Below are 114107 nucleotides of genomic sequence, written 5' to 3'. Positions count from 1 at the left end.
CATGCGTGTGCTGTGGCCGGTGGCATGGCCAAACTCATGCAAGGCGGTGGCGTAATATTCATACTGGCCTTTGAAAGCCGCCTGATGGGGCATGTGGATCTGATCAGTTGAGGACCGGTAAAACGCCCGGTCATTCTGATCATGAAAGATCGGAACATTGCCTTGCTTGAGGAACTGCTCTGCCCGTTCGACCGGGCTGAAGGTTGGTTCTGGCGCGATATAGGGGGCAAGACCATCGATCTGCTCGGCATTGAAGACGACAGCATGAAACACCCTTGGCCGATCAAGGCGGACTTCACGGGTTTTGGCGACACCCTTGTCGTCAAGAACCGGCTTGCCGTTTTCATCCAGCACCTTCTCGCGCTCGGACCATTTCCAATATTCGATCATGGTGCCTTTTTCGCCCTTGCGGACCTGCGCGTCCTGAGCAGCCGCCTGGCGATAGGTCATCCAGCGCGGATCGGAGCGCCCGCGCATTTCAAGCCAGAGCGCATTGATGCCGCGATAATCCTTGCCGGAGACCGGGTTGAAAGGAGCCATGCGGACCTTTCCCGGTTCCCATGGCTTTTGCCAGGGCGCGGTGCCTGCTTCGATATGGCCAAGCAGTTCCTCGACCACCTGATCGCGATAACTTTTCTTCTCAGCCATGGTTCGAGCCCTCCGCATCAGCAGTCGGATCGATGCCGTCAAAATGACTGTCGAGTGCGTCATCAGCGGAAAGCGCGTCTTCGGAGAATGCCCCCATGGCTTCGGCAATGTCCGGATCGACCGGTACAGGGCCAATCTTGCTTTCGCTGTTGATCATCGAGGAGGCGAGGGTGAGATAGTCTTGGTCATTGAGGGCTGCGGACGCAGGCGTGGTTTTGTCGGGTGTATTGGGTGACTTCATGGTTTGGTTCCTTTGAGAGAGGCGGAAGGCATGGAAGAGAGCGCCATCTGGGGCGGCGTCATGCGCGAACGGCGTGAAAGCTCGCGATCCAGGAAATAGAGCTTTTGACGACCAAGGATGGGTGGCAGACCGGCAACAAAGATCAGGGCATCACCGGGGACGGGTTTGCGGCCCTCGGTATCAATGATCTGCAGGCGCATGCATTCATCAGGGGTGAGAAGCGGGCGGGAAGTTTCGGCAAGATTGTCCGAGACCGATCCGAGATCGCCCATCCGGCCAGAGCGCGATCTGCGTTTCTGAACGATGGTTGCCTTGCCGGTCATATCCGAAAGCAGCTTGGCGGTTTCGAGTTTGTTTGGCGTGAAGGCGACCCGTATCTTGCAGTTGGCCATGATCGACTCATCACGCCCGTAATGCTTGAAGAGTTGTTCGGTGTTCTGAACGATGATCATGGCCTTGAGGCCATAGCCCGCCATGAAGGCCAGAGATTCCTCGAAGATCTCCAGCTTGCCGATCGAGGTGAACTCATCAAGCATCAAAAGCAGGCGGTGCTTGTATCCGGCGAGCGTTTGGCCAGACCCAAACTCCATGCGTTCAGTCAGACGACGCATGAACAGGTTCAGGATGATGCGCAGTAGTGGCCGCAAGCGATCCTTGTCTGCAGGTGAAACGACAAGGAACAGTGCCATTGGCGCTTCACCATTCATCAGATCATGAAGACGGAAGTCGCTGGTGGCAGTATTCCGCGCAATGATCGGATCGGCAAAGACGGTGAGCTGTGTTTTGGCCGTGGAATGCACGCCAGAGCGTTCCTGCGGGGCCTTGATCATCATGCTGTTGGCCCCGCGCCGAACTTCCTTGTTCACATGGGCTTTGCCGTGATCAAAGGCGGCCATTTCAGCAAGGATATGCTCGAAATTGTCATCAGCTTTTTCCGCCTGGCCGTCTTCGCTTGGCTGTCCGGTGATGCCGGAAAGAAAGATGTTCACATCATCAAAGCAGGCAATCCGGTTTTCATCGCGTCTTACGCGATAGATCACATGGAGCAGCACGACCGAGAGCCAGCCCCAGCCTTCCTCGCGCCAGTAGTTTCCGGACATGCCTTTGCCGTCCGGATCAATGATCATCGCGGCAATGTTCTGACAGTCGGCAATGTCCTGTTCGGTGTCGATCCGAACTTCGGCCAGCGGATTAAACCGAGCCGAGCCCGAAGGTGCGGCAGGCTCAAACCGCAATACCCTGTGACCAATGCTGGCAAGCCTGCCAACTGTCTTGGCAAAGTTCTCACCTTTTATATCAAGGCAGAGAATGCTCTCGCGCCAACTGAGCAGGGTGGGGAGGATCAGGCTCACCCCCTTGCCGGTGCGGGTTGGAGCCCAGACCAGAACATGTTCTGGTCCGTCATGGCGCAGCTCTCGGATCCGACCAAACCATGATGGCCAACCACCGATGACAACACCGTCTTTGCGAAACAGGCGTGCTTTCTTGAGGTCCTTCAGCTTTGCCCAGCGGGCCGAGCCATGCAGTTCGTCGCCTTTGCGGTTCCCCTTGAGCGTGCTGTTATTGGCCCGTGCTGCCAGCGCCAGCACGCCGAACATGCAAAGCAATCCAGTGATGCCAATCCAAAGAGCCGGATAGAGCATTTCATTAGGTAGGCCTGCTGGATGCGTGGCGGCATCGAGCGACCATCGCCACCAGCGCAGATCAAGCGCGTCAAAGCCAACGGCCTGATGCCACTGCCAGAGAATGGTAGCGATCATGGCAAGCAGGATGACGGGAAGAGAGAGGCGGTAAAGAGCAGTCATCACACCACCTCCTTGCCGTCTTTAAGCACATAGCGATTATTGCGCGGTTCCCAGATATCGGTGATCCGCCGCCAGCCATCGGCGTTACGTTTGATCTGAACGACAACATCAACCAGCTCGGCCAGAAACTCCGGAACGCGGGGCATGGTTTCTCCGGCCCAGGCAATGTTCTGATCGAACTTGCGGTGAATGGCTTGCCATGGGCTTTCGGCATGGATGGTGCACATAAATCCGGTGACACCGGAATTAAGGGCTGCCAGTGCGGCAAAGGCGTTCTGGGTGCTGATCTCACCAAACAGGATATGATCGGGCGTGATCCGCATCAGATGATCATAGATCTCGCGCCAGCCAACCATGCCGCTGCCCGTTCCGGCCTCTCGGGCAGCAATCAAGCCATTGCCATCCCAGAACTGCTCGATATGAAGTTCCGGGGTGTCCTCGATGGCCAAGACACGTCGGGCCGGGTCAATGGTGGCGAGCAATATATTAAGCAAGGTCGTCTTGCCGGTGTTGGTCGCACCACTGATGATCATGTTGGCGTCATTTGCGACCTTATCGATCAGATAATCGCGGATGACTGGTGTCACGCCAGCCTGTTGCCAGGACGGGGTGAAGGGATGCTTGCAGCGGATCGCGAGGCTCAGATGCGATCTGACCGATGCACCAACAAGGATCTCGCAGCGATGATTGCCCGGCAGGATGCAAGAGAGCTTTGGATTGTCATCGGGATTGAAATTCAAGCCTCGCTGGTTGGCGAGGCTGATGGCAATCCGTTCGATGGCAGCCAGTGTAAGAGCAGGATCTTCGATCTCGCGCTTGCCTTCCCCGCGCCGTTCAGTCACGACGCGGTGCGGGCGGTTCATGCGGATTTCGACTGTTGAGAGATCGCCGTAATAGATGGCCAGAGGGCCGAGGATCTTCTCAAACAGGGGATTGGGGGAAAGGGCGTTCATTACCACCACCCCCAACTGCCCATGCAACCGCTCTTGATGCTGTCGGTATGCGCAGGATAGTTGTATTTGTTCGGCTCATAGAGCGTCCAGTAATCGTTGCCGGAACGCTTCTGGTGGATTGAGCTTTGCGCAGAGAGCGTGGTGCAGGTCTTGCTGCTTGGCTCGCCGATTGTTTCGCCATCTTCGCGAACTGTTGTTCGGGTGCCGACGGCTGCTGAATAGTTGCAATGGTTGGAGTTGTAGACCGTGCGATTTTCGTTATAGCCGTCAGAACCACCTACCCGGACAGTGACGGTGCCGGTCGCATTGCCGCATGGTCCGCCTGTATGGTTCTGTGGAGCTGTCCAACTCGAATGCGTCGGATCTGCCCATTGGACCGTCGCACTGCAGACATTTCCCAGATTGGCAGGTGTCGCTTCATCGACTTTCAAGCCATAAGTCGTGCCATCGGGCCGCTTGTAGGTGTTTACAAGATCACGGCCTTCAAACCGGGTGCAGTCCTCATACCAGATATCGCCATTGGCTTTAGGTCCCTGACCATCATAGACATAGGCGGTCTGTGGTTCACCCGGCAGAACTTCACTGGTCTTGATGTTGTAACGACCTTTCGGCGTGCCTTCGATATAGACCGTGGTCAGGCGATAGGAAAACAACTGGTCATCATGGTTTTGCCAGCCGGTGGTTTCGACATGATGCGGATAGGCAATCTCGCTATCCTGGCAATCAGTGACATATTGCGGGACGCCATCGAGCAGATAGTAAAACCGCTCGCGACCATAGCTCGTGCCAGCCGCAAGATCATGGTTCCAGAGTGAGGGACTGTCACAGCCGTCGATGGTGGATTGGATTGCGATATTGGCGCTGTCGGGTTTGCATTCGGTGATGAATTGCTCAACCCCGTTAACCACGATTTGTTTGCGGCTTTGGCGGGTAACAGTGCCAGCCGCCTGATTAATGATCGGAGCGCAAACTTCCTGACCAGCGGCACTCTTGTAGACGGTTTCGTGAGGGTATTCGGTGCCATTGTCCGAGCAGGCATCGGCCTGCCAGGTGGTGCCGTTCAGCTCATAGATATGACGACCGGTTTGATAAGAGCGACCAGCGGCAAAATCATGCCGGATAGAACAGCCATCGGTGACTGAGACGAGGGGAACAGACGCCAGCTCCTCAGAGGGTTCGCAGCTTCTGACCTGGACTTCATTGTTGCTTGCATTGACATAGACTAGGGACGCCTGCGGGACGGCCATCATCTCGTTATAGTCAAGATAGACCGAGCAGGCCGAGGTCTTCTCTGTGATGTCAAAGACCTTGTCTTCATCCTTCAGGCAGTCAGTGACTTCCTGACGGTTGCCGCCGCCATCGGTGTAATACAGCAGATATTGTGCGGTTGCCTGGCGCGTCTCCATATCGATGGTATCGCCACAAACTGAATAGCTGCGATCCAGCGGATAGCGATCTGCGCCATCTTCACAGGTGCCCGCGTTAACATTGCCGTCTTCGGTAGTTTCAACACGGCTTTGCTGGACAGCGACGAGCTGGGCCAGATCAACTCGGATGTTGCAGCCTTCTGTTGTGACACGCACAGTGGGCGTGTTGGTATCTTCCTCAACATCAAGGGCTGATGGTGTAGAATAACCGGCAGCATCGGCATTCTTTGACGCATTCGATCCGACATTGTTAGAGGCTCCGGTATCAGCCTCAGCGCTTTCGGTTTCCTTTTCTTCCTTGTCGTCCTCTTCCTCGACGTCATTCAAGCGCTGCAGGGCCGCAAGCAGCGTTTCCTGATTGCCCTCGATGGTGACGGGTGACGCCGGGTCGAGCTCGGGGCTGTCCATATTGAACTGCGCAACAAACTCATTTGAGTCGAGCGGCTCAGATTTGCCGTCTTTTTCAACGCCGGTCAGCACCAGTTGCGCGATCAAGTTGTCCTCAAAGGTGACATAGCGGGCATAAGCCTTGGCGGTGACACCCTCGGTCAGTTTGGGAGGCGCACCAGGAACATCGACCAAGCCAAGATCAATGGCCATCGGTTCATTCTCAGATACGGCGGTCCGGGTTTTGGCACGGGTGACAATATTCACCTTGCGCACCATTTCCTCGATACCGGGCTCGGCTTGCGAGGAGGCGGTTGCTGGCTCGGCCAATTGCGCCAGTGCGGGTGAGACAAGACAGGGCGACAGGAGCAAACACCAAAGGGTTCGTTTGTTCATGCTTTTACTCCACATTTGCAATGTACCAGTCCGTTGCCGGACGGATCTGAAGGCGGGTGCCTTGGGGGATGGTGATGATGGGTTGCAGTGAAAGGGTTTCTTCGAGCACGCTGGCGCTGATCTCGCCAAAGCGGGTCGAGAGTTCTTCGGCTGCTTTCTCAGCAGCCGCAGTTGCGACTTCGCCGTCGCTTTCTTCTGATTTTGTGGTGGCAGCCGCATAGCGGACAGCTGTCGAAATGCCAGTCAGCATGAAGGCGGTGCCATAGCGCTCCCAGAAGCGGCGCTCCACGTCGCCAGTGGCCCCTTGGCGGCCTTGAATGTCACTGATCGGGGAGGCGAGCTGTCGGATCTCGGCACGGTGTCCGGCAATCAGGATCCGTTCACAGGCAATCGACAGGCGCGAACTGCCCATATCCTTGGGCGGGTCGTAATTGCAGATCAGACGAGACCCTTTGGGGATCAGAACATTGCGCCCGTGATAGCCATAGACATCACGTGCTGACTGCACGATCACGGTGCCGGTTGCATCGCCACCAACCTGACTGTTGATCCCGGTCTCAAGGATTACGGTGATATAGCGATCTGCCGTAATGATCCGACTGTTATCGACCGGAAGCGTGGACGTCCGTCGGGGGCCTTCATAGTCGGCTTTCTCATCATCACTGACCGGCAGATCGAGTGGATCAAGTGAGGAAGGCGTTGCCATGCCAGGCAGGACAGCATGGTCCGAACCACTAGCCATCTCAGAAGATTGCCATGCTGGTGTGCCCCAGTCTGACGACAAGGAAACGCGATGTTGCCAGGCAGCCTCCAAGGCCATGCGATAGGGATTCGGCGCGGGCGGTTCAGGAACAGGTTCAGGTTGCGGCACAGGCTCGGGCGCCGGAGCAGGTTCTGGTTCCGGTTTGGCTTCCTTGATGATGATCGGTGGCATAGTTGGGGCAGGGGCCACCGGCGCTGGTGGTGGCGGGGCTGGAAGGGCCCAGACCGATGGATCATCAGCGGGCAAGGTTGGCGGTTCATTCACAACCGGTTCGGCACATACACCCCCAAAGGTCAGGCCAAGTACCAGTGCAACGTCACAAAATGCACTCATGCGCCTTCCCCGGTATATTCAACACAGAGGAAGCTCTTGCCGCTCTTGAGCGTGATTAGCGGACGGGTGCTTTCAATGATGTAGGTCTCGCCCTGAACACGGGTATTGACCAACTCATCTATGCCATCAACCACTACATAGGCGGTCGGCAGTTCGATATCCTTCCAGCGCTTGCCAAAGCGGATATAGGTGAAGTGGTCATCCCGAAAGACTGTTTCCGGGCGGAGCGTTTCATCGCCCCAGAGATCATACTCACCCCAGCCATGCAGGGCGTTCGGGTCAAATGGGGATTGCGCGACAAAGTCGCCTTCAGGCGTGCCCGGATTGGTGTCAGTCAGTCCGGCAATCGCAGTATCGATAGTTGCAGACTTGTTGCCTTGGCCAGGAACAGACATCGCCGGAAGGCTGGCTTTACCGATGTCGTCAAAGCCAGCAACCGCCGGATCGCTTTCGATCTGAACGGATCCTTCAATCCGCACAATCAGATCGGGCACATTGACCGAATTGAAACTCTCAGCCCTCAGATAAAACGGATAAACAGCACCTGATTTGCCATAGACGACAAGTGAGGTGTCATAACCGTAACCACTGGGGCGAACAGCCAAACGACGTTCACCGCGTGGTTTGACAGAAAACCCGCCATCGTCGCCAAGGTCGACTGCTTCAATCTTTTCACCGCGTGGCAATTCAAGCACGGTGACCATGAACTCGCGGGTGCGGATCTTGTAAGTACAATCATCACACAGATCGGTCGCATAAACCGCATCGCTCGGATCTGCATCATCCCATACATCCTGAACTTGGCCGCTGGTACGCGGACGGCTCATTGCGTTGAAGTAGCCCTCATTCTGATCGCGGGCCTGATCGACCACGCTCTCGGGGACGGGCATTGTTGGTGCGGATTGTTGCGGAGGGGTTTGCGAACCAGAGAATGGTTGCTGCAATTGCCCTGGCATGGGCGGGCGTGCAGCGGTCTGCGCATTGGCCTGCTTATAGCCAAGAATGAGAACGGCCAGAATGAAGCTGCCAAAAACGATATGGAAAACAAGACTAATCAGGCGTTTCATGACGCGCCTCTTTCTCTAAGCACCATGTCGAGCACGGTGACGCCAAAAGGGTTGGTGTATTTGTCGGCTTCGGAGACGTTCTGCGGGCGGGTGGCCAGCGTCAGGTAAGCGCGCAAGTTTTTGCGCGAGATCTCTTTGCCGCGACGATGGTCGATCTGGATGAAATCGACCGCGTATTTATGGTCTGAGGACAAGGTGGCGATGGGATCGATGGAGACGATCCGCACTTCGCGCTCGATGCCTTTTTCAAGGGCCTCGGTGATTAGGCCGCTATCGATCCGCTCGCGTTTGAAGCGTTCCCAGAAGCTGGCATCAGACAGTCTGGATGCTTCGCGCTGGCGTTCTTGCTGCGTGACCGGATCGATCTCGTTGGTGATCAGGACAAAACGTTTTGCCTGGGCTTCAAGGAAGACTTCAAAACCTTCGACCTTCTTGCTAACCGGTTCGACAACATAAGTGCGGTCATCCGGGCCATAGGTCCGGACCAGAGCAATCTCGGTTTCCTTGAGCGGTACGAGATGCGCAACCGTTTGCACCAGAACGATAACGCCAGCGCCAAGCACAATGTTGGTCCCGGCAGACAGGCGCAGCATCCAGGCGAGCCTGCGATGACTGGCTTGAAAGCTGAACGGATCTGCAGCAACGGAGGCTTTATGTGTTGAGGTGGCTTTGACCATCGACTTGCGTCCGTTATCGCGTTTGCCGATGCGCCCTAGCCAAGCCATGAGAAGCCCTCGCCATTGAACTCAACCGGATCGCAGACGCACGGGCTGAGTTTCATTTCGTCGGTTCCAGTTCCGTCCTTGGGGATCTCGCGGTCCTTTGAAACGGAGACACAGCCGGACAGGAAAACGGCAAGGCAAAGCATTGGGACGAAATGTTTGGGGATCAGGCGCATGGCTGCGATCCTTTCTGATTGGGGGCGGTCGGGGAGGATGAAGCGCCCAGACCAAGAAAAAGCTTGGCAAGGGCAAGGACGATGGAAAGGGCGATCCAGATATGAACGGCACTGCGCATCAGACCGGCCAACTGGTTGGCATCGACTTCGCGAAGGGCCATGACGAAGACGATCAGGCTTTCGGGTGAAAACATGCCGGTCAGAACCAGCAGCCAGAGCGCAACGAGCGGAAAAACGGCGATGAACAGAACGACATCACGCAGGAGTTGCTTGAGATGGTTCATGGCTTGCCTCCCCGATCAAAGGTCGGTGTCTTGAGGCGTTCCATGACGGCATTCTTGGCGGCAACGAGACTGTCTTTGGCAGCCCCTGCCGCTCCAACCGGATTGCGGGCGGCTCCCGCCCCCAGAAGAACTGCATCAAGTGCCGCAGAAGCACCGCCCGGCGCGTATTTTTTGGCTGCATTGACAAGTGAAAGACCGGTTGCGGTCATGCCAGCGGTAATGACGGCAGCGGCCTGATTGGTCAGCTGGGATCCGGCAATCGAGTTGGCCATGCCGGTGGCCTCAGCCATGAAGGCTGTACCCATCCAGCCAAGAACGATGGCAACCCACAGGCCGGGATTGTCGATTGATGTGATCTCGCGAACATTCTCGGTGTTCTGGATATCAAGCGATGCTGCACCATAGAGACACAGAGCAAGGGCAAGTGTTGAGCCGAACAGCACCATGAAGGCGGCAAAGACGGTTCGAACTCCTGTGATCGCCATGCCACGTCCCCAGCCGAACCCAACGGCAAGCATCAGGATTGGAGAGAGGGCCGAGAACATCATCACACGGAAGATGCTGACGACAACTTGACTGAAATAAACAATGATCAGGATGATATAGGGCATGGCGAGCAGAACGCCGTAGACCCCAGCCATCAGATTGCCGAGCGAGATGGACGACCAGATTTCAAAGGCGATGCGCAAGACAACGAGTAAGCCGCGCTCGGCTACGTAAACGAGTTGTGCCATGCCGCCCAATGAGGAGGCTTCACTCGGGATCGTGGCGGCTGTAATGCCACCTTCCATACCGGCAGACAGAACAACGCCAGCAGCACTACCCATCGTTGATAAAGCCATCTGATAGATGGAATTTACGAGAGTGGGCCCTTGCCCGCCGAGCAGCAGACCAGCTATAATGATGAACGCAAATTCATGAGCGAATCCAATTAGATCGCCCTTTCCCATGATCATCTTGCCGCCATGAACGACGATCCATAGACCAACGACGGAGAGATAGATGAACCACATTGGGTCGAGCAGCACAGTGCTCAGGTTCTGGGTGAAACTGTTTGCCAGATCGACATACTCCGTCACCACGTCGCATGTCAGGCACATCAGATCATTCGTCACTGTTTCATCCATGACGTTTTTCCTTTTGATTGGTGCAGCGCAGGCGAGTTCTCTCGGTGTAGCGCTGAACAAAGGGGACTATTTGGATTGGGAATATGCTGTGTCGCTTTGGGCTAAGTTTGATCGCCCAGCTGCGCTGGAGGAGTGGGATCTGGTGATGCCGGTCTATGAAGCAAATAAAGACCTGATCGCAGGCACTCGCGACGAGGTTTTGCAGAAGCTTGCCAATCACCCGCAGGGTGATCTGATCAAACGCGGTCATGACCTGCGTCTGGTTTACGACGTTTGGAAAGATGCCTACCGTTCGATCCTGCCACCAGGTGCGAAGGCGCAGCCATGGAACCAGCTTACTGGCTGGAACTGCACCTATGTTAAGAGGCGCAACATCTTCACCGGTGGCTGCAATGACATGCCGGACTGGCGTACCGAAGCTGATATCAAGAACCACAATGCGTTCATCGCCAGAGGCGGAAAGTAAGCCGATCATTCTGCCGCCTCCGCATCTTCGCGCTGCTGGGGCGGCAGGTATTGCAGCAACATGGTCGACTGGATTTTGACCAACTGCGCCATGAGTTGCTGTTGTTGAACCTGCTGGCGGTTTGACATCGCCATCCATTTGGCAATTGCCATCAGAAGACGCTTCATATCCGCCGCACCGTTGGTGCCAGCTTCGAGCTCTTCAATGGCCTGCTGAATTTCTTCTGCACTTTGAACGGTCAGATCGCTCTGGGCTAATCCGGTTGTAACCGCATCCTTGGCCAGTTCTTCACATCTGGCTTCAACCATGGCGCGGGCCTGTTGTTGTGCCTGCCATTTGGCTTTGTTGACGGGGTGGTCCGGATTGGACCAGACACCGCTGCCAGAACCCGAGCCATTGTCACTGCCAGCAAACTCGCTGCCTTCCGGGAAGGTCCAGGTCGAGGGATCGTTCGGATCAAACCAAAGCGACTTGCGATAGATGCTGCGACCCTCGCAGATGCTAAAGAAGTCGAGATCATCAAGGTTCATGCCTGGCATCAGACCAGACAGATCCGGCGTCAGACATTGAATGTCGCGCATGATCCGGTTGGTGAGCTTTTGCATGTTCAGCACGGGCAACGTGATTTGCCCCATGGCCCCGATGGCATCAATCGTGCCTTGGGCTTGAGCGCTTAATTTGGTCAGCCATTCGGTATGTTGCTTGAGCTGATCGATCTGCTTTTGCATCTTGCTGAGCTGTTCACCCAACTTTGCAATGGCAGACACATCGATCACCGGATAGGTGGCGTAAGCAATTGCCGGAGTTGCCAGAACAATCCCGAAAGCAAGAGCGACAGAACGAAGACGCCTGTTCATGATCGACCTCCTGCCAGAAGAAGGACAAGCAAGACGATCAGAGCGGCACTGGTTGCGAGCGGCCAATGCATCATCGCAATCAGGCCGACAGCACCAACGAGGCTGATTACAGCCATCATTAAAAGGGATTGTTTGATCATGTCCGGGTCATCGCAGTTGCTTAAAGATGGCTTGGCCATGCGTCCCCCCATTTGCGTTGAATGGTGGCCAGATCGTTATTGGCATCCGGCCCGGAACGGTAGAACCGCGTAGCGTTCCCGAGCGGTGTCAGATCGACATCGAGAATGGCGCTTTCCTCAAAGCCGCTTGCCTCATCGCGCTTGATGATCAGAACCCGCCGATCATTCTTCTTGCGTGATCGCGTGCGGCCTTGGACAAAGAGCTTTTGCTCTTCATTGAGATTGAAGGGCTTGAGGCTGTCTTCCGTGACCTTGGAGTTCGGGAAAAAGATCATGGTGGCGGTGTTTTCAATGATCGCTTCAGCGGCCCCGGTTTTGCCAAGGCCTGCCGGATCCTGAAACGCCATGCCAACCGCACCGCCAAGTTTGCGGTATTCGCGATACATCTCGGCACCGAGATCTCGGAAGCCGGGGTTGGACAGCAGCTTGGCCGCCTCATCAATGAAGATGACAAAACCACTATTACGCCCGGCAACGGATTTACTAATGGCCTCCGAAATATGACCAACCACCGGGCCACCGAGAGCCGGATCGGCCAGCGCCTCATTCATATTGATCCCAACCATGTGCGACTGGTTCAGAAGGCCGCCGAGGCTGTCATGCGGCGCGTTGAAGATGTGGCTGCGAAGACCTGTATTGCCCTTGTCGTCCGTCACCCATTGCGCGAAGGCGCGACGAAGGGCAGAGCGACGGGCAAATGCAAAGGGATAGATGGCGTTCAATGTGCGATGAGGCGGTTCAATCTGGAATGCCAGATCGACGGCATGATTGAGCGCATCAATGTCGCCATCTTCGAGATCAATACCGGCCAGCGATTTGAGGATTGCATAAACACGTTCGCGGTTCTTTGGCGTGTCGTCCCCGACATCGAGCGGGTTGAGCGACAGGCCGTCATAGGCTTGATAAAGACCGCCCATGGCTTCGACCATGAAGCGTGTGCCTTCCTTGGAATCAAAGATGTAGGACCGCACATTCTCAAACTTGGCAAGGCCACCCATCAGATGCATGATCAGGGTGGATTTACCGACCCCGGAAGGCGCAAAGACCAGAAAGTTGCCGAGCGAGAACGGCTTATTGACCACCTGAAACTGGAATGCATAGGACTGGCCGGTTGGTGTTTTAAACCAGCGAACTGGTGCCGGGCCGAACTGGCTGGCCAACATGCCGGTTGCGGAATGCGGCAAAGCCCAAAGGGCAGCGATGTTCTGATCACGCAGATCCAGCGGGGCCATGAACTGACTGCCCGGCAATCTGATCTTGCGTTTGGAAACGACAGGCAAGCGGTTAAACCAGCAAACCGGTGCGCCGCGTGTTTGCACGGCATAGCCGATCCGTTTGTTGCCAAGGATCTCTGTGATCTCGCGGATAAGGCTGTTGAGTTTTTCTTCGGTTTCGGCACGGGGAATGATCTGAAACTGGGTGGCAAAGAGGGCTGTTTTCCCTTCGGCCAAAAGGTCGAGCAGGGTTGAGACTTCCGCTGCTGCCGCTGGATTGCCAAACCACGAATTAGACTCACCAGCCATGCGGCGCTTATTGACCAGCATCGCCTGATCACTGCCCCACGGATCACAGATCTGGCAGATCTCGATATCACCCTGCAGGGCGAGGATCTCGCCGATCAGATGGCCCGACACTGTTTCCGGCCAGAGTGTAACCGTAATGACCTTGTGAAACTGGCGGGCCGGAACATGGGTTGTGATGGTGCCGGTCACCTTGTCACAATGAAGGTCAGATGCCGGAAGGTTTGCAGATAGATTATGACTGGTCGCCGGAAGATCACGGCGATAATCGCCACTGACCAATCCATTGAGAAACCCAGAAAGCAAACAAGGCTGATCGTCATCAGAGCGCACAAGAAGCTCTGGACGGTACTCTGAGAGGATGGCCGGGATTTTCTCTTCGGCATCCAGCAAGGGCTGCATGGTTTGAGCCGTTGCCATCAGATACCAGTCGATGAAGTAACTTGATTTATATTGTCGTGCTTCTGCGGTGCCGATCTCATCAAGCACGCTATTGGGCCAGTTTGCATGAGCGGTAATCTCACGCTGGCGTTTGACTGCGAACAACCGAACAGTGACTGACCGTTTGCCAAGCTCTTGCAAAAGAGACTGGCGACCGAGCAACAAGGTTTGTTGCTCGCTCTCGATACGGGCGTCATAGCTGGTCCCTTGCAGGTGCCAGATACGCGACAGTGAACCGTCTTTGCCGCGTACAGTGATGCCATCGACCGGATCAATCCCGTCGAGCTCAAGTTCGTCCTGCAGCCAGTCTTGCTCAATATCTCCAAGCAGAAGGCGACGACCTGCCGGAACGACCAGTCCGCCTGCCATGCCGGTTACAAGACCCGTGGTGATTACATCGGCCCAAATCATTTGCGTCCTCCTGTGGTCAGGAGGCGCTCACCCTTACGGTTGCCCCAAAACATCGGGGTCACCAGCAGATCGCGGTCATAGTTCGGATTGATCCGCTGATGTTTGACGAGATAGATCCATGCGCCGACAAAGCCCACGATCCCGCCTGGAATAACCAGGGCAGGAAAGTCGAATACGACGGGCAGGACAAAACCCAGAACGCCAACGAGACCGGCAACAAGTAGAAGCGAGATCGGCAAACCGATCAGTGTCATCTGGCGCTGGACCTGAATGAGAACAGCACTGGCGGCTTTCATTTGAGAACCCCCAGAAGACCCGAAGCAATGGCCGGTCCTGCGGTGACCAGGATGCCACCAATCACCATCATGATGCCGCGTTGCGGATCGAGCCTGCCGGTGAAAGCGCCCCAACCGCCATAGACGACCAAACCAAGACCCAGAGCGATGGCGAAGATCTTGCCAAATCCTTCGGCTAGAAGTTCAAGGAAAGAGACAACCGGATCCCACCAGTTGCCACCTGTGGTGTCTTGTGCAATAGCCGGTTCGGTCATGGCCAATGTGGCAAGGCCAGCGATGACAGCGATTTTGAAAAGATTACGTTTATCCATGGAGTGTTTTCCTTGTCGTCAGATCGTCAAAACGGTGAGGACGCCCAGCGTGAAGACGACGGCGACCAGATTGAGAGCGGTGAGGAGGGAGATCAGCTTGACCATCTTGCGAAAGCGGTCCTGAGCCGTATCGGCAAGGCGAGCAGCTTCCTGCATGGCAGACAGACGTTCACGCACGGCATCGGTTAGAGCTTCATTCTTGAAGTCCTCGATGGCGGCAGTGACATCGTTGGTGAAGGTTTCTGCCTGTGCCTGGATAATCCCGGACAGGGTTCGGTTATGCTGATCGATCAGGCGACGATGCTCGTCGAGCACGACCTTGTGGATGGTGTAGATCATCAGCACCGGATCACCGTCCTCGACGGTGACCTGATGAACTTTCCACAAATGGGTGCGCAGTTCTTCGATGCTGTCCATGGTCAGGGGCGGCGGCGGAGCCTCGTCAAGAACGCTGGCCATCACAGCACCGCCTGTTCCATGGAAGCCCCAATGCTGCGCCAGGTCATCATCAGGCGTTGGCGCGACATCAGGGGAAAGTCGGCATGTTTACCTGCCTCATCAAAGGTCAGGCGGGCACGCATCATTTGTTCGATGTCGTGACCAAAGGTTTCTTTGCGGACCTCGGGCAGACGCACCAGCGCGTGAATGCGAGACTTGTTCTTTTTATAAAGTCCGGAATGCTCGAAGCTTTCGACTTCGCCGGATGCGTTCTTGCGTTCGATCCGCCCGAAATATTCGTTAAGCCATACGACAACGGGAATATCGGGAACGCTCTGCAAAACCTGATGGAGACCCTGCATGGTGTCATTAAGTGCCTGCCCACCGGTAAGCACGGTATGGAGGCGAACCTCATGACCAGCATCGGCAAGCATTTGCAGCGCCTGTGCTTCGACCATGTAGCCAAGCAGCGGTAAGAAGGTGCTAGCACCATTATCGATCACGACAACACCGTTTTCCGGGCCGGTCATGATCTGTTCGATCAGCGCATCGAAATAACGCGGGTTGATCTCGTCAGGACGTTCGCCGAGGCGAATGGTTTCGACAGGGAACGCTTTGTATCCGGCAAAGGTCTGATTAACCGGATCGGTGTCGTAGCAATGAAGCGGGGTGTCGCGTTTGAGGTAATGCTGCGCAAGAAGGCTTGCGACAAACGACTTGCCGACCCCGCCCTTGCCCTGAAGGGTAAGATTAATCAACGCCATCGGCGATAACTCCATCTGAAATGATAATTTTGATGCCCAGCACAGTGGCGAGGCGGAACACGTGGGCTGCAGACAGATCCGTCTTGCCAGCCTCAAAATCCCGATAAGTGCGTTCGCACACGCCGATACATTCACCTGCACCAGCTTGGGTGAGGTGTTTGCTCTCGCGGGCTTGCCGCAGGCGGGTGTGAAGGGTGAGGTAATCTGATTGCCAGGAACTCACGGAGTTTCCTCCGTGTTGTCCGACGATCCTTCCCACAAGCGATCAAGCTCTTTTTGCTCTTCGGCTTTGAGGCTTGGGAGCAAGTTGCTTGTGGCTGGCTTCGACTTCTCAGTCAGGTAGTTCTGGATTGGCTTACTGGTACGAGCAGTGGATTGCGTAGAGGTGTTGCGCGTGGACTTCGAGGCTTCAGTACGCAGTCGTTTAACGCGGTCATAGAATGACCGGCGAGACATTGTGATACGTCCCGATGCACTCAGTTCTTCGTAGATTGTTCTGACCAGAATGCCTTGCTCAAGCTTGCCGAGAATTTCATCTCGCAAAGCAAGGATTTCGATCTTCGCCTGACCCCATTCGGCTGGCATTGTAGGACCCCCATCATGCCGTTAACGACTTGACAAGGATCGGAAATGTATGGTCTCAATTCTCTACCGAGTGCACCAAAATCTGATGTTTCTCGGGGAAAAGAATTGGGCAAACAGGTATGCCCCCGCAACCAAAACAACAAACCCCGCCATCGGCGGGGTTTTGTCGTTTAGTCTTGGGTCAGCATTCGAACCTGCGTTCTTCCTGCGTTCTGAGCCTGTGCTCATAACTTGATGGTTTCGAAGGAACCGTGCACCCGGTGGGTGCGCGTAAGTCCTGAGAAAGGCGTATAGAAAACGTGCCAGTGGCACGTTTTTAGTCTGAAGGTCTAGCACGGCCGATAGGCCGCGCGCAGACTGCGCTCGTCGGGCATCAACACATCTATCCGATGCCTGTTTGCACAAGGTTCTTTGCGAAGGCTAAAGGCCGGAGCTGAGCGAGCAATGCGAGCGCTAATCCTGCCCAAACATCACATCAATCCACCCCGGAGACATCAGCCTCATTAGCATCTGCAAGCTTGTAGAAACGCCGGATGGCCAGATGTGAGGAGCGGATATCAAGATTGACCGACCAGCGGGCCGCGGCACGGTCGCGTTGGGCGACGGCATCGATGACATTGCTGTGGATCTTGACGCCATGGGTGAACACGCGTTCGAACAGCGAGGTATCCTTGCGTGCGGAGGCGACAATCGGGCCGGTGCGCAGCCAGAGCGTTGAAATCAGGTCAAGCAGCTGGCTATAGCCGCTGGCGCGGTATAGTTCGAAATGGAAGGCCTGATTGCCGGTCAGGGCCGCGTCATAATCATCAACCTGCAATGCTTCTTTGATCTGGTCATTATGGCGACGCAGGGCGTCGACCAGTTTCGGGTTTTTGGGGCCACTGGCGGCGCGTTCGGCAGCGTAACCTTCGAGCTGCATGCGGATGCGAATATATGCTTCATGTTCGGAGGCATGATAGGGCGCAACGCGAAGTGTGCGCGGTCCGGACTGTTCGATGGCACGTTCGGCGATCAGGCGCGCGATCGCTTCGCGGACCGGCATGGCGCTGGTGCCGAGCATATTGGCCAGAGCGCGGATAGAAACCTGTTCACCAGGCAGGAACTCGCCCCGGAGCAGGCCCAGTCGCAGGCTTTGATAAACCCGTTCCTGAACGGTCGAGACATCAACCGGGGCCAGCATCGGTTTGGAATTCTTTGTCAGGTCGAAGGTATTCACGTACTCGGTGCCTCAAGAAGGTGAAGAAACGTTGGACCCGGCGGCAAAACATTTCACCAATGGTCACAAGTTACGCCAAATCAGGTGATTACAGCAGTACTGTCTATGGCATTCTACGTCCAGTGCGTTGGCATGGCAATGTGCACCGGGTGAGAAAAGGTCATCGAAATTAAAGTGTGATCACATATCTAATATCTTTACTCAGTCAAATTCTTGTGTCTATACTGCCGTTAATGCCGAACCAAGACGTTGGAATAACTGACGCAGCGCGGCAGACCAAGTACACAAACAAGTGTTATCTGGGAGGAAAACTTGAATCGTATGACAAAATTTGCGTTCGGTGCCGCGATGGCGTTGGGCGCGGGTACCCTTGGTGCCGCCACGTCGCAGGCAGAGCCCCTTAAAATCGGGATTATTGAAAGTCTTTCAGGGTCGCAAACCTCGACCGGGCGTCTTTATGCGCGCGCTGTGAAGTATGGTGTTGATCGTATCAATGCAGCTGGCGGATTTAACGGCGAACCCGTCCAGGTGACGGAATATGACAATGCCGGCGGCGCGTCCGAGGCGGCGGACAAATTCCGTCAGGCTGTTGCGGACGGCGTAAATATTATCATTCAGGGTGCATCATCGGCGATTGCCGGCCAATTGACCGAAGATGTTCGCAAACACAATTTGCGCAATCCCGGCAAGGAAATGATCTTTATGAACCTTGGCGGTGAAGCCATGGAGCTTACCGGCGACAAGTGTCAGTTCTATCATTTCCGGTTTACCACGACCGCACCGATGCGCATTACCGCCCTGGTCAATGCCATGAAAAAGTCGGATGCACTGGGCAGCAAGGCTTATGCCATCAACCAGAACTATTCCTGGGGCAAGGATGTGCAGGCCGCTGTTGAGGCCGCTGCATCCGAGGGCGGATACGAGGTTGTTGGCGAAGTCTTGCATGATGTGAACAAGATCCAGGATTTTGCACCATTTGTTGCACGCATCAAATCGGCTGAGCCGGACACCGTCTTTACCGGCAACTGGTCCAATGACCTGTTGTTGCTGATGAAGGCGACCGGTGATGCGGGTCTTGATGTGACCTTTGCGACAACCTTCCTTGATCAGCCGGGCAACATCGCCAATGCCGGTCAGACGGCACTGGGTCACTATATCGCCAACAACTATGACAATGCGGCGACCCCGACCAACGAGTTCCCGGAAGCCTACAAGGCAGGCACGGGGGCCTATCCGATCTTTGTCGAAGGTCATTCGACCTTTGCCCTGGGTCAGCTTCAGGAAGCTTTGTCCACGCTTGATTTCAAGGGCGGCGACATCAATGTCACCGACATCGCGCTGGCACTCGAAAACAGTGTTTACCAGTCACCGCTTGGGCCGATTTCGGTACGCAAGGAAGATCACCAGACCATTCGTCCGGTGGTGGTTTCCAAAGTGGTCAAGGGCGCAAAATATCCGGCCGATGGGACGGATATGGGCTTTGAGACAGTCGAGGTAATACCCGGCGAAAAGGCGATCTATCCGGTGCAGGACAGCTGCCAGATGAAGCGCCCGAACGCGTAATCCCGACGCCTTCAGGACCCGGCCTTCATCGTGTAGTGCCGGGTCTTTTCTGCCTCTTTTAGTCCGGAAGTCTCATGGAATTCGCGATTATCTCCACGTTGAACGGCGTGACCTATGGCTTGTTGCTGTTTATGGTCTCGGCCGGGTTGACGCTTATTTTCGGCATGATGGGTGTGCTGAACTTCGCCCATGCCTCGTTTTACATGCTCGGTGCTTATGTCGCTTATGCGGTGTCATCGATCTTCGGTTTCTGGACCGGCATTCTGGTCGCACCGATTGTCGTCGGGCTTGTCGGCATGGCGGTCGAGCGGTTTTTACTGCCGCGGGTACATGCCCATGGTCATGCGCACGAGCTTTTGCTGACCTTTGGTCTGGCGCTGATTATTGAAGAGCTGATCAAGCTGTTTTTCGGCGATTTTCCGGTCAATTACCAGATGCCCGAAGCATTGCGGTTTTCCGCCTTTGAGATTTTCGGCACCGGATATCCTTTCTATCGCATGTTCATTGGTGCGGTTGCAGTCATCATGTTTACCGTTCTGTGGCTTCTGCTGACGCGGACCCGTACCGGTATTGTCGTGCGCGCGGCTGAACGGTTGCCGCAAATGGCCGAGGCACTGGGCCACAACATTCCGATTGTGTTCATGTTCGTTTTTGGAACCGGGGCTGCCCTTGCCGGGCTGGCTGGTGCTGTTGCCGGTGCCTTTTATCCGACCAACCCGAATATGGGTATCGAACTTGGCGTTATTGTCTTTGTCGTTGTGGTTGTTGGTGGCCTTGGATCCCTTAAAGGGTCGCTGGTGGCGTCGCTTCTGATTGGCCTGTTTTCGTCTTTTGCTGTCGGTCTTGATTGGTCAATTGCCAGCATGTTTGACGTGGTCGGGCTTGGCGACTGGGCGCGATCGGTCGGCGGTCTTTTGACGCTTGAGCTGTCTTCGGTAAGCGCAACCATTCCCTTTGCACTGATGTTGATCGTCCTGCTGGTACGTCCGGCCGGCCTGATGGGTGAACGGAATTAAAGATGACATCCATTCAAAAAATTCTTCTGGCGCTGCTGCTGGTTCTGTTGATCGCAGTACCGCCATTTCTCGGGCTTGGTTGGCAGAATGCGCTGATTAATGTCCTGATTTCCAGTCTGTTTGCCCTTGCATTCAATCTGCTGAATGGTCAGGCGGGACTTCTGTCCTTTGGTCATGCGGCCTATTTCGGGGTTGGTGCCTTTGCTGCGTTGCATCTGATGATTGCGGTAGAAGACGGCTTGTTCTTTCCAACGCCGCTTTTGCCGCTGGCCGGGGGGCTGGCCGGGCTCGTGGTTGGGGTGGTCGCGGGGTATTTTTCGACCATGCGGTCGGGCGTGTATTTCGCGCTGGTGACCCTGGCAATTGCCGAACTGTTTCATTCACTGGCCCCGCATCTCGAAGGGACGTTTGGTGGTGAAGCAGGCGTGTCGTCGATGCGGATGCCCTGGATGGGGTTCGGGTTTGGCACGATTATCGAAGTCTATTATCTGACCCTTGGCTGGGTGGTGCTGTGTGGGCTGGCGCTTTGGGCCTATACCAGAACGCCTTTCGGGCGTTTGACGCTTGCACTGCGTGACAATGAGCAGCGCGTCAAGTTTCTGGGCTACAACGCCCATTACGCCAAGGTGATCGTCTTTGCGGTGTCGGCCATGATGACCGGTGTTGCCGGTGCGCTTCTGGCGATTTCCAACGAGACGGCAAACTATTCGCTGTTTTCGGGATCGGTATCCGCACAGGTGGTCTTGCAGACCTTTGTCGGTGGATCGACCGTGTTCTTTGGCCCGGTGATTGGCGCAACGGTCTTTACCCTGTTTTCCTTCCTGATTTCGGATCTGACCCGGTCCTGGCTGTTTTACCAGGGACTGATTTTCGTTCTGGTGATGCTGTATGCACCAACAGGTATTGGCGGGGTGATTGATCACCATATCCGCAATCGTCGCCAGCTCGATCTGGCAAAGATTGGCGGTCCGTATCTTGTGGCCTTGGGCGGCGGCATTCTGATTGCGGCAGGGACTGTCTTTTTGACCGAAAGTGCCGAAGTTCTGTTCGGTCAGGACTATGCAGTGGCCCGCGACGGGGCAGCGGGTGGTTTCCCGGCCTATGACCTGTTTGGCCTGTCCTGGAGCCCGCTTAACCCGGTGACGTGGCTTGTGCCGCTTGTGTTGCTGTGCGGGGGTGTCTTCATCCTGATCCGGGCCCGTCGCGTGATTGACCGGCTTTGGGCACGCAAGGATGAGGCGACGACTGCTGATATGACCGTCGGTGCAGGAGGCAAAGAATGAATGAGATAACATCACAGACGCCTGCGTTGCAGCTTTCGGAAGTCAGCAAGTCATTTGGGCCGATCGATGTGTTGCAGGGATTGAACCTTGATATTCGTCCGGGTGAACGACATGCAGTGATCGGACCCAACGGGGCGGGAAAGTCGACCTTGTTTAACCTGATTTCCGGGATGTTTGCGCCGTCATCGGGCGATATCCGGCTTGAAGGAAACAGCATTGGCGGTCTTTCACCGCACTTGATCAATCGCGCCGGATTGGCACGATCATTCCAGATCACCAACATTTTTCATCGCATGACCGTGTTTGAAAATCTGCGGATCGGGGTCATGGCCCGCCATCAGGTGCGCTATGGACTGTTCCGGTCGGCAGCGGGGATGCGTCGGGTCAATGACGAAACTGCCGATGTTCTGAATCGGGTCGGGCTTGAAGCACGTGCGCAAAGCATGGCCGGCGACCTGACTTATTCCGAGCAGCGCGCACTTGAAATCGGCATGACGCTTACGACCGGTGCCGATGTCATTTTGCTTGATGAACCGACTGCTGGCATGTCGCGCGAAGAAACGGCCAAGGCCGCGGAGCTGATTCGCAAGGTGACCGAAGGCAAGACGCTTTTGATGGTTGAACATGACATGAGCGTCGTCTTCAGCCTGTGTGACCGGGTTTCGGTGCTGGTATATGGCCGCATTCTTGCGACCGATACCCCCGAACGCATCAGTGCCAATCGTGAAGTCCAGGAAGCCTATCTTGGTCAGGAGGGGGCAAAATGAGCTTGCTCGAAGTCAAAGGGCTGCATGCCCACTATGGAAAAAGCCACATCCTGCACGGCATCGATATGGAAATCGGTGAATCCAGCATTGTCTCCTTGCTGGGACGCAATGGGTCGGGTCGATCAACCCTGTTAAAGGCAATGATGGGACTGGTACCGCCAAGTGCGGGAACCGTGACCCTTGACGGGCAATCGATTGCGGGCAAGCGCCCTTATGACATTTGCCGAAAGGGGATCGGATATGTTCCGGAGGAACGGCTGGTTTTCCCGAATTTGACGGTTGAGGAAAACCTGATCATGGGCGGGCAAAAGGGCGCACCCGGTGCCCATCAATGGACGATCGAGGAAATGTATGACTATTTCCCGCGTCTGCGCGAACGCCGGGGCATTCGGGCCGGATATTTATCCGGTGGCGAGCAGCAAATGCTGACCATTTGCCGGTCGTTACTGGGCAATCCGCGGCTTCTTTTGATTGATGAACCGACCGAGGGACTGGCACCACGGATTGTCGATGTCGTGATGGAAGTGATCCTTGATATCGGGCGTCGCGGCGTTGCTGTGGTCCTGGTCGAGCAGAAACTGACCATCGCATTGAAAGTTGCCCAGCAGGTCATGGTCATGGGCCATGGCGAACTGGTTTATCGCGGGACCCCCGAACAGCTTGAAGAAACACCCGAAGTGCGGCGCAACTGGCTTGAAGTTGCCTGATGTCCGGGCCGTGGGCGTAAATCATGAATAGGTCGAAAATGAATATGATTGAACGAACCCGACCGCGGTCGGGCCTTCGGGTCTTGGTGACAGCGGGGGCGTCGGGAATTGGCAAGGCCATTGCCTGTGCCTTTCGCGAAGCCGGTGCCAAGGTTCTGATTTGTGACATTGACGAAGATGCCCTTGGCAAATTTGCCAAAGACTTTACCGATGTGCTGACTCGCGTAACCGATGTTTCGGATGAAACACAGGTTGATCAGTTGCTGGCAATGGCATCCGAACAGCTCGGCGGGCTTGATGTTTTGGTTAATAATGCGGGCATTTCCGGTCCGACCGGCGCCATTGACGAGCTTTCTGTCGAAGAAATCCGTCGCACCCTTGATATCGATCTGATGAGCCAGTTTCTGGTTCTGCGGCGGGCCTTGCCATTGCTGCGCGCCAATGAGGCCGGGACGATCATCAATATCTCATCGGTTGCCGGGCGGCTTGGATATGCGCTTCGCACCCCCTATGCCGCAGCGAAATGGGGAATTGTCGGACTGACGCAAAGTCTGGCCAAGGAAGCCGGTCCCGATGGCATCAGCGTCAATGCCATATTGCCCGGTGTGGTTCGGGGCGCGCGCATTGAAAACGTGATCCGGTCCCGTGCTGAATCCCTTGGCATCAGTTACGAGGAAATGGAAGCGCAGTACCTGTCACAGGTTTCGTTGCGCCGCATGGTCGAACCGGAAGATGTCGCCGGTATGGCGCTGTTCCTGTCGTCCCCGGCGGGGGCAAATATCTCCGGGCAGGCCATCAGTGTCTGCGGCAATGTCGAAACCATCTGAGCGGATCAAAAAGGAAAAACAACATGGCTAAAACGTCACGCAAGGTCATCGTCACATGTGCCATTACCGGTGGTATTCATACGCCCAGCATGTCTGCGCATTTGCCTGTTACCCCGGACCAGATCGCCGAACAGGCCATCGAGGCTGCTGAAGCCGGGGCGGCGATTCTGCATCTTCATGCCCGTGATCCTGAAAACGGTCGTCCGACCCAGGACCCGGATATGTTTGCCCGTTTCCTGCCGCGGCTGAAACAATCCACAAATGCGGTCTTGAACCTGACAACCGGTGGCAGTCCTGCGATGCAGGTTCAGGAACGTTTGCAGCCTGCACTTAAATTCGCGCCGGAAGTTGCGTCCTTGAATATGGGGTCGATGAATTTCGGGTTGTTCCCGATGCTTGATCGGTTCCAGAAATTCGAACATGACTGGGAGCCGGCATATCTTGAAAATTCCCGAGATATCGTGTTCCGCAACACCTTCAAGGATATTGAATATATTCTCGAAGCCTGTTCTGGGAATGGCACCCGGTTCGAATTTGAATGCTATGATACCAGTCACCTTTATAACCTTGCGCATTTCCGTGACCGCGGATTGGTCAAGGGGCCGTTATTTGTTCAGACAGTATTTGGCATTCTTGGCGGTATTGGCACGCATCCCGAAGATGTTGCGCATATGAAGCGCACAGCAGATCGCCTGTTTGGTGACGATTATGTCTGGTCGGTGCTTGGCGCAGGACGCCATCAATTGCCGATCACGACAATGGCGGCTTCGATGGGGGGCAATGTCCGTGTCGGGCTTGAAGATTCCCTTTGGAATGGCCCGGGTCAGCTTGCAAAGTCCAACGCGTCACAGGTTCTGCGCATTCGCCAAGTTCTCGAAGGTCTTGGTCTTGAAATCGCAACCCCGGACGAAGCACGCGCCATGCTGTCGCTTAAAGGCGGTGATCAGGTCAATTTCTAGGGCGGATACACCAGACATGGTTTGTCATGTCTGACCGATTCCAAAGTAAAAACGGCACAGTGTATTTGACACTGTGCCGTTTTTTTTGCGGGTGATTTTTATCCCGACATCAATCGGAAACGGGTGATTTTTTGACCGCCAGTATCTTGCGCAGCCGGGCATCACGTTCCCGAATAACGGTGGAAATTGATTTGTCGGCATAGGAGTCCTCAACCGCGGCGGTTACCCGATCCTGAAGATCTTTTTGTGGTGTCGGATTGCCCAGATCAGCCCAAAGTTTTTCCTGCATCGGGGCAAACATGTCCCAAAATCCCTGCATGCCCTTGTCTCCGCCCGCCAGCCGATAGGTCATAAACGGACCCATCAATGCCCAACGTGGTCCGGGTCCTTCGGTCACGGCGCGGTCAATGTCTTCGGCCGATGCGATGCCATGATCAAGCATATGAATGGCTTCGCGGAAAATTGCGGCCTGCAGCCGATTGGCAATGTGGCCATATATTTCTTTTTCCAGCCGAACCGGCGTTTTCCCAAGGCCAGCATAAAATGCTTCTGCCTGTTCCAGCGCCCGTTGACCTGTTTTTTCCCCGCCGGCCAGTTCGACCAGCGGTACAAGATGGGGCGGGTTGAACGGGTGGCCAAGAACGACGCGTTCGGGATGCGCACAGGCCGATTGCATATCGGTCACCGAAATGGCCGATGAACTTGATGCGATGATGGTTTCTTTGGATGTCGCGGCATCGATGCGGCGCATCAATTCAATCTTTGCATCCAGTCGTTCAATCGCATTTTCCTGAATAAATCCGCTGCCTGCGCAAGCATCATCAAGGTCGGTTGAAAAACGCAAATTGCCGCGCTGTTTTTTGGCCAGAACTGTCTCGGGAAGTGTTGGCCAGAACCGGTCGATTGCGGTGTTCAAATCATGTTCTGCGCCGTCACGAATATCGGTTGCGACAACATCAAAACCATGTGCCAAAAAAAGACAGGTCCAGCTTGCGCCAATGATGCCTGTTCCGACAACAGTCACCTGGCGGATGTCCGAATTACCCAAAATTTCCTCCCGTTATTTGATGTGCTGATCATGACGGTTGGGTCCGGTGTATGTTGTTGTTTTTAATCACCTTTTGGCGGCGATTTTTCCCCGGAAATCATGATGCGCGCATGCGGCTTTATATTGTTGAAATTCTACCGTAAACCGGGTGCGATTGGAATGGTTTAGTCCGGGCTAAGTGATTGAAATTTCGATTTAGAATTGCGTTTTTGCCCGCAATCGATCCTTTGGTTTTTTCACCTGCAAAAGGCGGATGTTTTGTTGCGCAACATTTATCCTTTTTGACCGCTTCACCCGCCGGTGGCATCATTGATGTGAAGACGGGGTTTGATGCGGGAGATTGAGTGATGAAGGTCGGGATTGTCGGGGCCGGGATGGTTGGAAGTTCAGCGGGCTATGCGCTTGCGGTTATGGGGCTTGCCAGTTCGGTTGTTCTGGTTGATCAGAACCATGATCTTGCCGTCGCCCAGGCAGAAGACATTGCCCATGCTGTTCCGTTCATGTCCTCAACAATTGTGGAGGCGGCCGACTATGACGGGCTTGCCGGGGCGCGGGTCGTTATTCTTGCGGCCGGGGTCAGTCAGAAACCCGGTGAAACCAGACTTGCCTTGTTGGAGCGCAATGCCGCAGTTTTCAAGGATGTTGTGGGTAATGTCCTTGCCGTTGCGCCCGATGCGATCCTTCTGATTGCGTCCAATCCGGTCGATATCATGGCCCAGATCACGCAACGTATTTCCGGCTTGCCGGCAAGTCGGGTTATTGGTTCCGGAACCATCCTTGATACGGCCCGGTTTAGAAGTCTGCTTGGCCGGCATCTGGGAATATCGCCACAATCGGTGCATGCCTATGTTCTTGGCGAGCATGGTGATAGCGAAGTTTTGGCCTGGTCCAATGCCCGGGTGGGGTCTTTGTCCCTGGCAGAAGTAGCCGCCCAGGTGGGATCGCCGATCACCCAGCATATGCGTGCACGGATTGATGATGGTGTGCGCAATGCGGCCTATAAAATCATCAAGGGCAAAGGCGCAACCTATTACGGGATTGGTGCAGGACTGGCCCGGATTATCAAGGCCATTGCCCGTGATCAGCATGATGTCCTGACGGTTTCCTGTGTCATGGCCGAGATCGGGGATGTGCGCGATGTTGCCTTGTCGATTCCACGGGTGATCGGTGCGGACGGCGTATCGGAGGACCTGATGCCGGATCTTGCGGCAGAAGAACTCGAAGGTCTCGGCCGCAGTGCACAGCTTTTGAAGGATTGTGTCGAAAGCATTTCACTCTGATACGACAGAACCCTTTTAAAGGTCGGAAAACCGCGCTAGTTTTGAGGGGTCCCAACACGCAAAGGTTTCCAAATGTCGGATTCCGGCCCGGTTTCATTCGATATCAGTTATGACCCGATGCCCGAAGAAGAGGGCATCCGTGCTTTCATTGCCAAATGCGACAGCCTTTATCCACCTGATGCGGTTGCCGCCGGGATCGAACAGCAGCGCGTCTGGTATGATGTGTTATGTTCGTATTTCGGCCGTGCGCGTCCGGATGGCATGCACATTCAGGATGATGTTATCGGAACGGTTCCGGTGCGCCATTACCGTCCGGAAACCCTTGGTACACCGCACAGAATTCTTTACATGCATGGTGGCGGGTTCGTGGTTGGATCATGTGACAGCCATGATGCAATCTGTGCCGATATTGCAGAAAGTGCACAGGCAGAACTAACCGCAATCGATTACCGGTTGGCACCCGAATATATCTGGCCTGCACAGCATGAAGACTGTCACACCGTGATGCACAGTTTGCTGATGGCGGGGAAAAAGATCGTTCTGGTGGGTGACAGCGCGGGCGGCATGTTGGCGACCGGATTGGCATTACGTGCCAGGGATGATGGCTTTGGGGATCGTATTCTTGGTCAGGTACTAATTTATCCGGCACTTGGCGGGGATCTTAACTGGCCCAGTTACGGCCAAATGGCCAGTGCCCCGGGTTTAAGCACCGATGATGTCATTTATTACCGCGACGTTTTGAAAGCGCCGATGGATGATCCGGTGGCGCATGCCTTGTCCGTGGATGATCTTCGCGGGTTGCCGCCGACCTATATAACATCAGCCTATTTCGATCCGTTACGTGATGACGGACGTGAATATACCGCGCGCTTGGCGCGGGCAGGCATTTGGGTTCAATACCGGGAAGAACCACAAATGATCCATGGCTGGCTGCGTGCCAGATATATGAGCCCCGGGGCCAAGGACGGCTTTGCCCATGTGTGTCAGGCCATCACCCGCATGGTCAATCAGGAATGACTGCGCGCTGTTATGTTCCGTGATCCGCGTAGCCCTGCACTCTGATATTTTCCGCCATTTCGATGATGTTATTGTCGGATCATAAATAATAAATCTTAACCGCTGTAAGCGGCGTAAATCACTTATGGTTATTGTGGTGTTGATGCAAAATCATTGTGTTCTTTTAATTCGTGATTTGAATATCTAATGTCTTTGATTTTTGCCGGTTCTTCCCGTTTTTGATTTGTATTCAATGACCTGTTATCATCTCTGAACTTTGATTTCGACCGAAGGATTGGCACGTATATTTGCGTGCACACAACGGAGGAATGAATGTATCAGAAGATGCTTGTGCCGGTGGATCTGGCCCATATCGACAAAATGGAAAAGGCCATTCAAACGGCCATCGATTTGGCAACACATTACAAATCCGAACTTTGTTTCCTTGCGGTCGGGACAAATACCCCGTCTTCGGTGGCGCACAGCCCCAAAGAGTTCGAACAAAAATTGTCGGATTTCGCACAGGAAGCAGCCGGTAAATCCGGGTTGAAAGTCTCTGCGGATGCGGAAATTGCCCATGATCTGGCAACGGATCTGAGCAAGATTTTGGTGCGCAAAGCCGATGAACTTGGCGCCGATGTGATCGTTATGGCGTCGCATATTCCGGGCATTGCCGACCATATTTTTTCATCTCATGGCGGATATGTTGCATCACACGCGGATCAATCCGTGTTCCTGGTGCGTTAAACAAGCACGCCTTTGAGTAAAGACGGCTAGGGGTAGCTGTTTAATCACGAAGCTAGGGAGTTTGAAATGGGGTCAGAAGCTGATACGGGCATTGAAAGCCCGGATGGTGCAGCGAACCCGATCGAGACCGATTATGAAATCGGTCAAGACAATATCCAGACAGAGATCGGACCGTTTGGTCTTGATGTGCACAACCCGGTCTTCATGATTTCCGGGTTGTCGATTGTTGCTTTTGTGTTTCTGACACTGGCTTTTCAGGAAAGTGTCGGGCCGATGTTCAATGACCTGCGTGGCTGGTTGACGTCGACCTTTGACTGGTTCTTCCTGTCCGCGGCCAACATTTTTGTTATTTTGTGTCTGTTTCTGATTGTGTCACCGCTTGGACGGGTCCGTCTTGGCGGCGCAGATGCGACACCCGATTATTCCTATTCGGGTTGGTTTGCGATGCTGTTTGCGGCTGGTATGGGCATCGGGTTGATGTTCTATGGCGTATCAGAGCCGATTTCGCATTTCTCGTCCTCGATCGGGGGCACTGCGTTCGGCGATGACGGCATGCGCACGGACTGGGCACCTTTGGGTGCGGCGGTCGGTGATGCCGATGCGGCGTTTGATCTTGGAATGGCGGCAACCATTTTCCACTGGGGACTTCATCCGTGGGCAATTTACGCGACGGTCGCGCTGGCCTTGGCGCTGTTTTCCTTTAACAAGGGCCTGCCTTTGACAATGCGTTCGGTGTTCTATCCGATCTTTGGCGAACGTGTGTGGGGTTGGACCGGTCACGTTATTGACATTCTCGCAGTATTTGCCACCCTGTTCGGGCTTGCGACGTCCCTTGGTTTTGGCGCTGAACAGGCCAATGCCGGGCTTGATTTCCTGTTCGGGATTTCAGTGACCGACGGATCGAAGGTCTTTCTGATCATTGCCATTACCGGTGTTGCGCTGATTTCGGTTTTGGCCGGGCTTGATGCCGGGGTCAAACGTCTGTCGGAAATCAATATGGTACTGGCAGCCTTGCTGTTGCTGTTTGTGGTTCTGGTTGGTCCGACCATGGATATCATCAAGGGGTTCTTTACGTCTCTTGTTGCCTATGTCGAATATCTTCCGGCCCTGTCCAACCCGGTTGGTCGTGCTGATACCAACTTCAGCCAGGGATGGACGTCATTTTATTGGGCATGGTGGATTTCCTGGTCACCGTTTGTTGGCATGTTCATCGCGCGTGTTTCGCGCGGGCGTACAGTGCGTGAATTCATCACCTGTGTTCTGATCATTCCGTCACTTGTATGTGTCTTCTGGATGACGGCGTTCGGCGGTACTGCCGTTCACATGGTCAGCGAAGGTGTAACTGCCATTGCCGAAGCCGGTCTTCCGATCAAGCTGTTCACAATGCTTGAACAATTGCCGATGCATGCGATCACGTCATTCTTGGGCATTATTCTGGTGATTGTTTTCTTTGTGACATCATCGGATTCAGGATCGCTTGTGATCGATACGATCACTGCTGGCGGCAAGGTTGATGCACCGGTTCCCCAGCGTGTTTTCTGGTGCACCTTCGAAGGACTGGTTGCGATCGCATTGCTGTTGGGTGGCGGGCTTGGCTCGTTGCAGGCGATGGCCGTATCAACCGGCTTCCCGTTTGCGATTGTGCTGTTATTGGCCTGCTTCTCGATCATTCAGGGGCTGCGTACCGAACCGGCAGCAGTCGGTCCGAAATCCGAAGCAACCAAAACCGACGACTGATTTCCGGTTTGAAAGCGATCGAAAAAATCGCTGGAACCAACAAAAGGGCGCCAAACGGCGCCCTTTTTATTTGCGTTCATCAAGCCGTTTATTGGCTTACGGGGCCTTGGTTGTAAACGTCATGATGGTTTTGCCATCCCGGTCAATCAGAACCAGTTGGTCATTGCCAAGTTTCCAGTGCGTGACCTGAGTTGTCGCATTGTTAAAAGCTGCCTCGATCGCCATCGCGCCATTAAGGCACATCTTGCGGGTCGCGCCGAGTGGCGAAAATGTCAGTTGATTGCCATCCTGATCATAGGTGCCAAAATAACTGTTGCAGCCCGAAGACCCGTTAACCTTTCCATCCTCTGAAAAGACAGCACTGGGTTGCATTGGCGATGTCGGTGTAAATGTAAATGTCTGTCCGCCATTGGACAGCATGGTTAGGTGCCAGTCCTTGCCCGTGACATTTTTCCAGGCACCCCCGGTATTCATCTGTCCGGTCGTATTGCATGCAGACAAAATCAGCGCGCCTGTCATTGCGACGGCGGAAAACATGATCGGTTTTGTGGTGCGCATGTCACTATCCCTGTGTTGGCTGTGGCTGATGAAGATGAAACGTATCGAAAGTTTAAGGCAGGATTTTAGCACAACTTCAGATGTTTGCGCCGACAGGTCATATGATGTGCAGTGCAAGAAAACGGTAAAACACCTTTGCCTGTTGACCGGGCATCGGCTTATTGTAACAGCAATCCCGCCCATGGCGTTTTCCGCTGTTACCCAAGGTCATATCCATCATGAAAATTTCCCTGTCAGATGCTCATACGCTTGTTTGCGATACTTTGATGCGCTGCAATGTCAGCCGGAACAATGCAGCATCCGTTACGACCGCGCTGGTTGCCGCAGAAGCATCCGGACAGGGTGGTCACGGTTTCCGGCGCGTTCCGGCCTATTCCGCACAGGCCCGCGCAGGAAAAGTCGATGGCAATGCTACGCCGCAAATGGAAAAGTCGGCACCGGGTGTCCTGCGGATTGATGCGCAATACGGGTTTGCTTATCCGGCGCTGGATTTGATGATGGATCATTTGCCTGACATGGTCCGCCAGCAGGGGATTGCTGTTGCATCAATTTTTAAATCCCATCATGCCGGTGTTATGGGACTGACGGTCGAACGCCTTGCAGAACAGGGTTTGGCGGCGATGATGTTCGCCAATGCCCCGGCGGCAATGGCGGCGTGGGGCGGTCGGCGCCCGATGTTCGGGACCAACCCGATTGCTTTTGGGGTGCCGGTCGGAAGTGCAGGCGATCCTGTGATCATTGACCTTGCTCTGTCGAAAGTCGCACGCGGAAAAATCATGGCGGCAAAGCAAAAGGGTGTCGAAATTCCCGATGACTGGGCATTTGACACGGACGGGAACCCGACAACCGATCCCGTCAAGGCACTGGATGGAACCATGGTCCCTGCTGGCGGCGTCAAGGGTGCAGCATTGGCAATGATGGTCGAACTTCTCGCAGCCGGTCTCACCGGGGCACAATTCGGTCATCAGTCATCATCCCTGTTTGATGACAAGGGCAAGCCGCCTGCTTTGGGCCAAATGATCATTGCAATTGATCCGGCTTCGACGGGCGGGGCCGGTGTCATGGATCATCTTGCTGCGATTGCTAATGAAATTGCCGCCGAAGACGGTGTACGTCTTCCGGGACGGCGCGGGAAATCAGCGCGCGCCATTGCTGAGGTGGACGGCCTTGAAATCGAAGATGATGTGATGTTCGCAATCCAAGCAATCACGTAAAATAAATAACGATATATTTTTAATGAAAATCTGCACAGTCATGGCACATATGTAAATTTTTGTTTTGAGATATGCTGATTTATTTTCCTGTTTTTAGATTATCATTTTAAATATGATTTATCTGCATCGATATATTTTTGAAATTACTGAAAATACATTTGATGTATAGACAAGTTTGATTGTTGTTGGCGTAAACAGAGCACCGTAATCATCGAACTGTAACATCAGTGTCACCGTAGAGTCGCCATTCATGCGTAGCTTCGTCATCCAGCGAAACACATGCAGGCGATTTCTTGATGCTGGTTGTAGATATTTCTGGGCTGAACAAAAGCTTTACCCGTGACAAACGCGCACTGAAAAATGTGAAGTTACAGGTGCGGGAAGGCGAAATGGTTGCGCTTATCGGCGCTTCCGGTTCGGGAAAATCAACATTGATCCGCCATGTTGCCGGATTGCTGCGTGGTGATCGCGACGGCGGCAAGATCGTCGTGTTTGGCGAAACAATTCAGGAAAATGGCAAGATTTCGCGCGGCGCCCGCAAGGTGCGCGCAGAAATCGGTGTGGTTTTCCAGCAATTCAATCTGGTCAGCCGCCTGTCGGTTTTGACCAATGTGCTGATGGGGCTTTTGGGGCGCGTCCCGGCCTGGCGCGGATCACTTGGCCTGTTTACCAAATCCGAAAAAATGCGTGCCATGGCCGCATTGCATCGTGTCGGTATTGATGCGCATGCGACCAAAAAGGCCCGCAATCTTTCCGGCGGGCAGCAACAGCGCGCAGCAATTGCGCGGACCATCACCCAGGGTGCGCGTCTTATTCTTGCAGATGAGCCGATCGCGTCGCTTGATCCGGCATCCTCGCGCAAGGTGATGAATACCCTTGATCGTGTGAACCGTGAAGACAACGTGACCGTGATCGTGTCCCTTCATCAGGTTGACTACGCAAAAGACTATTGCAAACGCACCATCGCCATGCGTGATGGTGCTGTCGTATTTGACGGGCCCTCGACCCAGTTGACGCCGGAATTCCTGCGCGAATTGTATGGCGAATATTCTTCCGAGCTTTTTGCAGATGGTTCCGGGGATGAAACACGTCCCGCGATTGAGCCGGTTGCGAAAAAGGATCTGGCCATCGCGACAAGCTAGCCGGGTCACGTTTTGACTGCCTTACCTCATCGACACACGTCCAATTCATATTTGACAGGGGACTTCTTATGATCGCCAAGACAATTGCATCTGCAGCACTGGCTGCAACCTTGCTGGCATCGGGCATTGCTGCTGCTGATGTTGAGTACAAGCCGCTCGAGCAGGATCCGGAAAAACTGGTTTTCGGCTTCATCTCGACTGAGTCGAGCTCGAACCTCAAAGCCCAGTGGCAGCCGATGATCGATGACATGGAAAAAGCGCTCGGCAAAGAGATCGAGGCATTCTTTGCCCCGGACTATGCCGGCATCATCGAAGGCATGCGTTTTGGCAAGGTTCATGTTGGCTGGTTCGGCAACAAGTCGGCGATGGAAGCCGTTGACCGTGCTGGTGGTGAAGTTTTCGTTCAGACGTCCAAATCCGATGGTTCGAACGGATATTATTCCCACATCATCACCCAGGCTGATAACGACAAGCTCAATACCCTTGCCGACATGCTGAAATGTGATGGCTCGCTCAATTTCGGTATCGGTGATCCGAACTCGACCTCGGGCTTCCTGGTTCCGACCTATTACGTTTTTGCGCAGAACGGTGTTGATCCGAAGGATTGCTTCAAGACCGTTCGCAATGCGAACCACGAAACCAACCTGATGGCGACCGCCAACAAGCAGGTTGATGTTGCTGCCAACAATTCCGAGCAGCTCGCACGTACCGAAATGAACAAGCCGGAAATCACCGAAAAGGTCAAAGTGATCTGGACCTCGCCGCTGATCCCGTCTGACCCGATGGTTTACCGCAAGGACCTGTCGCGCGAACTGAAGTCCGAAATCAAGGCCTTCTTCCTTGGATATGGCCGTATGGGCGACGTTGAAGGTGCCAACAAGGTTCTGGCAGGTATCCAGGACGGTATGGGCAAATTCATGGAAAGCTCGAACGCACAGCTTTATCCGATCCGTCAGCTTGAACTTTATAAGAACAAGCTGAAAATCCAGAACACCGAAGAACTGTCAGCAGACGAAAAAGCAGCACGCGTTGCTGAAATCGACAAGAAACTGGCTGAACTCGAAATCCTCGTTTCCTACGAGTAATCGATCTTCCGACAGGGAGCGCACGGACCGTGTGCTCCCTGTTTGCATTTACCATCCGGGATTAACACGATGAATAGCAGCATTTCTTCCGCGTCATCTGTCGCAACGGAGCTTCCGCCAAGGGACCTGAAACGCTCGGCAACAAGCTTTTTGCTTTGGGCGGTCATTCTTGGTCTTCTGGCCATGTCGTGGGAAGGTGCGGATATGCGCCCGATGGCCCTGTTTGAAAACAGCGGCAATATGGTCGATTTCGCAGAAGGCTTTTTTCCGCCGGACTTCCTGATGTGGAAGACCTATGTCGAAGAAATGTGGATCACCATCCAGATCGCGATCTGGGGAACGGCGCTTTCAATCGTGTGCTCGATCCCGTTTGGCATTTTATCCTCTGAAAATATCGTGCCGGTCTGGGTTTATCAGCCGGTTCGCCGTTTGATGGATTCCTTCCGCGCCATTAACGAAATGGTCTTTGCCATGCTGTTCGTTGTGGCAGTCGGGCTTGGTCCGTTTGCCGGTGTTCTTGCACTCTGGATCCACACCACGGGTGTTCTTGCCAAACTGTTTTCCGAGGCCGTCGAGGCAATTGATCCCGAGCCGGTCGAAGGTATCCGCGCAACCGGGGCCAATGCGCTTCAGGAAGTTATTTTTGGCGTGATCCCGCAAGTCCTGCCGCTTTGGATTTCCTATTCGCTTTACCGGTTTGAGTCCAACGTACGGTCGGCCACGGTCCTTGGTATCGTCGGTGCGGGCGGGATTGGCATGGTGCTTTGGGAATATATTCGCGGGTTCTATTACGCCGAAACCGCTGCTGTCATGATCATCATCATCATTTCGGTCAGCCTGCTTGATATGGTTTCCCAGCGTCTGCGCAAGTTGGTGACGTGATCAGATGAGTTTTCAAATCACGCAGGCCAAACCGGCCATGAAGGCGCTTTCGGAATATCCTACCATTGATGGCACTGCGACGGTTGTTGATTGCGAAATGGGTGTTTGGACCGAGGTCGGCCCACGGACATCGATGCGCGAAACGAAAATGGGTGACTATTCCTATGTCGTGAATGACAGCGAGATCATCTATTCCGATATCGGAAAATTCGTGAATATCGCGGCCCATACCCGCATCAATCCCGGACAACATCCGATGGACCGGGCATCCATGCATCACTTCCAGTATCGATCAAGCGCCTATGAGCTTGGCGATGATGATCCGGCCTTCTTTGACTGGCGTCGGGAAAAACGCGTGACACTTCATCATGATGTCTGGATCGGTCATGGTGCGATTGTGCAGGGCGGGGTGACCATCGGTATTGGATCAGTTGTCGGTTCCGGTGCCGTGGTGACCAAGGATGTGCCGCCATACACCATTGTGACCGGCATTCCGGCAAGTCCCCTTCGTCCCCGGTTTGAAGCCGATATCATCGATGCCCTGTTGCGCATCCAATGGTGGGACTGGTCCCATGATATGTTGCGCGAACGGCTGGTTGATTTCCGAAGCCTTCCGGTACGTGATTTCTGCCTGAAATACGATACGGTCTGATCCGGTATTGATGTTTGATTTTGCGATGCGCCGAAGATGAAATTCTTCGGCGTTTTTCATCAAACGGGTGTTGCGCGTTGGCGCGACAATTCCCAAGATGGGGCTCGGTCCCATGGCATTCCGTCAAAGAGAAATCATGTCAGAATATCAACGCTATGCCCTTTATTATGCCCCGGCACCGCAAAGCGGCCTTGGGGCTTTTGGCAATGCCTGGCTGGGGCGCGATGCCGCAACCGGAAAGGATGTTGCGCGGCCGGTTGTCGACGGACTTGATGATGATGAAGTCGTTGCGGCCACAACATCGCCTGCCCGTTATGGTTTTCATGGGACTTTAAAGCCGCCCTTCGCCCTGAATGACGGGCAAAGCAGAACCGACCTTGAAACCGCGATCAAAGATGTTGCTACACAAATCAAACCGGTCACTTGTGGCCCCCTTAAGTTAAAGGCAATCGGTCGCTTTCTGGCGCTTGTGCCAACCGAACCCTTGGGCGATCTTAGCGCGCTTGCAGCATTGCTGGTGCGTGATCTTGATGATTTTCGCAAACCCGAAGACGAAGCAGCTATGAACAAGCGCCGCGCGGTGGGGCTTTCCGATCGCCAGGAAGCCAATTTGGTCAAATGGGGATATCCCTATGTGATGGAAGAATTCCGGTTCCATCTGACCCTGACCAACAAGCTTGAAGATGATCAGGTTGCGCGCTTTGAAAAGGCATTGGTACCCGTTGTTGCGCCGCTTTGTACTGAACCGTTTGAAGTTACCGATATCTGCCTGTTCGGGGATCCGGGGGACGGCAAGCCATTCCGGTTTTTGCAAAGATTTGCCCTTAAGGGCTAAACAAAAAATGCTGCAGCAAAAACTGCAGCATTTTTTGTAATGTTTCGTCGGAGGGACAGGGTTCAGGCCCGATTGGCGATCGCGTGATCAATCTCGATGGCGGCGATGAAGCGTGTGATACCGGTTTCAAGATCGGCATCATTATCGACATGAACGATATTGTCGCCATCGATCTGATAGGCGGACGCACGCGCAAGACGTCGTTCGATATCAAGAATGTCCTCACGCCCGCGGGTTTCCAGACGTTTGCGCAAAACATCCCTGCTGGCCCGAATGTTCAGAACCCGGACCTGACCATGACCGATCAGGGATCGGGCATCATCGATCACACTGCGTGATACATTGACGATGACGGTTTTGCCATTTGCCACATCATCCTGCACATGGCGCGGAATGCCATAGCATAGATCATGCGCTTTCCAGCTCAGCAGAAAGGCACCCTGTCGGGCCATCTGAGCGAAATCCTCCGGTCGGACCGGAATGTGGATTTCCCCAACCGACCCGGCCGGGCGGGTGATGCAACGCCGCGGAAAGCAGATATGCGCTGCATCTTCCAGCCGTTCCCGTGCCGCATCCAGAAGGGTGTCCTTGCCAACGCCACTTGGGCCGACGACAAGGACCAGAAGTCCCGGTTTTATCGCGCCATCATGGGTATGGCGTTCGGTCATGACACCCGAACACCTTCACGCCAGACCCCGCGCACAATCGGATGATGCGGGGAATGATGCACCCGGATCAGATCGCCACGCTTGCCCGTGGCAATTTCACCACGGTCTGTCAGGCCCACTTGCGTTGCCGGATTAAGCGTTACGGTGCGAATGGCGCGCGGCAAATCATAGCCGTCAAAATCATCAAACAGTTTCATCGCCCCGTGCAGCAGGCTGTGCGGGACATAATCACTTGAAATGATATCAAGATAGCCATTCCTGGCCAGATCGCCTGCCGCAACGTTGCCGCTATGGGAACCGCCACGTACAAGGTTCGGTCCCCCCATCATCACGCCAAGTCCGCCTTCATGCGATGCCTTGGCTGCTTCAAGGGTGGTCGGGAATTCGGCCACGGTCATCTTGTCCTGCACGGCCTCGGCAACATGTTCGGCAGTTGCGTCATCATGACTGGCAAGGGCAAGGTTCTTGGCATGTGCCAGATCCACCACATGACGGCGATGTTTGACGGAATAAAGTTCGGAATCGCGTTTGCGCGATGCGATGAATTTCCGCATTTCTTCGTCGCTCATGCCGTATTTGCCCTGATAGTAGGTGTAATAGGCATCAAGGCTGACGAACTGGCGCTGACCGGGTGTGTGGTCCATCACCGAAAGCATCTTGACCAAAGGCAGATCAACAAGGTTATCAAGTGCCTCGATCAGTCCGCCATAAGACGTTTCGCACCGCAGATGCAGTTTATGATCTGCGCGCAGAAGCTTGTTTTCAAGTGCATGTTCAAGGGCGGTAACCGATTCAATCAGGCGTTCGATACGTTCCGAGCCATCGGTCACATCGCCAACTGAAATGGCATCAAACACCGTGGTGATCCCCGCACTTGCCACCTGGTTGTCATGGGCGACAACGGCCGCCGTAGCGGGCCAGCGGGTTTTGGGGCGCGGCGTCAGGTGCTTTTCAAGGTTGTCGGTATGAAGTTCCACCAGCCCGGGCATCAGGTAATCGCCACCCATATCCTCGGCGCCGGCAATGTTGGATGGCCGGTCGGAAACATCAGCAATCAGTCCGTCTTTGATCTGGACGGCACCGTCAATGACTTCATTGGCCAGGACGAGTTTGGCATTGGTAAAAATCTGTTCAGTCATTGGCCCCAACTTTAAACGAAGTCACATCAAACGACCCGGTGCACACCGCATCACGGGTTTCATGGTCATGGAAAATACCGGCGATCGCCGCCCCACGTCCCTTGGCTTCTTCAATCAATGCCAGAACAGTGGCACGATTTTGGGCGTCAAGCGATGCGGTCGGTTCATCAAGCAGCATGATCGGGTAATCGGCAATAAAACCACGGGCAATATTCACCCGTTGCTGTTCGCCCCCCGAAAATGTCAGTGGCGAAAGTTGCCACAAACGTTCCGGAATGCGAAGCCGGGTCAAAAGATCGCGTGCCTTGTCCATCGCGGTTTCGCGGGCAGTACCCAGCGCAACCAGCGGTTCGGCCACGATTTCAAGGGTCGGCACACGCGGGATCACGCGCAGGAACTGGCTGACATAGCCCATGGTGCGCTTGCGCACCTCAAGGATCGAATGCGGGCTGGCGGTGGTGATATCAAGCCAGTCACCATCATGGAACACCTTGATGGATCCGTCAGAACACGTGTAATTGGCATAAAGCATGCGCATAAAGGTACTTTTCCCCGAACCCGACTCACCGGTCAGCGCGATGCATTCCCCACCCGAAAGGGCGAAATCAACACCCTGAAAAACCGGAATGGTTACGCTGCCCTGGGTATGGAGCGTAAAGCTTTTGGCGACGTTTTGAGCATGAAGCATTTCAGACATTTTCCCGCCCCGGTCAGTTCTGAAGAATGGAAGAAACAAGCAGCTGCGTATAGGGATGCTGCGGGTCATCAAGAACCTGATCGGTCAGGCCATGTTCAATCACCTTGCCCTGTTGCATCACCATCAGCCGGTGCGACAGAAGCCGGGCAACCGCCAGATCGTGGGTGACAATAATCACCGCAAGATTAAGGTCGTGAACCAGCCCGCGCAGCAGATCGAGCAATCTGGCCTGAACAGAAACATCAAGGCCACCCGTGGGTTCGTCCATGAAAACGAGGCGCGGGCTGGTTACGAGGTTGCGGGCAATCTGCAAACGTTGCTGCATGCCGCCCGAAAAGGTCGATGGCAGATCATCAAGGCGTTCGGACGCAATTTCGACCTTGCCAAGCCATGCATCCGCATTGCTTCGGATATTGCCGTAATGACGATCCCCGATCGCCATCAGGCGTTCGCCAATATTGGCCCCGGCGCTGACATTCATGCGTAACCCGTCACGCGGGTTCTGATGAACAAACGCCCAGTCGGTCCGCATCAAAAGCCTGCGCTGGGCTTCGGACATCTGATAGACATCGCACACACCATCAATGCGGGTATTGTATTGAACCGTTCCTTTGGTCGGTTCTTGCTGGGCGGAAATACTGCGAAGCAAAGTGGATTTGCCCGAACCGGATTCCCCAACAATGCCAAGAACTTCGCCGGGGCGGAGCTCAAAACTGACATCCTTGCAACCAACCCGGTCGCCATACATCATGGTCAGGTTGTCCACACGCAAAAGCGGATTGCTCATCTGGGTCATTATTCTGCTGCCTTTTCGCGTGCTGCCTTGCCAAGCGGCTGGTCATGATGTTGCGGGCCGCGATGGCCGGCTTCCTGTCGTTCGGAACAGTAATCCGTGTCCGAGCAAACAAACATCCGGTTGCCCTGATCGTCGAGAATGACCTCATCAAGGTAACTGTCGCGGGCGCCGCACATGCCGCATTCATCTTTCCAGGTCTGGACTTCGAACGGATGATCTTCGAAATCGAGGCTTTTGACCTTGGTGTAGGGCGGCAGGGCATAGATGCGTTTTTCACGTCCCGCCCCAAACAGCTGAAGGGCCGCCATATCGTTCATTTTCGGATTGTCGAATTTGGGTGTCGGTGACGGATCCATCACATAGCGATCATCGACCATCACCGGATAGGCATAAGTGGTGGCGATGTGGCCGTGACGCGCAATGTCTTCATAAAGTTTCACATGCATCAGGCCGTATTCTTCAAGTGCATGCATCTTGCGCGTTTCAGTTTCACGCGGTTCAAGGAAACGAAGCGGTTCGGGGATCGGCACCTGATAAACAAGAACCTGATCTTCGCGCAGTTCCTTTTCCGGGATGCGGTGGCGGGTCTGAATGATTGATGCCTCGGCGGTTTTTTCGGTCGTCGCAACATTTGCCGTCTTGACAAAGAACTGACGGATGGAAACCGCGTTGGTGGTGTCATCCGCACCTTGGTCGATGACCTTAAGGGTATCGTTCGGGCCAATGACGGCGGCGGTTACCTGCACGCCACCCGTGCCCCAGCCATAGGGCATCGGCATTTCGCGACCGGCAAACGGGACTTGATATCCCGGAATTGCAACGGCCTTAAGCAATGCGCGCCGGATCATGCGTTTGGTTTGTTCATCGAGATAGGCGAAATTATAGGCCGTTGCCCCATCCGCCGAATAAGTGACAGTCTGTTCCATGGATTTACTCCGCGGCTTCGGGTTGGGATCGGGCGGTCTCAGTATCAAGCTTGGCCAGTCGTTCTTCGACTTCAGCCCGCATTCGGCGAACAAGTTCAAGTTCACCCTGGAAATCGACATAGTGCGGAAGCTTGATATGTTCAACAAAGCCGGTGGACTGGACGTTATCGCTATGTTCCATCACGAATTCGCTGTCCTGTGCCGGGCCCATGATCTGTTCGCCCATTTCATCGGCACGCATGGCACGATCCACCAGTGCCATGGAAATGGCCTTGCGCTCGTTCTGACCGAAAACAAGGCCATAGCCGCGGGTAAATTGCGGCAGCTTGGTTTTCGATCCCTTGAATTTGTTGACCGTTTCGCATTCGGTCAGTTCGATATCGCCAATATCAATGGCAAAGCCGAGTTCTTCGGGTTCGATTTCAACCGATACGGTGCCATAACGGATTTCACCAACAAAGGCGTGGCTGTTGGCGTATCCGCGCTGGGTCGAATATCCAAGCGCAAGAACAAACCCCTCGTCCCCGCGGCTCAGGTTCTGTAATCGAAGGTCACGACCGGCCGGGAACTTGACCGGTTCGCGGGTCAAATCGGCAACCGGTCCAGTGTCATCAACCGGAACAGGTTCGTCCTGAATAAGGCCCTCGTCATTCAGGATATCGTCCAGAACGCGGGGCATATGGTCATCCACCGGCTGTTCGCCGCATGGCGCATCAAGCGGTTCCTCGCCATTGGCCATCAAGGTGAAATCCAGCAGACGATGGGTATAGTCAAAGGTCGGGCCCAAAATCTGCCCGCCGGGCAAGTCCTTGAAGGTTGCCGAAATGCGGCGTGATATATCCATGTCCGCAGTTTTGATCGGCTTGGAAAAGGCAAAACGCGGCAATGTCGTGCGATAGGCACGCATCAGGAAAATCGCCTCGATCAAATCACCGCGGGCCTGTTTGATGGCAAGGGCGGCCAGATCGCGGTCATAAAGTGATCCCTCGGCCATGACGCGGGTCACCGACAGCGACAATTGCTGTTCGATCTGATCGGTTTGGATTTCGGCAACCTTTTTGTCGCCACGGCGCTGTTCGGCAAGCAGCCGGTGGGCATTGTTGATGGCGCGTTCGCCACCTTTAACGGCAACATACATGGTTAAATGACCTCAATCCGGGTGGTGCGCGAAAGGGCGGAAATCTGGGTCGGGCTTGCGAAAATCACATCAACCCCGCACGGGAACATGTGATGGTTTTCCGTGCGCCAGGCATGGAAGCTTGCTGGCAGGTTTTTGATCGCAAGGTCATGGCTGTCCTTGATCCCCGGCCCTGTCAGTTTCATTGCCGGTGCATTGGTGATGTCGTCGACCATCAGGATCAGGGTTGCCGATTGATCGGGATATTCAGCATTGCCCATCGAAAGACGTGTGATGAAGGAAAGGTCATCGTCAATCCGGGCAACGGCAAAGTCGGCCTGCGCAACGTCATCACTGATGGGGCAGCCGCAATGGAATTTCAGATGATCATTTGCGGATTTTGTTGCACTCGATGGCGACAGCCAGATGGTGGTGTCCATATCTGCCATGGTAAGGAGTGTCGCGGTGGCAGATGCATTCAGGCCATCAGGTGTGGCAATCGAAACCGGCAGGTCGTAAATGCGCCCGGGCCGCGACATAGTATCAAGCAAAACCCGGAAAACGGCATTCGAATCAAAGGCGGCATGGTCAAAGCCCGGCAGCAAGTCACTTGTCTGGGATTGCAGGGTCATTCATCTTCTCCGCGGACAAGGGTAAAGAAATCAACTTTGGTTGCGGCGACCTTGCGGGCATGGTCGCGTTTGGCATCGGCCTGTGCATTGGCAAGGTCATCAATGAAATCCCCGGCCGATCCATCGCGCAACATGACGGCATCAAACAGCGCGGCATATTGAGCCTGCAAACGGTCGCGACCCTTGACATAGGCATGGCCAACGGTGCCGTCCGAAAGCGTCACAGCACAGCGCGTTACGGTCATTTCCCCAAGATTGAAACGCTGCCCCGCACCACCTGCACACCCACGCACCATCACCATGCCGATCTGCGGTTCGCGCAACAGGGACCAATTCTGATCGCCATAACGGGTGGTCCATTCGCTTTCCAGAGCCGCACGTGGCGTGCGTGCAAGAACCGACATCCAGCGTTGCCGCGCAGCGGTCGCCTGATCAACAGGCTCTGTCTGGTTCTGATGAAGGGGATTGTGATCCTGGGCGGGCCCGTCTGTCCGGGCGGTATGCGCCGTCATCTGTCTGATCCTTTTCCAGCAAGTCGACAAATTCAAAATTTGTCTAGACGTCTATACATATTCACGTTATAAGACGATTCATCGAGCTCGGCAAAGGTCTTGCGGTGAAAGTTTTATGAACGGGGAAAGTGATGGATTGGGAGCCGGGACTATCTATCTGGAAACAAATTGAAAAGCAGCTTCTGGCTGATATTGCCGAAGGCGTGTTTTCACCCGGTGATAAAATGCCGACCGAGATGGAGCTGGTGCGCCGGTTCGGCGTGAACAGGCATACCGTGCGCCGCGCAATGGCGGCACTTGTCGATAGTCATGTGGTGCGTGTCGAACAGGGACGCGGTGCCTTTGTCCAGGAGCAGATCCTGGATTATCCGCTGGGATCCAAAACCCGATTTTCCCAGATCGTATCGGGGCGCCACCGTCTTCCCGATAAACGGCTGATCTCGTCAGAGGTGCTGAAGGCAAATGTAACGGTTGCCAATTGTCTTGATGTCAAACCCGGTACCCGCGTGATCGAACTGTTTTCCGTTTCCGAGGCCGATGGCATTCCACTGGCTGTGGCGACAAGCTACATGCCAGCAGCCCGGTTTGACGGCATCGTTGACATTTTTACGCAAACCAAATCCCTGACCGAGGCCTTCAAACGATTTGGCATTGATGATTACAGCCGCAAAACAACGCGAATTTCGGCGGCCTTGCCGTCATCGCGTGTGGCAAGTCTTTTGAAACAAGCCAAAAACCGCCCGGTTATTTCAACAGAAAGCATCGATGTTGATTCTGCCGGGGTGCCGATCGAATATGGCGTTACGGCCTTTTCAAGTGATCGGGTGCAGCTGATTGTCGAATGACAAGGCTTGCCAGGTATTTGTCAAAAGTTATGCTGGGTATCAGCCAAACATCAGCCTTGTTGCGCGATAAAGTCAGTTAACTCACTATGGATGCGGTGAGGCCAAAGGCGTCGGCTGAAAGCACCTGCATATGGCTTAATATTCGCGGCCGGGACGCGCTTTATAAACCGGGAAGCTCAGCTTGAATTTGATCGCACAGGCGCGCAGCAAAAATGCACAGAAAAACGCAATGATTGCCACCGGTCCACGCGGCAATTCCAGAACGGCCGTGCCAAGGACATAGATGCTCGCCCCCAGAAGTGCGCAGCTGATATAGATTTCCGGGCGCAGGATCAGCGGGATTTCGTTACACACAACGTCGCGGACCATGCCGCCAAATGTTGCGGAAATCATTCCCAGAATGATCGCGACCAGTGGCGCAACACCAAGATTAAGACCAATCGCAGCCCCGGTTACACCAAATAACGCAAGGCCAAGCGCATCAAGCCAGATCAGCGCCACATAGCGCCGTTCCACAAGATGAGCCGTGAAATAGGTAAAGATCGCAGCCCCGATACAAGTCACCACCCAGGCCGGATCCCGGATCCAGAAAACCGGCGTCGCCCCGGTGATCACGTCACGAACGGTGCCACCACCAATGCCGGTAAAGGTCGCAATCAGAACAAAGCCGACAACATCCATCTGGCGTCGCGATGCTTCAAGCGCGCCGGTTATTGCAAAAACGGCGACGCCCGCCAATTCAAGCCAATAAATGATCTGGGTAATGGTCATGACGTGCTGTCTAGCCTGTTTGTTGCGAAAGCGGGCGGTTCGATGGTGTGCGCAGTTTGGCAGCCACCACATCTTCAAGCTGGGAACGAAGCCATCTGTGTGATGGATCGTGCTGATATCGTTGGTGCCAGCACATATAGATCGGAAGATCGATGGTGTTGACGGCAAGTGTATCGAGTGGCACGGGCACACGCGCAAAATCACGCAGGGCATGCTGCTGCAAAAGGCTCGGCAAAGTTGCGATCATCTGGCTGCCCCGCAGAAATTCGGCAATGGCGGTAAAGTTAGGCACCCGCAAAACGATGTTACGATCAATCCCCTGATTTTCAAGCATATCATCGAATTCAAGGGTGCGGTTATTGCCGTAACGAACCGTGATATGGCGGGCTGACATATAGTCATCTGCATTTGCCGGGGCTGCGCGCATTTCGGGATCGAAAAACACCATGTAATGATCGGTCAAAAGGCGTTTCTGGACGATATCGACACCTTCGGGCGGGCGCGGCGAAATCAGAAGGTCACAGCGATTTTCGCGCAACAAGGCCGGACCGGGCAAAAGGGATGGCACAACCGTCATCCGGATTTCGGCAAGCTGCCTTTCAAGGCTTTCAAACAGGCTGGGCAACAACAGATCGCGTTGAAGATCGTTTGCGGCAATGGTCAGCGACAGGCGGGCATCGGCGGGATTGAAATCTGCCCCACTGGCAAAGGCCTGCATCTGATCAAGAAGAAACCGCGCCTGTTCGGCCAGGCTTTGGGCATGGGCGGTGGCAACAATGCCGCGCCCGGATTTGGTGAAAAGCGGGTCGCGCATGATCCGGCGCAGCTTGGTCAGATTGTGACTGACCGCTGATTGCGTCACGCCAAGCCGTTCGGCGGCTGCGGTTACCGATCCTTCTTCAAGGACGGCCAGAAACAACCGCAATGCATGCCCGTCCAGTTCCAAATGATCGAAATTGCTCATGAATTAAATGATAAATCATGCATTTATTTTATGCAATCGACTGCGCAGGATGTTCGCAACACCGGCACAAACCGGAACAAACATTTTGCGGAGGAAGATCAATGGAATTCTATCAGCGTGACAGAACGCTTCAGCCCGCGGGCTATACGCCGATTTATAAAACATCAGTCGCGCGTTCGCCGCGTCAGGCGATGTTGTCGCTTCAGGGATCATTATCCGAAACAACCGGGCCGGTATTTGGCCAGCACGAACTTGGTCCGCTTGATAACGATCTGATCCGCAATTATGCCAAGGATGGCGATCCGATTGGCGAACGCATCATCGTGCATGGTCGGGTTCTTGATGAAAACAATCGCCCGGTTCCCCATACGCTGGTTGAATTCTGGCAGGCCAATGCCGGTGGGCGCTATCGCCATAAAAAGGATACCTATCTTGCCCCGATTGATCCGAACTTTGGCGGGTGCGGGCGCGCGCTGACGGATGAAAACGGCTATTACTTTTTCCGCACGATCAAGCCGGGACCCTATCCGTGGCGCAACTATGTCAATAGCTGGCGTCCGGCCCACATCCATTTTTCGGTCTTTGGATCGGGCTTTGCCCAGCGTCTGATCACCCAGATGTATTTCGAAGGCGATCCGCTGATCAAGGAATGCCCGATTGTCCATGTCATTCCCGATGAAGATGCGATCAACCGCCTGATTGCGCCGATTGATCTCAATGGCTCAATCCCGCTTGATACCATTGCCTACAAGTTTGACATCGTTTTGCGCGGTCGTCGTTCGACCTTGTTTGAAAACCGTCTGGAAGGGAACTGATCCATGGTGCAGTCACTTGAATATCTCAAAGAAACCGCATCTCAGACGGCAGGCCCCTATGTCCATATCGGCCTGATCCCTAAACAGGCGGGCTTTGATATTTTTGAAAACAATTTCACCAATATTATGGCCGATGAAAATACCCGTGGCGAACGGATCATCATCGAAGGCCGGGTGATTGACGGGACGGGTACGCCACTTCGCGATGCGTTGCTTGAAATCTGGCAGGCCAATGCAGATGGGCGCTACAATCATGAACTTGACCGCCAGAACAGGGGCGAGATTGATGCAAACTTCCGTGGTTGGGGGCGCACCGGTACTGATTTTGAGACCGCGGTGTACCGGTTTGAAACCATCAAGCCCGGTGTGGTGACAGGCCGAAATGGTCGGGATATGGCGCCGCATGTCAATTTCTGGATTGTCGCACGTGGCATCAATATCGGCCTGAATACGCGGATGTATTTTGCCGACGAACAAAACGCCAATGAAGTCGACCCGGTCCTGAACCTGATTGAGCAAACCGAACGCCGTAAAACCCTGATCGCAACGCGTGATGACAGCGGCGCTGTGCCGGTCTATCGCTTTGACATTGTTCTGCAGGGTGAAAACGAAACGGTGTTCTTTGATATTTGATCGGCGCGTTTGACGCTGATCCACGTGCATTCGAATATGACAGCCATATAAGATGGCTGTCATATTTTGTTTGGGTCCTTCTTCAAAACCGCTTGTCTGATCCTTATATCACCGTCATTAAATGCGGTATGGCAAACCAGCCGCACCGAGGGCAAACACGCAAAAACAATATGCCCCGGTCCCGGAGAGTGAGAGGGTCAGCCTTGAACAAGCTGTTTCAAGTCGGAATCCGTGTGCAAGTCGCCTTGGCAACTGCGCTTATGGTTGTCGGGTTGGCGGCATTGATGAGCTTTGTGGTCGGCAAACGGTCCGGTGCAGATTTACAAACGCAGATCGGCCTTGGCGTGTCTGATATCGCACTTCAGATGGCTGACGAGCTTGACCGCACCATGTGGACACATCGCGGCGAAGTCTCAGTTCTGAGCACATTGGGTGCCCTGCGCAATTTCGAAGATGTGCGCGAAATCAGTTCGATCATCAATCGGCTGCGCCGGGAAATTCCGGTTTTCACCTGGATCGGTGTACTTGATGACGAAGGAACGGTGGTTGCCGCGACCGGCGACATGCTTGTTGGAATGAATATCGCCCAGCGCCCCGTATTCCAGTACGGCAAGAACGGCCAGTTCATCGGTGATGTGCATGATGCCAAACTGCTTGCCGAAAAATTCCCGCTTTATAATGGTGAACCCATCCAGTTCGTCGATATCGCTGTACCACTGGTCAATGACAGCGATGAATTCACCGGTGTCCTGGCAACGCATCTGAGTTGGGAATGGGCCGATACGGTCCGCAAGTCGCTTTTTGGTGGTCAGGGTATCCATCAGAATGTCGATATCTTTGTTATTTCGCAGGAAGGCACGGTGTTGCTCGGACCCGATCAGGAACTGGTGGGGACCAGCCTGCGTCTTGATGCCTTGACCGAGGCAAAGCGCAATCATGTCGGCTGGAAAATAAGCACCTGGCCCGATGGCCGGGAATATCTGACCGGATATGCGCCTGCGGACGGGCATCTTGATTATGATGGTTTGAACTGGTCGATCCTCGTGCGTCAGCATGTCGATGATGCCCTTGCACCGGTATTTGAATTGCGCCGTGATATTCTGATCTGGGGAACGCTTCTTGCGGTCGTGTTCAGTATCATCGCCTGGTGGGCGGCCGGCTTTCTGGTCGGGCCGATCGGTCATATGGCCAACGCGATCGAAGCAATGAAGCGCGGCGAAATCAGCCAGCTCCCGGATGTGCGCGGCGCTCGCGAAATCAATATCCTGTCCAAAAACCTCCAGTCCCTGTTGGCCAAGCTGACGGAAAAAGATGCGGCATTGGGGGCGATGAAACATATCGCCCACCATGACAAGCTGACCGGGCTTGGCAACCGTTTGGCGATGGATGCCTATTTTGAACATGCCATTGCGCGCGCAGATCGCAAAAAAGGCGAACTGGCGATCCTGATGCTTGATCTGGATGATTTCAAACCGATCAATGACCGGTTTGGCCATGCGGCGGGTGATGACGTTCTGCGCGAAGTGGCAAAGCGGTTGCGGCGATGCGTGCGGGGTGGTGATCTTGTCGCGCGTCTTGGTGGTGACGAGATGGTCATTGTCTGTCATGTCGACAAAAACGGTGCCACCGAGGCCACCATGCTTGCCGAACGCATTCTGCACGAAATCCTGATGCCCTTCATCACGGGCGGGAACCGGGTCTCGATCAATATGAGCATCGGGATTTCGGTCTATCCGGAACATGGCCATGACCCGGAAAAGCTTCTGGAACGTGCCGATATTGCGCTTTATACCGCCAAGGCGCGGGGCAAGAACGGATATGTTCTGTTTTCGGATGTCGAAAAATCGTCTGACAGTTCAACTTCGCGGGCCTGACGCGCCGGTTGGGCCGCATCACGACAATTTCATCAATGATAAAACCCTGTCAGACGCGGGTTTTCTTGACTTTGCAACGCGCCATCGCAATAAGCATTTCATGACAGTTTCATCCCAAAAAGACCTTGACCATTTGCGCCGGATTGGCCGGATTTGCGCGCGTGCCCGCGATACGATGGGGGCGGCTGCGGTTCCCGGGATCACCACGGCTGAACTTGACCATATCGGACGCAAAATCCTTGAAGATGCCGGGGCGGTTTCCGCACCCGAAAGCGAATACAAATTTCCCGGTGCGACCTGTATCAGTGTCAACGAAGCGGTGGCACACGGCATTCCCGGCGATCAGGTTCTGGCCGATGGCGATCTGGTGAATATCGATGTGTCCGCGTCGCTGGACGGATATTTTTCCGACACCGGCGCCAGCTTCATTTGCGGCACGGCAAAGCCGGAAATTGCCAAGCTGTGCGAAGATGGCAAAAAGGCGATGTGGGCCGGGATCAAGGTGGTGCGCGACAAGGCCCCGATCCGTGAAATCGGTCTCAAGATTGAAAATTTTGCCCGCAAGGGCGGCTATACCCTGATCCGCAATCTGGCCAGTCACGGGATTGGCAAGTCATTGCACGAACATCCGCACACCATCCCGACCTGGGACGATCCCAAAGAACGCCGTTCCCTGAAAAAGGGACAGGTCATCACCATTGAGCCATTCCTGTCCTCTGGCGCGAAATGGGCGCTGGATGGTGAAGATGGCTGGACACTGTTTGCCGATACCGGTGATGCCACCGTGCAGTATGAGCACACCCTTGTTGTCACCGACAAGGGCTACGAGATCATGACGCTTGGCGAATAAACAGATTTTATGTTGCACTTGATGGTGCAGCATTTTTTGCAGCAAAAAAGCCGCCCGAATGATCCGGGCGGCTTTTGTTTTGATGCTTTTGGCGGGTTTTATGCGCCGTATTTCGCCTTGGCTTCGCGGCGGCGGGCATGAAGGACCGGCTCGGTATAGCCGTTCGGCTGCTCGCGGCCCTTGAAGACCAGATCGCAGGCCGCAGCAAAGGCGACGCTGTCATCAAAGTTCGGTGCCATATTGCGATAGGTCGGATCACCGGCATTCTGCTTGTCAACGACAGCAGCCATGCGCTTCATGGTTTCCATAACCTGTTCTTCGGTGCAAAGACCATGATGCAGCCAGTTTGCAATATGCTGGCTTGAAATACGAAGCGTCGCACGGTCTTCCATCAGGCCGACATCATTGATGTCAGGCACCTTGGAACAACCCACACCACTATCGATCCAGCGGACAACATATCCAAGGATCCCCTGGGCATTGTTATCAAGCTCTTCCTGAATTTCGCTTGGCATCGGTTTGATGTCGCCAAGGCGCGGAATGGCCAGAATGTCATCAAGGCTTGCGCGTTCGCGCTTACCGATTTCGTCCTGAACGGCACGGACATCGACCTGATGATAATGCATGACATGCAGGGTCGCAGCCGTCGGGGACGGAACCCAGGCACAGTTTGCACCGGCTTTCGGATGGCCGATTTTGGCAACCATCATTTCGGCCATACGATCAGGTTTTGCCCACATGCCCTTGCCGATCTGGGCGATGCCCTTCATGCCGCATTCAAGGCCGACATCAACGTTCCAGTTTTCATAGGCCGCGATCCAGTACTGGTCTTTCATCGCTTCCTTGCGGACAACCGGGCCTGCTTCCATGCTGGTATGGATTTCATCACCGGTCCGGTCAAGGAAGCCGGTATTGATGAATACAACGCGGTCTTTGGCGGCACGGATGCATTCCTTAAGGTTCACCGTCGTGCGGCGTTCCTCGTCCATGATGCCAACCTTAAGGGTGTTTTCCGGAACACCGATCGCGTTTTCAACAAATGCAAACAGATCGTTGGTCAGTGCGACTTCTTCGGGGCCGTGCATTTTCGGCTTTACGATATAGACGCTGCCATGACGGGAGTTCGAAAGCTCGTTCTTGCCTTCAACGTCATGCTTGGAAATCAGGCCGGTGATCATGGCATCCATGAACCCTTCGGGCACTTCATTGCCATTGGCATCAAGAACCGCATCGGACGTCATCAAATGGCCAACGTTACGCACCAGCATCAGGCTGCGGCCCGGAAGAACAACCTCGTTGCCGTCAAAACCCTGATAGGTCCGATCCGCATTCAGGCGACGGGTAACCGTTTTGCCGCCTTTTTCGAATTTTTCCTCAAGCGTGCCTTTCATCAGGCCAAGCCAGTTGCGATAGACAAGGGTCTTGTCTTCGGCATCAACCGCAGCGACCGAATCTTCGCAATCCTGAATGGTGGTCAGGGCCGATTCCAGAATGACGTCACAAACGCCTGCGGCATGTTCCTTGCCGATCGGGTGGCTCGGATCGATCCGGATTTCGACATGAAGACCATGGTTGCGCAGAAGGATTTCCGAAAGCGCACCGTTCTTTTCATTGTAACCAATGAACTGTGACGGCTGTGCCAGGGCACTTTCGCTGCCATCGGAAAGTGTGACAACAAGCGTCCACCAGCCCGAACCATCTTCACGGACTTCATATTTGGCTGCATCGGCATGTTTGCCGCTGGCAAGCGGAACCGCCTGATCAAGGAAATCTGCAGCATAGGCAACAACCGCTGCACCGCGTTTCGGGTTAAAGCCCTTGGTCTTTTCCTTGCCATCGGCTTCATCAATGACGTCGGTGCCATAAAGCGCGTCATAAAGGCTGCCCCAGCGTGCATTGGCAGCATTGAGCGCGTAACGCGCATTCATGACCGGCACAACAAGCTGCGGGCCGGCAACACGGGCAATTTCCGGATCGACATTGGTCGTGCCGATATAGAAATCATCCCCTTCGGGCAGCAGATACCCGATTTCGGTCAGGAATTCCTTATAGGCGGCCGGGTCGCGTGCCTGATCCTGGCGCGAAAGATGCCATTCGTCGATCTTTGCCTGAAGCGCGTCACGCTTTGCCAGAAGCTCCTTGTTTCGCGGGCCAAGTTCGGTGACCAGCTTTTCAAATGACGCCCAGAACTGATCAGAACTGATTCCCGTGCCGGGAATGATTTCGTTGGCAACCAGATCATGCAAAACCGTTGCGATCTGAAGTCCGCCTTTTTGAATACGTTGGGTCATGTGTTTCTCTCACCAGACTTGGAACCGCCGTGGGAGCAGGGAAATCATCCGATTATCGAACGTCGTCCTCTTTGCGTTCCCACGCTTTCATTTGCCACAACATATGGGTTGGAACCCGTGCTGGTCCACAGCCGGTTTTACTATTTCGGGATGTTTTCCGTATTATGGAAATAGACCGGTCACAGTGATACCGCCGGTATCGCCATCTGATCCCGGCGGGGCCTTTAAGCTATCGCGATGTTGAACCGGATGCGGGGCCCGTTTCCGATCCTGATCCCGACTGTCGTTCGGTGTCGTCATCGGGTTGGGGGTCGTCGAGTGCGACCTGACCGAAATCATCGGGATGTGCGGTGCCATCCGGGGTCATCATTTCAGCGATTTCATCAGGATCAAGGGGACTGCTGCCCGCGGTTTGGCCATCTTCCTGATCCTGGCCGGGGTCATCGGTGATCGGGGACAGTTCAAATGCCATCGGCGTTGTGCGCGGCACGGCAACAAACTGACCCTGTTCCTCGATGCTGATACGACGACCGAAACCGGCGCGATAGATCGCAAAACTTGCGACACAGATGCCGATAATCGCAAAACAGACCGGAAGCGCCCATGGGCCCATATGGCCAATGGCACTGGCACCCAGAAGCGGTCCTGTGGCGGCGGATGCACCGTAAATGATCAACAGGCCACCAGATGCAGGAACAATGTCTTCGGGTTCGAGATAGTCATTCACATAGGCCACAGCCAATCCATAGATCGGCATGATGAACACACCCGTGATGCCCCCCCAAAGCGTCAGGTTGTTGCGGATCATATCCGGCGCGGCAAGCGGGATCAGCCCACAGATCGCCAACCCGAACAGAACAACAATCATCACATATTGGCGCGGCACCATATCGGACAGTTTGCCGATCGGAAACTGCATGATCATGCCGCCCAGAATGACAAAGAACATGAAATAGGCGACATCATGGGTCGGCAAACCAAGGTCGGCGGCAAAAACCGGACCAACCCCGTAAATAGCCCCGGACAATACACCGGCACCCGATGCGGCAACAAAGCCGAGCGGCGAGATATTATAAAGGCGGCGGAACGTCATGCGTTCGCCGCTGACTGCCGTGGGGGGCGGCTGGCGTGTCAGTGCGAGCGGTACCAGAGACAGCGACAACAGAACCGAGGCCACCGTAAACAGCTCGAAACTGCTGATCGGTGATACATTCAAAAGCAGCTGACCAATTGCCAGGCCGCCAAGCGACACCGTCATATAGATGGCAATTGTACCGCCTCGCGACGTGTTGTCGGCCTGCGCGTTCAGCCAGCTTTCAATCACAAGATAAAGCCCCGATACACAAAGCCCGGTCAGCGCACGAAACAGCGACCAGGTGATCGGATCGACAAAAACGGCATGCAGCAACGTGATCGCGGATCCGGTCGATGCCAGGGCGGCAAAGGTTCGAATATGCCCGACCCGGTTAACCAGACTTGCGCCCCAGACAATCCCGGCAACGAACCCGATATAATAGGACGCCATAATGATACCGGTGAAGATCGGCGCGAATCCTTCTGCCGATGCACGCAGTGCCAAAAGCGATGATTGCAGCGATGCGCCACTGTTTAGCGCGAATGCGGCAAACAAAGTGGCTGACAGTGCAATAATCAGTGCGACCGGCGAGCGCGGCATGGCTTCCTCGTCTGAGTTCGTGTGGGGCAGGGACACCCTGCGGCAAGGATACGAAACATGTCAATCCAAACAAGCCATTGAAGCAAAAGGATTGTCATGCATTTTGGGGCTAACGCCATTCTGCACAAGAAGTTCCCGTGCAATTTCATCGCCTCCTTTAAGGGCGAAGCCCTGCCGCGAATAGTGCCGGTTTTGCGCAACTGGCATGTGAAATCCGGACTGCTTGAAGTCGATTGACGGCCAATCAATGCCACAAGCTGCTTGACCTTGGCGCCCCAGATGCTTTCTATGACCGGGAATTTGGTTCTTTTTGCCAAAAACCATCCTGAAAGCGGGCTGGATTTTGCGCGTTTTCGCCACCAGCGAAACGGTTCGTCTTCAAGTTCGGCAACCAAAGCCGACCGGCGGGCCACCATACAAGGGGAGGAAACCTTGAAAATGAAACGTACTCTTGGCGCCATTGCCGCCGGTGTCATGGCCCTGTCGATGGCGACTGCCGCACAGGCCGAAACCCGTGTCACCCTGAAATCGGCAAAAGCCGCATCGTCCTATTACCAGATGGCGGCCCAATTCGCCGAAGCCATGAAAACCGGTACCAACGGTGATGTGATCGTCACGGTCGAAGAAAGCCAGGGTTCGGTTCAGAACGTCATGGAAGCCATGGTACGTCCGGGCAACTATGTCTTCACGTCGCCGCCCGGTCTGGTCAGCCTCGCCCAGGCTGCCAAAGGCCCGTTCAAGGACCGCCCGGCTGAAAAATTTGCAGGCGTCCGCGCCCTGTTTCCGATCCCGTCCCTGACCATGCATTTCGTCATGCGCGCTGATTCCGGCGCGACCGATTTTGCCGGTCTCGAAGGCAAAACCATTTTGCTGGGCAAGGGCTCCTTCGGGGCCAAGGAAGGCGAAAAATACCTTGGTCTGTTCGGTCTTGATGGCAAGGTCAATCTTGCGGATGCCGAGCTTTCCAACGCGGTTGCCGCCCTTAAAAACGGCCAGATTGACGGCTTTGTCACTGCCGGTTCCTGGCCTGCGCCCAACGTGATCGAAGCGGCTGCGGGTACGGATGTGAATGTTCTGTCTCTGTCTGATGAACAGCTTGCCCTGACCAAACGTGACAAGACGGTTATCCCGGCTGGCACCTATAACGGTCAGGACAAGGACATCACCACCGCATCACTGTCTGTTGTCGCCTTTGCGACCACCCAGATGGATGATGATACGGCTTATCAGCTGACCAAGACCTTCTGGGAACAGAAAGCCAAAATGGGTCAAAGCTCGTCCTGGTGGAACGGTGTTGCGCCGGAAATGCTGGGCAACATCACCGGTAAAATCCATGCCGGCGCGCTGCGTTACTACGCCGAGGCAGGTTTCCCGGTTCGTGATGATCAGCGTTAAGCTCTGATCTTTTCTTGCATCACAGGCCCGGCAGTTTTGCCGGGCCGTTCTTTATCAAATGTACTGATCTGATATGTCGGCCATTTCTCGTCCCTTCTGGATTATCCTTGGTGCAGTTTCGATTGCATTTCACCTGTGGCTGATTTTTTCCGGCCTTGTTCCCAACCTTGTCAGCCGCCCGATCCACATGGCGCTTGCCTTGCCATGGGCGTTGATTTTTGTTGCGAAAACACCGGCGCAAAAAATTTCCGGCATCGCTTTGACCATTGTTGGTTTGTTCGGATGTGGCTGGATTGTTGCCAATCATTCGGCACTTGGCGATCAGTACGGATTTTTGATGGGCAACGGGCAGATCGCGATTGCGACCGCGCTTTTGCTGATTGTTCTGGAAATGGCGCGTCGCGCCATTGGCTGGCCACTGCCTCTGGTGGCGTCGATTGCACTGCTTTATGCGCTGTGGGGGGAATATATTCCCGGTGAATTCGGGCATGCGGGGCTTCCGGTCGAAAGCATGCTGGGCACCCTGACCATTGCCGAAGGCGGCCTTTGGGGCAGTCTGACCGGGGTGTCGGTCAGTATCGTTGCGATCTTTGTGATATTTGGCGCCGTTCTGAATGCTGGCGAAGCCGGACAGGGCTTCATGAATGTTGCCGGTGCGGCTGCTGGCCGTCTTAAGGGCGGGGCTGCAAAGGTATCGGTCGTTTCATCTGCACTGTTTGGTTCGATATCGGGATCGGCATCGGCCAATGTGGCATCGACCGGTGCGATTACATTGCCGGCAATGACCCGGCTTGGCTATCCCAAACGGCTGGCCGCCGCGGTCGAAGCGGTGGCCTCTTCAGGTGGTCAGATCATGCCGCCTTTGATGGGGGCGGGTGCGTTTGTGATGGTGGAACTGACCGGGCGTCCCTATGTCGAAATCATGGTTGCGGCGATCTTGCCGGCCATTCTTTATTTCCTTGCTGTCTGGGTGGGCATCAACGCCTTTGCCCAACGGTTCGATCTTCCCGGTGTGCCGGAAAAAGATCGCCCGACAATGCGGGCTGTGATTATTACATCATGCTTTTTCCTGGTGCCCTTTACCATATTGCTGTGGGGAATGTTCGGGGGGGGCTACACGCCGCAATACGCCGCTTGTCTTGCCCTGCTTGCCGGGGCGGCCTTGCTGTTTTTTGACGGCACACTGACCTTTGATCTGGTTCGGGCAAAGGATCGCTTTACCGACGTTTGTCTGAATGCCGGGCGTCAGGTGGCAATGATCGGGTCGATCATTCTTTGTGCCTCGATTGTGATCGGGGTTCTCGGGCTGACCGGGCTTGGGGTGAAAATTACGTCGCTTCTGCTGTCCGGGTCGGGCGGGATGTTATGGCCTGCCTTGTTGCTGACGGCACTGGCCTGTCTGATCCTTGGCATGGAAGTCCCGACAACGGCGGCTTATGTCATCTGCGTATCCGTGGCGGGCCCGGCTTTGATCGAACTTGGTCTTGATCCGTTGCAGGCACATCTGTTCGTGTTCTGGTTTGCCTTGCTGTCGACAATCACACCCCCGGTCTGCGGTGCGGTGTTTATTGCGGCGGGTATGGTCGAAGAAAACTGGCTCAAGGTTGCCGGAACCGCGATGGCGCTTGGTGTCGGGCTGTATATCGTGCCGCTTGCCATGATCGCCAATGCATCGCTGATTGATCTTGGCAATGATCCGGTCTGGGCGATTGCCGCGGGCCTTAAGGTTGCGGTTGGCCTGACGGCAATTTCGTTTGGTCTGATATCGCCGCGCGCCGTTGTGACGCGGGTGGCGCTGGTGTGTGCCGGGGCCGTGGCGATTTTTGCTGCGGGCATCTGACACCACATCTGAAATGACAAAAGGCCGACAGATATCTGTCGGCCTTTTGTGTTTTGATCTGTGAACCGCGAAGGTGCGATCTGATGTTATGCTGAGACGCGGCCGCTACGCGGACCGGCAAACAGCCAGATAATCAGTCCCAGTACCGGCAGAACCAGAATAAGAACCGTCCAGATAACTTTCGAGCCGGTGCTTGCACCGCTGCCCATAACGTTGATGATGGCCCACACGTCGGCAATCAGGACCAACAGGCCAATAATTCCACCATACTCAAGCATGTTCCAACCTCGTGTTTATTGCTGCGGCGATTTTTGCCGCGCTTGTCTGATAAACGGTTGAAATGCGGTGTTGTTCCCAACAGGGGAAAGTTGTTTGCAAATTACGCGTTAAAATAAGGGTCAGACGACCTGTCCGGCGGACCAGCCTGATGACCAGGCCCACTGGAAATTAAAGCCGCCAAGATGCCCGGTGACGTCGACGACCTCGCCGATGAAATAAAGTCCGGGCACGTCACGGGCTTCCATGGTTTTTGATGACAGGGCGTTGGTGTCCACCCCGCCGATCGTGACTTCGGCTGTGCGGTATCCTTCGGTGCCGCTTGGCATCACCGACCATTGATTGACATCCATCGCCAGTTTGCGAAGCGCCTTGTCCCCGGTTTCCCCGATGGGGCGTTCAAGACCGTGATTGGCCGTAATCATTTGCGCCAGCCGGTTTGGCAGGATGCGTGACAGAACGTTATGCACTGCTTGTTTCGGGTTTTCGGCCTTGGCGGCTTTCAGGATCTCAAACGCATCTTCTTCGGGGTTGAGGTTGACCGTGATGCTGTCGCCTTCATTCCAATAAGACGAAATCTGCAAAATTGATGGTCCGGAAAGTCCGCGATGGGTAAACAGCAAACCTTCGCGGAACTGCTTTTTGTTGCAGCCGACAACGGCATCAACCGAAATGCCCGAAAGTTCGCCGGTTTTTGTCCGCAGTTCCGGATCGAATACAAAGGGAACAAGGGCCGCACGGGTCGGAATGACATTAATGCCAAACTGACGGGCAATCTGATATCCGAACCCGGTGGCGCCGATTTTCGGGATCGACAATCCGCCACAGGCAACGACAAGCGACTGACAGGTCCATTGCGCGCCGGTGCGCGTCGTCACATCAAATCCGCCATCCTCCCGGCGGATGATGTTTGAAATTTCGGTGTTCAGGCAAATTTCGACATTTGCCGCATCGCATTCGTCCAGAAGCATATCTATGATCTGGAACGATGATTCATCGCAGAATAATTGTCCCAGCGTCTTTTCATGCCAGGCAATGTTGTAGCTGTTCATGAGATCAAGGAAGTCGTGCTGCGTATAGCGTTTCAGCGCCGACACGCAGAAACGCTTGTTTTCGGAGATAAAATTCTCCGGACTGGTATGGATATTGGTGAAATTGCATCGACCGCCGCCGGAAATGCGGATCTTTTCGGCGGGCTTTGCCGAATGATCGGCAACCACCACGGATCGACCGCGCTTGCCGGCTTCAATTGCACACATCAGGCCGGCTGCACCGGCACCAATGATCAGAACATCGATTTTTTTCACGTAAATCAGACCAGTTTATTTTCGACAGGTTGGCCTGCCTTATACGTGGAAATCGGCCGGTTGTCAGCGCTATCAGGCGCAACGCTGCTTTGCGGGCTTGCCGTCGGCTGATTTGGCCCCCTTTGCCGGGGATGTGACTTGGTCTTTGCGATGTTGTGCGTCGCGTTCGACATCGCGTTCGCTTGCCACCTGATTGCGGCCCCGCGATTTCGCAAGATAAAGCGCATCATCTGCACGTTCGATCAACCGTGCCAACGGTTCCCCGAACCGGAATGTTGCAACCCCGATCGACACCGTGATGCGCCCGACCTTTTTCTGGTTTGATTTGCTGACGATATTGTGGGTTTCCACATTGTGACGCAGCATGTTGGCGGCCTGTTTGGCACAGCCCAGCGTTGTTTGCGGCAAAATGATCGCAAATTCTTCACCGCCATATCGTGCGGCGAAATCCTGTCCTTTGACATTTCGCTCCAATGCTTCTGCCATCAGACGCAGAACCTGATCACCGACCTGATGGCCGTGATTGTCATTGAAGCTTTTGAAATGATCGATATCCAGGATCAGCAAGCTGACCGGTTTGCCGCTTTCCATTGCGGTCATGGCTTCTTCGCGAAGCTTCTCGTCAAATGCCTTGCGGTTGGCAATGCCTGTCAGCCCGTCTGTCATGGCTTCGTGGCGCATCTTGGCCAGATCCTGACGCAGGCGCGAAATCTCGGTCGAGCTGCTATCAAGGCTTTGGCCAAATACATGGCTGACATCTTCCATCTGCCGTGTTGCGCCAACAAGCGTGTGCAGGGATTGTTCAAGATTGCTGAAATCCTTGCTGGAAATATAGTCGCAGAAATGGTCAAGCGCCTCGGCGTATTTGGTGGTATCGACCCCGATTTTTTTGACGTTGTTAAGCGCATTGTTAAGCTGTCGGCGCAGCTCGGTCGTGATCTGTTCGGTGATCTTGCGTTCGCGTTCGGTACTGAAAAAACGGTCATGAATTGCCTTGCACTGCAATTCGTCAAATGCGCGGTGGTTGCTGCGCAGGATATCAATCGCCTGGTTCATGTCCGGGTTGGTTCCGGCCAGATAGGAATAGAAAATCAGAAAATTGTCAGGATGGGGAATCACACCAAGCTGCGCCATCAAATCCAGCGCAAGCTTGGAATGTTCTTCGGCATGTTCGTGACGTAGACCGTAAGTATGCATGGCCAACCTGGGGGATAATCCTGAACTGTTTCCTAACCGGCAGGTTAAGCTGTTTTTGGATCTGCTGTGTTGATGTGGATCAGTGATTTCTTATGGATGGATGCTTGCCGGTTTTAGTGTTTGTTCATTCCTGATACCTATGGTCTCATCACCGAACGGGCAGGAAAACAGGACGCGGGATCAATGACAAAAAAATGTGCTTTCTTCATTCTGGCTTTGATGCTGGGTCTTCTTTCTGTTGGCGCGATATCCCAACCGGTCCATGCCCAGACCGATGACACAAAAAGCACGTCTTCTTCGGAAAGTCCCCTTCCTGCCGATGGCATCGATTTCCGCGCGCTTGATCCGGCCGAACGGTCAAACATGCCGCCCTTGATGGAACGTTATGTTCTTGATGAATTGAAAAACCTTAGGACCGAAATGCAGGGCATGCGCGCCGAACTGCTGCGCGAAGTGGTCAACCGCCAGCTCGAAGCCATCGACAAGGCCATTTCCTATTCGTCCAATACGGTTACGTATTTCTTCTATTTCGTGGCTGCGGTGGGTGCGCTTTTGACCATGCTGGGCTGGCAGTCTTTGCGTGAACTGAAATCCAGTGTCCGCAATCTGGCGGATACGGAACTGCGCCGCCTTTCCGAAGAATTCGAAGCCCGCTTGTCCTCGCTTGAGGATGAGTTGCGCCTGAAATCCAAGCTGATTAACGAACATCAGCACGAAATCGAACGTACACAGACAATTCATGCCCTGTGGCTGCAGGCCAATCAGCTGTCAAATCCGCGTTCGAAAATCGAAACCTATGACAAGATTCTTGAGCTTGCCCCGGGTGATCCGGAAGTTATGGCCTATAAGGCGGACGCGGCCTTGCAACTTGGTGATCGTGACTGGGCACTAAGCCTGTGCAACCGGTTGCTGGCCGAGGAACCCGAAAGTGCCAATGGCTATTACCAGCGTGCCTGCGCCAATGCCGGGCTTGGCTTCCGCGAAGCCGCCCTTGCTGATTTGCAGCGCGCGGTCGAACTTTCCGAATCAATGCGCCAGCCCGCGTGGACCGAAGAAGAATTTGAACCGCTGCGTGATCTGCCGGAATTTGCAGATATTCTTGGTGATCCCAACGATCACAAGCCCGCAGAATGATCTAACCCATCTCTGCCGACCGGGACCAACCGGTACGCACCGATATGCAAATAAAAAGCCCCGCAGGGATGACCAGCGGGGCTTTTCTGTATTCAGAACGTTTGGTGTTTGATCACGTATTTGGCAGTTCATTCCACAGCGGATGAATGGGCGTGACGTCTTCTTCGATTTCGGTAAAGCGTGCATCGCAATCAAAGAAATAGTTGTCAGCCAGGTCGTCATTGACCTGGGATACTTCGCCAACAATCACCGGGCCCTTGCCCTCTTCGCCATAGAAACGATGCACAAGTGTTCTTGGCAGGGTGACACTTTGACCCGGTTCAAGCACAACCTTGCCACCTGCTGGCAGGATATTGAGCTTGCCATCCGTGCGCACGCGAACGTCATTGACCTTATCCATCTGCCCGTCTTCGGTCAGATTGCAAAGTTCGATCACAAGATTACCGCCACCCCGCACAATGATGTCTTCCATTTTGACCTTGTGGTAGTGCCACGGGCATTCCTGATTTTCACCGACGATCATGATCTTTTCGGCATAGGGAACTTCGCCCGGCTGGCGCAAGATGCCATTGCGCAGGCAAAACAGAATCAGGCCGCGCTTGTCGAAATTGCCTTCGCCATAATCGGTCACATCCCAGCCCATCTGATGGTCACGGCACCATTTCGCAAGATCGGGTTCGGCGTCCCACTGGGACGGGCTGTAATGGGCCCATTCCGGCAATTTGAATGCGATGGATGCGTACAGCTCTTTGGCGTGCTCAATGCAGGCATTGATTTCAGAACGCAGCATGGATGACCTCTTGTGACGTGTGAATGGCGTGGGCCGGTTTTGCCGACCCTGAATGTGTTGGCGCGCTTTTAACATGATGTCTGTCAGAAAGCGACCAGTTTTGAATGCATTCAAAATCCTGTTTGCACAATTTCACGGGCACATTGATTTCGCGAAACGGTGCCTCGTAATTGCCGCTTTCAACGGCGATATCATGATATAAAGAATAGGCTATCCGATGGTGAATTTCACGTTTGGCGTGCAAGGGAAAAGGACGGGCACATGGCGCAATCTTCAGGCTTTGCAAAAGTTTTCGCGGCAATTGTGGTCGCAGGCGGAATCGCGGCATCCGGATGGATGGTCGGCCAAGGGATCGAAAACATGCGATCGCTGGATCGTTTTGTAACGGTCAAAGGGCTGGCAGAACGTGATGTGAAGGCAGACAAAGCCGTCTGGCCAATGACCTATGTTGCAACCGATGATGTGTTGCAAAATGCCCAGGCCAAAATTGATGCCGATACCAAAACCCTTCTGGATTTTCTGGCCAGCCACGGCATCACGCGCGATCAGACAGAATTGCAAAACCTGCAGGTAACCGATCAACTGGCGCAGGCATACCGGTCCGGGCCGGTTGAAAGCCGGTTCATTGTCAATCAGACCATTCAGGTCCGCACAGATGATGTTGATGCCGTGGTAGCTGCATCGCAGGATATCGGAAAGTTGCTTCAGGGCGGCATTGTTCTGGGCGGGCAGGGCTATAATCCCGGACCGAGCTATCTGTTCACCGGTCTGAATGCCATCAAGCCCGACATGATCGCCGCGGCAACGGCGAATGCGCGCGAAGCTGCCATGCAATTTGCCACGGATTCCGGTGGGCAGCTTGGTGGTATTCGCCGTGCAACCCAGGGCCTGTTTCAGATATTGGCCGGTGATGGTGCCCCCAATATGAACGAAGCCAGCCAGATCAATAAAACCGTGCGTGTTGTCACCACCATGGAATATCTGATCGAGGATTAAGTACGTTCATTGCCGTAATGCGATGATCATCACCGGGACATATTGACAGACCCGACAAAGCTGGTTTTATGCGCGCCATGGCGCAATTGATCCTGTTTAACAAGCCGTATGGTGTTTTGACCCAGTTTACCGACCGTGAAAATGGCCGGGCGACGCTTGCTGACTATATCGATCTGCCGGGGGTCTATGCCGCCGGTCGCCTTGATCGCGACAGCGAAGGTTTGCTGTTGCTGACCGATCACGGGCCGCTAAATGCCCAGATTGCCCATCCGAAATACAAAAAACCCAAAACATATCTGGTGCAGGTCGATGGCGAACCAACCGATCAGGCGCTTGACGATTTGCGCAATGGGGTCGAGCTTAAAGACGGCATGACCCTGCCTGCCAAGGTCCGCCGTATTGATGAACCGGCCAATCTGTGGGAACGCGATCCCCCGGTGCGTTATCGCAAGGAAATTCCGACCAGCTGGATCGAACTGACCATCACCGAAGGCCGCAATCGGCAGGTTCGCCGCATGACGGCCGCTGTCGGCTTTCCGACATTGCGCCTGATCCGTCACGCGATCGGTGACTGGACGCTGGACGGTCTTGCCCCGGGCGAATGGAAAATCATTGATGTTGATGCCCCGCCGGCAACCCATCGTCGTTTGTCGCCCGGATCGGCCAAGCCGCCAAAGCGGACCGAGGTTGACGCCGCATCAGACGCCGACGCGCGCACAGATCGCCCGGCCCGACCGTCGCGCCGCAAGGGCGGCTATAAGTCTGCCCGCCAGCGCCATCAGGCATCGCATAGCGCATCGCATAGTGACGAAAACGGGACGGCAAACCGGTCAGGGTCCGGCCGCCATAAAGGATCACGCAAAGACAACGCCAAATCCGGCAACCGGGCATCTGCACGGGGCGGGGCAAAATCACGTCCGGGCGGCGGTGGGCGTGGTAATACGCGCCCCGGGAAAGGATAAAGGGACATGCTGAGCTATCTGCACGGATTTCATGCCGGGAATTTTGCCGACATGCACAAACACGCGGCCTTGTGGCTCGTCCTGTGTCATTTGCGCAAAAAGAAAAAGCCGTTCTGCGTGATCGATACCCATGCCGGATCGGGTTGGTATGATCTTGGCAGTGATCAGGCGGCCAAGACCGGCGAATGGAAAGACGGTTATGCGCGGGCAAAGGCCGGATCAAATCCGCCGGAAATGCTGGCAGAGTTCCTTGATCATGTGGCGCGTTTTGATCCGGTGGCAAAGGGCCGCGATTATGGTGTGCGCGAAGAAGATGCCTATCGCGGGCCGTTTTATCCGGGATCGCCATTCATTGTGCGCGAAATGCTGCGCGAAGAAGATGAACTGGTTCTGATGGAACTTCATCCGCGCGAACATGAAAGTCTGCATCATCGTGTCAAACGCGATGGCCGCATTCATCTGCATAAACGTGACGGCTATGAAGGCCTTGTTGCCATGATGCCGCCGGCGATCCGTCGCGGACTGGTCCTGATGGATCCGAGCTATGATGTGAAACAGGATTATCAAAAGGCCGCAAACGCCGTGCAGCATGCATGGGAAAAATGGCCAAATGGCACCTTCATGCTGTGGTATCCGATCCTTGAGGACGGATTTGACGGTGATTTGCGTACATCATTTGGCGCGATCAAGGCATCGGGCGGGGTTCTTTGCGCCGAACTGGCCACTGATCAGGGCGGGGCAAAGGGACGGATGCGCGGCACCGGCTTGCTTGTCATCAATCCGCCCTGGCAATTTGATCAGCAGCTTGCCGACATCGGCGACTGGCTTGCCCAAACCTGCAAATTCCCCGGACCGGCACAGCACAGAATCAACTGGCTGGTTGCTGCGCAATAATCCCATACCAACCGAAAAAAAAAGCCCCGCAGTTTCATCCTGCGGGGCTTGGCGCGTTGGGACGCATCGGAAATCAGATACCGAAAAATGGCTGCAACAATTTCGGCAAAAGGCGATTGAACTTCATCGGGGCATCGGTTGCGATCAGGCAGATGCATTCTTCTGCCGTATCGGCAATCGGCTGATGATCGACATCATCATCCAGATCGGCAACATCGCCGGCCCGGAACCGGCCGATTTCATCGATATAGGATCCCTTGATCAACAAGGTCATTTCATGACCATGATGTCCGTGATCCGGGATTGAAATACCCGGCGCGATTTTAAGCAAACGGACCGTGCCCTTGCTTTCGATCGATTTAAGCTGGAACTGTTTCACACCCGGCGCCAGCGACTTCCACGGGATGTCGTCAAGAGATGTGACATCTTCGGGCAGAAGTTCCGCCAACGGACGCGGAAGCGACGCCATGGTGCTGCCGGTAATGCTTTCACCAACCGCAATCCGGCGCATGGTGGGCAGCTTTTCGGTCACAATATTTTCGTTGGTTGCTTCGCGCTCAAGCATCGCCATCACGTGGTCAAGTGAATGGTCACTCATTGACATGCTGTCGGTATTTTCAAGCACGGCACCGCCCATGGTTTCGAACCCGCTTACCTTGTTGCGGCAATGAGGACACAGGGTCATGTGGGTTGCCACCAGCAGTTCCATCGCCTGTGACAGCGACCCGCTGGCATAATCCATCAATGTCTGGTCAGTTGGATGATGCTTGATATTCATGCGACACCTTCCAGTCCGCCGCGCAGCTTGCCCAGGGCAAGGCGCAACCGGGACTTAACCGTCCCGAGCGGGATGTTCAGACGCTCGGCGATTTCGCTGTGTGAGCAATCTTCAAAAAACGACAATTCGACAACTACCTTCTGATCGGCGGGCAATTCTTCCATCGCAGCTTTGACAAGAACCGCTTCCTGATCGCGGCCGACCACTTCATCGGCCAGCGGGTCCTCGTCAACAATAAGCGTCGGGTCGGAATCATCCACCTCGATATGTTTGCGCTGGCGGAACCGGTCAATGCGCAGGTTCCTGGCCACGGTAAAGATCCATGTACTGGCCGCGGCCTTGGACGGATCAAACAGATGCGCCTTGCGCCACACCTGCATCATCGCCTCTTGGGCCAGTTCCTCGGCGGTTTCGGCATTTCCGCCAAACCGGAACATATAGGCCTTAACGCGCGGGGCAAAATGCGCGAACAGTTGCGCAAACGCTTCCCTGTCGCGGGTTGTCGCGACGGAAACGATCCAATCGGCACATTTTTTCGCCTCAACCGGGTCTGCCGGGCCGGGGCGTTTGGACTTGGTGCCGGTCATTGTGGTTTCAGGTCCCCTTTGGGGCCGCGCCAAGATCATGTTCATCATGACTTTAATACGGCGGCCGTGTTCTTTTGGATCAGATGAAATTGTACGTTTTCTGACAGGTACTTACAATGACATCACATATAAGCTGCTAAGTGATCCGCATGTTATTGCCATGCGTATTGATATGTAGTTTTGAAAACATAACTGCAAGCAGGCCGGTTCGATATGAACGTTGTCACTTCGGGAAAACTCAATATTGCGGTTGTCGGTTCGGGCATTTCCGGCCTGTCGGCAGCCTGGTTGCTCAGCCAATCCCATAACGTGACCCTGTATGAAAAGGATGACCGGCCCGGTGGTCATTCCAATACGGTGGATGCGGACAGCACCCCGGTCGATACGGGCTTTATCGTTTATAATACGCGCTGTTATCCAAATCTCTGTGCGCTGTTTGATCATCTTGGTGTTGAGACCGTCCCGACAGACATGTCCTTTGCCGCATCGATGGATCGGGGCGGTTTGGAATATGGTGGTGGCGACCTTGGGGCACTGTTTGCGCAAAAACGCAATCTGCTTCGCCCGCGGTTCTGGAAAATGGTGCGCGATATTCTGCGCTTCTACCGCGAAGCACCCGGTGCTCTTGCAGATGGCAGTGCTGAAAAAATCAGTCTTGGCGATTATCTTCGCGAAAATCGGTATTCATCGGCATTCATCAATGATCATTTATTGCCGATGGGAGCTGCGATCTGGTCGACACCGGTCGATACCATGATGGCATATCCCTTGGCGGCCTTCGTGCGGTTCTGTCAGAACCATGGATTGCTTCAGCTTAAAGACCGGCCGCAATGGCGGACGGTGCTTGGCGGTTCGCGCCAATATGTGAAACGCATGACCCAAGGCATTTCGGGCGGTGTGGTTCTGGATCGTGCAATTGCAAAGGTCGGTCGAAACCCGGCCGGTGGTGCGTTTGTCGAAGACCGTTACGGCAACCGGGAAATCTATGATCACGTGGTTCTGGCCTGTCATGGTGATCAGGCATTGGCACTCCAGGATGATCCGGCTCCCAAGGTCAAAACGCTTCTCTCGGCGTTCAAATACGAACGCAATCTTGCGATCCTGCATAGTGACCCGGCCCTGATGCCCAAAAACCAAAAGGTCTGGTCAAGCTGGAACTATCTGGCCGAAGAACAGGACGGCGAGAAAAAGGTCTGTGTCACGTACTGGATGAACCGGTTGCAGCATCTCGATCCTGCCAAACCGCTATTTGTGACCCTTAATCCGCCTCGTCATCCCGCACCGGGCAGTGTGATCCGTTCATTCCTGTATGATCATCCGCTGTTTGATGCCGGCGCAATGGCGGCGCAAAAAGACCTTTGGTCGATCCAGGGTGTCGATAATCTTTGGTATTGCGGAAGCTATTTCGGTTACGGTTTTCATGAGGACGGATTGCAGTCCGGCCTTGCGGTGGCAGAAGCCCTTGGCAATGTGCGCCGTCCCTGGATCGTTGACGATGAAAATGGCCGCATCCACGTGACCGGAACCATCGTCCCGCAATCAAGCGAGGTGTCATGACCTCAACATCGAAGCCAGCCCGTTGGGCATCCGCCCTGTATGAAGGTGTCGTCACCCATAACCGGTTGCGGCCGAAACGGCACAAGCTGCGCTATTCGGTGTTTTCGTTCCTGCTCGACCTTGACGAGATCGATGATCTTGCCGCCAGATTGCGTTTGTTCAGTCGCAACCGTTTCAATCTGTTTTCCTTCCATGACCGTGATCACGCAGACGGGGCGGGGCAGAATTTGCGCACCCGTCTCGAAGCCATTCTGGCAGAACACGATTTGGCAGATTGCGCGTCACGGATTGAACTTCTTTGCTATCCGCGGCTGCTGGGTTTTGTTTTCAATCCGCTATCGGTTTATTTTTGTTATCGGGCGGATGGCGGGCTTGGTGCGGTGCTGTACGAAGTTTCCAACACCTTTGGTGATCGCCACAGCTATCTGATTCCGGTCGGACCGGGCGCGATTGATGACAAGGGTGTCTTGCGCCAATCCTGTGCCAAGGGTTTCTATGTTTCACCCTTTATCGACATGGTGGCCGATTACCATTTCCGTATTCGCATTCCGGGTGAAAATGTTGCGGTAGCGATCCGTGAAACCGATGCCCGCGGGGCGTTTCTGAATGCGGCCTTTGTTGGTGATCGAAATGCCCTGTCTGACCGTAAACTGTTCGGAGCGTTCATTCGCTATCCTTTGATGACGCTCAAGGTCGTGGCGGGCATCCACTGGGAAGCGCTTCATCTTTGGCGCAAGGGGATGACATTCCATAAACGACCGGCACCACCACAAAGACCGGTGACCTATGTTCTGGAAACCGGGACCGCAGCGACCCAAGCAGGAAAGAGATAAGAACAATGCCTGACCGTAATCCGACGGCTTCTGAATTGTCTGTTCCATTGCGTGATCGTCTTGTGCCCTTGTTGGGCAGCATGACCGGAAATCGCAGCCTGCTTAAGGTAATGTTGCGACGGGTATTGTCGCATTTGCAGTTCGGGCGACTGACCATCGTTCTGCCCGACAATGACCATCTGCATTTTACCGGTGATCAGGAAACGGATCTTCAGGCTGCCATTCACATCCATGACTGGCAAGCAATCCGCAAACTGGCCACGGGCGGCGATGTCGCCTTTGCCGAGGCCTATATGGATGGCAGTTGGAGCAGTCCGGACATTACCCGTCTGATGCGCGTTGCAATGCTTAATGAAAACATCGTGCGTGCCCGTCTGGCGGGTGGCTTCCTGTCACGGATGGTGGCGCGTCTTGGGCATTTGCGCAACGCCAACACCCTGGAAGGATCCAGACGCAATATTGCCTATCACTATGATCTTGGAAACGAATTCTATTCTGCGTGGCTTGATCCGGGGATGACCTATTCTTCGGGCTATTACAGCAACCCGGATATGTCACTTGATGGGGCGCAAACCGCAAAATATCAGCGCATCTGCGATCTCGCAGAATTGCAGCCCGGTGAAACGGTGCTGGAAGTCGGATGTGGCTGGGGCGGGTTTGCCGAACTGGCAGCAGGCAAATATCGGTGCAACGTAACCGGTCTGACCTTGTCGGCCGAACAGCACGCCTATGCACGTCGCAGGCTTCTGACACAGGGGCTGAATGACCGCACAGACATCGCACTGCGCGATTACCGCCATCAGGACGGAAAGTTCGACAAGATCGTCTCAATCGAAATGTTCGAAGCCGTCGGCGAAGAACATTGGCCAACCTATTTCGAAATGATCCGGAAATGTCTTCGTCCCGGCGGGCGTGCGGTTTTACAGATCATCACCATTGATGACGCGCGATTTGAAACCTATCGCAAGGGTGCCGACTTTATTCAGCGTTATATCTTCCCCGGTGGAATGCTGCCGTCGCCAACCGCGCTTTCGGCGGCTGTCAATCAGGCCGGCCTGACCGTTGCCCATAGCGAGTTTTTTGGCAAATCCTATGCCCGCACGCTGGCCGAATGGCAGCGCCGTTTTCAGCATCGCTGGGATGACATCGCCAAACAGGGCTTTGATCAGCGGTTCAAACGCATGTGGGAATATTATCTGGCCTATTGCGAAACCGGGTTTGATTGCGGCTCGATCGATGTTGGATTGTTCGTGATCGAACATCCCGGCAATGCCCGCGTCTGATATTTCCCGGAATACAGCGCTTCTTTATGCGCTTCCGGCGATGGCGGCAGCCGTGCCAACCATCCCGGCCTATGTCCTGTTGCCAAGTTATTATGGTGATGACCTTGGGCTGGGGCTTGCGGCCACCGGGGCCATATTGCTGTTGGTACGCGTGATTGATATGGCAACCGATCCGTTGATCGGGTGGTTGTCTGACCGGTCCGGGACCCGCAAAATCTGGGTGGCGATCGGTGCGGTGATTGCCGGTATCGGTTTGTGGAATCTTTTTACCCCGCCGGACAATCCCGATGTGGCCTACCTTTTCTGGTGGGCGACGATCCTTTTTCTGGGCTGGACCCTGTTTCAGGTCCCCTATCTTGCATGGGGGGCTGATCTGTCGGGCGATTACAAAACCCGAACCTTTTTGGCGGCCTGTCGCGAAGGGGCCGGCTTGATCGGTATTGTGCTGGCGGGTGGGCTTCCCGTGTTGCTGGATGCTGCCGACCGGTCTGATGAAATCAGGATGCTTGCCCTGACGACCCTTGTTCTGGGGGCTGTTTTTGTTGTGCTTCTGATCTGGCGTGTGCCCGATCCTGTTGCGCACCAAACTGTTGCAACATCACCCTTGGCCCCGATGGGTAATCTGACGTTCGCGACAACTTTGCGGCTGGGACTGCGCAGTTTGTCGGGCAACCGTCTGTTTGTGCGACTGCTTGCTGCATGGATGATCAACGGTCTGGCGGCGGGCCTGCCTGCTGTGTGTTTTCCGCTGTTTGTGCGGTATTTTTTGCAGCTCGATCGTGATGCTGAAAATATCCTGATCCTGTCCTATTTTCTGGCGGCAATCATTGCCATTCCGCTTTGGGTTGGTTTGTCGGCACGGTTTGGCAAACATTGCATCTGGTGTATGGCGATGATCATGGCGATTGCGGCCTTTGCCTTTGTGCCGTTTCTGGGATCTGGCGATTTTGTCGGCTTTGGCGTGATTTGCCTTGTGACTGGGGCGGCATTGGGGGCCGATCTGGCATTGCCGCCGGCGATACAGGCCGATGTCGATGACTGGGACCGTTACCGGTTCGGGGTCAGACGGACGGCCCTTTTATTCGCCCTTTGGAACATGACCAACAAACTTGCCATGGCATTGGCGGCCGGAATTGCGCTTCCGGTGCTGGGGGCTTTTGGCCTGACCGACGGAGACGGGCAAAAAAGCGGTGCCTTGCTCGTCCTGGTTCTGATCTATGCGGTGTTTCCCGTCGTATTGAAAGCAGGAGCAATCGGGATGATGTGGCGCTTCCCGCTGGGAAGTCGGCATCAGGTTGCCATTCGTCGGCGCCTTCTTCGCCGCAGAGTTTGATCTTGGGGTCAGGAATCAGGAGCAAGCCTATGCTGCGTAAAATGATTGCGCTGAGCTTTTTATTGGTACTAACCGGATGTGGGTCGATGAAACCGCAGGATTTTGCGCAAAAGGAACCCGTCTTCGATGTCTTTGACTATTTCGAAGGCAACAGCCGGGCATGGGGAATATTCGAAGACCGGTTCGGGACTTTGCGTCGTCAATTTACCGTCGATATCACCGGCACGGTCAAGGACGGCACCCTGACACTGGAAGAAGATTTTCTGTATGACGATGGTGAAACCGATCGTCGTGTCTGGGTGATTACAAAGACCGGCGACCATGCCTATGAAGGACGGGCTGACGACATTATCGGCACCGCGATCGGAAGCCAGTATGGCAATGCGCTGAACTGGACTTATGACATGGATCTCAAGGTCGGTGACGGTGCCTGGCGCGTCAGCTTCAATGACTGGATGTTCCTGCAACCCGACGGGGTTTTGGTCAATCGCGCCCGGGTTCGTAAATGGGGCTTTGAAATTGGCGAAGTGACCCTGTTTTTCAACAGAAACAACAGTCTTGCAGCGAACTAGGGTTTGGCTGGGGTGTGGGTTAGCAACCGGGCGTTAGCCTGCAACACGACGCGCAAGACGTTTGATGATCCAGCCAAGGATCGGCAATTTTCCATAGAAATGCTGACCGGAATCCCAGTAATCAACATGGGATGCCAAAAGGCTGCCATCCTGGTTGAATGTCAGTTCGGTCATGCCGCAAAATTCCCAATGTCCGATCACCGGAATTTTTGCCGAGAACTGCCAGCGCAAGAACCCGATATCACCATCAAGGGCCTCGTGGGTGACAACAAAATTGGGGTTCTCGGTATCGGTGAATGTTTTGCCAAGATAGGCGCAAACATCATCCGGCCCCTTGCGGGTGGTAAAGGGATCAGAAAACGTAAAATCGTCTGTGACCATCCCGGAAAGCTCGTTAACGGTTTCCGGGGACAGGTTTTCAAAATAGGCGCCATAAGCAGCAATCAGATGGCGTTTTCTGTTTTCAGTCTCGTTCATGCCTTCACCAGTTTGCGCATCAGTTTGAAGAACAGCCCATAGGGCAAAATACGCGTCAGTTTCAGTTGCCGGACAAAGGGCGGCGGAAACGCGATTTCAAAATCATCCTTGCCGCACAAGTCTTTATACATGAAGTCTGCCGCCTGATCAGGTGACAGCAAATAGGGCATTTCGAAATCGTTCTTGTCAGTCAGACGCGTTTTGACAAAACCCGGATTGATCACCCGCAACAGAACGCCACTACCCGATAATTCGGTGTGCAATGTCTCGCACAAATTGATCAATGCGGCCTTGGTCGGGCCATAGGCCGCCGCATTGGGTAATCCGCGATATCCCGCAACCGACGCCACCACGGCAATTTCCCCGGACCGGCGCGCGCGCATGCGCGTCAAAAGCGGTTCCAGACAATTGACGATGCCGATGTAATTGGTGTCGATATGGCTTCGAACCGTATCTGCCGAAAAATTCGCGACTTTCATTGGCGAATAGATACCGGCTGCCAGAACAGCCAGATCAGGCAGGCCGAATTCCTCCTCGATCCGGGCCAAGGCGGATTTGACCGCATTCGGATCGGTAATATCGACGGCAACGGGAATGACCCCGGGCAAGGCATCGGCCAGTTCGCGCAATTTGTCGCCATTGCGGGCTGAAATGATGATGTTCTGCTGCTCGGATGTCGGGTTGTTTGCGAATTTGGTGGCCAATGCGGCGCCAATCCCGGCTGACGCACCAACAATCCAGATGGTTTGAAAGTGCTTTTTCATCCCTGTTCCTTTGCGGCATTGCGGGTTTGGCAATTCATGCAGCGATAGGTGATGGTCGATCCGTCACGCGCACGAAACTGCAACCCGACCCAACGCCCAAGATGGTCGTACCAGGCATCGGTCTTGAGTTCGCCATTATAACGAAAGCCGGTGGCACGGATTGATCCGTCCATTGTGCGCAGCATTTCGCTTTGACCGGCAGTGATGGTGACGTCATTCGGTTTGCCGGTAATCGTGTTCAGAACCGATTTTCGGGCCAGAACACCGCAATGCCAGTGATCGGTCGGAAAGATGTCTGTCGGGATGACCTGGCGACCACCCGGGCCGTTCACCACCAGATGATTGGACTCACGGGTGGCCGTGACATCCGTTCTTTCACCGTCATCATCCACATTTACCGATAGTCGCATCAACCGGTTACCTTGCCATATGCTTTCGGATCGATATGCAAACCGATAGGCATTAAAACCCAGAATGCTGATATCGATATTGCTTTGGGCCACGACCTGAAGCCCGTCGCGCCCGCGATTGAAGGTCACACTATGAACCCCGACCGGGGCATCATTGCGGCGGATTTGAAATTTAAGTTCCGGACCGTATCGTTTGATCGGATCAAAACCCTTGCATGTGTCAGGCCGGTCAAAGGCGGTTGATAACGCAGTATCGGTGGCAAGCCCGTTTGATGGCATCGGGCTGTCATCGAATTTGATCGGGCTGCCATGGGTCATCTTCGGGATGGCCCCAATGCCGATTGCGGCCAATATCGCCACAGCACAAAGAACAGGTCTGACATGTTTTGAAACGTCAATCATGATCAAGAGTTCCGGGTTGCACGCATACAGGTTGAATGACCGGTTGTCTGATCTTGTTACGCTGTCACGTGATCGCTAGATCAAATGTCATCATCATTGCCCGGCACCGCCTGATGGGGTAAAGCAGGGGCTTGTATGAAAGGCCGTATCAATGACCCATCCGATTGCCGAAGATCTTATTGCGCATGTATTGCACCGTGACTCGAATGTCATCGTGCTGAACAAGCCACCGGGACTGGCATCGCATGGCGGGCCGAAAACCTATTTCCATGTTGATGCCTATTTGCCGGATCTTAAATTCGGTATTCAGCCTGAACCGACCCTGGCGCATCGTCTTGATCGCGATACGGCCGGGTGTCTGTTGCTGTGCCGTCATCCGAAATCGTCCAAGAAAATCACCCGCCTGTTTACCGAAAAGAAAATCGGCAAGACCTATTGGGCGGTGGTGCGTGGTGCGATGGCAGATGACCATGGCTTCATTGATGCCCCGATCGGCAAGATCAATGATGAAAGCGGCTGGCAGATGGTCGTTCATGACGATGGACAGCCGTCAAAGACCGAATACACGGTTCTTGGCCGTGGCAAGGATGCTGACGGTCACGATATCACCTGGCTTGAACTGGTGCCCCATACCGGGCGCACCCATCAGTTGCGTGTGCATCTTGATCATATCGGCCATCCGGTGGTTGGCGATCCGTTTTACGGGCGCGGGGATGAACCGCCGATCTTTGGCGCGCCGCCGACGCTGATGCTGCTATCGCGTCAGATCATTGTGCCGTTTCATGCCGATCGTGATCCGGTCGTGGTCGACGCACCGCCGCCCGAACTGATGCGTCCGGGGCTTTCTGCCTGTGGCTATGACGGGGATTATGCCGCTCATGCCAGCTCAATTGATGCTCAATATACCGGCGATGACAGCGACGCTGAAGGCGGAGAGTAATGTCTCAAGCGTGATGATCGATGCCATGGCATCGGGATCACCATTGAGCTGACGCGCCAGGATATAGGCATTCCCGGCGCATGGCATTCCGGCATAGAACACGCCCATCGCCAAAACCATGCCATCAACCCCTGCCAGATGCAGGCAGATGCCCGTGATCAGCGGAAGCACGGCAAGTTTGATGGTGGTGGCCAGTGTGATGGCCCAGATCGCCTTTTTGTTCAGAATAAATTTAAGGCCGGCACCAACCGAAAGCAGGCTAAGCGGCAAGGCCGCCGTCTTGAAAAGGGCGGCGGTGTTTTCGATGGGCAACGGAACGTAAATATTACTCACATTCAGGATGGCGCCCGCGCCAGCCGCGATAATGATCGGGTTTTTGACAATCCCGTTGATGATGCGCTTAAGGCTGCTTTTGCCACCACTAAACGCACTTAACACCACCACACCCAGCATGTTGGTGGCAATCACCATGACCGCGACAAAGACAATGGCAAGTGCCAGGCCCTCTGCCCCGTAAAGCGCGTCGGCAACCGCCAGCAGCACATAGCTGTTATATCGAACCGACCCCTGAAAGATTGATGTAAATAGCGGCGTATCGCGCGTGATCAGGGGCCGCAGGATCAGCAAGGTGGCCGACAGTCCAAGGGTTGCTGCAAGGGTAATACCGACTGCTGTGCCTGCATTACCGCTTGAAAAATCCGCCCGGTAAATCTCGACAATCAGAAGGGACGGCAACAACAGGTAATAGGTCAGCCGATCAATCCCGGCCCAGATATCCGATCCGGTAATCAGATAACGTTTCAGCGCAGCCCCAACCAGAATGGCGGCAAAAATCGGAAAGATCGCAGCAATCAGTTCATAGGCAAGTGACATGGCGGACGGGGCGCTCCGGGACGGGTGACGTATATCGGGCAGGGGCGATTAATTCATCAGACTTTTCGATTGCTGTAATCGGCAAACACCTGTTCCGGGGAATGATCGCGATATTGTTCGCAGATTTCCTCGAACCGGGGATTGCTGATCAGAAGGTCGGCCGTGCTTTGGTTGCACGCAATCGGCACTTCATAAAGGTTGGCCAGCCGGATCAGGGCGCGGACATCGACATCATGGGGATGGGGGGTCATCGGGTCGGTGAAAAAGAACATGGCCTGCAATTGCCCATGGGCGATCATGGATCCCAATTGCTGATCTCCGCCAAACGGACCGCTTTTTAAAGGATGAATATCAAATGCCGGAAACCGTTCCTTCAATACACGCCCGGTGGTGCCGGTGGCAAAGATACGGGTATTGGCAAAACTCGCCTGATGCTTGGCCAGCCAGTCGGCCATTTCACGTTTGCGACGGTCATGGGCAACAACGCCGATGGATAGGGTCATGGTGGTCTCCCAGCCTTTGATATTGATTTATCATACTAATCCCCAATACCGCATTGCGTCACGCGCCAATCATCGGACAAAAGCGCAAAGCTGACCTGTCGCAATGTCGATCTTGGGCATCTGACCGGAATTCCGGTCCCGTTCCGGATCCCGGCCCCCGGCCCCAGCCCCAGCCTCGGCCCCAGCCTCGGCCCCGAACTCAGACCCGGGCACGGCCAAAACAAAACGGCCGCCCCGAATGAACGGGACGGCCGTTTGTCAGTCAGACGGATGTCTGATCAATTACATGTGGATTGCGCGCTTGTCCGCGTCCAGTGCGGCTTCCTTGACGACTTCGCCAAGGGCCGGGTGGGCGTGGCAGGTGCGTGCGATGTCTTCGGCAGATGCGCCATATTCCATCGCCAGAACCACTTCGGCAATCAGATCGCCAGCAGCCGGGCCGACAATATGCGCGCCGACGACACGGTGCGTTTTCTTGTCTTCCAGAAGCTTGACGAAACCATCGGTGCTTTCCATCGCCTTCGCACGGCCATTGGCGGTGAAGGGGAATTTACCGACAGAATACTCGGCACCTTCTTCCTTAAGCTGTTCTTCGGTTTTGCCAACAGAAGCAACTTCCGGCCAGGTGTAAACAACACCCGGGACCTTGCCGTAATCGACATGGCCTTCTTCGCCGGCAATCATTTCTGCAAGGGCAACGCCGTCTTCTTCCGCCTTGTGGGCAAGCATCGGACCGGCAATGGTGTCGCCAATCGCAAAGATGCCGCCAACATTGGTCTGGAAGTATTCGTCGGTTTTGACACGACCGCGTTCGTCGAGTTCAACACCAACTTTATCCAGGCCAAGGCCGGTGGTGTAAGGACGGCGACCGATGGCAACCAGCACCACGTCAGCTTTGAGTTCCTCTGCATCGCCGCCTTTGGACGGTTCAACAGTCAGGGTCACGCCGGACTTGGTGGTTTTTGCTGCGGTTACCTTGTGGCCGAGTTTGAATTCAAGACCCTGCTTGGCAAAGATGCGCTGGGTCTGTTTGACCAGCTCGCCATCCATGCCCGGCAGAATGCGGTCCAGGAATTCAACAACGGTGACTTCGGCACCCAGACGACGCCAGACGGAACCAAGTTCCAGACCGATGACGCCAGCACCAATGACAACCATCTTCTTCGGCACTTTCGGAAGAGTCAGCGCACCGGTCGAAGAGACGATTTTTTCTTCGTCAATTTCAACACCCGGCAGCGGGGTGACTTCCGAACCCGTCGCGATGACGATGTTCTTGGCATTCAGGGTTTCTTCGCCACCATCAAGAAGGGCAACCTTGACCGAGGTCGGCGAGGTGATCTCGCCGGCACCTTTGACATAGGTAACCTTGTTCTTCTTGAACAGGAACTCGATGCCTTTGACGTTGCTGTCAACGACCTTGTCCTTGCGGGCCATCATCTTTTCAAGATTGACCTTCGGCTTGGAAACTTCGATGCCGTGGGTATCGAAATGTTCCGAAGCTTCTTCGAACAGGTGGGACGAATGCAGCAGTGCCTTGGACGGAATGCAACCGACATTCAGGCAGGTACCGCCAAGTGCACCGCGTTTTTCAACGCAGGCAACCTTAAGGCCGAGCTGTGCGGCGCGGATGGCGCAAACATAACCGCCAGGACCGCCACCGATCACGACAATGTCGTAGTTCTCACTCATGAGTTCTTTGATCCTTTTGTCTGATCAGATGTCGAGCAGGATGCGTTCCGGGTTCTCGATGCATTCCTTGACGCGTACCAGGAACGAAACCGCTTCGCGACCGTCAATGATACGGTGGTCATAGGACAGTGCCAGATACATCATCGGACGAATTTCGACTTTGCCGTCGATTGCGACCGGGCGCATCTGGGTTTTGTGCATGCCGAGAATACCGGACTGCGGTGCGTTCAGGATCGGCGAGGACAGAAGCGACCCGAAGACACCACCGTTGGAGATGGTGAAGGAACCGCCGGTCATTTCATCCATGCCAAGCTTGCCGTCACGGGCACGTTTGCCGAAATCGACAATGGTGCTTTCGAGTTCGGCGAAGGTTTTTTCTTCGGCCGAACGGATAACCGGAACAACAAGACCCTGCGGGGTACCAACGGCAACGCCGATATCGCAGTAGTTTTTGTAGATGAAGCTGTTGCCGTCGATTTCGGCGTTAACAGCCGGCCATTCTTTCAGGGCCGTGGTGCAGGCCTTGATGAAGAAGGACATGAAGCCAAGCTTCACACCGTGCTTCTTCTCGAAGCCGTCTTTGTACTGGTTACGGCAAGCCAGAAGGTTGGTCATGTCCACTTCGTTGTAAGTGGTCAGCATGGCCGCGGTGTTCTGGGCTTCTTTCAGGCGGCGCGCGATGGTCTGGCGCAGCTTGGACATTTTGACGCGCTCTTCACCGTCACGCAGTTCACGTTCCGGCTTCGGCGCTGCCGGGGCCGCAGCAACCGGTGCAGCCGCACGCGGTGCCGGTGCGCCACCAGCAAGATAGTTCATGACGTCGCCTTTGGTCAGACGGCCATCTTTGCCGGTTGCCGGGATGGCGGCCGGGTCAAGATTGTTGTCTTCGACCAGTTTGCGAACTGCCGGCGGCAGCGGATGGTCGGTGTTGGCTGCGGTGGCAGCGGCCGGCGCAGCAGCAGGAGCCGGTTTGGCTTCTTCTTTCTTGGCCGGAGCTTCTTCGGCCTTGGCTTCTGCTTTTTCTTCTGCCGGAGCAGCAGCAGCGCCTTCGGCACCTTCGTTGATCATGGCGATCAGGGCGCCAACTTCGACTTCGTCGCCTTCACCAACAACCAGTTCAGCAATCGCGCCGGCAACCGGTGCGTTGACTTCAACGGTCACTTTGTCGGTTTCAAGTTCGACAATCGGTTCATCGGCAGCAACAGCTTCACCGACTTTTTTGTACCATTTTGCCACCGTGGCTTCAGATACAGACTCGCCCAGCGCGGGAACTTTAACTTCAGTCGCCATTTTTTCCTCGACCGTTTTTTCAATCAGGCAGTGTGGGTCTGCCATGATGCGAATGAATTCTAAATGAACGTATTGAACGGGCGATTGCTCGCCCGTTCGGTAAAGTTATTTTACGCTTAGTGCCGCATCGACAAGTTCGGCCTGTTCACGCAGGTGGGCCTTCAGAAGACCCGTTGCCGGCGAAGCCGAAGCTGCGCGACCAACGTAAACCGGACGACCTGCCTTGTGCGAAATGCTCGACAGGGTGGCTTCGATACGACGATCGACGAAGAACCAGGAACCCATGTTCTCGGATTCTTCCTGACACCATACGACATCAGCATTCGGGTATTTCGCAAGTTCCGTTGCCAGTTCTTTTTCCGGCCACGGATAAAGCTGTTCGACACGAACCAGGGCAACATCTTCGATGCCGCGGTTTTCGCGCTCGGCGAGAAGATCGTAATAGACCTTGCCCGACGACAGAACGACGCGTTTGACCTTTTTGGCATCTACCAGCTTGCCGGTTTCCTCGATCACAGGCTTGAAGGTCGTTCCCGGACCGAATTCGGACAGGTTCGACACGCACTGCTTGTGACGCAGAAGCGACTTCGGTGTCATCAGGATCAGCGGTTTACGGAACGAGCGACGGATCTGACGGCGCAGGATGTGGTAATAGTTTGCCGGTGTCGTGACGTTGGCCACCTGCATGTTGTTTTCACCACAAAGCTGCAGGTAACGTTCCAGACGGGCCGAACTATGTTCCGGACCCTGGCCTTCGTAACCGTGCGGCAGAAGCATCACCAGACCCGACATACGCAGCCATTTGGCTTCGCCCGAGCTGATGAACTGGTCAATGATGACCTGTGCACCGTTGGCAAAATCACCGAACTGGGCTTCCCAAAGAACCAGCGAGTGCGGCTCGGCAAGGGAAATACCATATTCAAAGCCCAGAACACCGGCTTCGGACAGCGGCGAGTTGAGAACCTCAAGCTCGGCCTGACCGGTACGGATGTTGTTGAGCGGGGTGTATTTGGCCTCGGTGGTCTGGTCGACCAGTTTGGCATGACGCTGCGAGAAGGTACCGCGCTGGCAATCCTGACCCGAAAGACGGACCGGGGTGCCTTCGCACATCAGCGTACCGAACGCCAGTGCTTCGGCGGTTGCCCAGTCAATACCTTCGCCGGTTTCGAACATCTTCGCCTTGGCCTTCAACTGACGAAGGATTTTGCGGTTGATGTCGAAATCTTCCGGTGCGGTCGAAAGCGCACGGCCAACTTCCTGAAGAAGATCTTCGTCGACGCCGGTCTTGCCGATCCAGTCGGCATCTTCGCCATGCGAAGATGCAAGTCCGGACCATTTGCCTTCAAGCCAGTCAGCCTTGTTCGGACGGTATGCTTCGGACGCCTTGAACTCTTCATCAAGATAATCCTGGAACGACTTGTCCAGTTCCTTGACGCGTTCTTCGGTCAGAAGACCTTCCTTGATCAGCTGCTGTGCATAGATGTCCTTGGTGGTCGGGTGTTTGCCGATCACGTCATACATCTTCGGCTGGGTGAAGGCCGGCTCGTCGCTTTCATTGTGGCCAAAGCGGCGATAGCAGAACATGTCGATAACGACGTCCTGTTTGAACTCCTGACGGAATTCGGTCGCGATGCGGGCCGCATGAACCACTGCTTCGGGATCGTCACCATTGACGTGCAGGATCGGTGCCTGAACGACTTTGGCAATGTCCGAGCAATAGGGCGAAGAACGGGAATCGGTCGGCTTGGTCGTGAAACCGATCTGGTTGTTCACAACAAAGTGGATGGTACCACCGGTACGATACCCTTTGAGGTGCGACAGATCGAAGGTTTCCGCAACAAGACCCTGACCGGCAAAGGCCGCATCACCATGCAGGAGGATACCCATAACCTGCTCGCGATTGGTGTCTTTGCGCTGGGACTGTTTTGCACGGACCTTACCAAGGACAACAGTGTTCACCGCTTCAAGGTGCGACGGGTTTGCCGTCAGCGAAAGGTGAACAACATTGCCATCAAATTCACGGTCGGCGGACGTACCAAGGTGATATTTAACGTCACCCGAGCCCATCACGTCGTCCGGCTTGGACGGGTTGCCCATGAATTCCGAGAAGATCGCGCGGAACGGCTTGGCCATAACATTGGCAAGAACGTTCAGACGACCACGGTGCGGCATACCGAACACGACCTCGCGGATGCCAAGCTGGCTGCCACGTTTAAGGATCTGTTCGAGTGCCGGGATCAGGGCTTCGCCACCGTCAACGCCGAAACGCTTGGTGCCGACATATTTGGTATGCAGATAATTTTCAAAGCCTTCGGCTTCTACCAGGCGCTCAAGGATGGCTTCCTTGCCGCGTGCAGTAAACTGCGTCTGGTTGCCGATGCTTTCGATCCGCTGCTGAATCCATGACTTCTGTTCAGGTTCCTGAATGTGCATGAATTCGATACCGATCGACCCGCAATAGGTTTTGCGCGCCAGGGAAACGATCTGGCGGATGGTCGCGGTTTCAAGACCCAGAACGTTCGCGATGAAAATCGGACGGTCCATGTCGGCTTCGGTGAAGCCATAGGTCTTGGGATCAAGTTCCGGGTGCGGTTCACGCGGGGCAAGGCCCAGCGGATCCAGATTTGCTTCCAGATGGCCGCGCACACGGAAGGATCGGATCAGCATCAGTGCGCGAATGGAATCATTGGCCGCAGCGCGGATGGCATCAGAATTGACCTGTGCCGCTCCCGGTGCTGCGAGGGCTGCCGGTGCATAGGCCACCTGGGCCTGACGTTCGGCATGTCCCTGTGAGACGTCGTATCCCTCCATGCCGCCAACAACCTTGGTTTCCCGCGGCTGCCAGCTCGGCCCACGCATTTCTGCGAGGAGTTCGGAGGCGTCGTCCTGCAACCCGTCAAAAAACTCAGCCCAGCTCTGGTCAACCGCAGACGGGTTCTCCAGATACCGGGCATAGATTTGAGCGATGTAGGTTGCGTTCGACTCGTTAAGAATCGTGTCGAGATCTTGAGGTTTCATTTGTGGTCGGAAGGCATGGTCCCCAAGACAGGACCACGCCCCCCCTTGCCTTTCCTCTGACTACCCAGATTAGCCCTTCAAAGCCTTCAGCATGGTCGAGCCGAGGCTTGCCGGGGAATCGGCAACAAGAACGCCAGCGCTGCGCATGGCTTCCATTTTCGCGTCGGCAGTACCCTTGCCACCCGAGATGATCGCACCGGCATGGCCCATGCGTTTACCCGGAGGTGCAGTAACACCAGCGATGAAGCCAGCAACCGGTTTCTTGACTTTGGAAGCCTGCAGGAATTCACATGCTTCTTCTTCAGCCGAACCACCGATTTCACCGATCATGATGATGCCTTCGGTTTCCGGATCCTTCAGGAACAGGTCGAGGCAGTCGATGAAGTTGGTGCCGTTGACCGGGTCACCACCGATACCGATACAGGTCGACTGACCCAGGCCAGCGGCCGTGGTCTGTGCAACTGCTTCGTAGGTGAGCGTACCGGAACGCGAAACGATACCGATTTTGCCGCGGCGGTGAATGTGACCCGGCATGATGCCGATTTTGCATTCGTCCGGGGTAATGATACCCGGGCAGTTCGGGCCGATCAGGCGGGTCGAAGAACCTTCGAGCGCGCGCTTGACGCGAACCATGTCAGCAACCGGAATGCCTTCGGTGATGCAGACGGCCAGTTCGATTTTTGCATCGATGGCTTCAAGAATTGCATCTGCTGCGAAGGGCGGCGGAACATAGATTACAGAAGCATTTGCTTCGGTAACGTGTTTCGCTTCGGCAACGGTGTTGAAGACCGGCAGGTCAAGGTGCTTGGTGCCGCCTTTACCCGGGGTAACACCGCCAACCATTTTGGTGCCATATGCAAGAGCCTGCTCGCTGTGGAAAGTACCCTGCGAACCAGTGAAACCCTGGCAGATAACTTTGGTGTTTTTATCGACGAGAACAGCCATAGTTACGCGGCCTCCTTCACAGCTTTGACCACCTTCTCGGCGGCATCGGCAAGGTTGTCAGCCGAAACAATCGGCAGACCCGATTCTTCGAGGATCTTCTTGCCAAGTTCGACATTCGTACCTTCAAGGCGAACAACCAGCGGAACGTTCAGGCTGACTTCGCGGGCAGCTGCCACAACGCCGTCTGCAATCACGTCACAACGCATGATGCCACCAAAGATGTTGACCAGGATGCCTTCGACATTCGGGTCAGACAGGATCAGTTTGAAGGCCGTGGTAACGCGCTCTTTGGTCGCGCCGCCACCAACGTCAAGGAAGTTCGCCGGTGCGCCACCATAAAGCTTGATGATGTCCATGGTTGCCATGGCCAGGCCTGCGCCGTTAACCATGCAGCCGATGGTGCCATCGAGCTTGATGTAGTTGAGGCTGTGTTTGGCAGCTTCAAGTTCAGCCGGGTTTTCTTCGTCTTCGTCGCGCAGGTTTTCGATGTCCGGATGACGGAACAGCGCGTTGTCGTCGAAGTTCATTTTGCAATCGAGCGCGATGATGTCGCCTTCGCCGGTCACGACCAGCGGGTTAATTTCAACCATGGCTGCATCGGTGTCGAGGAAGCACTGGTACATCGCCGACATGAATTTGACAGCTTTGGAAACCTGCTTGCCTTCGAGGCCAAGTGCGAATGCCAGTTTACGGCCATGGAAGCCCGAGAAGCCGGCAGCCGGATCGATGTCAACGGTGACGATCTTTTCCGGGGTTGCTTCGGCAACTTCTTCGATGTCCATGCCACCTTCGGTCGAAGCCATGAAGATCACGCGCGAGCAAGCGCGGTCGACGAGAACCGAAAGATACAGTTCGCGTGCGATATCGCAGCCTTCTTCGATGTAAACGCGTTTGACTTCTTTGCCTTCCGGACCGGTCTGGTGGGTCACCAGGGTCGAACCGAGCATCTGTTCAGCGTTTGCGCCAACTTCTTCGACGCTTTTGACAACGCGAACGCCGCCTTTATCGCCTGCTTTGGCTTCCTTGAAGGTGCCTTTACCGCGGCCACCTGCATGGATCTGGGATTTCACCACGTAAACCGGACCAGCCTGGGACTGGGCAGCTTCGATGGCTTCCTGAGCGGTATATGCAACTTTGCCATTCGGCACGGTCACACCGTATTTGCGAAGAATTTCTTTCGCCTGGTACTCATGAATATTCATGTTCGGTCGCTTTCTTGCCTTCCGTACGATTTCCTGTGGGTCAGAAATCGGGATTTCAATGTCCCCGTATATGCGGGAGGGACTTTGTTTGCGAGGCCCGCGATCATTGAAGTTTTAAAAACACCAATGATTGAAAAACGGGCCGGTCAACGACCAGCCCGCTTCGCGTTCTTAGAGCATGCCCTTAGCAGCATCGACGAGGCCGCGAACTGCGTTCACGGAGTTGTCGAAGTTTGCTTTTTCGGACTCGTCAAGATTGATCTCGACGATGCGCTCAACACCGCCAGCACCCAGAACAACCGGGACGCCGACGTAAATACCATCAACGCCGTATTCGCCGCTCAGATAAGCAGCAACCGGCATGACGCGTTTCTGGTCTTTCAGGTAGCTTTCAGCCATCGCAACTGCCGAAGCAGCCGGGGCATAGAAAGCAGAACCGGTTTTGAGCAGGGCAACGATCTCCGCACCGCCATCACGGGTGCGCTGTACGATCTCGTCGATTTTCTCCTGCGTGGTCCAACCCATTTTGATCAGGTCGGGAACCGGGATACCGGCAACGGTCGAATAACGGATGGACGGGACCATGGTGTCGCCGTGGCCACCAAGAACGAATGCGGTAACGTCTTTGACCGATACGTTGAATTCTTCTGCGAGGAAGTAACGGAAACGTGCCGAATCCAGAACGCCTGCCATGCCGACAACTTTCTTCGGATCGAAGCCGGTTGCCTGCTGCATCACCCAGACCATCGCATCAAGCGGGTTGGTGATGACGATGACGAATGCATTCGGAGCATGTTCTTTGATGCCCTGACCGACCTGGGTCATGACTTTGGTGTTGATGCCGATGAGATCATCACGGCTCATGCCCGGTTTGCGAGCTACACCTGCGGTGACGATAACAACATCAGCGCCTGCGATGTCTTTATAGTCACTGGTACCCTTGAGGTCGGCATCAAACATGTCGACGGGGGAGGATTCAGCAATGTCAAGCGACTTGCCCTGTGGCATTCCATCAACGATGTCGAAAAGGACGACGTCGCCAAGCTCTTTCAGGCCGACGAGGTGAGCAAGCGTGCCACCAATATTGCCAGCACCGACGAGCGCGATCTTGTTGCGGGCCATTCCGTTACCTTCTTCCCTATTACGCTTCCTGGGGGTCGAAACTCAACTTGGGAGCGCGATTGAAAATTTAAACCTGCGAACGCGAAATAATCGTTCGTAAACATCGAGTGTCGTAAACTGAATCGTCTCGATTTACAAGGGGAAACCCCGCTGTTTTAACGAGGAAAACCGCCGGTTCGGGGTTTGTTGCAACTATGGTCTAAACGCTTAAAAACCGTTCATGTTGCGGTTGCGAAGGGGCATGAATGCGCAGCAAAACCAAAGCCTGTTTACGATTGCGGGCTGCCTAAAGGAAAGGCAGTCTGCGCGTTTGCTGCCAATTCGGGCGTGCGATCCCGATTGCACCGCCCCAGCATTGCACGAAACGGCCATCAGCCATGCGACGGGCACGTACACGAAAAAACGCTAATACGATGAAATTTGCGCGATTGTGCGTTTGTGACATGCCTCACGCAAGAATCACCCGGCGATACGCGCCCATATGGCGAATTATTGCAACCGTTTTAAACTCTGATGGGTGGAGTCGTTTTTTAGCCCATCCCGGCGGCGCGATCCGTGATCATTTGCGTGGTCGCCATGGGCCAGAAATCAGGTCAAATGCGCCATGTCGAGATATTCCTGGCTGCGCATTTCGGTCATGCGCGACACCGTGCGCTGGAACTCGAACGAATAATCGCCGTCGGTGTAAATCTCGGTCGGGTCGCACTCGATTGCGCAGATCAGTTTGGTTTTGTGTTCATACATTGCATCGATCAGCGTTCCGAACCGTTTGGCCCAGTCCCGGCGGGAATCTGGCAGTTTGGGAATGAAATCAATGACGATGGTATGAAAATGCGTGGCAAGGGCGATGTAATCCCCCGGGCCAAGCGGACGTGTGCACAGCTCGTCAAAGCTGAATTTGGCAACACCGGCCCCCGCGGCCGAGATTTCAATCTTGCGGCCCTTGATGGTCAAACTGTCGGGGGCAACGCGTGCCCCCTGTGTCAGGGTTTCAAAGATTTCATCAATCTTGCCAACGGCTTCTTCACGCTGGCACGGATACAGAAATACGTCTGCGGCGGTCAGATTGCGCATCCGGTAATCGGTGGGGCTGGCCAGTTCAAGCACATCAAGCTTCTGCTTGATCATATCGATGAAAGGCAGAAAATTCTGACGTTGCAGGCCGTCCTTGTAAAGGTCATCCGGGACGCGGTTCGAGGTGGTCACAATCACCACGCCATGGTCAAACAGCTGTTCGAAGAGGCGGCCAAGGATCATCGCATCGGTGATATCGGTGACCTGCATTTCATCAAAACACAGCAACCAGGCCCCATCGGCTAGGTCCTTGGCGATGGGCGGGATCGGGTCGGCGTCATCTTTTTTCTTGGTCTTGCGGAACCGGTGCATGCGTTCATGCACGTCCTGCATGAAGTCGTGGAAATGCACGCGGCGCTTTTTTTCAATGTCGATGGTTTCATAGAACAGGTCCATCAACATGGATTTGCCACGCCCGACCTCGCCATAGATATAAAGCCCGGATGGCGGGGTGGGTTCTTCGCGGCGCCGGGTCAATCCAAACCGTTCACGCCAGCCGCCCGACCCGGTTGAGGGTTCGTAATGGGCCAGCGCATTTTTCAGGCTTTGGAGTTTTTCCGCGCACAGCTCCTGCATCGGATCGTGGGACAGCTCGCCAGATGTGATTTTCGCGCGATAACGGGAAAGCGGGCCGTCGGTCATCAACAAGTCTCGGATGCAGTGAAAGAAATCAGCTCAATGTGCAATGTCATAGCGCCAAGACGCATTGCAATGCAACAAGGCGCTTGATGCGATTGCGCATTCTGCCCTTTGGGTGGCATCGCCAGTGATGCCCGCCTGTCAGATCAGACGCATTTTTTTGAAAAGCCAGATTTCAAAGGCGGTAATGGCCGTCAAAATCACCGCAACCGTGACAAAGCCGTACGGGTTGTCCGCCGCCGGAATGCCTCCGACATTGATGCCAAGAAGCCCGGTGACAAAACTGATTGGCAGGAACAGACCGGCAATTACGGTCAGCCAGTACATGGTGCGGTTCATCTGTTCGGTTTCGATCGCCATCAGGTTCTCGTTCACGATCTGGATGCGTTCACGAAGCGAATCAAATTCTTCGATCAGGCGGATCGTCTTGTCGGTCAGGGCCCGCCCGCGCCGTTTGAAACGCTTGTCCGACCAAGCCGGTTTCTGTTCGACATAATTTGAAAGCGCGTCGCGCTGCGGGGCCAGATGGCGGCGCAGCCGCGAGACGGAATTGCGGATATCCGACCCGCGCCGACGCAGGGCAAGGGTCTTGCCCTCGGCAACGGTTTCCTGGTCTTCCTCGATGGTTTCGACATCTGCCTCGATGCCGCGCACGACATTTTCAAGCCGGTGGATCAGTCTTTCAGCCACGGTCAGAACGAAATCATCAATGCTGCGCGGTGCGCTGTTTTGCGCAATTGCCGAACGGATATCGTCAAATGCCTTAAGCGACTGATTGCGAAGGGTAATGACCATGTTTGAGGTGACCCAGAAACGCACCGAAATCATATCGGCCGGGTCATTTTCGGCATTCAGGTTGACCCCGCGCAGGTTCAGTGAATAACCCGGATCATAAAAGAACACCCCAGGACGGGTTCCACGTGTTGCAAGGGTATCGGCAATCGTCGGGTCAATACCGGCAATATTGATCAGCCAGTTGCGCACCCCTTCGCCCATCCAGTCAAGATGAACCCAGACATAGGATGTCTCGCTTGGTGCTGGCAGTCCGTCTTGCAGGGTGCTCCATTCGATCGGTTTTGCCGACCCGTCCTGGTTGATCTGAAAGGCGTTGATCAGGGCCGATTTGTGCATTGGGGGCTCCTTGGCTGTTTTGCCGAAAATCATGCGGGCAATCAGCAGATGGCGATTTCATCAATCATGGGAACGAAACGTTTGATGATTCGTTACATTCTTCAGTGTAACTTGTTTGCAAATCGGGCAAAACGGTCAAATACCGGTCTTTGAGCATCAATATGGATCATCAGGCATGACTTCTCTTCGTCACGTATTCGCAGGTCTTGCAATCTGTTTGTTGGCGATGACAGCGACGCACCCTGTGGCGGCGCAAGGCGACGACAAGGCTCAGGAAGCCGTTCAGAAAATCGAACTGGAAAACGCCCAGAACCGGATTTCCGAATGGGATGATGCGCTTGGCGATCTGGAAAAGACGATCGCCCGTGACGAAGTCACCAACCGGTTTATTTCCGATGGCCGTGACAAGATCGAAACCATCCAGCTTGGTGTGAATACCCTTCATGATCGGGCAGATGAGCGGCTGAAACGCTTTAAAGCCGCCCTTGGCAAGCTGGGCGAACCCCCGGCAGAAGGCCAGGAAGAAGTCCCCGCCGTCGCGCGCGAACGTGAACGCATTGGTCAGGACATCGCGCGCGTTACCGGGGTGATCAAGCAGCTTGAACTTGTTGATTTCCGTGCGACCGAACTTTCCGATCAGCTTGCCGCGCTGGCCCGCGAACGCTTCACGCGCCGCATTCTGGGGCGGGTTGATGTGCCGCTTGATCCCGGTGTCTGGCTGACCGCGTGGGGTGAAATTGTGCGTCTGCCCAGCATGGTGCAGGCACGCTATGCCAACCTCGAACTCGAAGGTCAAGCGGCCGACGAGCTTGCCGAAATTGCGCCTGGACTTGTTCTGTTATCCTTTATCGTGATTGCGGCCCTGATTGGCGGGGAAGTCCTTGTCCTGCGCTATATGCCGGCGCGCTGGAAAGCTGTGCCGTCCGAAGACCGGGTTGCCCTGATATCGGGGACGCGGTTCCTGTTTACTGCAATGGTGCCCGGGATCGCGTTGCTGGTGGCATACGGCATTCTTGATTCCCGCGAAGACCTTTTGAACGGAGCGATGGGCGATTTCATCCATCAATGCTTTGCCGCCGCCCTGTTTCTGCTTTTTGTCGGTGCGGCCATTCGCAGCGTTCATTCCCCATTTTCACCGACCCTGCGCCGGGCCGGGACCACGCCGCGCGGTGCCCGGATTGTCGGGGTTTCGTCGCTGGTGGTGGCATTGATTTTTGCCTGGGACATGGTGCTGTTGCAGGGTGCGACAACCCTTGGCACGTCGCTTGATATTGCGCTTGTCCAAAGCATTTCCAATGTTCTGATCATTTCGGTCCTGCTGTTTGTGTCGTCGCTTGGCGTCTTCTGGGTGCATGACGAAAAGGACAGGCATGAATTCTGGCCCAAACTTGAACGGCGCAGTCGCCGGGGTCTGAAGGCCGTCGCCATTCTGATGCCGGTTCTGATGGCGCTGGGCTATGTGGCGCTGGCGCGCTTCATTCTGGAAAACCTGATGATGGGTTTGGCATTCCTGACCTGTTACTGGTTGCTGCGCGGCTATAGCCGCGCATTGATGCACACCTATCTGGTGCGCCCCGAACCGGCCGAAGACAGCAAAACCACCGATGCGGTGCATGGCACCCTGTATTTCTGGCTGCGTGTTCTGATCGATGTGGTGATGGTGACGATTGCCGTGCCGGTCGCGGTGATGATCTTTACCGATATTGCCTGGGTTGACCTGATCCTTGCTGTCCAGCAGGCCTTTGTCGGCATCCAGGTCGGGGGAATTCATTTCTCCCTGAAGTCGATCCTGCTTGCGGCCCTGATGTTTGTCATTGTTCTGGGCGCGATGCGGTTCTTCCAGCGGATGCTCAGTACGCGGGTTCTGCCCAACACCAAGCTTGATCAGGGGCTGCAACATTCTGTTTCGGCAATCTTCGGTTATGCCGGGATCTGTCTTGCGGTGCTGCTGGCAATTTCGGCGGCGGGGATGGATCTTTCGAACCTTGCGATCATTGCCGGTGCGATTTCGGTCGGTATCGGTTTTGGTATGCAAAGTATCGTCAACAACTTCGTATCGGGTCTGATCCTTCTGGTCGAACGACCGATCAAGGTCGGGGACTGGATCGTGGTTGGTGCCGATCAGGGCTTTGTCAAAGACATCCGGGTGCGTGCAACCGAAATTGAAACCTTTGACCGGTCATCGGTTGTCATTCCGAACTCCGAACTGATTTCCAACCGGGTCCTGAACTGGACGCTTAAGGAACGGTCGGGCCGTGGCATCATCAAGATCGGCGTTTCATACGGGGCCGATGTCGACAAGGTGCGTGAAATCCTGCTTGAGATGGCCGATAAACGTCGCGAAATCCTGAGCTATCCGGCCCCACAGGTTGTGTTCATGGATTTCGGTGCCAGCTCGCTTGATTTCGAGCTGCGCTATTTCTTGCGCGATATCGGTGATGTCATGGCGGTTGCAAGTTCGATCCGGTTTGAACTTGTGCAGCGGTTCCGTGACGAAGGCATCGAAATTCCGTTCCCGCAGCGTGACCTTAATCTGCGTGATATCGACAAGCTGACCGAGGCAATCCGCGATGCCGGCCGCGGTCAGACCGGACCGCGCCCCGAAACCCCGCAGGTCGAGGACAAGCAGGCCCCGCAATCGGATGATGTTGACGAACATGGTGCCGATCAGCAGGCAACACCGCCATCGGCCGCCAAGGATATTTCACGCGATCAGGACGCGTCGAGCCGCGGCATCCCGGATGCCGGTGGCGATCCGGATGCAGATGCCCCGCGCTAGGAATTGCCCGGAACGAAAGTACAAACCTGTCAGATGTCAAAAAGTGCCGCTGTGATCTTTTGGCCCATCGGGGCCATCAGGTCACGGTCGCGCTGGGTCAGCCAGCGCAGCTCGGCGATCTCGCGGGCCGGGGCAAGCATGCCGCGATAGTCGGCCGTAAAACAGGTCATGCGCACAATCGCCCCGTCGGGCTGATTGTGGCCATGCCCGGCAAAGGTGCCGATTTCCCGGATGCTGTCATCAATCAGGGTGACGCCAAGTTCCTCGGTGACTTCGCGAATGATGGCATCGCGGGCGGTTTCGCCCGGATCGATTTTCCCGCCCGGAAGATAAAAACGGTCGCGGCCATGACTGCGCACCGAAAGCACTTTTTCCCCTTCTCGCAAAATCCAGTTTGCGGTCCGGATAATCCTTTGCGGTGATTTTTGTGTGTCCGGATGGGGCATGGTGCGATTACAGGATGGCAACATCCAGCCCGATATCAACCGCCGGGGCCGACTGGGTAATGCGCCCGACCGATACGTAATCAACACCGGTGGCGGCAATCGCCCCGATGGTTTTAAGGTTTACGCCACCCGATGCTTCGGTCTTGCAGCGGCCATCAACAATCGAGACGGCTTCGCGCAGCATATCAGGTCCCATATTATCAAGCAGGATGATATCGGCACCGGCATTGGCGGCCTCGGCCACCTGATCAAGGGTGTCGCATTCAACCTCGATCTTGGGCAGATTGGCGGCACGGGCAGCTTCGACGCATTTGGTGATCGATCCGACAACACCGATATGGTTGTCCTTGATCATCACGCCGTCATAAAGACCCATACGGTGGTTCTGGGCACCCCCCATGCGGGTGGCATATTTTTCCAGCTTGCGCCAACCCGGCAATGTTTTGCGGGTATCTAAAAGCTTCGCCGTTGTTTCGCCCATGGCAGCCACATAGGTGCGCGTGGTGGTGGCGATGCCCGAAAGATGCTGAAGCGTATTAAGGGCGGTACGTTCCGCGGTCAGAATACCGCGCGCATTGCCCTCAACCACGGCCAGAACGTCCTTTGCCTTGATCGCATCGCCATCTTCGCAATGCTTTTCGATTTTGGCATCGGGGACCAGTTTGCGGAAACAGTCCAGCGCGATATCAAGCCCGGCAACCACGATATCCTCTCGGGTTTCAAGGGCAACACGCAGGCGCGCATCAGCGGGCACAACGTTGTCAGATGTGATGTCGCCGGTTCCGATGTCTTCGGCAAAGGCGCGGTCGATGAATTCCGAAATTTCAGCCTGGGTCAGGACGGTCATGGTGGGTGCCGTATTAAATGCGATGGGAAAGGCAAACAGCCCCGCAAGATTTGCGGGGCTGTAAGGTGATCCGGCTTAGGCCGCGTCGTCTTTTTTGACCGGAATGTGCTTTGACATTTCAAGCATGCGTTCAAGCGGTTTGACCGCTGCTACACGCAGGTCTTCGGGCATGACGATCTGCGGGCCGTTATTGACAAGACACAGATAAAGCTTTTCGAGCGTATTGAGCTCCATGAACGGGCAATTGTTGCACGCACATGATCCGTCGGCACCCGGTACAGGAATGAATTCCTTGTGCGGGGCGGCCTTTTCCATCTGGTGGATGATGTGGGGCTCGGTCGCGATCAGATATTTCTGGTCCGGACCGTTGATCACATATTCCAGAATGGCCCGGGTCGACCCGATGTGATCGGCATGTTTGAGAATACCGTCATGGCATTCCGGGTGGGCAGCGATCTTGGCATCCGGGTTCTGGGTCTTAAGACGGATCAGTTCGCGTTCGGAAAACTGTTCATGCACGATGCACGACCCGTTCCAAAGCGTCATGTCACGACCGGTTTTCTTGGCAAGGTAAGAACCAAGATGGCGGTCAGGTGCCCACAGGATCGGTTTATCAAGCGGGATCTGATCGATGATCTCGGCCGCATTGGACGAGGTCACGATAATATCGGACGCGGCCTTCACCTCTGCGGAGCAGTTGATATAGGTGATGGATACGTGATCAGGATGCTGTTCGCGGAATTTGCGGAACGGTTCGGGCTGACACGAATCTTCGAGCGAGCAACCCGCTTTCGAATCCGGCAGCAGAACGGTTTTGTTCGGGCTGAGGATTTTGGCAACCTCCGCCATGAAACGCACACCGCAGAAAACGATAACATCTGCATCGGTTTCGGCAGCCTTGCGCGACAGGTCCAGACTATCGCCGACAAAGTCGGCAAGGTCCTGAATTTCCCCATCCTGATAGTAATGGGCCAGAATGATCGCGTTCTTTTCCTTTTTCAGGCGCTGAATCTCAGCTTCCAGATCAAGGGTCGGATCAATCTGCATTTCCGACATTGCGTCAGCAGAAGCTTCGGCAATGGTGATCATTTCATTCATGGCGTTGTCTCATCTCGCCTGTTTGCAAGCCGGAGATAAGTCGCGGGGCCCGGCATTGCAAGTTAATGACAGTTTGGAACCTGAATATCGCCATTAAGCCGGGATGGCAAGGAAATGGGGCAGTTATTCACCCGGTCATGCATCAGACGCAGGACATAAAATTCCAGCTGCCACCTCGATGGCGGGCTGGTTTGGTGCACAATCGGGTCGATCACCGATCTTCCTTAAACGGAAAACCCGTAATATTCCCACTCGGCAGCCGAAACCTTAAGCGCCATATGTTCATATTCGGCCTGCTTGATTTTGGTAAAGGCAGTGTGGAAGCGTTCGCCAAGCGTGCGTTTGTTGAACTCGGATGCCCCAAACTGGTCAATCGCATCAAGCCAGTGACGCGGCAGGTCGTTGGGGGCTTTGGCCTGACCGATTTCATCTTCGCATGGTTTGCCCGGATCAATCTTGTTTTCGATCCCGTCAAGGGCGGCACCAAGGGTAACGGCGGCCACCAGGTACGGGTTGGCGTCCACACCGGCAATGCGGTGTTCGAAATGGCGCGTTTTGCCCGGTGTGCCCGGAACGCGGAGCGCCACGGTGCGGTTTTCAACGCCCCAGTCATCGGATGCCGGTGAATACATCGCGGATGCAAATCGACGCCATGAATTCATGAACGGGGCGAGGAGCAGCATGGTTTCGCCGATGGTTCCGCGAATGCCACCAATGGCATTGAGCATCAGCGGGCTGAGCGATCCGTCCGCCTGATCAGCAAACAGGTTGTTGCCGTCCGGATCGGCCAGTGACAGGTGCAAATGCATGCCTGACCCGGCTTCATTGCCAAACGGTTTTGGCATGAATACCGCTTCCATGCCGAAACGCCGTGCACAGGTGCGGATAAGACGTTTGGCAATGATGACGTCATCGGCTGCACGCATCAGATCGCGATAGCGAATGGTCATTTCATACTGGCCCGGACCATATTCGGAAATCAGGGTTTCCAGGGTAAGGTCAAGATGCTTTGCGCCTTCATAGACCGCATCAAACAGCGGTGACATTTCGTCAATCTCGTCAACCGACATGGTATTGCGAAGCGACGACCCGCGTTTGGTCATGGCATAGGATGCCGGGTGATAAAGGCCCGATGCATCGGGCGTGCGATCCACCAGATAAAATTCAAGTTCGAACGCCCCCATCGGGCGAAAGCCGAGTTTCCCGGCCCGTTTGACCTGTGCGGCAAACACATTGCGCGGGTCAACATCATGGGGTGTTCCATCTTCTTCATACATGGCAATCAACAGCTGCCCGCGACCGGTATGGGGCAGATAGCCAAGCGTGCCCGGCACCGGCCAGCACCGGCAATCGCCGCCGCCCCCGGTCTGGACCAGACCGCAATCATCAACATCCTCGCCCGTGACGTCCTGCCCGAAAAGGGAGCTTGGCAAGCCACGCCCGGACTTATAAATGCCTTCCAACTCGTGCCGACGGATCATCTTGCCGCGCCCGATGCCGTGGAAATCGGTCAGGATAATGTCGATGGCTTCGACATCGGGATATTTGGCCAGGAAATCCTGTGCTTCGGAAAGCTGCGATCCGCTGGGGGAGGAGGCATTACTGGTGGTCACGGTCTGGCATCCTGATGGTGGATTACGGGCGGTGGCCAATTATGGCCAGTTTGTCGGGCGGGCGGATTATTGCCCTTTGAAACGCCGGAAGAAATAGCGGTCCTGCGGTACACCTTCGGGCAGGGGTTCGGCAATCGTGCCGGGTACGTCGATCTTCTGATCGGAGGCGACAATCGCCCCGATCATCAAGGCAGGAGGCAGGGTCTGGCCGATAAAGGCCGCGATTTTGGCATTAAGGGCCTCGTCCCCGGTACCAACATCGGAATGGACAAGGGCAACCTTGCCTTTGAATTGTTCGACCGCCCTGGGCAGGGTTTCGAAAATATCGCCAAGGAACAGATGATCGTCATCGGGGATGCATTTCGGATGGGCGGCGATCTGACGATCAAATACAAAGATTTCCCGATCCGGCATGATTTCGCGCAGATGGTCGAATGTCCGGCCATTGCCCAGACCGACTTCCAGTACGATGCCGTCCTGATCCTTGATCATTTCTGCGGCGGCATTCAGGCAGTCGCGTTGGGCTTGCAGGCGGCGGATAACGCTGTTCAGACGGGACATAACGGGTGAGGCTCCGGGTTTTGGGAAATCGGGTCGTTATTGTTTGGGCATATGCGATCCCGCCTATCATGCCATGGGCGGGATCGATAAAAGATCAACCTTCGAACTTGGTCGCGTCAAAGGCCGGGACGCGCGCCCGGAAGGCATCAAGCCAGGCCACAAGCGCAGGATAGCTCGCGCGCCATTTGCCCTCAAAGCGCAAATCAAGATACCCGAGTGCACAGGCAATCGCGACATGCCCGATCGTAAGATCGCCTTCAAGCGATGGCGGGGTCTGGGAAAGTAGATCAAGCGATCGTTTGACCTTGTCTGCCTGATAGGACAGCCAGTCATCATGGCGCTTGTCTTCGGGGCGCATGCGGTTTTCATAAACCTGAAGAATCGCGGCATCAACAATGCCATCGCCAAGCGCCTGAAGCGTTAATGCTTCCCACCGGGCGTCGCTTTCGGTCGGATGCAGGGTGATGCCATCGACCTGCGCATCAAGATATTCGCAAATCACGCGGCTATCAAAAATCTTGCGGCCGTCATCCAGAATCAGGATCGGGATTTTGCCCAGCGGGTTCTGCTGGCGCAATGTGTCTTGCGGATCATTGGTGTTGGACATCTCGACGGTCAAACGGTCATAGATGCCAAGAATCTTGGCAACCATTTTGACTTTCCGGCCAAACGGCGACGGGCCACTGGAGCGCAGAATCATGATTTTCCTCCGGTCGAATCAATTGTTTGCGGGCAGTGTAAGGGGGAACTGCAAGCCGGTGGAAACGAAATTTTGCAAAATGCGCGCTAAGGCCAAAGCAGAGCTCAGCTTTGCGCGGACTGATCGGCATGCTGACGGTCGGTCTTGCCATCGCCAAGTCCCGAAAGATGCAGTTCGCGCGCCAGCCTTACAGCCGGGCGTGCCGCGAAAAGGACCGAGCCGATGATAAACAGCCACGTCCCGACATGCATCGTGGCCTTATCAAGAAACAGCACACTGCCGATGATGAACAACACCGCAGCAAGCAGATCGACTGTCGAATAGGCAATCTCATAGGCGCTATAGACCTGGCGGTGTTTCGGGCTGGCGTCAAAACGGCGTGAGCGAAACAGTTTCATGGCGGTCTCCCGTTGGGTGAATGATACAGTGCCAACGCATGGAAACCCGGATCGTTTCCGCCAAATTTCCGGAATGACGGTTTATCGCCGCCGCGCCCGGGGATGGGTGCCGTTATAGACTGCCATCAACTGTTCGGTATCGACCGCGGTATAGCGCTGGGTGGTCGAAAGCGACGCATGGCCGAGCAAATCCTGAATGGTGCGCAAATCCCCGCCACCGGCCAAAAGATGGGTAGCAAAGGAATGGCGCAACGCATGCGGGGTCGCCGTATCAGGCAGGTTCAAAAGTTCGCGGACCTTGCGCATTTCACGTTGGGCGACCTGTGCGACCAGCCGTTTGCCGCGCGCGCCGACAAAAAGCGGTTCATCACCGTCCGGGGCAAACGGGCAGGCGCGGATATAATCATCGATGGCATCACGCACAATCTGCAAGACCGGGACAAGGCGCTGTTTGTTACCTTTGCCGGTGATGACCATCGAATCCCCGGTCGGGCGTTGATTGGCATTCAGGTCCAGTGCTTCGGAAATACGTAGCCCGCAGCCATAAAGCAGGGTGAATAATGCCAGATTGCGTTTGCCAAGCCATGGCTCATCCTGCCAGGCATCGGCATTTTCAAGCACCGCCATCGCATCATCAGGCGTCAGCGGCTTGGGTGTGGATTGCGGAAGGCGCGGGTTGCGGATGGATTGCACGGCGGCATTTTGCCCGCGCCCGGACCGTTCGAGAAAACGGTAAAAATTGCGCAGCGATGACAGCGCACGCGCCGTTGATGTTTTGGCCATGCCATCCATGCTGCGCCGGGCCAGCCAGCTTCGAAAATCGCGCGGGTTCAGACGCAGCAAATCTTTCAGATCAGGGACCGCGCCAAGATGGTCGGTGACAAACCCCAAAAAGGCATAAAGGTCGGCCTGATAGTTTTCCGTGGTGTGATCGGATGCACGTTTTTCATCGCAAAGCCACCCCCGCCAGTCGGCAATGGCTTCGCGCAGGTCGTCGGGCAGTTTAAGGGCGATCAGACCGTTTGGGTCAGCCATCTGCGTACCCCGAACTCGATCACGGATGCCAGGAACATGATCAGATCATTGGCCTGGGCCGGGCTGAAATATCCCGGTTCCTTGACGCCAAATGCAACGATACCGACCGGATCGCCATAAAACGGTGCAAGGCGGACGATTGCTGCTGACCGGATTTCCTCGGCCCGCGGACCAAAGATCGCCTCATCCCCGGCATCATCAGGCAACAGCCATACATCCTGTTCTTCGCCAAGAACCTGATCAACCGCACCAACAACGAGGCGCCGGACACGGCCACCACAGCTTGGCACCGGGGCCTCGTCGCATTCTTCAAAGCACAGCGCAATCGCATCAAGATCAAGCAGTTCGGGCACAAGGTCCTGAAGTGCTTCGACAAAGGTTTCAAAACCGCGCGCATTCAGCAATGCCAGAACCGCACGGTGAATGCGGCTTTGGGTTTCAAGATTGGATTTGGAAATATTGATCAGTTCGCTGGTTGCGCCGCGCAGCTTTTCGCGTTCATCGCGCAGGCGCGCCACGACATATTGCTGCATGTCGGCAACGCCATTGCCCAACTCGCGCACCGGCAATTCAAGACTTTCAAGCAAGTCCGGACGCGTCGTAAAGAAATCTGGATTCTCGGCAAGGTAGTTGACGACATCGTCGGCGCGCAAAGCTGTCTTTTCCATCGGTTCCGGCTTGAAAAATTAGAAATAAAAAAACCGGCTGCCACAATGCGGGCAGCCGGGTTAAATGCATGTTAAAAACCGGCGCACCGCGCGGTTTTTATCTGTCGTGCCGGATACGGGACGGCTTAAAGGATCGACTGGCCGGTTTTTTCCCAATCCGCCAGGAAGGTCTCAAGACCCTTGTCGGTCAGCGGGTGTTTGGTCAACTGGCCAAGAACCTGCGGCGGGATGGTGACAACATCCGCACCAAGGCGTGCCGAGTCGACAACGTGCTGCGGGCCACGGGCCGAAGCAACCAGAACCTCGGTCGTCCAGTTCGGGTAGTTGTTGTAAACTTCACAGATGTCAGCAATCAGCTGCATGCCATCAGACGAAATGTCATCAAGACGGCCAACGAACGGCGACACATAGGTCGCGCCTGCTTTGGCAGCCAGGATCGCCTGACCAACCGAGAAGCAAAGGGTAACGTTGGTCTGGATGCCTTCGTCGGTGAAGGTACGGCAAGCTTTGAGGCCATCAGCCGTCAGCGGCAGCTTGACGACGACATTGTCGGCAATTTTCGCCAGTTTGCGGCCTTCGGCAACCATGGTGTCGTAGTCGGTCGCTGCAACTTCTGCGCTGACCGGGCCGTCGACAACGTCACAAATTTCCTTGATCAGTTCGAGAAACGGTCGGCCTGTTTTTGCTACCAGCGACGGGTTGGTGGTGACACCGTCCACGAGGCCGGACATGGCGAGTTCGCGGATTGCGTCGATGTCAGCGGTATCGATGAAAAACTTCATTGGATTTCCTGTTTAGGACCTGTTGTTCAATGATGCGGTTAGCTGCTAGGGTCAGAGCCATCTGATGACGGGACCAAACCCATGGCTGTGGGACCGTTTACGTCTTTGCCTGACGGCCCGGAACCCGCAAATCAGGTTCGGCGCTACAGGCAATCTCACGGGGTTTATAATATATGAGTGCCGCAAAGGCCACATCTGGAAATCTGTTTGCTGATGATCCGGCCTTTCAGGTAACCGCACAGACGATTTCTGTGTTGCCGCCGCTGCCTTTGGCGGGGCCGTATGATTATCTGGTGCCGGAAGGCATTTCTGTGGCACCCGGCGACTTTGTCGAAATTCCGCTGGGGCGCCAAACCCAGCGCGGTGTTGTCTGGGGACCGGCCAAGGGCGATGTCGAGTCGTCCAAACTGCGTGAAATTTACGGCGTTCTCCCGACCGAACCGATGGCCGATGTAACGCGCCGGTTCGTTGACTGGGTGTCGGCCTATACCATGGCCCCGCAAGGTGCCGTTTTGCGCATGGCAATGAGTGTGCCCGATGCCCTTGAGGCCCCCAAACCGATTTTCAGATTTACGCTCAATGCGGATTTTGATGCGGCGTCGCTGCGTATGACACCGCCGCGCAAACGCGTTCTGGCGTTTCTTGCCGATCATCCCCCCATGGAGCAGGGCGATATCCTGCGCGAAACCGGGGCCGGGGCCAGTGTGGTCAAGGGGCTGGTCGAAGCAGGTGCCGTACAACGCTTGATGGTGACCCCGCCTTCGCCGTTTGATCTGCCGGATCTTGAAATCCCGCGGCCCGATCTTTCGGACGAACAGACAGCGGCGGCAGATGCCCTGTGTGCACAGGTCGAAAGTGGCGGGTTTTCCTGTACCCTTCTTGATGGCATCACCGGATCAGGCAAGACCGAGGTCTATTTTGAACCGATCCGTGCCGCCCTTGCCGAGGGCAAGCAGGTGGTGGTCCTGTTGCCCGAAATCGCCCTTTCGGCTCAGTGGTTGCAACGTTTTCGCGACCGGTTCGGTGTGAACCCGGCCCTGTGGCATTCGGAAGTCGGGCAGGCGCGGCGTCGCGATACCTGGCGGGCGGTGGCAGACGGATCGGCAAAACTTGTGGTCGGGGCTAGGTCGGCCTTGTTCCTTCCCTATCACGATCTTGGTCTGATTGTGGTTGATGAGGAACATGAACATGCCTTCAAACAGGAAGATGGCGTGATTTATCACGCGCGCGACATGGCTGTGGCGCGGGCCCATCTTGGCAATATTCCGGTGGTGCTGGCATCGGCGACCCCATCGCTTGAAACTTTGGCCAATGTCGAAGCCGGCCGCTATCAGCGTGTCGAGCTTGGCAGCCGTCACGGGGTGGCGGTTTTGCCCAGTGTCGAAATCATCGATATCCGTTCGGACAAACCCGAACGCAATCGCTGGATCACGCCGACCCTGAAAAAGCGGCTGGTTGAAACCTTTGCCAGCGGGGAACAGGCGATGTTGTTCCTGAACCGGCGGGGGTATGCGCCATTGACCCTGTGCCGGGCCTGCGGGCATCGGTTCCAGTGCCCGAACTGTACGGCATGGCTGGTTGAACACCGCGCCTGGGGAAAGCTGCAATGCCATCATTGCGGCTATCAGGCCAAGGCCCCTGATACCTGCCCGGAATGCGGGGCCGAGGGCAAGCTTGCCCCATGCGGTCCGGGGGTGGAACGCCTGTTTGAAGAAGCGGTCGAAACCTTTCCCGATATCCGGGTCGAGGTCGCGACATCCGATAATATCATGGGGCCAAAGGCCGCCGCCGAACTGGTCAAGCGGGTTCATAACCATGAAGTCGATCTTTTGATCGGGACCCAGATCCTTGCCAAAGGGTATCACTTTCCGATGCTGACCCTGGTCGGGGTTGTCGATGCCGATCTTGGTCTGGCGGGCGGGGATTTGCGGGCGGCTGAGCGCAGTTATCAATTGCTGACCCAGGTCGCCGGGCGTGCCGGGCGTGGTGATCGACCGGGCACGGTCATTTTGCAAACAGCCGATCCGGCCAACCGGGTGATCAAGGCGATTGCAGCTGGTGATCGCGATGCCTTTAACGAGGTCGAGCTGTCCCAGCGCATGACCCATGGCATGCCCCCGCATGGGCGACTTGCTGCCCTTATCATCAGCGGCAAAAAGGAAAACGAAGTCGACGAAGCCGCCTGGCGGATCGGCCGGGCAGCGCCGCGTGGCGATGGCCTGATGATTTTGGGACCGGCACCAGCACCGCTATCGCTGTTGCGCGGGCGCTATCGCCGTCGTTTCCTGATCCGTGCGGATAAAGGGGTGAAGATGCAGGCGCTTATTCATGACTGGCTATCAAAGGTCAAAACACCGGGCAGTGTCCGCGTGCAGGTCGATATCGACCCGTATAGCTTCATGTAAAAATGATTGGATGCGGCTATTGGGAATATTGTGACTGCCACCAGTCCAGCCCGTCCGGGCCAAGGTAGCGTTCAAAAATTGCCAGCAGCCGCCCGTCATCGCGCATTTCACGGATGATTTCGTCATAGCGGGCCAGAAAAACCTGTTTGTCAGGGTAATCCGATGCCTTGGAAAACGGATTGTAATAAGCCGCCCGGCGCAGCGGTGGATACAAAAAGGCAATCTTGCTGCGTTCGCCGCTTTGGATGGTTTCAAAAACAGTGCTCAGATAATTGACCGGTACGGCGTCAAACCGTTCCTGCAACAGCATCGGAATCAAAAGATCGTTGCGGGCAACCGTTTCGATATCCAGTCCGGATTCCCAGAATGCCTGTGTATAGGAATAGCCGGCAGCAGCCCCGATCCGGACATTGGACAGATCGGAAAAGTCGGAAAACCGGATATGGTTGCTATCTTCCTTGCGAATGGCAAAACGCCAGTCAAGCAGCAAGTGGGCTTCTTGCGGATAGGTCAGAAAGCGTTCGCGTTCGTCATTCAGCGACAGGGTCAGCACAATATCGGATTGTCCCTGTTCGGCATTATGAAGCAACCGCCGACCGGTATCGACAAAGCGGAATGTGTAATCTGTGATCCCCATTTCGCGCAGAACTTCGGTCATGATATCGACATCGATGCCAAGCGCCTTGTCATTGGACCACCATTTAAGGGGCGGTTCGCTCAGACATTCGATAATCAGTGTTCGTGCTTGGGCGGTGCTGTATGAAAACACCAAGACACACAGGGTCAGGCAAACAACTGCCATCTTGAAGATGGCATTTGTTTCATGGCGTGTGTCGATCGGTTTTCTCATTTCTGTCGTCCGTTGTGGGCGGCGGGAACCGGTGCAACTTGATATAGACAGAGATTTAAAGTGAAAAAGCATTGCGAAAACAATAATGCACGGACCGAAAGCCAACAATCAATCTGTGCATGGGCGGAAGAAACCTTTGGTCCGGTGACCGATCCGAAAGCACTTTGGGATCGCGCCATGCTCGAAATGCATGAACTTGGTGATGCCATTGATCAGCGTGATCTGTCCGAAATCGGCAAAGAGGCCGCCGACGTGATGATATTGCTATATCGGCTGATGGATCAGTTCGGTATGGAACTCGGCGCGCAATGCGACGCCAAGATGGCCATCAACCGGTCGCGGAACTGGCAGTCAAACGGCGACGGTACCGGTTCTCATATCTGATGCCGGACATTCCGGTGCCCTGACGTGATGTCCTGGACACGCCTGTCTTTATATAAGTGCGGGATGCCCGGGCTTAATGTCCGCACCTGATGCCCACACCTGATGCCCACACCTAATGCCCACACCTAATTTAAACGCAGGATATCGGGGCGAAGTTTATCGGTTCATGGCCGTGCGCCGGGTATATCAGGTGTGAACTCGGTTACACTTTTGCCGGGCTTTGATCTGTTTTGAGCAGGTCGGCCAAAAAGAATGTTCGTCCAAATCGGGGGATTCGTCGCGAAAATAGCGTGATCGAATACCCAAAGTGCCGTTTGGTTGATAAGGGCGCGTTATAAAATAGTCGTACATCCCCCGCAAAAACGGGTGTTTTCGCGGTGTTTCGGGCCTTCTTTGCCAAAGAATGAAAAAGAGCGTCCAAATGCGCTTGCGCGGGGGTTGCCCACGCCATGGACATGTGATACCAAACGCTCGCTTCCCGGAAGGAGACCCTTTCGGGAGACCATTTTTTTATACGTATCCGAGTCGTTCTCATAACCAGAATTGAGGGCTTTCACCGGTGTCCCAAAATACTGCCGCGACCGGGCTCCAAGGGCGCTATGCCACTGCACTTTTTGACTTGGCCAATTCGGCCAAGCAGCTTGATGTTGTGAAAGGCGATCTTGAATTGCTCGACCAGGCCATCGCAAACAGCGATGACCTCCGGAATGTACTCCGCAGTCCCGTGATTTCCCGGGACGTGCAGGCCAAGGCGATGGCGGCTCTTCTGGACAAGCTTGGCGTTTCCGAGTTGACCAAGAAGACCGTAGGACTTCTGTCTCAGAAGCGTCGTCTGTTTGCCCTGCCGGGTGTTATCGATTCCTACCTTTCCATGCTCTCAGCTCACAATGGCGAAGTAACCGCACAGGTCACCTCGGCATCCGAGTTGAAAAAAGAGCAAATCGAAGCCGTTACCGGCGCTCTCAAAGAAGTTGTCGGCGCCACTGTCAAAGTGGACCTTAAAGTTGATCCGGCGGTTCTTGGCGGTCTTGTCGTCAAGGTCGGTTCCCGGGTTTTTGATGCCTCGCTTCGTACCAAACTGCAGAAGCTCGAGCTCGCTATGAAAGGGGTTGCGTGATGGAAATCCGCGCCGCGGAAATCTCCGCTATTCTCAAGGATCAGATTGCCAATTTTGGCGCTGAAGCCGAAGTTGCCGAAGTCGGTCAGGTTCTGTCCGTCGGTGATGGTATTGCCCGTGTTTACGGTCTGGACAACGTTCAGGCTGGTGAACTCGTTGACTTCCCGGGTGGTATTAAGGGCATGGCCCTTAACCTCGAAGAAGACAACGTTGGTGTCGTGATCTTCGGTTCTGACCGTTCGATCAAGGAAGGTGACCAGGTTAAACGTACTGGCGCCATCGTTGACGTTCCGGTTGGTAAAGAACTTCTCGGCCGCGTCGTTGACGCACTGGGTAACCCGATCGACGGTAAAGGCGATCTGGGAACCAAAGAACGTCGCCTTGCCGACGTCAAAGCACCGGGCATCATCCCGCGTAAATCGGTTCACGAGCCGGTACAGACCGGTATCAAGTCGATTGACTCCCTGATCCCGATCGGCCGTGGCCAGCGCGAGCTGATCATTGGTGACCGTCAGACCGGTAAAACCGCCATCATCGTTGACACCATTCTGAACCAGAAGCCGGTGAACGATGCAGCGAAATCCGACAGCGACAAGATGTTCTCCATCTATGTTGCAGTTGGTCAGAAACGTTCGACCGTTGCACAGGTTGTCAAGGTCCTCGAAGAGCGCGGCGCAATGGAAAACACCATTGTCGTTGCAGCTACCGCGTCCGACCCGGCGCCGATGCAGTTCCTGGCACCGTTCGTTGCTTGCGCAATGGGCGAGTACTTCCGTGACAACGGCATGCACGCAACCATCTTCTATGATGATCTGTCCAAGCAGGCAGTTGCATATCGTCAGATGTCCCTTCTGCTTCGCCGTCCGCCGGGACGTGAAGCATTCCCGGGTGACGTCTTCTATCTGCACTCCCGTCTGCTGGAACGTGCTGCGAAGATGAATGACGAAAACGGCGCTGGCTCGCTGACCGCACTTCCGGTCATTGAAACCCAGGGTAACGACGTTTCGGCGTTTATTCCGACCAACGTGATCTCGATCACCGACGGTCAGATCTTCCTTGAAACCGACCTGTTCTACAAAGGCGTACGCCCGGCTGTGAACGTTGGTCTGTCGGTTTCGCGTGTTGGTTCGTCCGCACAGATCAAAGCGATGAAGCAGGTTGCCGGCTCGATCAAGCTGGAACTCGCTCAGTATCGTGAGATGGAAGCATTCGCACAGTTCGCATCGGATCTTGATCCGGCAACCCAGAAACTTCTGGCCCGTGGTGCACGTCTGACCGAGCTGCTCAAGCAGCCGCAGTACTCGCCGCTCAAGGTCGAAGAGCAGGTCGTCGTGATCTATGCTGGTGTTAAAGGTTATCTCGACGGTATCGCAGTGAACAAAGTTCGCGCTTTCGAAGACCAGTTCCTGTCGGAAATTCGTTCCGCTGGTGCTGATATCCTCGATGCGATCCGCACCGAGAAGGTTCTGTCGGAAGACAGCGAAACCAAGCTTAAAGCGTTCCTCGACAAGTTCGCGAAAACCTTCGCGTAAGACTGAAACTTAGGCGAAGGAGGAAACGCAATGGCTAGTTTGAAGGATCTGCGCTCGCGCATTGCCAGCGTCAAATCGACGAGGAAGATTACCTCGGCGATGAAGATGGTGGCAGCCTCCAAGCTCCGTCGTGCACAGGATGCAGCCGAAGCAGCCCGTCCCTATGCTGAACGCATGGGGACGATGCTGGGTCGTCTTGCAGCCGCCGTCGGTAGCAATGAAGGCGCTCCGAAGCTTCTGGCCGGTTCGGGTAAAGACAATGTGCATCTGCTCGTTGTCTTCACCGCAGACCGTGGCCTTTGCGGTGGCTTCAACGCATCGATCGTCAAAGCTGCCCGTTTGAAAGCCAAGGCCCTGCAGGCCGAAGGCAAAACGGTCAAGCTGATCTGTGTTGGCCGCAAAGGCGCAGATGCGCTCAAGCGTGAATTTGGTGACAGTATTGTCGCCCGGTATACCGGCATCGAAGGCAAGAAGGGCATTGATTTCTCTTCTGCTTCCGAAGTTGGCGATAAAGTTCTGGCGCTGTATGACGAAGGCGAATTCGACGTCTGCACGATCTTCTACAACAAGTTCGTGTCCGCGATTTCGCAGGTGGCAACAGCACAGCAGCTCATCCCGTTTGTCGGTGAAGAAGCTGCTGAGCAGGAAGAAGCTACTGGTTCTTCTGCGGTTTATGATTACGAACCGTCCGAAGAAGCCATTCTGGCTGATTTGCTGCCGCGTAACGTTGGCGTCCAGATTTTCGGTGCAATGCTTGAAAGCAGCGCATCCGAGCACGGCGCGCGTATGTCCGCGATGGATAACGCAACCCGCAATGCCGGCGACATGATCGACCGACTGAGCATCCAGTACAACCGCTCACGTCAGGCTCAGATCACCAATGAACTGATTGAAATCATTTCCGGCGCCGAGGCTTTGTAAGCGGGTCGCAGGAAGTTAACGGATAGCTTTGTCCGAGCAGGAGACAATACCTATGGCGAACAAGAAGGCGGGGAAAATTTCCCAGGTAATGGGCGCCGTCGTCGACGTTAAATTCGACGGCGAACTGCCTCCCATTCTGAACGCGCTGCATGTTGACAACAACGGTCAGCGTCTGGTTCTCGAAGTTGCACAGCACCTTGGTGAAAATGCGGTCCGTACGATCGCAATGGACACCACCGAAGGTCTGAAGCGCGGTCAGGAAGTCATCGACACCGGTGACGCGATCTCGGTTCCGGTTGGTCCGGAAACCCTTGGTCGTATTCTGAACGTGATCGGCGAGCCGGTTGACGAACGTGGTCCGGTTACCGCGACCAAAACCGCACCGATCCACCGTGAAGCACCTGACTTCATCGATCAGGCAACCGACACCGAAATTCTGGTTACCGGCATTAAGGTCATCGACCTTATCGCACCGTACACCAAAGGTGGTAAAATCGGTCTGTTCGGTGGTGCAGGCGTTGGTAAAACCGTTCTGATCATGGAACTGATCAACAACGTTGCCAAAGGCCACGGCGGTTACTCTGTTTTCGCTGGTGTTGGTGAACGTACCCGTGAAGGTAACGACCTCTATCACGAGATGATGGAATCGGGCGTTATCAATCCGGAAGGCGAATCCAAAGCCGCACTGGTTTATGGCCAGATGAACGAACCCCCGGGAGCACGTGCACGTGTTGCTCTGACCGGTCTGACCCTTGCGGAATACTTCCGTGACGAAGAAGGCCAGGACGTTCTGTTCTTCGTTGATAACATCTTCCGCTTCACCCAGGCTGGTTCGGAAGTGTCGGCACTTCTCGGTCGTATCCCGTCTGCTGTGGGTTATCAGCCGACGCTGGCAACCGACATGGGTGCGCTGCAGGAACGTATTACCTCGACCAAAAAAGGTTCCATTACCTCGGTTCAGGCAATTTACGTCCCGGCCGATGACTTGACTGACCCGGCACCGGCAACCTCGTTTGCTCACCTTGATGCAACCACCACGCTGAACCGTCAGATTGCCGAGCTTGGCATCTATCCGGCAGTTGACCCGCTCGATTCCACCTCGCGTGCACTCGATCCGGGCGTGATTGGCAAGGAACACTACGAGACCGCTCGTGAAGTTCAGCGTGTTCTTCAGACCTACAAAGGTCTTCAGGACATCATCGCCATCCTCGGCATGGACGAGCTTTCGGAAGAAGACAAGCTGATCGTGGCACGTGCCCGTAAGATCCAGCGTTTCCTTTCGCAGCCGTTCCACGTTGCAGAAGTCTTTACCGGTACTCCGGGCGTGTTCGTTCAGCTCGAAGACACCATCAAGGCTTTCAAAGCGATCTGCGCTGGTGAATATGACCACATGCCGGAACAGGCATTCTACATGGTCGGCACCATCGAAGAAGCCATCGAAAAAGCCAAGAAGATGGCCGAAGCTGCCTAAGGCAGTTTCGGTCCCCCTCCGGCTAAGGAGCGAGGATTGTCATGACTGATACGACTGTACTGGAACTTGTTTCACCGTCTGCCCTGCTCAAATCAGAGCCGGTCGAGATGGTCGTTGTTCCGGGCACGGACGGGAATTTTGGTGTGCTGCCGAAGCATTCGCCGATGATCTCGACCATTCGTCCGGGTGTCATCGACATCTATGCAGGTGGTAAGGTTTCCGAACGTATCTTCGTCGCCGGTGGTGTCGCAGAGGTTAATCCCGAGCGTTGCACCATTCTGGCAGAAGAAGCGGTTCCGGTTGCCGATCTGAAAGCTGACGAAGCACAGGCACGTCTTGAGCAGGCAACTGCCGACCTCAAGGCAGCCAGCACTGCCCACGACAAGGCAAATGCCGAGCGCGCGCTCGAAATTGCCCGTGCACAGATTGCTGCCCTGACCAACTGATCGTCAGTTGAAATATTCCTGAAAAAGGCCGCCCTTGTGGGCGGCCTTTTTTGTTGGTGGTGTCTCGTTCTGATAGATGTCCATCACATGAAGGTGACACCATAATTCAGGATGCGCTGCGCATGGCTTTTGGATGGCTTCGCAGCGTCCCTGACCTTGTAATCGGGATATCTCCATACCGAATTTCGCAGCCTTGTTGCGCAGATTCATGCCGCAGTCATGCGTGGCATGGACGGGGCCTGCTATCTGCTTTGCTGTGGGGCAGGTGTGGCCCGGTCTGGCTCGGTCCAGCCTAGCCGAGCCCAGCCCACGATCAGCGGAGGTACCTGTCTGGTGTGGTCTCTGGTCCTATCCCCGACGCCAGCCCGACTGTGCCCGAAGGGATGCCTGTTGCAAAACCCATCCGCCACCAAACCCGATGATGCCGATCAGTGCCACGGCCCCTGCCGCAAGGGGCGCCATCATTACCGCGGTCTCAGCGACGTCGAATGATCCGATGCGCGATGCTGCAAGCACCGCGACACTTGTCCCGGCCACCGTGCCCAGAACCCCGCTTGCCGCAACTACAATGCCGGTTTCAAGCGCGCCTGTCCGAATGATTTGCCCCGGTCGAATACCAAGGGCACGCAGCATCGCAAGATTGGCCGCGCCATCCTGGCGCAGGGCAATCAACCCGGTCACAATCACCAGCAAGGCCCCGACGGTTGCCAATACCGTCAACAGCAACAGAACGCCGTGCACCCGGTCAAACAGGGTGCCAAGGCGATCCATGACATCCGATACCCGGATCATCGGAACGGCGGGAAACTGAGCGGCAAGGCGGCTGATCGCGGCGGCGGTATTTCGGGATGCGGATGACGGGACGAGGTCAATTGTCGTGATCACGCCATGGGTAAATGGCGGCTGCATCGGGGACAATACCATCGGAAAATCAAGGCCAAGGCGCGACCAGTCGATCTTGCGCAGATTGGCGATCTTTACGTCATGTCGCTGACCCAGAATATTGACCGAAATGCTGTCACCGAGCCCAAGACCAAGTGCACGGGCAATATCGGCATCAAGCGACACAAGGTTTGCATTGATGCTATCACCCGGCCACCAATCACCAGCCACAAGTTCGGCCTTTTGCAATGTTGCGTTTGGGTGACGCGCCCAGGACAGACCCCGGTCACCACGGATAAACCAGTGATAGCGTCGCGGTACCTGATCAAGGACAACCGGCTTGCCGTTAAGATGGGTTACCCGACCATGCACGAATGGCATTTGTTCGATGGCTTCCACCGATGGCACGGCAAGGGCGGCAGTTCGGAAAGTGGCCTGCTGATCCGGGGGCAGGTCAAAAAACACCAGATCGGGTGTTTCGGTTGGCAAGACGGATCTGAGGTGATGTCCCGCCAGTGCCCCGAACACAATGACCGCAAACAGGCATGTCACTGCCAGACCAAATGACGCGGCAACAGTGACCGTCGGGCTGGTCGGGCGGGCAATATTGCGCAGGGCCAGTTTCAAGGCTGGCGATCCCGCGCATCGATGTGCGGCCAGTGCTGAAACCTTGCGCACCAAAAATCCGACACCGATAAATCCCGACAGACACAGCACAAGCACCGCGATCAAAATACCGGAAAACCATCCAGGCCCGATCAGGCGCATTGCAAACCAGATAACAGCGATGGCCGATGTCAGGATTGCTGCGCGCAATAGCCACACCCCGGAATGTTGCGTGCCTGACCCGTGCGGCGTTTTGTCGGTCTGATGGCGAAACAACAGGGCCGGCTTGACCGCGCATGCCGCGTGTATCGGCCCGATTGACAGCAAAGCCACAAAACACGCAACAAAGCCCGTAATATCAGTCCATTGATGGACTGACGGGTTAAGTGTAACACCAAGGTTGCTTGCAAATATCGGGGCGATCATACCGGCCAAAAGTTGGGTGATAAATGCCGATACAATCAATGCCACAACCGAAATTCCCCCGACCAACCCGGCGATGGTGATGCCAAGTTGGCCCGGTCTGACCCCGACAGCGCGCATCAGGGCAAACTGGTCCTGCCGCCCGTTCAAATCGGATCGAATGGCGTTGGCAATGGCGCTCATTGAAATGGCAAAGATCGCAATGCCGATCAAACTGACAAAGGCTGTGGCGAACTCGCCGATCCGCTCGATACCCGGGATGCCATCAGCAGCATTCACAATGCGCCAGCCACTTTCGGGAAAGCGGGCTTCGATATCGGCGATCACTTGACTGTTGGGGCGGGGATCAGCTTGGCTGCGTTCCAGTCGGCTATACCAGTAAACCTGTTTGTCTGAAGATAGCAGGGCGTTCTTTCGATAGTCATCAAGCGATACGATAATGCGCGGTCCCAGTGAAAACAGCCTGAACTGTCGTTCCGGTTCGGCCAGCAACCCTGCGCGAATACGGTATTGCTGATCGCCGAGATGAATGACATCGCCGATCGAAAGTCCGCTTTGATCAAGAAAATCCTGATCAACGATTGCCCCGGGCAGGTTTTTGTTGCCACCGGCATGATCATCATCATCGTTTGCCAGAATGGCGCTGACCGGGCCGGGCCGCGAAAGCTTCACATCCCCGAAAAGCGGATATGTCCGGTCAACGGCCTTGAGTTCCGATAAAATTCCGGGTTGATCGGGTTTGGGGTGGATCATGACGCGTTGTTCGGCACTGACACCCACAATGCCGAAAGTTTCAAGGAACCCCAACTCCGCATCTGTTGGCGGTCGGTGAAACAGCCGTAACGAGATATCGCCACCGATTGTTTGTTCGGCCGACTGGCGCAGCGCATCGCGTACTGAATGGGTCATGCTGACCGTCAGTGACAGGGTGGTGATTGCAAACACCAGGGTCGCAAACAGCGCCCATATGCCCGCAGTCGGTCTGCGAAGCTGACAATGGACAAAGCGACCGATGGCTTTGCATGCGGCGGAACGAAAAGAAGATGATGGCAGGCGGGACATGCGCGTCTCGCTGGCAGGTGGGTTACGGAGTCGGGGTTAAAGCCAGCCCCAGCCAGAAGGATTCGATCATTTTCATCAGATCGATGAATTCTGTCACATCGACCGGTTTGCGCAAATAACAGTTTGCCCCGGCAGCATAGCAAAGATCAACATCGTGGTCCGCACCCGACGTGGTCAGAACAATGACGGGGATTGAAGCCGAATTGGGATCATTGCGGATATCGCGCAGCATTTCGCGACCGTCCTTGCGCGGCATATTGAGATCAAGAAGAATCAGGCGCGGGCGCGGCGCATTCCGATAGGGGCCGTCTTGCTGCAGGAATTGCAACGCTGTCGTGGCATCCTTGACGTGATGCAGCTCCACCGGGCGTTTGAATTCCCGAAGAGCTTCGCGCACAAGACGTGCGTCACCCGGATTATCTTCAATCAGCAACAGATTGTTCGTTATGCCATTTGCGTGAGCCGACATTGCACCCATTATCCAATCGGGTGGGTAGTTATCCTATACCCCGTCCCTGTTTCCCGCTCTGCGAATCTCTTGAATTATAAAAAGAAAAGAGAACGATGGTTCCCCAACCATCGACCGCACCCCATATCCTAGAATAGCAATTTGCTAAATTAGCTACCCTTAAGACTGGTTCTCATACTTTGACACGAAAATCAAATCAATAAGGCCTTGTTAAAGTAGAAATCATTATTCTTACGTATGAAATATAATATCTCATAAGTGGTGGTGGAAGGGGAGAAGGGATATTTTTATCACCGCCGTATCCGCCGTATTTCCGGGCGGATCATGATGGGTGAAAACGGGTGGTATCGCCCGGCTGGCAACGTGTCGGGGAATGGTTGCCAGGTTCATCAACTGCAAACAGTTTTACAGCGCCATTCCGCGAATTTCCAGCCCCGATCATCGGGAGCGGCTTGGTCGGGATCTAGTTTGCTGTGATCCCGATCTCTTTTGCCAATGCATCAAACCGGGCGACGAGGTCGGGCTGATCGGCAAACACATCCGATGCCTTCTGATAGGCGGCCTGTGCCTTGTCCTGTTTCCCCAGAACCATATAGGCCTGCATCAGCCGTGCCCAGCCTTCCGGATCGTCCGGATTGCCGTCAAGACGATCGGCCAGTCCATCGACCATCGAATTGATCATGTCCTGACGTTCTTCGGGTGTCATTTGCTGGGCTGCGGCGACATCGTCCTGGCTTGGACCATTGGATGGCGCGGCCTTTGCGACATCAAGTCGCCCTTCGATATCAATTCCCTGGGCAAGGGCGGCATCCTTGATCCGGGCAACCACCATCGGCAACCATCCAGCATCAGCCGGGGCACTGTTGGCAAGCGCGATCCAGCGATCAACAGCCGCGGCAATATTGCCATCCTGTGCATCGGCAAGGCCCAGATAATACTGGATGCGCGGGTCGCCGCTTTGGGTTGTCGCGGCTTCTTTAAGGACACCGCGTGCGGTCGCATTGATCTGGCCATTGTCGCCCCGGATCAGGCTTTCGGCATACATGGCAAGATAATCGCCATCGCGATCAGACAGTTTGACGGCCTCAAGAAACGCAGTCTGTGCCTCGACCGGGCGGCCAAGCGCCATCAGGCTGGCGCCAAGCAGTTCCCACCCCTTAAGGTTTTCCGGATCGGCAATCAGCTTTTGCGAAAGATCACTGACCGCACGGTTGAGTGCGGCAAGCCGGTTGCTATTGATCGATTCTGCCTGTTGGATGGCATTGATTTCATCAGCCCGGCTGGCAATCGGGCGGTCGGGCATATCGGGGCTGCCAAGATCAAGATAAAGCCCGAACCCGCCAATCAGAAACAGCACAATCGCAAGGGCGGAATATATCCGAAGTGACGGCTTGCCGATGCCGGATGTCGCCCCACTTTCCCGGGCCTTGATGCGCTGATCCGCATTCAGGATACGGCGTTGTACTTCGATACGTGCCGCATTGGCCTGTTCGGTACTCAGGACACCGCGTTCGATATCGCGCTCGATCTCGGCCAGTTGGTCACGATAAACCGCAAGATCATGGTTCAGTTCACTGTTGCCGTTTTGATCGTCGTCATCAGACGCAGCATCGGCACCCGTTTCACGCTGACGCAGGACCGGCCAAAGAACAAAGCCCGCAACAAGAAGCGTAATGGCGGCAAGAACAATCCAGATGGTCATGAAGGTTTCCTAGCCCTGACGCTTATTCTGCGGGAACGGCTTTGGCCGCTGCCTTGTGGGAACGGGTCGGTGCACCAATCCGGTAACGTCTGTCCGAAAGCGACATCAGCCCGCCAAACACCATGATCAGGCCACCTGCCCACATCCACGGGATCATCGGTTTGACATAGAACCGCGTGATCCACTTGCCGCTTTCATCCTGATCGCCGATCACGGCATAGATATCGCCGGTAAAGCTTGATTGAATCCCGGCCTCGGTGGTGGGCATGCCTTCGACCGTATAGACACGTTTTTCAGGTGTCAGAATGACCGTGCGTTCACCCGGTGTGGCAATGGTGATGGTTGCTTCACGGGCGACAAAGTTCGGCCCCTGATATTCCC

Annotated in this window: 114 protein-coding genes (2 of these 114 cut by a window edge); 43 read left to right on the top strand and 71 right to left on the bottom strand. The window is 55.1% G+C overall.

Going from position 1 to position 114107, the window contains the following annotated elements:
• The 11 genes in view from M9H61_RS12215 to M9H61_RS12165 are tightly spaced (at most 35 nt apart) and all read right to left on the bottom strand, a layout consistent with a single transcriptional unit that may run on beyond the window.
• Positions 1 to 648: the 5' portion of a zincin-like metallopeptidase domain-containing protein gene (locus M9H61_RS12215; RefSeq protein ID WP_250280684.1), read on the bottom strand. Its footprint begins 2100 nt before the window's first position; only the first 648 of its 2748 coding nucleotides appear in the window; its start codon is at positions 646 to 648; its stop codon lies off the left edge, out of view.
• Entirely contained in the window at positions 641 to 889 is a 249-nt protein-coding gene (locus M9H61_RS12210) for a hypothetical protein (protein ID WP_250280683.1), read from the bottom strand. Before M9H61_RS12210 ends, M9H61_RS12215 begins: the two co-directional genes overlap by 8 nt.
• Positions 886 to 2694: a type IV secretory system conjugative DNA transfer family protein gene (locus M9H61_RS12205; protein WP_250280680.1), complete on the bottom strand. Its 1809-nt coding sequence runs from the start codon at positions 2692 to 2694 to the stop codon at positions 886 to 888. Before M9H61_RS12205 ends, M9H61_RS12210 begins: the two co-directional genes overlap by 4 nt.
• A complete protein-coding gene (locus tag M9H61_RS12200; protein ID WP_250280678.1) occupies positions 2694 to 3647 on the bottom strand; it encodes an ATPase, T2SS/T4P/T4SS family in 954 nt (317 codons plus the stop codon). Before M9H61_RS12200 ends, M9H61_RS12205 begins: the two co-directional genes overlap by 1 nt.
• Entirely contained in the window at positions 3647 to 5857 is a 2211-nt protein-coding gene (locus M9H61_RS12195; RefSeq protein WP_250280676.1) for a hypothetical protein, read from the bottom strand. The genes M9H61_RS12200 and M9H61_RS12195 overlap by 1 nt, the downstream gene beginning before the upstream one ends.
• A gap of 4 nt (positions 5858 to 5861) precedes the next feature.
• Positions 5862 to 6953 carry a TrbI/VirB10 family protein gene (locus M9H61_RS12190; protein ID WP_250280670.1) on the bottom strand — a complete coding sequence of 364 codons (1092 nt, stop codon included), beginning with the start codon at positions 6951 to 6953 and terminating at the stop codon, positions 5862 to 5864.
• The gene (locus tag M9H61_RS12185) at positions 6950 to 8020 is read right to left on the bottom strand and encodes a TrbG/VirB9 family P-type conjugative transfer protein (RefSeq protein ID WP_250280668.1); all 1071 of its coding nucleotides are present in this window, start codon (positions 8018 to 8020) and stop codon (positions 6950 to 6952) included. The genes M9H61_RS12190 and M9H61_RS12185 overlap by 4 nt, the downstream gene beginning before the upstream one ends.
• Positions 8017 to 8697, bottom strand: coding sequence for a type IV secretion system protein (locus M9H61_RS12180; protein ID WP_250280666.1), 681 nt, complete (start codon positions 8695 to 8697; stop codon positions 8017 to 8019). The genes M9H61_RS12185 and M9H61_RS12180 overlap by 4 nt, the downstream gene beginning before the upstream one ends.
• 35 nt (positions 8698 to 8732) lie before the next feature.
• Positions 8733 to 8918, bottom strand: a complete 186-nt coding sequence (locus M9H61_RS12175) for a hypothetical protein (RefSeq protein WP_250280665.1) — start codon at positions 8916 to 8918, stop codon at positions 8733 to 8735.
• Positions 8909 to 9202 (bottom strand): hypothetical protein, encoded by a 294-nt coding sequence (locus M9H61_RS12170; protein WP_250280663.1) that lies wholly within the window; start codon positions 9200 to 9202, stop codon positions 8909 to 8911. The genes M9H61_RS12175 and M9H61_RS12170 overlap by 10 nt, the downstream gene beginning before the upstream one ends.
• Entirely contained in the window at positions 9199 to 10329 is a 1131-nt protein-coding gene (locus M9H61_RS12165; RefSeq protein WP_250280661.1) for a hypothetical protein, read from the bottom strand. Before M9H61_RS12165 ends, M9H61_RS12170 begins: the two co-directional genes overlap by 4 nt.
• Between M9H61_RS12165 and M9H61_RS12160 the strand changes: the two genes are divergently transcribed.
• Positions 10328 to 10795 carry a hypothetical protein gene (locus M9H61_RS12160; protein WP_250280659.1) on the top strand — a complete coding sequence of 156 codons (468 nt, stop codon included), beginning with the start codon at positions 10328 to 10330 and terminating at the stop codon, positions 10793 to 10795. The genes M9H61_RS12165 and M9H61_RS12160 overlap by 2 nt on opposite strands.
• Positions 10796 to 10800: 5 nt before the next feature.
• Here the strand turns inward: M9H61_RS12160 and M9H61_RS12155 are convergent, their stop codons facing one another.
• From M9H61_RS12155 to M9H61_RS12110, 10 genes are all read right to left on the bottom strand, one after another.
• Positions 10801 to 11652, bottom strand: coding sequence for a hypothetical protein (locus M9H61_RS12155; RefSeq protein ID WP_250280657.1), 852 nt, complete (start codon positions 11650 to 11652; stop codon positions 10801 to 10803).
• On the bottom strand, positions 11649 to 11831 hold the full coding sequence (locus M9H61_RS12150) for a hypothetical protein (protein ID WP_250280654.1): 183 nt from the start codon (positions 11829 to 11831) through the stop codon (positions 11649 to 11651). Before M9H61_RS12150 ends, M9H61_RS12155 begins: the two co-directional genes overlap by 4 nt.
• The gene (locus M9H61_RS12145; RefSeq protein ID WP_250280652.1) at positions 11813 to 14203 is read right to left on the bottom strand and encodes a VirB4 family type IV secretion system protein; all 2391 of its coding nucleotides are present in this window, start codon (positions 14201 to 14203) and stop codon (positions 11813 to 11815) included. The genes M9H61_RS12150 and M9H61_RS12145 overlap by 19 nt, the downstream gene beginning before the upstream one ends.
• Positions 14200 to 14499 (bottom strand): hypothetical protein, encoded by a 300-nt coding sequence (locus M9H61_RS12140; protein ID WP_250280650.1) that lies wholly within the window; start codon positions 14497 to 14499, stop codon positions 14200 to 14202. Before M9H61_RS12140 ends, M9H61_RS12145 begins: the two co-directional genes overlap by 4 nt.
• Complete coding sequence (locus M9H61_RS12135) at positions 14496 to 14810, bottom strand: TrbC/VirB2 family protein (protein WP_250280649.1); 315 nt, start codon at positions 14808 to 14810, stop codon at positions 14496 to 14498. The genes M9H61_RS12140 and M9H61_RS12135 overlap by 4 nt, the downstream gene beginning before the upstream one ends.
• Before the next feature lie 18 nt (positions 14811 to 14828).
• Positions 14829 to 15269: a hypothetical protein gene (locus M9H61_RS12130; protein WP_120226131.1), complete on the bottom strand. Its 441-nt coding sequence runs from the start codon at positions 15267 to 15269 to the stop codon at positions 14829 to 14831.
• Complete coding sequence (locus M9H61_RS12125) at positions 15269 to 16012, bottom strand: conjugal transfer protein TraL (protein WP_120226132.1); 744 nt, start codon at positions 16010 to 16012, stop codon at positions 15269 to 15271. Before M9H61_RS12125 ends, M9H61_RS12130 begins: the two co-directional genes overlap by 1 nt.
• Positions 15999 to 16235 carry a helix-turn-helix transcriptional regulator gene (locus M9H61_RS12120; RefSeq protein ID WP_120226133.1) on the bottom strand — a complete coding sequence of 79 codons (237 nt, stop codon included), beginning with the start codon at positions 16233 to 16235 and terminating at the stop codon, positions 15999 to 16001. Before M9H61_RS12120 ends, M9H61_RS12125 begins: the two co-directional genes overlap by 14 nt.
• Complete coding sequence (locus tag M9H61_RS12115) at positions 16232 to 16597, bottom strand: TraK family protein (protein WP_250280647.1); 366 nt, start codon at positions 16595 to 16597, stop codon at positions 16232 to 16234. Before M9H61_RS12115 ends, M9H61_RS12120 begins: the two co-directional genes overlap by 4 nt.
• 475 nt (positions 16598 to 17072) lie before the next feature.
• Positions 17073 to 17813 carry a GntR family transcriptional regulator gene (locus M9H61_RS12110; protein ID WP_250280645.1) on the bottom strand — a complete coding sequence of 247 codons (741 nt, stop codon included), beginning with the start codon at positions 17811 to 17813 and terminating at the stop codon, positions 17073 to 17075.
• A 321-nt stretch (positions 17814 to 18134) separates the two neighbouring features.
• On the opposite strand from M9H61_RS12110, the gene M9H61_RS12105 reads away from it, so the two are divergent.
• The 7 genes from M9H61_RS12105 (at position 18135) to M9H61_RS12075 (ending at position 24935) form a co-directional block, all read left to right on the top strand.
• Positions 18135 to 19376: a branched-chain amino acid ABC transporter substrate-binding protein gene (locus M9H61_RS12105; RefSeq protein WP_250280643.1), complete on the top strand. Its 1242-nt coding sequence runs from the start codon at positions 18135 to 18137 to the stop codon at positions 19374 to 19376.
• Between the two features lie 74 nt (positions 19377 to 19450).
• Positions 19451 to 20392: a branched-chain amino acid ABC transporter permease gene (locus M9H61_RS12100; RefSeq protein WP_206928329.1), complete on the top strand. Its 942-nt coding sequence runs from the start codon at positions 19451 to 19453 to the stop codon at positions 20390 to 20392.
• Positions 20393 to 20394: 2 nt separating this feature from the next.
• Complete coding sequence (locus tag M9H61_RS12095) at positions 20395 to 21675, top strand: branched-chain amino acid ABC transporter permease (protein ID WP_250280642.1); 1281 nt, start codon at positions 20395 to 20397, stop codon at positions 21673 to 21675.
• Positions 21672 to 22442 (top strand): ABC transporter ATP-binding protein, encoded by a 771-nt coding sequence (locus tag M9H61_RS12090; protein WP_250280640.1) that lies wholly within the window; start codon positions 21672 to 21674, stop codon positions 22440 to 22442. The genes M9H61_RS12095 and M9H61_RS12090 overlap by 4 nt, the downstream gene beginning before the upstream one ends.
• Positions 22439 to 23149 carry an ABC transporter ATP-binding protein gene (locus M9H61_RS12085; protein ID WP_068519990.1) on the top strand — a complete coding sequence of 237 codons (711 nt, stop codon included), beginning with the start codon at positions 22439 to 22441 and terminating at the stop codon, positions 23147 to 23149. Before M9H61_RS12090 ends, M9H61_RS12085 begins: the two co-directional genes overlap by 4 nt.
• A gap of 23 nt (positions 23150 to 23172) precedes the next feature.
• Positions 23173 to 23976: an SDR family oxidoreductase gene (locus M9H61_RS12080; RefSeq protein ID WP_250280638.1), complete on the top strand. Its 804-nt coding sequence runs from the start codon at positions 23173 to 23175 to the stop codon at positions 23974 to 23976.
• A gap of 23 nt (positions 23977 to 23999) precedes the next feature.
• Entirely contained in the window at positions 24000 to 24935 is a 936-nt protein-coding gene (locus M9H61_RS12075; RefSeq protein ID WP_068519986.1) for a 3-keto-5-aminohexanoate cleavage protein, read from the top strand.
• A 109-nt stretch (positions 24936 to 25044) separates the two neighbouring features.
• Here the strand turns inward: M9H61_RS12075 and M9H61_RS12070 are convergent, their stop codons facing one another.
• Positions 25045 to 25983 carry a 3-hydroxyacyl-CoA dehydrogenase NAD-binding domain-containing protein gene (locus M9H61_RS12070; protein WP_250280636.1) on the bottom strand — a complete coding sequence of 313 codons (939 nt, stop codon included), beginning with the start codon at positions 25981 to 25983 and terminating at the stop codon, positions 25045 to 25047.
• Between the two features lie 347 nt (positions 25984 to 26330).
• On the opposite strand from M9H61_RS12070, the gene M9H61_RS12065 reads away from it, so the two are divergent.
• The 4 genes from M9H61_RS12065 to M9H61_RS12050 all read left to right on the top strand — a co-directional run bounded on the left by M9H61_RS12065 (position 26331) and on the right by M9H61_RS12050 (position 30743).
• On the top strand, positions 26331 to 27263 hold the full coding sequence (locus tag M9H61_RS12065; protein WP_250280634.1) for an L-lactate dehydrogenase: 933 nt from the start codon (positions 26331 to 26333) through the stop codon (positions 27261 to 27263).
• A gap of 72 nt (positions 27264 to 27335) precedes the next feature.
• Positions 27336 to 28280 (top strand): alpha/beta hydrolase, encoded by a 945-nt coding sequence (locus M9H61_RS12060; protein ID WP_101247327.1) that lies wholly within the window; start codon positions 27336 to 27338, stop codon positions 28278 to 28280.
• Positions 28281 to 28592: 312 nt separating this feature from the next.
• The gene (locus tag M9H61_RS12055) at positions 28593 to 29006 is read left to right on the top strand and encodes a universal stress protein (protein ID WP_250280633.1); all 414 of its coding nucleotides are present in this window, start codon (positions 28593 to 28595) and stop codon (positions 29004 to 29006) included.
• 66 nt (positions 29007 to 29072) lie between these two features.
• Positions 29073 to 30743, top strand: a complete 1671-nt coding sequence (locus tag M9H61_RS12050; RefSeq protein ID WP_114114108.1) for a BCCT family transporter — start codon at positions 29073 to 29075, stop codon at positions 30741 to 30743.
• 96 nt (positions 30744 to 30839) lie between these two features.
• Here the strand turns inward: M9H61_RS12050 and M9H61_RS12045 are convergent, their stop codons facing one another.
• The gene (locus tag M9H61_RS12045) at positions 30840 to 31301 is read right to left on the bottom strand and encodes an META domain-containing protein (protein ID WP_250280632.1); all 462 of its coding nucleotides are present in this window, start codon (positions 31299 to 31301) and stop codon (positions 30840 to 30842) included.
• A gap of 218 nt (positions 31302 to 31519) precedes the next feature.
• Here M9H61_RS12045 and M9H61_RS12040 point away from each other — a divergent pair, with 218 nt between their 5' ends.
• The 6 genes from M9H61_RS12040 (at position 31520) to M9H61_RS12015 (ending at position 37111) form a co-directional block, all read left to right on the top strand.
• Positions 31520 to 32515: an Ldh family oxidoreductase gene (locus M9H61_RS12040; protein ID WP_250280630.1), complete on the top strand. Its 996-nt coding sequence runs from the start codon at positions 31520 to 31522 to the stop codon at positions 32513 to 32515.
• Positions 32516 to 32811: 296 nt separating this feature from the next.
• Positions 32812 to 33657 (top strand): phosphonate ABC transporter ATP-binding protein, encoded by an 846-nt coding sequence (phnC, locus tag M9H61_RS12035; protein WP_068519971.1) that lies wholly within the window; start codon positions 32812 to 32814, stop codon positions 33655 to 33657.
• 68 nt (positions 33658 to 33725) lie between these two features.
• The gene (gene phnD, locus M9H61_RS12030; protein WP_068519969.1) at positions 33726 to 34742 is read left to right on the top strand and encodes a phosphonate ABC transporter substrate-binding protein; all 1017 of its coding nucleotides are present in this window, start codon (positions 33726 to 33728) and stop codon (positions 34740 to 34742) included.
• 69 nt (positions 34743 to 34811) lie between these two features.
• Positions 34812 to 35624 (top strand): phosphonate ABC transporter, permease protein PhnE, encoded by an 813-nt coding sequence (gene phnE / locus M9H61_RS12025; RefSeq protein ID WP_250280628.1) that lies wholly within the window; start codon positions 34812 to 34814, stop codon positions 35622 to 35624.
• A 4-nt stretch (positions 35625 to 35628) separates the two neighbouring features.
• On the top strand, positions 35629 to 36276 hold the full coding sequence (locus tag M9H61_RS12020) for a chloramphenicol acetyltransferase (RefSeq protein ID WP_250280626.1): 648 nt from the start codon (positions 35629 to 35631) through the stop codon (positions 36274 to 36276).
• A 136-nt stretch (positions 36277 to 36412) separates the two neighbouring features.
• Positions 36413 to 37111, top strand: coding sequence for a DUF1045 domain-containing protein (locus tag M9H61_RS12015; protein ID WP_250280624.1), 699 nt, complete (start codon positions 36413 to 36415; stop codon positions 37109 to 37111).
• Between the two features lie 62 nt (positions 37112 to 37173).
• Here the strand turns inward: M9H61_RS12015 and phnN are convergent, their stop codons facing one another.
• Genes phnN through phnG form a run of 8 tightly spaced genes read right to left on the bottom strand, consistent with a single transcriptional unit; the run spans position 37174 to position 43598 of the window.
• Positions 37174 to 37779, bottom strand: coding sequence for a phosphonate metabolism protein/1,5-bisphosphokinase (PRPP-forming) PhnN (gene phnN, locus M9H61_RS12010; protein WP_250280622.1), 606 nt, complete (start codon positions 37777 to 37779; stop codon positions 37174 to 37176).
• On the bottom strand, positions 37776 to 38918 hold the full coding sequence (locus M9H61_RS12005) for an alpha-D-ribose 1-methylphosphonate 5-triphosphate diphosphatase (protein ID WP_250280620.1): 1143 nt from the start codon (positions 38916 to 38918) through the stop codon (positions 37776 to 37778). Before M9H61_RS12005 ends, phnN begins: the two co-directional genes overlap by 4 nt.
• Positions 38911 to 39615, bottom strand: coding sequence for a phosphonate C-P lyase system protein PhnL (gene phnL, locus M9H61_RS12000; protein ID WP_250280618.1), 705 nt, complete (start codon positions 39613 to 39615; stop codon positions 38911 to 38913). Before phnL ends, M9H61_RS12005 begins: the two co-directional genes overlap by 8 nt.
• A gap of 13 nt (positions 39616 to 39628) precedes the next feature.
• Positions 39629 to 40402: a phosphonate C-P lyase system protein PhnK gene (phnK, locus tag M9H61_RS11995; protein WP_101247360.1), complete on the bottom strand. Its 774-nt coding sequence runs from the start codon at positions 40400 to 40402 to the stop codon at positions 39629 to 39631.
• Positions 40403 to 40410: 8 nt separating this feature from the next.
• Positions 40411 to 41337 carry an alpha-D-ribose 1-methylphosphonate 5-phosphate C-P-lyase PhnJ gene (locus M9H61_RS11990; protein WP_250280616.1) on the bottom strand — a complete coding sequence of 309 codons (927 nt, stop codon included), beginning with the start codon at positions 41335 to 41337 and terminating at the stop codon, positions 40411 to 40413.
• A gap of 4 nt (positions 41338 to 41341) precedes the next feature.
• Positions 41342 to 42475, bottom strand: coding sequence for a carbon-phosphorus lyase complex subunit PhnI (locus M9H61_RS11985; RefSeq protein WP_228196029.1), 1134 nt, complete (start codon positions 42473 to 42475; stop codon positions 41342 to 41344).
• 2 nt (positions 42476 to 42477) lie between these two features.
• The gene (phnH, locus tag M9H61_RS11980; protein WP_250280613.1) at positions 42478 to 43086 is read right to left on the bottom strand and encodes a phosphonate C-P lyase system protein PhnH; all 609 of its coding nucleotides are present in this window, start codon (positions 43084 to 43086) and stop codon (positions 42478 to 42480) included.
• The gene (gene phnG, locus M9H61_RS11975) at positions 43083 to 43598 is read right to left on the bottom strand and encodes a phosphonate C-P lyase system protein PhnG (protein WP_250280611.1); all 516 of its coding nucleotides are present in this window, start codon (positions 43596 to 43598) and stop codon (positions 43083 to 43085) included. Before phnG ends, phnH begins: the two co-directional genes overlap by 4 nt.
• Before the next feature lie 131 nt (positions 43599 to 43729).
• On the opposite strand from phnG, the gene phnF reads away from it, so the two are divergent.
• Positions 43730 to 44443 (top strand): phosphonate metabolism transcriptional regulator PhnF, encoded by a 714-nt coding sequence (gene phnF / locus M9H61_RS11970; protein ID WP_114114097.1) that lies wholly within the window; start codon positions 43730 to 43732, stop codon positions 44441 to 44443.
• Between the two features lie 135 nt (positions 44444 to 44578).
• Here the strand turns inward: phnF and M9H61_RS11965 are convergent, their stop codons facing one another.
• The gene (locus M9H61_RS11965) at positions 44579 to 45214 is read right to left on the bottom strand and encodes a trimeric intracellular cation channel family protein (protein ID WP_068519953.1); all 636 of its coding nucleotides are present in this window, start codon (positions 45212 to 45214) and stop codon (positions 44579 to 44581) included.
• Positions 45215 to 45224: 10 nt separating this feature from the next.
• Positions 45225 to 46178: a LysR family transcriptional regulator gene (locus tag M9H61_RS11960; RefSeq protein WP_250280609.1), complete on the bottom strand. Its 954-nt coding sequence runs from the start codon at positions 46176 to 46178 to the stop codon at positions 45225 to 45227.
• A gap of 101 nt (positions 46179 to 46279) precedes the next feature.
• On the opposite strand from M9H61_RS11960, the gene pcaH reads away from it, so the two are divergent.
• The 4 genes from pcaH to map all read left to right on the top strand — a co-directional run bounded on the left by pcaH (position 46280) and on the right by map (position 50350).
• Positions 46280 to 46993, top strand: a complete 714-nt coding sequence (pcaH, locus tag M9H61_RS11955; RefSeq protein WP_068519950.1) for a protocatechuate 3,4-dioxygenase subunit beta — start codon at positions 46280 to 46282, stop codon at positions 46991 to 46993.
• A gap of 3 nt (positions 46994 to 46996) precedes the next feature.
• Positions 46997 to 47626: a protocatechuate 3,4-dioxygenase subunit alpha gene (gene pcaG / locus M9H61_RS11950; protein WP_228196030.1), complete on the top strand. Its 630-nt coding sequence runs from the start codon at positions 46997 to 46999 to the stop codon at positions 47624 to 47626.
• A gap of 233 nt (positions 47627 to 47859) precedes the next feature.
• Positions 47860 to 49500, top strand: a complete 1641-nt coding sequence (locus M9H61_RS11945; RefSeq protein ID WP_250280608.1) for a GGDEF domain-containing protein — start codon at positions 47860 to 47862, stop codon at positions 49498 to 49500.
• Positions 49501 to 49600: 100 nt separating this feature from the next.
• Positions 49601 to 50350, top strand: coding sequence for a type I methionyl aminopeptidase (gene map / locus M9H61_RS11940; protein WP_250280606.1), 750 nt, complete (start codon positions 49601 to 49603; stop codon positions 50348 to 50350).
• A gap of 98 nt (positions 50351 to 50448) precedes the next feature.
• On the opposite strand, the gene M9H61_RS11935 is transcribed toward map, so the two are convergent.
• The 3 genes from M9H61_RS11935 to M9H61_RS11925 all read right to left on the bottom strand — a co-directional run bounded on the left by M9H61_RS11935 (position 50449) and on the right by M9H61_RS11925 (position 54676).
• Complete coding sequence (locus M9H61_RS11935; RefSeq protein ID WP_101247310.1) at positions 50449 to 52641, bottom strand: malate synthase G; 2193 nt, start codon at positions 52639 to 52641, stop codon at positions 50449 to 50451.
• Positions 52642 to 52870: 229 nt separating this feature from the next.
• A complete protein-coding gene (locus tag M9H61_RS11930) occupies positions 52871 to 54316 on the bottom strand; it encodes an MFS transporter (protein ID WP_233433106.1) in 1446 nt (481 codons plus the stop codon).
• A 60-nt stretch (positions 54317 to 54376) separates the two neighbouring features.
• Positions 54377 to 54676 carry a hypothetical protein gene (locus M9H61_RS11925; RefSeq protein ID WP_250280603.1) on the bottom strand — a complete coding sequence of 100 codons (300 nt, stop codon included), beginning with the start codon at positions 54674 to 54676 and terminating at the stop codon, positions 54377 to 54379.
• A gap of 78 nt (positions 54677 to 54754) precedes the next feature.
• On the opposite strand from M9H61_RS11925, the gene M9H61_RS11920 reads away from it, so the two are divergent.
• Both M9H61_RS11920 and M9H61_RS11915 read left to right on the top strand, forming a co-directional pair.
• On the top strand, positions 54755 to 55711 hold the full coding sequence (locus tag M9H61_RS11920) for a TAXI family TRAP transporter solute-binding subunit (RefSeq protein ID WP_250280601.1): 957 nt from the start codon (positions 54755 to 54757) through the stop codon (positions 55709 to 55711).
• 73 nt (positions 55712 to 55784) lie between these two features.
• Positions 55785 to 57551: a TRAP transporter fused permease subunit gene (locus tag M9H61_RS11915; protein ID WP_101247309.1), complete on the top strand. Its 1767-nt coding sequence runs from the start codon at positions 55785 to 55787 to the stop codon at positions 57549 to 57551.
• Positions 57552 to 57637: 86 nt separating this feature from the next.
• Here M9H61_RS11915 and M9H61_RS11910 read toward each other — a convergent pair whose 3' ends face one another.
• The 3 genes from M9H61_RS11910 to M9H61_RS11900 all read right to left on the bottom strand — a co-directional run bounded on the left by M9H61_RS11910 (position 57638) and on the right by M9H61_RS11900 (position 60331).
• A complete protein-coding gene (locus M9H61_RS11910) occupies positions 57638 to 57829 on the bottom strand; it encodes a PLD nuclease N-terminal domain-containing protein (protein WP_068519944.1) in 192 nt (63 codons plus the stop codon).
• 120 nt (positions 57830 to 57949) lie between these two features.
• Positions 57950 to 59134 (bottom strand): NAD(P)/FAD-dependent oxidoreductase, encoded by a 1185-nt coding sequence (locus tag M9H61_RS11905; protein WP_250280600.1) that lies wholly within the window; start codon positions 59132 to 59134, stop codon positions 57950 to 57952.
• A 72-nt stretch (positions 59135 to 59206) separates the two neighbouring features.
• Complete coding sequence (locus M9H61_RS11900; protein ID WP_250280598.1) at positions 59207 to 60331, bottom strand: GGDEF domain-containing protein; 1125 nt, start codon at positions 60329 to 60331, stop codon at positions 59207 to 59209.
• Between the two features lie 183 nt (positions 60332 to 60514).
• Between M9H61_RS11900 and M9H61_RS11895 the strand changes: the two genes are divergently transcribed.
• Complete coding sequence (locus tag M9H61_RS11895) at positions 60515 to 61465, top strand: hypothetical protein (protein ID WP_101247307.1); 951 nt, start codon at positions 60515 to 60517, stop codon at positions 61463 to 61465.
• A gap of 112 nt (positions 61466 to 61577) precedes the next feature.
• On the opposite strand, the gene M9H61_RS11890 is transcribed toward M9H61_RS11895, so the two are convergent.
• On the bottom strand, positions 61578 to 62255 hold the full coding sequence (locus M9H61_RS11890; RefSeq protein ID WP_250280596.1) for a D-lyxose/D-mannose family sugar isomerase: 678 nt from the start codon (positions 62253 to 62255) through the stop codon (positions 61578 to 61580).
• Positions 62256 to 62516: 261 nt separating this feature from the next.
• Here M9H61_RS11890 and M9H61_RS11885 point away from each other — a divergent pair, with 261 nt between their 5' ends.
• From M9H61_RS11885 to M9H61_RS11875, 3 genes are all read left to right on the top strand, one after another.
• Positions 62517 to 63251, top strand: a complete 735-nt coding sequence (locus tag M9H61_RS11885; RefSeq protein ID WP_250280594.1) for an SIMPL domain-containing protein — start codon at positions 62517 to 62519, stop codon at positions 63249 to 63251.
• A gap of 77 nt (positions 63252 to 63328) precedes the next feature.
• Positions 63329 to 64213 carry a pseudouridine synthase gene (locus tag M9H61_RS20680; RefSeq protein ID WP_371922187.1) on the top strand — a complete coding sequence of 295 codons (885 nt, stop codon included), beginning with the start codon at positions 63329 to 63331 and terminating at the stop codon, positions 64211 to 64213.
• Between the two features lie 6 nt (positions 64214 to 64219).
• Positions 64220 to 65107: a 23S rRNA (adenine(2030)-N(6))-methyltransferase RlmJ gene (locus M9H61_RS11875; RefSeq protein WP_250280592.1), complete on the top strand. Its 888-nt coding sequence runs from the start codon at positions 64220 to 64222 to the stop codon at positions 65105 to 65107.
• A 73-nt stretch (positions 65108 to 65180) separates the two neighbouring features.
• Here M9H61_RS11875 and M9H61_RS11870 read toward each other — a convergent pair whose 3' ends face one another.
• Complete coding sequence (locus M9H61_RS11870; protein WP_206928297.1) at positions 65181 to 65885, bottom strand: ChrR family anti-sigma-E factor; 705 nt, start codon at positions 65883 to 65885, stop codon at positions 65181 to 65183.
• A complete protein-coding gene (locus M9H61_RS11865) occupies positions 65882 to 66472 on the bottom strand; it encodes a sigma-70 family RNA polymerase sigma factor (RefSeq protein WP_068519933.1) in 591 nt (196 codons plus the stop codon). The genes M9H61_RS11870 and M9H61_RS11865 overlap by 4 nt, the downstream gene beginning before the upstream one ends.
• Before the next feature lie 213 nt (positions 66473 to 66685).
• On the opposite strand from M9H61_RS11865, the gene M9H61_RS11860 reads away from it, so the two are divergent.
• The 5 genes from M9H61_RS11860 to M9H61_RS11840 are packed head-to-tail and all read left to right on the top strand — an operon-like array spanning position 66686 to position 72050.
• On the top strand, positions 66686 to 68029 hold the full coding sequence (locus tag M9H61_RS11860; protein ID WP_250280590.1) for an NAD(P)/FAD-dependent oxidoreductase: 1344 nt from the start codon (positions 66686 to 66688) through the stop codon (positions 68027 to 68029).
• A complete protein-coding gene (locus tag M9H61_RS11855; protein WP_250280589.1) occupies positions 68026 to 68862 on the top strand; it encodes a DUF1365 domain-containing protein in 837 nt (278 codons plus the stop codon). Before M9H61_RS11860 ends, M9H61_RS11855 begins: the two co-directional genes overlap by 4 nt.
• Before the next feature lie 5 nt (positions 68863 to 68867).
• Positions 68868 to 70145 (top strand): cyclopropane-fatty-acyl-phospholipid synthase family protein, encoded by a 1278-nt coding sequence (locus tag M9H61_RS11850; RefSeq protein ID WP_250280587.1) that lies wholly within the window; start codon positions 68868 to 68870, stop codon positions 70143 to 70145.
• Positions 70132 to 71478, top strand: a complete 1347-nt coding sequence (locus M9H61_RS11845) for an MFS transporter (protein ID WP_250280585.1) — start codon at positions 70132 to 70134, stop codon at positions 71476 to 71478. The genes M9H61_RS11850 and M9H61_RS11845 overlap by 14 nt, the downstream gene beginning before the upstream one ends.
• 29 nt (positions 71479 to 71507) lie before the next feature.
• The gene (locus tag M9H61_RS11840) at positions 71508 to 72050 is read left to right on the top strand and encodes a DUF3833 domain-containing protein (protein WP_250280583.1); all 543 of its coding nucleotides are present in this window, start codon (positions 71508 to 71510) and stop codon (positions 72048 to 72050) included.
• A gap of 33 nt (positions 72051 to 72083) precedes the next feature.
• On the opposite strand, the gene M9H61_RS11835 is transcribed toward M9H61_RS11840, so the two are convergent.
• Genes M9H61_RS11835 through M9H61_RS11825 form a run of 3 tightly spaced genes read right to left on the bottom strand, consistent with a single transcriptional unit; the run spans position 72084 to position 74103 of the window.
• Entirely contained in the window at positions 72084 to 72527 is a 444-nt protein-coding gene (locus M9H61_RS11835; RefSeq protein WP_068519928.1) for a nuclear transport factor 2 family protein, read from the bottom strand.
• The gene (locus tag M9H61_RS11830; protein WP_250280582.1) at positions 72524 to 73291 is read right to left on the bottom strand and encodes an SDR family oxidoreductase; all 768 of its coding nucleotides are present in this window, start codon (positions 73289 to 73291) and stop codon (positions 72524 to 72526) included. Before M9H61_RS11830 ends, M9H61_RS11835 begins: the two co-directional genes overlap by 4 nt.
• Positions 73288 to 74103: a DUF6134 family protein gene (locus M9H61_RS11825; protein WP_250280580.1), complete on the bottom strand. Its 816-nt coding sequence runs from the start codon at positions 74101 to 74103 to the stop codon at positions 73288 to 73290. Before M9H61_RS11825 ends, M9H61_RS11830 begins: the two co-directional genes overlap by 4 nt.
• Positions 74104 to 74254: 151 nt before the next feature.
• On the opposite strand from M9H61_RS11825, the gene M9H61_RS11820 reads away from it, so the two are divergent.
• Entirely contained in the window at positions 74255 to 75043 is a 789-nt protein-coding gene (locus M9H61_RS11820) for an RluA family pseudouridine synthase (RefSeq protein ID WP_206928290.1), read from the top strand.
• Here M9H61_RS11820 and M9H61_RS11815 read toward each other — a convergent pair.
• The 10 genes from M9H61_RS11815 to M9H61_RS11770 form a co-directional block, all read right to left on the bottom strand.
• Positions 74990 to 75916, bottom strand: a complete 927-nt coding sequence (locus tag M9H61_RS11815; protein WP_250280578.1) for an AEC family transporter — start codon at positions 75914 to 75916, stop codon at positions 74990 to 74992. The genes M9H61_RS11820 and M9H61_RS11815 overlap by 54 nt on opposite strands.
• A 56-nt stretch (positions 75917 to 75972) precedes the next feature.
• Positions 75973 to 76419, bottom strand: a complete 447-nt coding sequence (locus M9H61_RS11810; protein ID WP_068519923.1) for a methylglyoxal synthase — start codon at positions 76417 to 76419, stop codon at positions 75973 to 75975.
• Positions 76420 to 76701: 282 nt separating this feature from the next.
• Positions 76702 to 78108, bottom strand: a complete 1407-nt coding sequence (gene lpdA / locus M9H61_RS11805; protein WP_068519922.1) for a dihydrolipoyl dehydrogenase — start codon at positions 78106 to 78108, stop codon at positions 76702 to 76704.
• A gap of 24 nt (positions 78109 to 78132) precedes the next feature.
• Positions 78133 to 79398, bottom strand: a complete 1266-nt coding sequence (gene odhB, locus M9H61_RS11800) for a 2-oxoglutarate dehydrogenase complex dihydrolipoyllysine-residue succinyltransferase (RefSeq protein WP_068520028.1) — start codon at positions 79396 to 79398, stop codon at positions 78133 to 78135.
• 105 nt (positions 79399 to 79503) lie between these two features.
• Positions 79504 to 82416 carry a 2-oxoglutarate dehydrogenase E1 component gene (locus M9H61_RS11795; protein ID WP_250280576.1) on the bottom strand — a complete coding sequence of 971 codons (2913 nt, stop codon included), beginning with the start codon at positions 82414 to 82416 and terminating at the stop codon, positions 79504 to 79506.
• Between the two features lie 69 nt (positions 82417 to 82485).
• Entirely contained in the window at positions 82486 to 83361 is an 876-nt protein-coding gene (gene sucD / locus M9H61_RS11790) for a succinate--CoA ligase subunit alpha (protein ID WP_068519920.1), read from the bottom strand.
• A 2-nt stretch (positions 83362 to 83363) separates the two neighbouring features.
• Positions 83364 to 84563, bottom strand: coding sequence for an ADP-forming succinate--CoA ligase subunit beta (sucC, locus tag M9H61_RS11785; RefSeq protein WP_068519919.1), 1200 nt, complete (start codon positions 84561 to 84563; stop codon positions 83364 to 83366).
• A 171-nt stretch (positions 84564 to 84734) separates the two neighbouring features.
• Complete coding sequence (mdh, locus tag M9H61_RS11780; protein WP_068519918.1) at positions 84735 to 85685, bottom strand: malate dehydrogenase; 951 nt, start codon at positions 85683 to 85685, stop codon at positions 84735 to 84737.
• A gap of 588 nt (positions 85686 to 86273) precedes the next feature.
• Positions 86274 to 87401, bottom strand: coding sequence for a cell division protein ZapE (gene zapE, locus M9H61_RS11775; protein ID WP_101247292.1), 1128 nt, complete (start codon positions 87399 to 87401; stop codon positions 86274 to 86276).
• A 138-nt stretch (positions 87402 to 87539) separates the two neighbouring features.
• Entirely contained in the window at positions 87540 to 88529 is a 990-nt protein-coding gene (locus M9H61_RS11770; protein WP_068520026.1) for a CorA family divalent cation transporter, read from the bottom strand.
• A 175-nt stretch (positions 88530 to 88704) separates the two neighbouring features.
• Between M9H61_RS11770 and M9H61_RS11765 the strand changes: the two genes are divergently transcribed.
• Positions 88705 to 91308, top strand: coding sequence for a mechanosensitive ion channel family protein (locus M9H61_RS11765; RefSeq protein ID WP_250280574.1), 2604 nt, complete (start codon positions 88705 to 88707; stop codon positions 91306 to 91308).
• Between the two features lie 29 nt (positions 91309 to 91337).
• On the opposite strand, the gene M9H61_RS11760 is transcribed toward M9H61_RS11765, so the two are convergent.
• The 10 genes from M9H61_RS11760 to fsa all read right to left on the bottom strand — a co-directional run bounded on the left by M9H61_RS11760 (position 91338) and on the right by fsa (position 99456).
• Positions 91338 to 91676, bottom strand: a complete 339-nt coding sequence (locus M9H61_RS11760) for an NUDIX domain-containing protein (protein ID WP_250280572.1) — start codon at positions 91674 to 91676, stop codon at positions 91338 to 91340.
• Between the two features lie 85 nt (positions 91677 to 91761).
• Positions 91762 to 92601: a carboxylating nicotinate-nucleotide diphosphorylase gene (nadC, locus tag M9H61_RS11755; RefSeq protein ID WP_250280570.1), complete on the bottom strand. Its 840-nt coding sequence runs from the start codon at positions 92599 to 92601 to the stop codon at positions 91762 to 91764.
• A 75-nt stretch (positions 92602 to 92676) separates the two neighbouring features.
• A complete protein-coding gene (gene nadA / locus M9H61_RS11750) occupies positions 92677 to 93699 on the bottom strand; it encodes a quinolinate synthase NadA (RefSeq protein ID WP_101247289.1) in 1023 nt (340 codons plus the stop codon).
• Between the two features lie 224 nt (positions 93700 to 93923).
• Complete coding sequence (locus M9H61_RS11745; protein ID WP_250280568.1) at positions 93924 to 95312, bottom strand: glutamine synthetase family protein; 1389 nt, start codon at positions 95310 to 95312, stop codon at positions 93924 to 93926.
• A gap of 66 nt (positions 95313 to 95378) precedes the next feature.
• Entirely contained in the window at positions 95379 to 95873 is a 495-nt protein-coding gene (locus M9H61_RS11740; RefSeq protein ID WP_101247287.1) for a class I SAM-dependent methyltransferase, read from the bottom strand.
• A gap of 94 nt (positions 95874 to 95967) precedes the next feature.
• On the bottom strand, positions 95968 to 96573 hold the full coding sequence (locus tag M9H61_RS11735) for a glutathione S-transferase family protein (protein WP_250280566.1): 606 nt from the start codon (positions 96571 to 96573) through the stop codon (positions 95968 to 95970).
• A 104-nt stretch (positions 96574 to 96677) separates the two neighbouring features.
• Positions 96678 to 96971 carry a YrhK family protein gene (locus M9H61_RS11730; protein ID WP_206928281.1) on the bottom strand — a complete coding sequence of 98 codons (294 nt, stop codon included), beginning with the start codon at positions 96969 to 96971 and terminating at the stop codon, positions 96678 to 96680.
• Positions 96972 to 97052: 81 nt separating this feature from the next.
• On the bottom strand, positions 97053 to 98006 hold the full coding sequence (locus tag M9H61_RS11725; RefSeq protein ID WP_250280564.1) for a tyrosine recombinase XerC: 954 nt from the start codon (positions 98004 to 98006) through the stop codon (positions 97053 to 97055).
• A complete protein-coding gene (locus M9H61_RS11720; RefSeq protein ID WP_068519908.1) occupies positions 97985 to 98674 on the bottom strand; it encodes a DUF484 family protein in 690 nt (229 codons plus the stop codon). The genes M9H61_RS11725 and M9H61_RS11720 overlap by 22 nt, the downstream gene beginning before the upstream one ends.
• Before the next feature lie 125 nt (positions 98675 to 98799).
• Positions 98800 to 99456 carry a fructose-6-phosphate aldolase gene (gene fsa, locus M9H61_RS11715; protein ID WP_068519907.1) on the bottom strand — a complete coding sequence of 219 codons (657 nt, stop codon included), beginning with the start codon at positions 99454 to 99456 and terminating at the stop codon, positions 98800 to 98802.
• Positions 99457 to 99629: 173 nt separating this feature from the next.
• Here fsa and M9H61_RS11710 point away from each other — a divergent pair, with 173 nt between their 5' ends.
• The gene (locus tag M9H61_RS11710; protein WP_250280562.1) at positions 99630 to 101861 is read left to right on the top strand and encodes a primosomal protein N'; all 2232 of its coding nucleotides are present in this window, start codon (positions 99630 to 99632) and stop codon (positions 101859 to 101861) included.
• Between the two features lie 16 nt (positions 101862 to 101877).
• On the opposite strand, the gene M9H61_RS11705 is transcribed toward M9H61_RS11710, so the two are convergent.
• Complete coding sequence (locus M9H61_RS11705) at positions 101878 to 102711, bottom strand: ABC transporter substrate-binding protein (RefSeq protein WP_250280560.1); 834 nt, start codon at positions 102709 to 102711, stop codon at positions 101878 to 101880.
• Between the two features lie 60 nt (positions 102712 to 102771).
• Here M9H61_RS11705 and M9H61_RS11700 point away from each other — a divergent pair, with 60 nt between their 5' ends.
• The 6 genes from M9H61_RS11700 (at position 102772) to atpC (ending at position 108582) form a co-directional block, all read left to right on the top strand.
• Positions 102772 to 103095, top strand: a complete 324-nt coding sequence (locus tag M9H61_RS11700) for a nucleotide pyrophosphohydrolase (protein ID WP_250280557.1) — start codon at positions 102772 to 102774, stop codon at positions 103093 to 103095.
• A 559-nt stretch (positions 103096 to 103654) separates the two neighbouring features.
• Entirely contained in the window at positions 103655 to 104212 is a 558-nt protein-coding gene (locus M9H61_RS11695; protein WP_068519904.1) for a F0F1 ATP synthase subunit delta, read from the top strand.
• Positions 104212 to 105744 (top strand): F0F1 ATP synthase subunit alpha, encoded by a 1533-nt coding sequence (gene atpA, locus M9H61_RS11690; RefSeq protein ID WP_068519903.1) that lies wholly within the window; start codon positions 104212 to 104214, stop codon positions 105742 to 105744. Before M9H61_RS11695 ends, atpA begins: the two co-directional genes overlap by 1 nt.
• A gap of 30 nt (positions 105745 to 105774) precedes the next feature.
• A complete protein-coding gene (locus M9H61_RS11685) occupies positions 105775 to 106665 on the top strand; it encodes a F0F1 ATP synthase subunit gamma (RefSeq protein ID WP_068519902.1) in 891 nt (296 codons plus the stop codon).
• Between the two features lie 52 nt (positions 106666 to 106717).
• Entirely contained in the window at positions 106718 to 108136 is a 1419-nt protein-coding gene (gene atpD, locus M9H61_RS11680) for a F0F1 ATP synthase subunit beta (RefSeq protein ID WP_068519901.1), read from the top strand.
• A 41-nt stretch (positions 108137 to 108177) separates the two neighbouring features.
• The gene (gene atpC / locus M9H61_RS11675; protein WP_068519900.1) at positions 108178 to 108582 is read left to right on the top strand and encodes an ATP synthase F1 subunit epsilon; all 405 of its coding nucleotides are present in this window, start codon (positions 108178 to 108180) and stop codon (positions 108580 to 108582) included.
• A gap of 3 nt (positions 108583 to 108585) precedes the next feature.
• Here the strand turns inward: atpC and M9H61_RS11670 are convergent, their stop codons facing one another.
• The 5 genes from M9H61_RS11670 to M9H61_RS11650 form a co-directional block, all read right to left on the bottom strand.
• A complete protein-coding gene (locus tag M9H61_RS11670) occupies positions 108586 to 108792 on the bottom strand; it encodes a hypothetical protein (protein WP_250280555.1) in 207 nt (68 codons plus the stop codon).
• Between the two features lie 138 nt (positions 108793 to 108930).
• Positions 108931 to 111555 (bottom strand): ABC transporter permease, encoded by a 2625-nt coding sequence (locus M9H61_RS11665; RefSeq protein ID WP_250280553.1) that lies wholly within the window; start codon positions 111553 to 111555, stop codon positions 108931 to 108933.
• 22 nt (positions 111556 to 111577) lie between these two features.
• On the bottom strand, positions 111578 to 112024 hold the full coding sequence (locus M9H61_RS11660) for a response regulator (RefSeq protein WP_068520018.1): 447 nt from the start codon (positions 112022 to 112024) through the stop codon (positions 111578 to 111580).
• Between the two features lie 463 nt (positions 112025 to 112487).
• On the bottom strand, positions 112488 to 113726 hold the full coding sequence (ccmI, locus tag M9H61_RS11655) for a c-type cytochrome biogenesis protein CcmI (protein ID WP_250280551.1): 1239 nt from the start codon (positions 113724 to 113726) through the stop codon (positions 112488 to 112490).
• Positions 113727 to 113748: 22 nt separating this feature from the next.
• Positions 113749 to 114107, bottom strand: partial view of a heme lyase CcmF/NrfE family subunit gene (locus tag M9H61_RS11650; RefSeq protein ID WP_114113195.1) — the final stretch only. 1624 nt of this gene lie beyond the right edge of the window; 359 of the gene's 1983 nt are visible here — the last part of the coding sequence; its start codon lies off the right edge, out of view; it ends in the stop codon at positions 113749 to 113751.

The sequence above is a fragment of the Thalassospira sp. GO-4 genome (assembly GCF_023588965.1).
In the GTDB taxonomy this organism is placed as follows: Bacteria; Pseudomonadota; Alphaproteobacteria; order Rhodospirillales; family Thalassospiraceae; genus Thalassospira; species Thalassospira povalilytica.
This window is presented reverse-complemented; position numbering and strand designations above follow the sequence as displayed.

Excerpts from the sequence above, each read along its gene's own strand:
- M9H61_RS12210 (WP_250280683.1), bottom strand. The coding sequence starts at position 889 with ATGAAGTCACCCAATACACCCGACAAAACCACGCCTGCGTCCGCAGCC.
- M9H61_RS12205 (WP_250280680.1), bottom strand. The coding sequence starts at position 2,694 with ATGACTGCTCTTTACCGCCTCTCTCTTCCCGTCATCCTGCTTGCCATG.
- M9H61_RS12200 (WP_250280678.1), bottom strand. The coding sequence starts at position 3,647 with ATGAACGCCCTTTCCCCCAATCCCCTGTTTGAGAAGATCCTCGGCCCT.
- M9H61_RS12195 (WP_250280676.1), bottom strand. The coding sequence starts at position 5,857 with ATGAACAAACGAACCCTTTGGTGTTTGCTCCTGTCGCCCTGTCTTGTC.
- M9H61_RS12190 (WP_250280670.1), bottom strand. The coding sequence starts at position 6,953 with ATGAGTGCATTTTGTGACGTTGCACTGGTACTTGGCCTGACCTTTGGG.
- M9H61_RS12185 (WP_250280668.1), bottom strand. The coding sequence starts at position 8,020 with ATGAAACGCCTGATTAGTCTTGTTTTCCATATCGTTTTTGGCAGCTTC.
- M9H61_RS12180 (WP_250280666.1), bottom strand. The coding sequence starts at position 8,697 with ATGGTCAAAGCCACCTCAACACATAAAGCCTCCGTTGCTGCAGATCCG.
- M9H61_RS12175 (WP_250280665.1), bottom strand. The coding sequence starts at position 8,918 with ATGCGCCTGATCCCCAAACATTTCGTCCCAATGCTTTGCCTTGCCGTT.
- M9H61_RS12170 (WP_250280663.1), bottom strand. The coding sequence starts at position 9,202 with ATGAACCATCTCAAGCAACTCCTGCGTGATGTCGTTCTGTTCATCGCC.
- M9H61_RS12160 (WP_250280659.1), top strand. The coding sequence starts at position 10,328 with ATGACGTTTTTCCTTTTGATTGGTGCAGCGCAGGCGAGTTCTCTCGGT.
- M9H61_RS12165 (WP_250280661.1), bottom strand. The coding sequence starts at position 10,329 with ATGGATGAAACAGTGACGAATGATCTGATGTGCCTGACATGCGACGTG.
- M9H61_RS12155 (WP_250280657.1), bottom strand. The coding sequence starts at position 11,652 with ATGAACAGGCGTCTTCGTTCTGTCGCTCTTGCTTTCGGGATTGTTCTG.
- M9H61_RS12150 (WP_250280654.1), bottom strand. The coding sequence starts at position 11,831 with ATGGCCAAGCCATCTTTAAGCAACTGCGATGACCCGGACATGATCAAA.
- M9H61_RS12145 (WP_250280652.1), bottom strand. The coding sequence starts at position 14,203 with ATGATTTGGGCCGATGTAATCACCACGGGTCTTGTAACCGGCATGGCA.
- M9H61_RS12140 (WP_250280650.1), bottom strand. The coding sequence starts at position 14,499 with ATGAAAGCCGCCAGTGCTGTTCTCATTCAGGTCCAGCGCCAGATGACA.
- M9H61_RS12135 (WP_250280649.1), bottom strand. The coding sequence starts at position 14,810 with ATGGATAAACGTAATCTTTTCAAAATCGCTGTCATCGCTGGCCTTGCC.
- M9H61_RS12130 (WP_120226131.1), bottom strand. The coding sequence starts at position 15,269 with ATGGCCAGCGTTCTTGACGAGGCTCCGCCGCCGCCCCTGACCATGGAC.
- M9H61_RS12125 (WP_120226132.1), bottom strand. The coding sequence starts at position 16,012 with ATGGCGTTGATTAATCTTACCCTTCAGGGCAAGGGCGGGGTCGGCAAG.
- M9H61_RS12115 (WP_250280647.1), bottom strand. The coding sequence starts at position 16,597 with ATGCCAGCCGAATGGGGTCAGGCGAAGATCGAAATCCTTGCTTTGCGA.
- M9H61_RS12105 (WP_250280643.1), top strand. The coding sequence starts at position 18,135 with ATGACAAAATTTGCGTTCGGTGCCGCGATGGCGTTGGGCGCGGGTACC.
- M9H61_RS12100 (WP_206928329.1), top strand. The coding sequence starts at position 19,451 with ATGGAATTCGCGATTATCTCCACGTTGAACGGCGTGACCTATGGCTTG.
- M9H61_RS12095 (WP_250280642.1), top strand. The coding sequence starts at position 20,395 with ATGACATCCATTCAAAAAATTCTTCTGGCGCTGCTGCTGGTTCTGTTG.
- M9H61_RS12090 (WP_250280640.1), top strand. The coding sequence starts at position 21,672 with ATGAATGAGATAACATCACAGACGCCTGCGTTGCAGCTTTCGGAAGTC.
- M9H61_RS12085 (WP_068519990.1), top strand. The coding sequence starts at position 22,439 with ATGAGCTTGCTCGAAGTCAAAGGGCTGCATGCCCACTATGGAAAAAGC.
- M9H61_RS12080 (WP_250280638.1), top strand. The coding sequence starts at position 23,173 with ATGAATAGGTCGAAAATGAATATGATTGAACGAACCCGACCGCGGTCG.
- M9H61_RS12075 (WP_068519986.1), top strand. The coding sequence starts at position 24,000 with ATGGCTAAAACGTCACGCAAGGTCATCGTCACATGTGCCATTACCGGT.
- M9H61_RS12065 (WP_250280634.1), top strand. The coding sequence starts at position 26,331 with ATGAAGGTCGGGATTGTCGGGGCCGGGATGGTTGGAAGTTCAGCGGGC.
- M9H61_RS12060 (WP_101247327.1), top strand. The coding sequence starts at position 27,336 with ATGTCGGATTCCGGCCCGGTTTCATTCGATATCAGTTATGACCCGATG.
- M9H61_RS12055 (WP_250280633.1), top strand. The coding sequence starts at position 28,593 with ATGTATCAGAAGATGCTTGTGCCGGTGGATCTGGCCCATATCGACAAA.
- M9H61_RS12050 (WP_114114108.1), top strand. The coding sequence starts at position 29,073 with ATGGGGTCAGAAGCTGATACGGGCATTGAAAGCCCGGATGGTGCAGCG.
- M9H61_RS12045 (WP_250280632.1), bottom strand. The coding sequence starts at position 31,301 with ATGCGCACCACAAAACCGATCATGTTTTCCGCCGTCGCAATGACAGGC.
- M9H61_RS12040 (WP_250280630.1), top strand. The coding sequence starts at position 31,520 with ATGAAAATTTCCCTGTCAGATGCTCATACGCTTGTTTGCGATACTTTG.
- phnC (WP_068519971.1), top strand. The coding sequence starts at position 32,812 with ATGCTGGTTGTAGATATTTCTGGGCTGAACAAAAGCTTTACCCGTGAC.
- phnD (WP_068519969.1), top strand. The coding sequence starts at position 33,726 with ATGATCGCCAAGACAATTGCATCTGCAGCACTGGCTGCAACCTTGCTG.
- phnE (WP_250280628.1), top strand. The coding sequence starts at position 34,812 with ATGAATAGCAGCATTTCTTCCGCGTCATCTGTCGCAACGGAGCTTCCG.
- M9H61_RS12020 (WP_250280626.1), top strand. The coding sequence starts at position 35,629 with ATGAGTTTTCAAATCACGCAGGCCAAACCGGCCATGAAGGCGCTTTCG.
- M9H61_RS12015 (WP_250280624.1), top strand. The coding sequence starts at position 36,413 with ATGTCAGAATATCAACGCTATGCCCTTTATTATGCCCCGGCACCGCAA.
- phnN (WP_250280622.1), bottom strand. The coding sequence starts at position 37,779 with ATGACCGAACGCCATACCCATGATGGCGCGATAAAACCGGGACTTCTG.
- M9H61_RS12005 (WP_250280620.1), bottom strand. The coding sequence starts at position 38,918 with ATGACTGAACAGATTTTTACCAATGCCAAACTCGTCCTGGCCAATGAA.
- phnL (WP_250280618.1), bottom strand. The coding sequence starts at position 39,615 with ATGTCTGAAATGCTTCATGCTCAAAACGTCGCCAAAAGCTTTACGCTC.
- phnK (WP_101247360.1), bottom strand. The coding sequence starts at position 40,402 with ATGAGCAATCCGCTTTTGCGTGTGGACAACCTGACCATGATGTATGGC.
- M9H61_RS11990 (WP_250280616.1), bottom strand. The coding sequence starts at position 41,337 with ATGGAACAGACTGTCACTTATTCGGCGGATGGGGCAACGGCCTATAAT.
- M9H61_RS11985 (WP_228196029.1), bottom strand. The coding sequence starts at position 42,475 with ATGTATGTTGCCGTTAAAGGTGGCGAACGCGCCATCAACAATGCCCAC.
- phnH (WP_250280613.1), bottom strand. The coding sequence starts at position 43,086 with ATGACCCTGCAATCCCAGACAAGTGACTTGCTGCCGGGCTTTGACCAT.
- phnG (WP_250280611.1), bottom strand. The coding sequence starts at position 43,598 with ATGACGGCGCATACCGCCCGGACAGACGGGCCCGCCCAGGATCACAAT.
- phnF (WP_114114097.1), top strand. The coding sequence starts at position 43,730 with ATGGATTGGGAGCCGGGACTATCTATCTGGAAACAAATTGAAAAGCAG.
- M9H61_RS11965 (WP_068519953.1), bottom strand. The coding sequence starts at position 45,214 with ATGACCATTACCCAGATCATTTATTGGCTTGAATTGGCGGGCGTCGCC.
- M9H61_RS11960 (WP_250280609.1), bottom strand. The coding sequence starts at position 46,178 with ATGAGCAATTTCGATCATTTGGAACTGGACGGGCATGCATTGCGGTTG.
- pcaH (WP_068519950.1), top strand. The coding sequence starts at position 46,280 with ATGGAATTCTATCAGCGTGACAGAACGCTTCAGCCCGCGGGCTATACG.
- pcaG (WP_228196030.1), top strand. The coding sequence starts at position 46,997 with ATGGTGCAGTCACTTGAATATCTCAAAGAAACCGCATCTCAGACGGCA.
- map (WP_250280606.1), top strand. The coding sequence starts at position 49,601 with ATGACAGTTTCATCCCAAAAAGACCTTGACCATTTGCGCCGGATTGGC.
- M9H61_RS11935 (WP_101247310.1), bottom strand. The coding sequence starts at position 52,641 with ATGACCCAACGTATTCAAAAAGGCGGACTTCAGATCGCAACGGTTTTG.
- M9H61_RS11930 (WP_233433106.1), bottom strand. The coding sequence starts at position 54,316 with ATGCCGCGCTCGCCGGTCGCACTGATTATTGCACTGTCAGCCACTTTG.
- M9H61_RS11920 (WP_250280601.1), top strand. The coding sequence starts at position 54,755 with ATGAAACGTACTCTTGGCGCCATTGCCGCCGGTGTCATGGCCCTGTCG.
- M9H61_RS11915 (WP_101247309.1), top strand. The coding sequence starts at position 55,785 with ATGTCGGCCATTTCTCGTCCCTTCTGGATTATCCTTGGTGCAGTTTCG.
- M9H61_RS11910 (WP_068519944.1), bottom strand. The coding sequence starts at position 57,829 with ATGCTTGAGTATGGTGGAATTATTGGCCTGTTGGTCCTGATTGCCGAC.
- M9H61_RS11900 (WP_250280598.1), bottom strand. The coding sequence starts at position 60,331 with ATGCATACTTACGGTCTACGTCACGAACATGCCGAAGAACATTCCAAG.
- M9H61_RS11895 (WP_101247307.1), top strand. The coding sequence starts at position 60,515 with ATGACAAAAAAATGTGCTTTCTTCATTCTGGCTTTGATGCTGGGTCTT.
- M9H61_RS11890 (WP_250280596.1), bottom strand. The coding sequence starts at position 62,255 with ATGCTGCGTTCTGAAATCAATGCCTGCATTGAGCACGCCAAAGAGCTG.
- M9H61_RS11885 (WP_250280594.1), top strand. The coding sequence starts at position 62,517 with ATGGCGCAATCTTCAGGCTTTGCAAAAGTTTTCGCGGCAATTGTGGTC.
- M9H61_RS20680 (WP_371922187.1), top strand. The coding sequence starts at position 63,329 with ATGGCGCAATTGATCCTGTTTAACAAGCCGTATGGTGTTTTGACCCAG.
- M9H61_RS11875 (WP_250280592.1), top strand. The coding sequence starts at position 64,220 with ATGCTGAGCTATCTGCACGGATTTCATGCCGGGAATTTTGCCGACATG.
- M9H61_RS11870 (WP_206928297.1), bottom strand. The coding sequence starts at position 65,885 with ATGAATATCAAGCATCATCCAACTGACCAGACATTGATGGATTATGCC.
- M9H61_RS11865 (WP_068519933.1), bottom strand. The coding sequence starts at position 66,472 with ATGACCGGCACCAAGTCCAAACGCCCCGGCCCGGCAGACCCGGTTGAG.
- M9H61_RS11860 (WP_250280590.1), top strand. The coding sequence starts at position 66,686 with ATGAACGTTGTCACTTCGGGAAAACTCAATATTGCGGTTGTCGGTTCG.
- M9H61_RS11855 (WP_250280589.1), top strand. The coding sequence starts at position 68,026 with ATGACCTCAACATCGAAGCCAGCCCGTTGGGCATCCGCCCTGTATGAA.
- M9H61_RS11850 (WP_250280587.1), top strand. The coding sequence starts at position 68,868 with ATGCCTGACCGTAATCCGACGGCTTCTGAATTGTCTGTTCCATTGCGT.
- M9H61_RS11845 (WP_250280585.1), top strand. The coding sequence starts at position 70,132 with ATGCCCGCGTCTGATATTTCCCGGAATACAGCGCTTCTTTATGCGCTT.
- M9H61_RS11840 (WP_250280583.1), top strand. The coding sequence starts at position 71,508 with ATGCTGCGTAAAATGATTGCGCTGAGCTTTTTATTGGTACTAACCGGA.
- M9H61_RS11835 (WP_068519928.1), bottom strand. The coding sequence starts at position 72,527 with ATGAACGAGACTGAAAACAGAAAACGCCATCTGATTGCTGCTTATGGC.
- M9H61_RS11830 (WP_250280582.1), bottom strand. The coding sequence starts at position 73,291 with ATGAAAAAGCACTTTCAAACCATCTGGATTGTTGGTGCGTCAGCCGGG.
- M9H61_RS11825 (WP_250280580.1), bottom strand. The coding sequence starts at position 74,103 with ATGATTGACGTTTCAAAACATGTCAGACCTGTTCTTTGTGCTGTGGCG.
- M9H61_RS11820 (WP_206928290.1), top strand. The coding sequence starts at position 74,255 with ATGACCCATCCGATTGCCGAAGATCTTATTGCGCATGTATTGCACCGT.
- M9H61_RS11815 (WP_250280578.1), bottom strand. The coding sequence starts at position 75,916 with ATGTCACTTGCCTATGAACTGATTGCTGCGATCTTTCCGATTTTTGCC.
- M9H61_RS11810 (WP_068519923.1), bottom strand. The coding sequence starts at position 76,419 with ATGACCCTATCCATCGGCGTTGTTGCCCATGACCGTCGCAAACGTGAA.
- lpdA (WP_068519922.1), bottom strand. The coding sequence starts at position 78,108 with ATGAGTGAGAACTACGACATTGTCGTGATCGGTGGCGGTCCTGGCGGT.
- odhB (WP_068520028.1), bottom strand. The coding sequence starts at position 79,398 with ATGGCGACTGAAGTTAAAGTTCCCGCGCTGGGCGAGTCTGTATCTGAA.
- M9H61_RS11795 (WP_250280576.1), bottom strand. The coding sequence starts at position 82,416 with ATGAAACCTCAAGATCTCGACACGATTCTTAACGAGTCGAACGCAACC.
- sucD (WP_068519920.1), bottom strand. The coding sequence starts at position 83,361 with ATGGCTGTTCTCGTCGATAAAAACACCAAAGTTATCTGCCAGGGTTTC.
- sucC (WP_068519919.1), bottom strand. The coding sequence starts at position 84,563 with ATGAATATTCATGAGTACCAGGCGAAAGAAATTCTTCGCAAATACGGT.
- mdh (WP_068519918.1), bottom strand. The coding sequence starts at position 85,685 with ATGGCCCGCAACAAGATCGCGCTCGTCGGTGCTGGCAATATTGGTGGC.
- zapE (WP_101247292.1), bottom strand. The coding sequence starts at position 87,401 with ATGACCGACGGCCCGCTTTCCCGTTATCGCGCGAAAATCACATCTGGC.
- M9H61_RS11770 (WP_068520026.1), bottom strand. The coding sequence starts at position 88,529 with ATGCACAAATCGGCCCTGATCAACGCCTTTCAGATCAACCAGGACGGG.
- M9H61_RS11765 (WP_250280574.1), top strand. The coding sequence starts at position 88,705 with ATGACTTCTCTTCGTCACGTATTCGCAGGTCTTGCAATCTGTTTGTTG.
- nadC (WP_250280570.1), bottom strand. The coding sequence starts at position 92,601 with ATGACCGTCCTGACCCAGGCTGAAATTTCGGAATTCATCGACCGCGCC.
- nadA (WP_101247289.1), bottom strand. The coding sequence starts at position 93,699 with ATGAATGAAATGATCACCATTGCCGAAGCTTCTGCTGACGCAATGTCG.
- M9H61_RS11740 (WP_101247287.1), bottom strand. The coding sequence starts at position 95,873 with ATGTCCCGTCTGAACAGCGTTATCCGCCGCCTGCAAGCCCAACGCGAC.
- M9H61_RS11735 (WP_250280566.1), bottom strand. The coding sequence starts at position 96,573 with ATGATTCTGCGCTCCAGTGGCCCGTCGCCGTTTGGCCGGAAAGTCAAA.
- M9H61_RS11730 (WP_206928281.1), bottom strand. The coding sequence starts at position 96,971 with ATGAAACTGTTTCGCTCACGCCGTTTTGACGCCAGCCCGAAACACCGC.
- M9H61_RS11725 (WP_250280564.1), bottom strand. The coding sequence starts at position 98,006 with ATGGCTGACCCAAACGGTCTGATCGCCCTTAAACTGCCCGACGACCTG.
- M9H61_RS11720 (WP_068519908.1), bottom strand. The coding sequence starts at position 98,674 with ATGGAAAAGACAGCTTTGCGCGCCGACGATGTCGTCAACTACCTTGCC.
- fsa (WP_068519907.1), bottom strand. The coding sequence starts at position 99,456 with ATGAAGTTTTTCATCGATACCGCTGACATCGACGCAATCCGCGAACTC.
- M9H61_RS11710 (WP_250280562.1), top strand. The coding sequence starts at position 99,630 with ATGAGTGCCGCAAAGGCCACATCTGGAAATCTGTTTGCTGATGATCCG.
- M9H61_RS11705 (WP_250280560.1), bottom strand. The coding sequence starts at position 102,711 with ATGAGAAAACCGATCGACACACGCCATGAAACAAATGCCATCTTCAAG.
- atpA (WP_068519903.1), top strand. The coding sequence starts at position 104,212 with ATGGAAATCCGCGCCGCGGAAATCTCCGCTATTCTCAAGGATCAGATT.
- M9H61_RS11685 (WP_068519902.1), top strand. The coding sequence starts at position 105,775 with ATGGCTAGTTTGAAGGATCTGCGCTCGCGCATTGCCAGCGTCAAATCG.
- atpD (WP_068519901.1), top strand. The coding sequence starts at position 106,718 with ATGGCGAACAAGAAGGCGGGGAAAATTTCCCAGGTAATGGGCGCCGTC.
- atpC (WP_068519900.1), top strand. The coding sequence starts at position 108,178 with ATGACTGATACGACTGTACTGGAACTTGTTTCACCGTCTGCCCTGCTC.
- M9H61_RS11670 (WP_250280555.1), bottom strand. The coding sequence starts at position 108,792 with ATGAATCTGCGCAACAAGGCTGCGAAATTCGGTATGGAGATATCCCGA.
- M9H61_RS11665 (WP_250280553.1), bottom strand. The coding sequence starts at position 111,555 with ATGTCCCGCCTGCCATCATCTTCTTTTCGTTCCGCCGCATGCAAAGCC.
- M9H61_RS11660 (WP_068520018.1), bottom strand. The coding sequence starts at position 112,024 with ATGTCGGCTCACGCAAATGGCATAACGAACAATCTGTTGCTGATTGAA.
- ccmI (WP_250280551.1), bottom strand. The coding sequence starts at position 113,726 with ATGACCATCTGGATTGTTCTTGCCGCCATTACGCTTCTTGTTGCGGGC.